The sequence below is a fragment of the Magnetospirillum fulvum genome (genome assembly GCF_900108475.1).
GTDB lineage: Bacteria > Pseudomonadota > Alphaproteobacteria > Rhodospirillales > Magnetospirillaceae > Phaeospirillum > Phaeospirillum fulvum_A.
The window spans coordinates 1-112,788 of record NZ_FNWO01000011.1 but is presented as its reverse complement, the minus strand read 5'-3'; the positions used below and the strand labels follow the sequence as shown (position 1 = coordinate 112,788).

106 protein-coding genes and 2 pseudogenes (1 of these 108 only partly in view) are annotated in these 112,788 nt (G+C 65.8%); 41 read left to right on the top strand and 67 right to left on the bottom strand.

Features of this window, described 5'->3' with window-relative positions; genetic code table 11:
• From recR to BLW40_RS13120, 5 genes are all read left to right on the top strand, one after another.
• On the top strand, nt 1-406 hold the 3' portion of the coding sequence (gene recR / locus BLW40_RS13140; protein WP_074769305.1) for a recombination mediator RecR. The gene continues 188 nt to the left of window position 1, outside the view; 406 of the gene's 594 nt are visible here — the last part of the coding sequence; its start codon lies beyond the left edge, outside the window; its stop codon occupies nt 404-406.
• A 163-nt stretch (nt 407-569) separates the two neighbouring features.
• Nucleotides 570-1,181, top strand: a complete 612-nt coding sequence (locus BLW40_RS13135; RefSeq protein WP_074769407.1) for a paraquat-inducible protein A — start codon at nt 570-572, stop codon at nt 1,179-1,181.
• Nucleotides 1,178-1,813, top strand: a complete 636-nt coding sequence (locus tag BLW40_RS13130; protein WP_074769304.1) for a paraquat-inducible protein A — start codon at nt 1,178-1,180, stop codon at nt 1,811-1,813. Before BLW40_RS13135 ends, BLW40_RS13130 begins: the two co-directional genes overlap by 4 nt.
• Complete coding sequence (locus BLW40_RS13125; protein WP_244511188.1) at nt 1,803-3,428, top strand: PqiB family protein; 1,626 nt, start codon at nt 1,803-1,805, stop codon at nt 3,426-3,428. The genes BLW40_RS13130 and BLW40_RS13125 overlap by 11 nt, the downstream gene beginning before the upstream one ends.
• The gene (locus BLW40_RS13120; RefSeq protein ID WP_074769300.1) at nt 3,425-4,063 is read left to right on the top strand and encodes a PqiC family protein; all 639 of its coding nucleotides are present in this window, start codon (nt 3,425-3,427) and stop codon (nt 4,061-4,063) included. The genes BLW40_RS13125 and BLW40_RS13120 overlap by 4 nt, the downstream gene beginning before the upstream one ends.
• On the opposite strand, the gene BLW40_RS13115 is transcribed toward BLW40_RS13120, so the two are convergent.
• The gene (locus BLW40_RS13115) at nt 4,064-4,927 is read right to left on the bottom strand and encodes a DMT family transporter (RefSeq protein ID WP_074769298.1); all 864 of its coding nucleotides are present in this window, start codon (nt 4,925-4,927) and stop codon (nt 4,064-4,066) included.
• A gap of 111 nt (nt 4,928-5,038) precedes the next feature.
• Here BLW40_RS13115 and BLW40_RS13110 point away from each other — a divergent pair, with 111 nt between their 5' ends.
• On the top strand, nt 5,039-5,935 hold the full coding sequence (locus tag BLW40_RS13110) for a LysR substrate-binding domain-containing protein (RefSeq protein WP_074769296.1): 897 nt from the start codon (nt 5,039-5,041) through the stop codon (nt 5,933-5,935).
• A 14-nt stretch (nt 5,936-5,949) separates the two neighbouring features.
• Here BLW40_RS13110 and BLW40_RS13105 read toward each other — a convergent pair whose 3' ends face one another.
• Genes BLW40_RS13105 through BLW40_RS13095 form a run of 3 tightly spaced genes read right to left on the bottom strand, consistent with a single transcriptional unit; the run spans nt 5,950 to nt 8,273 of the window.
• Nucleotides 5,950-6,894 (bottom strand): sensor domain-containing diguanylate cyclase, encoded by a 945-nt coding sequence (locus BLW40_RS13105; protein WP_074769294.1) that lies wholly within the window; start codon nt 6,892-6,894, stop codon nt 5,950-5,952.
• The gene (locus BLW40_RS13100; RefSeq protein ID WP_074769292.1) at nt 6,891-7,442 is read right to left on the bottom strand and encodes a GGDEF domain-containing protein; all 552 of its coding nucleotides are present in this window, start codon (nt 7,440-7,442) and stop codon (nt 6,891-6,893) included. The genes BLW40_RS13105 and BLW40_RS13100 overlap by 4 nt, the downstream gene beginning before the upstream one ends.
• Before the next feature lie 24 nt (nt 7,443-7,466).
• Nucleotides 7,467-8,273 carry a MetQ/NlpA family ABC transporter substrate-binding protein gene (locus tag BLW40_RS13095; RefSeq protein ID WP_074769290.1) on the bottom strand — a complete coding sequence of 269 codons (807 nt, stop codon included), beginning with the start codon at nt 8,271-8,273 and terminating at the stop codon, nt 7,467-7,469.
• A 157-nt stretch (nt 8,274-8,430) separates the two neighbouring features.
• On the opposite strand from BLW40_RS13095, the gene BLW40_RS13090 reads away from it, so the two are divergent.
• Nucleotides 8,431-9,201: an alpha/beta fold hydrolase gene (locus BLW40_RS13090; protein ID WP_074769405.1), complete on the top strand. Its 771-nt coding sequence runs from the start codon at nt 8,431-8,433 to the stop codon at nt 9,199-9,201.
• Here the strand turns inward: BLW40_RS13090 and BLW40_RS13085 are convergent.
• Nucleotides 9,192-9,503, bottom strand: a complete 312-nt coding sequence (locus BLW40_RS13085; RefSeq protein WP_074769288.1) for a hypothetical protein — start codon at nt 9,501-9,503, stop codon at nt 9,192-9,194. The two genes, BLW40_RS13090 and BLW40_RS13085, sit on opposite strands and share 10 nt — an antisense overlap.
• Before the next feature lie 177 nt (nt 9,504-9,680).
• Between BLW40_RS13085 and minC the strand changes: the two genes are divergently transcribed.
• From minC to minE, 3 genes are read left to right on the top strand one after another with little or no spacing between them, the layout of a single operon-like run.
• Nucleotides 9,681-10,406, top strand: a complete 726-nt coding sequence (gene minC, locus BLW40_RS13080) for a septum site-determining protein MinC (protein WP_074769286.1) — start codon at nt 9,681-9,683, stop codon at nt 10,404-10,406.
• A gap of 25 nt (nt 10,407-10,431) precedes the next feature.
• A complete protein-coding gene (minD, locus tag BLW40_RS13075) occupies nt 10,432-11,244 on the top strand; it encodes a septum site-determining protein MinD (protein WP_074769284.1) in 813 nt (270 codons plus the stop codon).
• Nucleotides 11,241-11,507 carry a cell division topological specificity factor MinE gene (minE, locus tag BLW40_RS13070; RefSeq protein WP_074769282.1) on the top strand — a complete coding sequence of 89 codons (267 nt, stop codon included), beginning with the start codon at nt 11,241-11,243 and terminating at the stop codon, nt 11,505-11,507. The genes minD and minE overlap by 4 nt, the downstream gene beginning before the upstream one ends.
• Nucleotides 11,508-11,966: 459 nt before the next feature.
• On the opposite strand, the gene gyrB is transcribed toward minE, so the two are convergent.
• The 9 genes from gyrB to BLW40_RS13020 all read right to left on the bottom strand — a co-directional run bounded on the left by gyrB (nt 11,967) and on the right by BLW40_RS13020 (nt 23,579).
• Nucleotides 11,967-14,429 (bottom strand): DNA topoisomerase (ATP-hydrolyzing) subunit B, encoded by a 2,463-nt coding sequence (gyrB, locus tag BLW40_RS13060; protein ID WP_074769278.1) that lies wholly within the window; start codon nt 14,427-14,429, stop codon nt 11,967-11,969.
• Between the two features lie 9 nt (nt 14,430-14,438).
• The gene (gene recF / locus BLW40_RS13055; RefSeq protein WP_074769276.1) at nt 14,439-15,623 is read right to left on the bottom strand and encodes a DNA replication/repair protein RecF; all 1,185 of its coding nucleotides are present in this window, start codon (nt 15,621-15,623) and stop codon (nt 14,439-14,441) included.
• Nucleotides 15,620-16,738: a DNA polymerase III subunit beta gene (gene dnaN, locus BLW40_RS13050; protein WP_074769274.1), complete on the bottom strand. Its 1,119-nt coding sequence runs from the start codon at nt 16,736-16,738 to the stop codon at nt 15,620-15,622. Before dnaN ends, recF begins: the two co-directional genes overlap by 4 nt.
• A 92-nt stretch (nt 16,739-16,830) precedes the next feature.
• A complete protein-coding gene (locus BLW40_RS13045; RefSeq protein WP_074769272.1) occupies nt 16,831-17,022 on the bottom strand; it encodes a hypothetical protein in 192 nt (63 codons plus the stop codon).
• A 271-nt stretch (nt 17,023-17,293) separates the two neighbouring features.
• On the bottom strand, nt 17,294-17,914 hold the full coding sequence (locus BLW40_RS18075; protein ID WP_083386774.1) for a cold-shock protein: 621 nt from the start codon (nt 17,912-17,914) through the stop codon (nt 17,294-17,296).
• A 136-nt stretch (nt 17,915-18,050) separates the two neighbouring features.
• Nucleotides 18,051-18,764, bottom strand: a complete 714-nt coding sequence (locus BLW40_RS13035) for a phosphatase PAP2 family protein (RefSeq protein ID WP_074769268.1) — start codon at nt 18,762-18,764, stop codon at nt 18,051-18,053.
• Between the two features lies 1 nt (nt 18,765).
• A complete protein-coding gene (gene lptG / locus BLW40_RS13030) occupies nt 18,766-19,869 on the bottom strand; it encodes an LPS export ABC transporter permease LptG (protein ID WP_074769266.1) in 1,104 nt (367 codons plus the stop codon).
• A 106-nt stretch (nt 19,870-19,975) separates the two neighbouring features.
• Nucleotides 19,976-21,886: an asparagine synthase (glutamine-hydrolyzing) gene (asnB, locus tag BLW40_RS13025; RefSeq protein WP_074769264.1), complete on the bottom strand. Its 1,911-nt coding sequence runs from the start codon at nt 21,884-21,886 to the stop codon at nt 19,976-19,978.
• Nucleotides 21,887-21,953: 67 nt separating this feature from the next.
• Nucleotides 21,954-23,579, bottom strand: coding sequence for a tetratricopeptide repeat protein (locus BLW40_RS13020; RefSeq protein ID WP_074769262.1), 1,626 nt, complete (start codon nt 23,577-23,579; stop codon nt 21,954-21,956).
• Between BLW40_RS13020 and BLW40_RS18195 the strand changes: the two are divergent.
• The 7 genes and pseudogenes from BLW40_RS18195 to BLW40_RS12990 form a co-directional block, all read left to right on the top strand.
• Nucleotides 23,552-24,190 (top strand): annotated as a pseudogene (locus BLW40_RS18195) (GNAT family N-acetyltransferase); the annotation flags it as partial. The gene BLW40_RS13020 and the pseudogene BLW40_RS18195 sit on opposite strands and share 28 nt — an antisense overlap.
• Before the next feature lie 81 nt (nt 24,191-24,271).
• Entirely contained in the window at nt 24,272-24,706 is a 435-nt protein-coding gene (locus BLW40_RS18190; RefSeq protein ID WP_425283719.1) for a (deoxy)nucleoside triphosphate pyrophosphohydrolase, read from the top strand.
• 30 nt (nt 24,707-24,736) lie between these two features.
• A complete protein-coding gene (locus tag BLW40_RS13010; RefSeq protein ID WP_074769258.1) occupies nt 24,737-25,474 on the top strand; it encodes a competence/damage-inducible protein A in 738 nt (245 codons plus the stop codon).
• Nucleotides 25,475-25,642: 168 nt separating this feature from the next.
• Nucleotides 25,643-27,403: a flagellar hook-length control protein FliK gene (locus tag BLW40_RS13005; protein ID WP_074769256.1), complete on the top strand. Its 1,761-nt coding sequence runs from the start codon at nt 25,643-25,645 to the stop codon at nt 27,401-27,403.
• 13 nt (nt 27,404-27,416) lie between these two features.
• On the top strand, nt 27,417-28,286 hold the full coding sequence (locus BLW40_RS13000; protein WP_074769254.1) for a flagellar hook assembly protein FlgD: 870 nt from the start codon (nt 27,417-27,419) through the stop codon (nt 28,284-28,286).
• 15 nt (nt 28,287-28,301) lie between these two features.
• Nucleotides 28,302-30,875 (top strand): flagellar hook-basal body complex protein, encoded by a 2,574-nt coding sequence (locus BLW40_RS12995; protein ID WP_074769252.1) that lies wholly within the window; start codon nt 28,302-28,304, stop codon nt 30,873-30,875.
• A 231-nt stretch (nt 30,876-31,106) separates the two neighbouring features.
• The gene (locus tag BLW40_RS12990; RefSeq protein WP_074769250.1) at nt 31,107-31,751 is read left to right on the top strand and encodes an MlaC/ttg2D family ABC transporter substrate-binding protein; all 645 of its coding nucleotides are present in this window, start codon (nt 31,107-31,109) and stop codon (nt 31,749-31,751) included.
• Here the strand turns inward: BLW40_RS12990 and BLW40_RS12985 are convergent.
• Genes BLW40_RS12985 through BLW40_RS12965 form a run of 5 tightly spaced genes read right to left on the bottom strand, consistent with a single transcriptional unit; the run spans nt 31,735 to nt 39,597 of the window.
• Nucleotides 31,735-34,695, bottom strand: coding sequence for a flagellin (locus BLW40_RS12985; RefSeq protein ID WP_074769248.1), 2,961 nt, complete (start codon nt 34,693-34,695; stop codon nt 31,735-31,737). The two genes, BLW40_RS12990 and BLW40_RS12985, sit on opposite strands and share 17 nt — an antisense overlap.
• 9 nt (nt 34,696-34,704) lie before the next feature.
• Nucleotides 34,705-37,593 (bottom strand): flagellar hook-associated protein FlgK, encoded by a 2,889-nt coding sequence (gene flgK, locus BLW40_RS12980; protein ID WP_074769246.1) that lies wholly within the window; start codon nt 37,591-37,593, stop codon nt 34,705-34,707.
• A gap of 12 nt (nt 37,594-37,605) precedes the next feature.
• Complete coding sequence (locus tag BLW40_RS12975; RefSeq protein ID WP_074769244.1) at nt 37,606-38,100, bottom strand: hypothetical protein; 495 nt, start codon at nt 38,098-38,100, stop codon at nt 37,606-37,608.
• Nucleotide 38,101: 1 nt separating this feature from the next.
• Nucleotides 38,102-38,422, bottom strand: a complete 321-nt coding sequence (locus tag BLW40_RS12970; RefSeq protein ID WP_074769242.1) for a rod-binding protein — start codon at nt 38,420-38,422, stop codon at nt 38,102-38,104.
• Nucleotides 38,422-39,597 carry a flagellar basal body P-ring protein FlgI gene (locus BLW40_RS12965; protein ID WP_074769240.1) on the bottom strand — a complete coding sequence of 392 codons (1,176 nt, stop codon included), beginning with the start codon at nt 39,595-39,597 and terminating at the stop codon, nt 38,422-38,424. The genes BLW40_RS12970 and BLW40_RS12965 overlap by 1 nt, the downstream gene beginning before the upstream one ends.
• 263 nt (nt 39,598-39,860) lie before the next feature.
• On the opposite strand from BLW40_RS12965, the gene BLW40_RS12960 reads away from it, so the two are divergent.
• Together BLW40_RS12960 and dksA are read left to right on the top strand one after the other, a co-directional pair.
• Entirely contained in the window at nt 39,861-40,292 is a 432-nt protein-coding gene (locus BLW40_RS12960; protein ID WP_074769238.1) for a flagellar assembly protein FliX, read from the top strand.
• A 154-nt stretch (nt 40,293-40,446) separates the two neighbouring features.
• Nucleotides 40,447-40,863 (top strand): RNA polymerase-binding protein DksA, encoded by a 417-nt coding sequence (dksA, locus tag BLW40_RS12955; RefSeq protein ID WP_074769236.1) that lies wholly within the window; start codon nt 40,447-40,449, stop codon nt 40,861-40,863.
• Nucleotides 40,864-41,243: 380 nt separating this feature from the next.
• Here the strand turns inward: dksA and rlmN are convergent, their stop codons facing one another.
• The 4 genes from rlmN to ispH are packed head-to-tail and all read right to left on the bottom strand — an operon-like array spanning nt 41,244 to nt 44,851.
• A complete protein-coding gene (rlmN, locus tag BLW40_RS12950) occupies nt 41,244-42,386 on the bottom strand; it encodes a dual-specificity RNA methyltransferase RlmN (RefSeq protein ID WP_074769234.1) in 1,143 nt (380 codons plus the stop codon).
• Nucleotides 42,387-42,430: 44 nt separating this feature from the next.
• The gene (gene rnhA, locus BLW40_RS12945; protein WP_074769232.1) at nt 42,431-42,898 is read right to left on the bottom strand and encodes a ribonuclease HI; all 468 of its coding nucleotides are present in this window, start codon (nt 42,896-42,898) and stop codon (nt 42,431-42,433) included.
• Nucleotides 42,895-43,878, bottom strand: a complete 984-nt coding sequence (locus tag BLW40_RS12940) for a homoserine kinase (protein ID WP_074769230.1) — start codon at nt 43,876-43,878, stop codon at nt 42,895-42,897. Before BLW40_RS12940 ends, rnhA begins: the two co-directional genes overlap by 4 nt.
• 7 nt (nt 43,879-43,885) lie before the next feature.
• Complete coding sequence (gene ispH / locus BLW40_RS12935; protein WP_074769228.1) at nt 43,886-44,851, bottom strand: 4-hydroxy-3-methylbut-2-enyl diphosphate reductase; 966 nt, start codon at nt 44,849-44,851, stop codon at nt 43,886-43,888.
• A gap of 106 nt (nt 44,852-44,957) precedes the next feature.
• On the opposite strand from ispH, the gene BLW40_RS12930 reads away from it, so the two are divergent.
• Together BLW40_RS12930 and BLW40_RS12925 are read left to right on the top strand one after the other, a co-directional pair.
• Nucleotides 44,958-45,509, top strand: coding sequence for a hypothetical protein (locus BLW40_RS12930; protein WP_074769226.1), 552 nt, complete (start codon nt 44,958-44,960; stop codon nt 45,507-45,509).
• Nucleotides 45,506-46,408: a PLP-dependent aminotransferase family protein gene (locus BLW40_RS12925; RefSeq protein WP_074769224.1), complete on the top strand. Its 903-nt coding sequence runs from the start codon at nt 45,506-45,508 to the stop codon at nt 46,406-46,408. The genes BLW40_RS12930 and BLW40_RS12925 overlap by 4 nt, the downstream gene beginning before the upstream one ends.
• A gap of 21 nt (nt 46,409-46,429) precedes the next feature.
• Here the strand turns inward: BLW40_RS12925 and BLW40_RS12920 are convergent, their stop codons facing one another.
• The 3 genes from BLW40_RS12920 to BLW40_RS12910 all read right to left on the bottom strand — a co-directional run bounded on the left by BLW40_RS12920 (nt 46,430) and on the right by BLW40_RS12910 (nt 49,393).
• Nucleotides 46,430-47,488 carry a GGDEF domain-containing protein gene (locus tag BLW40_RS12920; RefSeq protein ID WP_083386772.1) on the bottom strand — a complete coding sequence of 353 codons (1,059 nt, stop codon included), beginning with the start codon at nt 47,486-47,488 and terminating at the stop codon, nt 46,430-46,432.
• Between the two features lie 36 nt (nt 47,489-47,524).
• Nucleotides 47,525-48,016: a pentapeptide repeat-containing protein gene (locus BLW40_RS12915; protein ID WP_074769222.1), complete on the bottom strand. Its 492-nt coding sequence runs from the start codon at nt 48,014-48,016 to the stop codon at nt 47,525-47,527.
• Between the two features lie 144 nt (nt 48,017-48,160).
• Nucleotides 48,161-49,393: an anion transporter gene (locus BLW40_RS12910; RefSeq protein WP_074769220.1), complete on the bottom strand. Its 1,233-nt coding sequence runs from the start codon at nt 49,391-49,393 to the stop codon at nt 48,161-48,163.
• A 145-nt stretch (nt 49,394-49,538) separates the two neighbouring features.
• Here BLW40_RS12910 and rfaE1 point away from each other — a divergent pair, with 145 nt between their 5' ends.
• Genes rfaE1 through queG form a run of 3 tightly spaced genes read left to right on the top strand, consistent with a single transcriptional unit; the run spans nt 49,539 to nt 52,514 of the window.
• Nucleotides 49,539-51,005 carry a D-glycero-beta-D-manno-heptose-7-phosphate kinase gene (rfaE1, locus tag BLW40_RS12905; protein ID WP_074769218.1) on the top strand — a complete coding sequence of 489 codons (1,467 nt, stop codon included), beginning with the start codon at nt 49,539-49,541 and terminating at the stop codon, nt 51,003-51,005.
• Nucleotides 51,002-51,466: a preQ(1) synthase gene (gene queF / locus BLW40_RS12900; RefSeq protein ID WP_074769216.1), complete on the top strand. Its 465-nt coding sequence runs from the start codon at nt 51,002-51,004 to the stop codon at nt 51,464-51,466. Before rfaE1 ends, queF begins: the two co-directional genes overlap by 4 nt.
• A 10-nt stretch (nt 51,467-51,476) precedes the next feature.
• On the top strand, nt 51,477-52,514 hold the full coding sequence (gene queG / locus BLW40_RS12895) for a tRNA epoxyqueuosine(34) reductase QueG (RefSeq protein ID WP_244511186.1): 1,038 nt from the start codon (nt 51,477-51,479) through the stop codon (nt 52,512-52,514).
• Here the strand turns inward: queG and BLW40_RS12890 are convergent.
• The 11 genes from BLW40_RS12890 to cysE all read right to left on the bottom strand — a co-directional run bounded on the left by BLW40_RS12890 (nt 52,479) and on the right by cysE (nt 61,788).
• Nucleotides 52,479-52,859 carry a helix-turn-helix domain-containing protein gene (locus BLW40_RS12890; RefSeq protein ID WP_074769214.1) on the bottom strand — a complete coding sequence of 127 codons (381 nt, stop codon included), beginning with the start codon at nt 52,857-52,859 and terminating at the stop codon, nt 52,479-52,481. The two genes, queG and BLW40_RS12890, sit on opposite strands and share 36 nt — an antisense overlap.
• 194 nt (nt 52,860-53,053) lie before the next feature.
• Nucleotides 53,054-54,166 (bottom strand): tRNA 2-thiouridine(34) synthase MnmA, encoded by a 1,113-nt coding sequence (gene mnmA, locus BLW40_RS12885; RefSeq protein WP_170834580.1) that lies wholly within the window; start codon nt 54,164-54,166, stop codon nt 53,054-53,056.
• Between the two features lie 105 nt (nt 54,167-54,271).
• Nucleotides 54,272-54,610 (bottom strand): ferredoxin family 2Fe-2S iron-sulfur cluster binding protein, encoded by a 339-nt coding sequence (locus tag BLW40_RS12880; protein WP_074769210.1) that lies wholly within the window; start codon nt 54,608-54,610, stop codon nt 54,272-54,274.
• A gap of 27 nt (nt 54,611-54,637) precedes the next feature.
• Nucleotides 54,638-56,527 (bottom strand): Fe-S protein assembly chaperone HscA, encoded by a 1,890-nt coding sequence (hscA, locus tag BLW40_RS12875; RefSeq protein WP_074769208.1) that lies wholly within the window; start codon nt 56,525-56,527, stop codon nt 54,638-54,640.
• Nucleotides 56,528-57,148, bottom strand: a complete 621-nt coding sequence (gene hscB, locus BLW40_RS12870) for a Fe-S protein assembly co-chaperone HscB (protein WP_074769206.1) — start codon at nt 57,146-57,148, stop codon at nt 56,528-56,530. It abuts the gene before it with no gap.
• 16 nt (nt 57,149-57,164) lie between these two features.
• Nucleotides 57,165-57,500 carry a HesB/IscA family protein gene (locus BLW40_RS12865; RefSeq protein WP_074769204.1) on the bottom strand — a complete coding sequence of 112 codons (336 nt, stop codon included), beginning with the start codon at nt 57,498-57,500 and terminating at the stop codon, nt 57,165-57,167.
• 53 nt (nt 57,501-57,553) lie between these two features.
• The gene (iscU, locus tag BLW40_RS12860) at nt 57,554-57,958 is read right to left on the bottom strand and encodes a Fe-S cluster assembly scaffold IscU (protein WP_074769202.1); all 405 of its coding nucleotides are present in this window, start codon (nt 57,956-57,958) and stop codon (nt 57,554-57,556) included.
• An 81-nt stretch (nt 57,959-58,039) separates the two neighbouring features.
• Nucleotides 58,040-59,308 carry an IscS subfamily cysteine desulfurase gene (locus BLW40_RS12855; RefSeq protein ID WP_074769399.1) on the bottom strand — a complete coding sequence of 423 codons (1,269 nt, stop codon included), beginning with the start codon at nt 59,306-59,308 and terminating at the stop codon, nt 58,040-58,042.
• Between the two features lie 29 nt (nt 59,309-59,337).
• Nucleotides 59,338-60,483: a cysteine desulfurase family protein gene (locus BLW40_RS12850; RefSeq protein ID WP_074769397.1), complete on the bottom strand. Its 1,146-nt coding sequence runs from the start codon at nt 60,481-60,483 to the stop codon at nt 59,338-59,340.
• Nucleotides 60,484-60,520: 37 nt separating this feature from the next.
• Nucleotides 60,521-60,997 carry an Rrf2 family transcriptional regulator gene (locus tag BLW40_RS12845; RefSeq protein WP_074769200.1) on the bottom strand — a complete coding sequence of 159 codons (477 nt, stop codon included), beginning with the start codon at nt 60,995-60,997 and terminating at the stop codon, nt 60,521-60,523.
• Nucleotides 60,994-61,788 (bottom strand): serine O-acetyltransferase, encoded by a 795-nt coding sequence (cysE, locus tag BLW40_RS12840; protein ID WP_074769198.1) that lies wholly within the window; start codon nt 61,786-61,788, stop codon nt 60,994-60,996. The genes BLW40_RS12845 and cysE overlap by 4 nt, the downstream gene beginning before the upstream one ends.
• Before the next feature lie 212 nt (nt 61,789-62,000).
• Between cysE and BLW40_RS12835 the strand changes: the two genes are divergently transcribed.
• Nucleotides 62,001-62,690, top strand: a complete 690-nt coding sequence (locus BLW40_RS12835) for an alpha/beta hydrolase (RefSeq protein ID WP_074769196.1) — start codon at nt 62,001-62,003, stop codon at nt 62,688-62,690.
• Between the two features lie 75 nt (nt 62,691-62,765).
• On the opposite strand, the gene BLW40_RS12830 is transcribed toward BLW40_RS12835, so the two are convergent.
• The gene (locus BLW40_RS12830) at nt 62,766-63,092 is read right to left on the bottom strand and encodes a hypothetical protein (RefSeq protein WP_074769194.1); all 327 of its coding nucleotides are present in this window, start codon (nt 63,090-63,092) and stop codon (nt 62,766-62,768) included.
• A gap of 14 nt (nt 63,093-63,106) precedes the next feature.
• The gene (locus BLW40_RS12825) at nt 63,107-64,174 is read right to left on the bottom strand and encodes an anhydro-N-acetylmuramic acid kinase (RefSeq protein ID WP_074769192.1); all 1,068 of its coding nucleotides are present in this window, start codon (nt 64,172-64,174) and stop codon (nt 63,107-63,109) included.
• Nucleotides 64,175-64,251: 77 nt separating this feature from the next.
• On the opposite strand from BLW40_RS12825, the gene tyrS reads away from it, so the two are divergent.
• Complete coding sequence (gene tyrS / locus BLW40_RS12820) at nt 64,252-65,502, top strand: tyrosine--tRNA ligase (protein WP_074769190.1); 1,251 nt, start codon at nt 64,252-64,254, stop codon at nt 65,500-65,502.
• 360 nt (nt 65,503-65,862) lie between these two features.
• Here tyrS and cyaY read toward each other — a convergent pair whose 3' ends face one another.
• Nucleotides 65,863-66,171, bottom strand: coding sequence for an iron donor protein CyaY (cyaY, locus tag BLW40_RS12815; protein ID WP_083386770.1), 309 nt, complete (start codon nt 66,169-66,171; stop codon nt 65,863-65,865).
• 127 nt (nt 66,172-66,298) lie between these two features.
• On the opposite strand from cyaY, the gene rpmE reads away from it, so the two are divergent.
• Nucleotides 66,299-66,529, top strand: coding sequence for a 50S ribosomal protein L31 (gene rpmE, locus BLW40_RS12810; protein WP_002727010.1), 231 nt, complete (start codon nt 66,299-66,301; stop codon nt 66,527-66,529).
• A 193-nt stretch (nt 66,530-66,722) separates the two neighbouring features.
• The gene (locus BLW40_RS12805) at nt 66,723-68,429 is read left to right on the top strand and encodes an adenylate/guanylate cyclase domain-containing protein (RefSeq protein ID WP_244511184.1); all 1,707 of its coding nucleotides are present in this window, start codon (nt 66,723-66,725) and stop codon (nt 68,427-68,429) included.
• A gap of 6 nt (nt 68,430-68,435) precedes the next feature.
• Here BLW40_RS12805 and BLW40_RS12800 read toward each other — a convergent pair whose 3' ends face one another.
• Complete coding sequence (locus BLW40_RS12800) at nt 68,436-68,837, bottom strand: DUF1465 family protein (RefSeq protein WP_074769186.1); 402 nt, start codon at nt 68,835-68,837, stop codon at nt 68,436-68,438.
• Nucleotides 68,838-69,295: 458 nt separating this feature from the next.
• Here BLW40_RS12800 and rimO point away from each other — a divergent pair, with 458 nt between their 5' ends.
• Both rimO and BLW40_RS12790 read left to right on the top strand, forming a co-directional pair.
• Entirely contained in the window at nt 69,296-70,624 is a 1,329-nt protein-coding gene (rimO, locus tag BLW40_RS12795; RefSeq protein ID WP_074769184.1) for a 30S ribosomal protein S12 methylthiotransferase RimO, read from the top strand.
• On the top strand, nt 70,594-72,066 hold the full coding sequence (locus BLW40_RS12790) for a PAS domain-containing sensor histidine kinase (RefSeq protein WP_244511183.1): 1,473 nt from the start codon (nt 70,594-70,596) through the stop codon (nt 72,064-72,066). The genes rimO and BLW40_RS12790 overlap by 31 nt, the downstream gene beginning before the upstream one ends.
• 134 nt (nt 72,067-72,200) lie before the next feature.
• On the opposite strand, the gene BLW40_RS12785 is transcribed toward BLW40_RS12790, so the two are convergent.
• Complete coding sequence (locus BLW40_RS12785) at nt 72,201-74,264, bottom strand: bifunctional aldolase/short-chain dehydrogenase (RefSeq protein WP_074769180.1); 2,064 nt, start codon at nt 74,262-74,264, stop codon at nt 72,201-72,203.
• A gap of 128 nt (nt 74,265-74,392) precedes the next feature.
• Between BLW40_RS12785 and BLW40_RS12780 the strand changes: the two genes are divergently transcribed.
• Nucleotides 74,393-75,337, top strand: coding sequence for a tyrosine recombinase XerC (locus tag BLW40_RS12780; protein ID WP_074769178.1), 945 nt, complete (start codon nt 74,393-74,395; stop codon nt 75,335-75,337).
• A gap of 76 nt (nt 75,338-75,413) precedes the next feature.
• Nucleotides 75,414-76,199: a hypothetical protein gene (locus tag BLW40_RS12775; RefSeq protein WP_074769176.1), complete on the top strand. Its 786-nt coding sequence runs from the start codon at nt 75,414-75,416 to the stop codon at nt 76,197-76,199.
• Nucleotides 76,200-76,331: 132 nt separating this feature from the next.
• Here the strand turns inward: BLW40_RS12775 and BLW40_RS12770 are convergent, their stop codons facing one another.
• The 7 genes from BLW40_RS12770 to rpmH all read right to left on the bottom strand — a co-directional run bounded on the left by BLW40_RS12770 (nt 76,332) and on the right by rpmH (nt 81,238).
• On the bottom strand, nt 76,332-76,709 hold the full coding sequence (locus BLW40_RS12770; protein WP_342027669.1) for a helix-turn-helix domain-containing protein: 378 nt from the start codon (nt 76,707-76,709) through the stop codon (nt 76,332-76,334).
• 430 nt (nt 76,710-77,139) lie between these two features.
• Complete coding sequence (argB, locus tag BLW40_RS12765; RefSeq protein ID WP_074769172.1) at nt 77,140-78,060, bottom strand: acetylglutamate kinase; 921 nt, start codon at nt 78,058-78,060, stop codon at nt 77,140-77,142.
• Nucleotides 78,057-78,764: a ribosome biogenesis GTP-binding protein YihA/YsxC gene (gene yihA, locus BLW40_RS12760; protein ID WP_074769170.1), complete on the bottom strand. Its 708-nt coding sequence runs from the start codon at nt 78,762-78,764 to the stop codon at nt 78,057-78,059. Before yihA ends, argB begins: the two co-directional genes overlap by 4 nt.
• On the bottom strand, nt 78,728-80,458 hold the full coding sequence (yidC, locus tag BLW40_RS12755; RefSeq protein ID WP_074769168.1) for a membrane protein insertase YidC: 1,731 nt from the start codon (nt 80,456-80,458) through the stop codon (nt 78,728-78,730). The genes yihA and yidC overlap by 37 nt, the downstream gene beginning before the upstream one ends.
• Entirely contained in the window at nt 80,455-80,703 is a 249-nt protein-coding gene (gene yidD, locus BLW40_RS12750; RefSeq protein WP_074769166.1) for a membrane protein insertion efficiency factor YidD, read from the bottom strand. The genes yidC and yidD overlap by 4 nt, the downstream gene beginning before the upstream one ends.
• Nucleotides 80,700-81,098 (bottom strand): ribonuclease P protein component, encoded by a 399-nt coding sequence (rnpA, locus tag BLW40_RS12745; protein ID WP_074769164.1) that lies wholly within the window; start codon nt 81,096-81,098, stop codon nt 80,700-80,702. Before rnpA ends, yidD begins: the two co-directional genes overlap by 4 nt.
• Before the next feature lie 5 nt (nt 81,099-81,103).
• A complete protein-coding gene (gene rpmH, locus BLW40_RS12740; RefSeq protein WP_021132026.1) occupies nt 81,104-81,238 on the bottom strand; it encodes a 50S ribosomal protein L34 in 135 nt (44 codons plus the stop codon).
• Nucleotides 81,239-81,725: 487 nt separating this feature from the next.
• On the opposite strand from rpmH, the gene BLW40_RS12730 reads away from it, so the two are divergent.
• Complete coding sequence (locus BLW40_RS12730) at nt 81,726-82,301, top strand: protein phosphatase CheZ (protein ID WP_074769160.1); 576 nt, start codon at nt 81,726-81,728, stop codon at nt 82,299-82,301.
• Nucleotides 82,302-82,349: 48 nt separating this feature from the next.
• On the opposite strand, the gene BLW40_RS12725 is transcribed toward BLW40_RS12730, so the two are convergent.
• Nucleotides 82,350-84,323 (bottom strand): protein meaA, encoded by a 1,974-nt coding sequence (locus BLW40_RS12725; protein ID WP_074769158.1) that lies wholly within the window; start codon nt 84,321-84,323, stop codon nt 82,350-82,352.
• A gap of 190 nt (nt 84,324-84,513) precedes the next feature.
• Here BLW40_RS12725 and ccrA point away from each other — a divergent pair, with 190 nt between their 5' ends.
• The 7 genes from ccrA (at nt 84,514) to BLW40_RS12690 (ending at nt 94,979) form a co-directional block, all read left to right on the top strand.
• Nucleotides 84,514-85,800: a crotonyl-CoA carboxylase/reductase gene (gene ccrA / locus BLW40_RS12720; protein WP_074769155.1), complete on the top strand. Its 1,287-nt coding sequence runs from the start codon at nt 84,514-84,516 to the stop codon at nt 85,798-85,800.
• A 101-nt stretch (nt 85,801-85,901) separates the two neighbouring features.
• Nucleotides 85,902-87,395, top strand: a complete 1,494-nt coding sequence (locus BLW40_RS12715; RefSeq protein ID WP_074769153.1) for an ATP-binding protein — start codon at nt 85,902-85,904, stop codon at nt 87,393-87,395.
• A 5-nt stretch (nt 87,396-87,400) separates the two neighbouring features.
• A complete protein-coding gene (locus BLW40_RS12710; RefSeq protein WP_074769151.1) occupies nt 87,401-89,059 on the top strand; it encodes an acyl-CoA dehydrogenase family protein in 1,659 nt (552 codons plus the stop codon).
• A 107-nt stretch (nt 89,060-89,166) separates the two neighbouring features.
• Nucleotides 89,167-90,819 (top strand): NAD+ synthase, encoded by a 1,653-nt coding sequence (locus BLW40_RS12705; RefSeq protein ID WP_074769149.1) that lies wholly within the window; start codon nt 89,167-89,169, stop codon nt 90,817-90,819.
• On the top strand, nt 90,816-92,156 hold the full coding sequence (gene gltX / locus BLW40_RS12700; protein WP_074769147.1) for a glutamate--tRNA ligase: 1,341 nt from the start codon (nt 90,816-90,818) through the stop codon (nt 92,154-92,156). Before BLW40_RS12705 ends, gltX begins: the two co-directional genes overlap by 4 nt.
• Before the next feature lie 36 nt (nt 92,157-92,192).
• On the top strand, nt 92,193-93,575 hold the full coding sequence (cysS, locus tag BLW40_RS12695; RefSeq protein ID WP_074769145.1) for a cysteine--tRNA ligase: 1,383 nt from the start codon (nt 92,193-92,195) through the stop codon (nt 93,573-93,575).
• A gap of 6 nt (nt 93,576-93,581) precedes the next feature.
• On the top strand, nt 93,582-94,979 hold the full coding sequence (locus tag BLW40_RS12690) for a hypothetical protein (protein ID WP_074769143.1): 1,398 nt from the start codon (nt 93,582-93,584) through the stop codon (nt 94,977-94,979).
• A gap of 69 nt (nt 94,980-95,048) precedes the next feature.
• On the opposite strand, the gene BLW40_RS12685 is transcribed toward BLW40_RS12690, so the two are convergent.
• The 17 genes and pseudogenes from BLW40_RS12685 to BLW40_RS12610 all read right to left on the bottom strand — a co-directional run bounded on the left by BLW40_RS12685 (nt 95,049) and on the right by BLW40_RS12610 (nt 110,522).
• Nucleotides 95,049-95,819, bottom strand: a complete 771-nt coding sequence (locus tag BLW40_RS12685) for a DsbA family protein (RefSeq protein WP_074769141.1) — start codon at nt 95,817-95,819, stop codon at nt 95,049-95,051.
• Between the two features lie 94 nt (nt 95,820-95,913).
• Nucleotides 95,914-96,816, bottom strand: coding sequence for a YicC/YloC family endoribonuclease (locus BLW40_RS12680; protein ID WP_170834576.1), 903 nt, complete (start codon nt 96,814-96,816; stop codon nt 95,914-95,916).
• A gap of 73 nt (nt 96,817-96,889) precedes the next feature.
• Complete coding sequence (locus tag BLW40_RS12675) at nt 96,890-97,669, bottom strand: SDR family NAD(P)-dependent oxidoreductase (RefSeq protein WP_074769139.1); 780 nt, start codon at nt 97,667-97,669, stop codon at nt 96,890-96,892.
• Nucleotides 97,644-98,063 (bottom strand): DUF2141 domain-containing protein, encoded by a 420-nt coding sequence (locus tag BLW40_RS12670; RefSeq protein WP_074769137.1) that lies wholly within the window; start codon nt 98,061-98,063, stop codon nt 97,644-97,646. Before BLW40_RS12670 ends, BLW40_RS12675 begins: the two co-directional genes overlap by 26 nt.
• 100 nt (nt 98,064-98,163) lie before the next feature.
• Nucleotides 98,164-99,888, bottom strand: coding sequence for a diguanylate cyclase (locus tag BLW40_RS12665; protein ID WP_074769135.1), 1,725 nt, complete (start codon nt 99,886-99,888; stop codon nt 98,164-98,166).
• A gap of 186 nt (nt 99,889-100,074) precedes the next feature.
• Nucleotides 100,075-100,698 (bottom strand): prepilin peptidase, encoded by a 624-nt coding sequence (locus BLW40_RS12660; protein ID WP_074769133.1) that lies wholly within the window; start codon nt 100,696-100,698, stop codon nt 100,075-100,077.
• Nucleotides 100,695-101,546, bottom strand: coding sequence for a type II secretion system minor pseudopilin (locus BLW40_RS12655; protein WP_074769131.1), 852 nt, complete (start codon nt 101,544-101,546; stop codon nt 100,695-100,697). Before BLW40_RS12655 ends, BLW40_RS12660 begins: the two co-directional genes overlap by 4 nt.
• A complete protein-coding gene (gspD, locus tag BLW40_RS12650; protein ID WP_074769391.1) occupies nt 101,543-103,693 on the bottom strand; it encodes a type II secretion system secretin GspD in 2,151 nt (716 codons plus the stop codon). Before gspD ends, BLW40_RS12655 begins: the two co-directional genes overlap by 4 nt.
• The gene (locus BLW40_RS17995; protein ID WP_244511182.1) at nt 103,693-104,229 is read right to left on the bottom strand and encodes a hypothetical protein; all 537 of its coding nucleotides are present in this window, start codon (nt 104,227-104,229) and stop codon (nt 103,693-103,695) included. The genes gspD and BLW40_RS17995 overlap by 1 nt, the downstream gene beginning before the upstream one ends.
• A 37-nt stretch (nt 104,230-104,266) precedes the next feature.
• Nucleotides 104,267-104,659, bottom strand: a pseudogene (gspM, locus tag BLW40_RS18185) (type II secretion system protein GspM); the annotation flags it as partial.
• A 74-nt stretch (nt 104,660-104,733) separates the two neighbouring features.
• Nucleotides 104,734-105,759 carry a PilN domain-containing protein gene (locus BLW40_RS12640; RefSeq protein WP_139305589.1) on the bottom strand — a complete coding sequence of 342 codons (1,026 nt, stop codon included), beginning with the start codon at nt 105,757-105,759 and terminating at the stop codon, nt 104,734-104,736.
• A complete protein-coding gene (locus BLW40_RS12635) occupies nt 105,756-106,409 on the bottom strand; it encodes a prepilin-type N-terminal cleavage/methylation domain-containing protein (RefSeq protein ID WP_074769127.1) in 654 nt (217 codons plus the stop codon). Before BLW40_RS12635 ends, BLW40_RS12640 begins: the two co-directional genes overlap by 4 nt.
• The gene (locus BLW40_RS12630; RefSeq protein ID WP_074769125.1) at nt 106,393-106,773 is read right to left on the bottom strand and encodes a prepilin-type N-terminal cleavage/methylation domain-containing protein; all 381 of its coding nucleotides are present in this window, start codon (nt 106,771-106,773) and stop codon (nt 106,393-106,395) included. The genes BLW40_RS12635 and BLW40_RS12630 overlap by 17 nt, the downstream gene beginning before the upstream one ends.
• Nucleotides 106,770-107,159 carry a pilus assembly FimT family protein gene (locus BLW40_RS12625; RefSeq protein ID WP_074769123.1) on the bottom strand — a complete coding sequence of 130 codons (390 nt, stop codon included), beginning with the start codon at nt 107,157-107,159 and terminating at the stop codon, nt 106,770-106,772. Before BLW40_RS12625 ends, BLW40_RS12630 begins: the two co-directional genes overlap by 4 nt.
• A gap of 15 nt (nt 107,160-107,174) precedes the next feature.
• Nucleotides 107,175-107,609: a type II secretion system major pseudopilin GspG gene (gene gspG / locus BLW40_RS12620; protein ID WP_074769121.1), complete on the bottom strand. Its 435-nt coding sequence runs from the start codon at nt 107,607-107,609 to the stop codon at nt 107,175-107,177.
• Complete coding sequence (locus tag BLW40_RS12615) at nt 107,606-108,826, bottom strand: type II secretion system F family protein (protein ID WP_074769119.1); 1,221 nt, start codon at nt 108,824-108,826, stop codon at nt 107,606-107,608. Before BLW40_RS12615 ends, gspG begins: the two co-directional genes overlap by 4 nt.
• 4 nt (nt 108,827-108,830) lie before the next feature.
• On the bottom strand, nt 108,831-110,522 hold the full coding sequence (locus BLW40_RS12610) for a GspE/PulE family protein (protein ID WP_074769389.1): 1,692 nt from the start codon (nt 110,520-110,522) through the stop codon (nt 108,831-108,833).
• Between the two features lie 588 nt (nt 110,523-111,110).
• On the opposite strand from BLW40_RS12610, the gene BLW40_RS12605 reads away from it, so the two are divergent.
• Complete coding sequence (locus BLW40_RS12605) at nt 111,111-112,577, top strand: PstS family phosphate ABC transporter substrate-binding protein (RefSeq protein ID WP_074769117.1); 1,467 nt, start codon at nt 111,111-111,113, stop codon at nt 112,575-112,577.
• Nucleotides 112,578-112,788: the final 211 nt, after the last annotated feature.

The window sequence follows — 112,788 nt, the reverse complement described above, 5'->3', positions numbered from 1 at the left end:
CACCGTCGATCCGTGTGCGATCTGCGCCGATCCCTGCCGCGATCCCGCTCTGCTCTGCGTGGTCGAGGATGTCGCCGCGCTGTGGGCGATGGAGCGGACCGGCAGCTTTCGCGGCCGCTATCTTGTGCTGGGCGGGCTGCTGTCGGCGCTGGACGGGATCGGTCCCGACGATCTGGGTATCGCCCGGCTGATCGAGCGCGCCGCCGCGCCCGATCTGGCCGAGGTGATCCTGGCCCTGCCCGCCACCGTCGAGGGGCAGACCACCGCCCATTATCTGGCCGAGCGTCTGGCCGGGGGCCGCGCCGCCGTATCGGGTCTGGCCCAGGGAGTGCCGATCGGCGGCGATCTCGACCATCTCGACGACGGCACCATCACCGCCGCCCTGCGGGCGCGCCGCCGGGTGTGACCCCGCCGTCTGCCCTTTCGAAAAACCAGGCGCTCGATCCGCGCAAGGCTGATGATTTTGAGCCGGGGGCAGACAGGCTTGGCCCCGGGATGTTAGAAAGAGAGACGTCACAGCGACGTTTGACGGCGGTGGTGCCGTCTTGACCCCAACGAAGCGGACCGACATGTCGGAAGAGCTGGGCGCCTGTTCCGAGTGCGACGCCCTCTACCGGAAGCGACGGCTGAACCGGGGCGAAGTGGCGCGCTGTCCGCGCTGCGGGGCGAAGTTGTACGCGCGGGCGCGGCTCGATCCGGGGCAAATGCTGGGGCTGGTGACCGGGGCGTTGCTGACCTTCATCATCGCCAACGCCTATCCGATTGTTATCATGCAGGTGCAGGGCGTCAGCAACAGCGCCACTTTGTCCGGCAGCATCCTGACCCTGTGGTCGGAGGAACGCCGTCTGATGGCCGTGCTGGTGTTCGCCACCACCCAATTGTTTCCGCTGCTTGATCTGGTGGCGATGACGGCGCTGTTGTCGGTGGCGGTGCGGGCGCGGCGAAAAGGGAGGCGGCGTCCGGCCTGGTTTGCGCCGCTGCTGCGCTTCCTTCAATCGATGCGGCCGTGGGGAATGACCGAAGTGTTCATGCTGGGAGTCCTGGTCGCCCTGGTCAAGCTGTCGAACATGGCTCACGTCCTGCCGGGGGTGGCGCTGTGGGCGTTCGGCGCGCTGACGATATTGCTGGCGTCGATCCTGGCTTTCGATCTGCGCTCACTGTGGGACGAGACCGAGCCGTGAGCCCGCGCCCCCCCGTCGCGACGGCCAACCGGGCCGGGCTGATCGGCTGCGAACATTGCGGCGCGCTCAGTCCGCTTCATCCCGACCCGATCGTCTGTCCGCGCTGCGGGGCCACCCTGCACCGGCGCAAGCCCGACAGCCTCAACCGGACCTTCGCGTTGCTGGTCGCGGCGATGATCCTGTATCTGCCCGCCAATCTGTTGCCGGTGATGGTGACGACCTCGCTGTTTCGCAAGACTCACGACACCATCATCAGCGGGGTGGTCTATTTCTGGAACACCGGCTCGATGGGGCTGGCGGTGCTGATCTTCAGCTTCAGCATTCTGATTCCAATGCTGAAGATGGGCGCGCTTGGCTTTCTGGTGATTTCGGTGCGTCATGGCTCGGCCCGCACCCGCCGCCAGCGGATGGTGTTGTTTCGCATCGTCGAATTCGTCGGCCGCTGGTCGATGCTGGACGTGTTCGTGGTCGCCCTGATGGCCGGTCTGGTCCGGTTCCACTCGCTGGCGATGGTCGAGGCCGGACCGGGAGCGGCCGCTTTCGGCGCGGTGGTGGTGCTGACGATGCTGGCTTCTTTCAGTTTCGATTCCCGTTTGATCTGGGACAATGACGAGAAATGCGATGAGCGATGATCTGATGCAGTCGGTTCCCGATCCGGTGGTTCGTCCGCCCCGGCGCTGGGTGCCGTCGATGGTCTGGCTGGTGCCGCTGCTGGCGGCGCTGATCGGAGCGTCGCTGGTGATCCAGGCCCTGTGGGAAAAGGGGCCGACGATCACCGTCAGCTTCGCCACCGCCGAGGGAATCGAGCCCGGCAAGACCAAGGTCAAGTTCAAGGCGGTCGATATCGGCGAGGTCGCCGCGCTGCATCTGGCCCCCGACCGCTCGCAGGTGCTGGTGACGATCAATCTGGTCAAGGAGGCGAGCAAGTTCGCCGTCGCCGACAGCCGCTTCTGGGTGGTGCGGCCGCGTCTGGCCGGCAGCGGCGTTTCGGGGCTGGAAACCCTGATGTCGGGTTCGTATATCGGCGTCGATGCCGGTTATTCGAACGAAAGCCGCGACAGCTTCGTCGGGTTGGAAAATCCGCCGGTGGTCTCGTCGGAGGTGCCGGGTCGCCGCTTCGTGCTGAATGCCGAGGATATCGGCTCGCTCGACGTCGGCTCGCCGGTGTTCTTCCGCCGCATCCCGGTCGGCCATATCGAACGCACCGCGCTGGCTCCTGACGGGCGCAGCCTGTCGCTGTGGATTTTCGTCAAGGCGCCCTACGACCATTTCGTCACCACCAGCGCCCGTTTCTGGCACGCCAGCGGGATCGATTTGAAGATCGACGCCGGGGGGGTCAAGGTCGATACCCAGTCGCTGGCCTCGATCCTGATGGGGGGCATCGCTTTCGAAACGCCGACCGGCGCGGGCGAGGTCGAACCGGCCCCGGACGGAGCCGAATTCCCCTTGGCCGCCGACCATGGCGAGGCGCTGAAAAATCCCGAAGGCAACGCCTTTACCGTCTTGCTGCGCTTCCATCAGACCGTGCGCGGCCTGACCGTTGGCGCGCCGGTCGATTTCCGCGGTGTCGAGATGGGACGGGTCCGCTCGATCGACCTCATCTACGACAAGCGGACCGGCGATTTCTCTCCGGTGGTGATGGTCGATGTCTTCCCCGAACGGCTGGCGATCGGCGAGCATGCCCGGGGCGGCAAAGATACCGCCGCCGCGCGGGTGAAGGGGATCGCCGAACTGGTGCGCCGCGGCCTGCGCGCCCAGTTGCGGACCGGCAGCCTGTTGACCGGGCAATTGTTCGTCGCGCTGGATTTCTTCCCCGAAGCGCCGCCGGTGCGGTTCGATACCTCCGCCGATCCGATGGAACTGCCCACCGTCGCCAGCGACCTTCAGGAATTGTATCAGCAGGTCCAGAGCATCCTGCGCAAGCTCGACAAGATACCGTTCGACACGCTGGGTCAGGACACCCACAAGGTGTTGGCCGGCCTCGATGCCAGCCTGAAGAGCCTCGACGCGGTGCTGCGCCAGACCGACCGCGACGTGTTGCCCGAAGTCCGCAACAGCCTGAAAGAGATGCGCCAGACGGTCGAATCGCTTCAGGCGCAGGCGGCGGCGGATTCGCCGTTGCAGCAAGACACGCGCCAAGCGCTGCAAGGTCTGGCCGAGGCGGCTCGCTCGCTCAAAGCGCTGACCGACACGTTGGACCGTCAGCCGGAATCCCTGCTGCGCGGCAAGAAGGACAACGACAGATGAGACACATCTTTCTTACCGCCGTCGCCGTTGCGGGGCTGCTGGGTCTGGCCGGGTGCGGATCGTCGCCGCCGCCGCGCTATCACGCTCTGTCGGGTGGGGCCAATTCGGTCGAGTCCGCCGGAGTGGGGAGTGCGGCGATGCTGGTCGAGCTGTTGCCGCCTGCGCTGCCCGAACGGCTGAACCGCCAGGATCTGGTGCTGGGCGGGTCCGAGGGGCGGCCGGTCGAGGTGCGGGAAGGCGACCGCTGGGCCGCGCCGCTGGCCGACGAGATGCGCCAGATCGTCGCCGACGCGCTGTGGCGTCGCCTGCGCGCTGCCGACACCTATCGCGCTCCGGTCGCGCTGGCGGCCAGCCCGCTGCCGCAATATCGTCTGGCGCTCCGGATCGAACGGTTCGACGCCACCCCCGGCCGTCAGGCCCTGGTCGAAGGATCATGGACCGTCCGCCGGCTGCCCCAGGGCGGACCGGCGGTCTGCCGCGCCGGGTTCGTCGTGCCGCTGCCCGGCACCAGCCCCGACGAAGCCGTCGCCGCTTTGGCCGACGGTGCGACCCGGCTGGCCCGGACCGTTGCCGTCAGCCTGGACCGGCTCCATCGCGGCGAAGCCGATCCGTGCGGGGCGACAGAAAAGAACTGATTACCCCGACCGTGCGGGGGCTCGTGTCATGACGGCAAGGCCCAGTCCCAGCGCGATCAGGGCTGCTCCGGCGAAATCCTCGGGGCGGAGCGGGGTGGCGAACGCCAGATGGGCCAGCGCCACCCCGAACACCGGGTTCAGCAGATGGAACGAGGCGGCGGTTCCGGCGCCGTGAGCCCGGATCAGCGCCAGCCAAAGCGCCATGCCGCCGATGGTGACGACCAGCGCCAGATGCAGCACCGCCAGTATCGTCGGGACGGTGACTGATCCGACCGGCGCGCCCAGCAGCCACGCCGCCGGGAGCAGGGCGACACCACCGACCAGGGTTTGCCAGAAATTGAGCTGAAACACCGGCAGACCGACCGCTTTGTCACGAAACAGTACGGTTCCGACCGCGAAGGCGAGGGTTCCGGCTCCGGCCAGGGCCAGCCCCAGCGGGTCGGGGCGGGCGGCACCGACAAGCCCGGTCATCACCGCGACTCCGCCGATGCCGCAGGCGATGCCGACAATCCGGCGCGGGGCGAGGCGTTCCTGCCCCAACGCGACGGCCAGCAATGTGGTGAGGAAGGGGGCGCAACTGACCACCACCACCACGATCTCGGGCCGCAGGCGTTGCAGGGCGGAAAAGGTCAGGCCGAGATAAAGGGCGTTGTTGAGCAGACCCAGCATCGCCCCGACCCGCAGGGCGCGGCGATCAATCCGCCGCCACGGGCAAAACGGAGCCATCAACGCGGCGGCAAGGCCAAAGCGGATGACCAACAGGGTATAGGGATCGAGCGTGACCAGCGCGATCTTGCCCGCGACAAAGGCGGAACTCCAGATCAGGCTGAACAGCGCCACCAGGGCCATCAGGGGAGGAGTCATCGGGGGGGCCTCCTATGGTCAGTTCCTCCCTGACCATCGCAGCGGCGCATTCTCTTGAAAAATTAATAATGAGTCTGAATAAATAAGAGAAACCGATTAGGAGCGGGCCGGATGGACGTATCGTTGCCGCGTGTGGCGGGGGACCGCCGCATCACCCTCGACCAGTTGCGCGCCTTTGTCGCCGTGGCGGAAGAGGGTGGCTTTCACGCTGCGGGCGCGCATCTGGGGCGGACTCAATCGGCGGTGACCCAAAGCGTTAAGGCGCTGGAGGATTCCCTGGACTCCCGTCTGCTCGACCGCCGTCGCGGCCATGTCGTCGGGCTGACCGCCGAGGGGCAACGCTTTCTCCCCCATGCTCGCGAGATTCTCGCCCGCCTGAGCGAGGCGGTCGGGGCCTTGACCCGGCCCGATCTCCGCGGCCGGATCGCGCTCGGCGTGCCCGACGATTTTCCCATCGCCGACCTGCATGGGGCGATTTCGCGCTGTCTTGGCCTCAATCCCCGGCTGCGGATCGAGGTGATTTCGGCCCTGTCGGCGCAAATCACCGCGATGGTGCGGGCGGGCGACCTCGATATCGCGATCTTCAATCGGATCGAGGGAGGCGGGGGCGACGACGAGGCCGAGATATTGCGGACCGAGCCGCTCTCGTGGGTCGGACGCGAGCGGGTCCGCTTCGATGGAACCGCGCCGTTACCGCTGTGCGTCTTCCCCGAGGGCTGCCCCTATCGGGTGGCCGGGATCGAGGCGTTGCAGGGGGTGGGGGCAACGGCCCGCTTCGCCTATGTCAGCGCATCTTATGACAATGTCCGCGCCGCGATTTCGGCCGGGCTCGGCCTGGGCCTGCTCCCGGCGGGGGCGATCGGGGCGGATCAGGTCCGGCTGGGCGCGGCCGAAGGTTTCCCGCCGCTGCCCCGGATTCAGTTGGTGATGGTGGTGCGCGGGCGGGGGATGTTGTTTTCCGCCTTCGCCGATTATCTCCGCGCCGCGCCGGGATTGGTGCGGGTCTGATCTCCCCGCGCGGGTCAGCTTCCCGCGATCGCTAATGCGCCCCGGGTGGTGCGCTTGACCCGGTACATCGCGTCGTCGGCGGCCTTCATCAGGCTGTCCAGCCCGTCACCGTGGCGGGGATAAAGGGCGATGCCCAGGCTGGCACCGATGCGGACCTCTTCGCCATCGGGCAGGACGAACGGGAGCTCCATCGCGGCGACGATCCGGGTGGCGATCTTGCGTGCCAGGCGCACCGAGACCTTTTCGGCCAGCACGACGAATTCGTCGCCGCCGATGCGGCCAACCGTGTCGGTGGCGCGGACGCAGGCATGAAGCCGCTGCGCCACGTCCTTCAGCACGAAATCCCCGGCTTCGTGACCAAAGGTGTCGTTGACCGGCTTGAAACGGTCGAGATCGACGAACAGGATCGCGAATTCACTCCGCTCGCGCCGGGCGCGGGCCAATGCCTCTTCGACCAGATCGCGGAAACTGCGGAGAGTCCGCAGCCCGGTCAAAGCGTCGTGGTTGGCCAGACGGCGGATTTCCTCCTCCGCCTCCTTCAACGCGGTGATATCGACGAAGGCGAACAGCAGCAAATCCTCGCCCCGGATCGGAATTTCCGACAGCGAGGCCAGCCCCCACACCAACCGACCATCGGGGCGACGCAGCCGAAGCTCGAAGTTGCGCACCTCGCCCTGTTCGATGAACCGGACCAGCATCCGTTCGCGGTCGTCGGGATCGACAAACAATTCGCGCCAGCCGTGGCCCAGGATGCCAGCCCCTTCGAAGCCCAGCACTTCGTTGAAAAAGCGGTTGGAAAACAGCACCCGCCCGTCCTCGACCGCGACGATCAGAATCCCGGCCGGAACGGTCTCGTTGAAGGCGCGCAGCCGCTCGTCGGTCAGCAGCAGCGATTCGAAGGAGGGGTCGGACTCGGTCAGCAGGACGGGAGTTTCGACGATGCCGGTTCCGGCGTTCATGGACCAGCCTTTGGTTCGGTCAGGATGGGTCGTGGCGGATGAGCCACCTTGGTGCGATTGCGTCCTTCCCGCTTGGCGCGGAACAATGCCTCGCCAGCCCGCTCCAGCGCGTCGGCGGGGGATTCACCATGCAGTCCGACGGCGTCGGCGACGCCGATGCTAACCGACAGCGGGTCGGCGGCGATTTCGGGCTTCACCCCGGCCCCGGCCAGCGAGGCGCGCAAGATTTCGGCCAGACGAAGCGCGTCGCGTAATCCGGTCGCGTTCAGCAGCGCGGCGAATTTGTCGCTGCCCAGCCGGGCTGCGGGCGTTCCCGGCGGCAACATCGCGACGATCGTCTGTGCCACCCGGATCAGGGCCTGACGGGCGGGTTCGTCGCCGCGATCCTCGATCAGGTCACGGAAGTGATCAATGTCGAGGACCAACAGGCAAGACGGCTCCAGCCGGTCGCGACCCCGCCCGATCGCGGCGCGAATGTCTGCGAACAGCGCCGCGGCCACCGCCGGGTCGTTGTCGAGAAGCGTCAGTTCTGTTGCCTGAGCACGCATCGAACCGATCCTCCGTCTTTCGCGTCAGAACGCAGGCACCACCGAGGCCCCGAAGCTCTTCCGGATGAAGGCGCGGATTTCATCCGAATGGTACAAGGCGACCAGCCGGGCAAGGGCCGGTTTGTCTTTGTCGGCGGCCCGGACGGCGATGACGTTGGCATAGGGCGAGTTGGGGCTTTCCAGGACGATGGCGTCGCGTTCGGGATGTAATCCGGCTTCCAGCGCATAATTGCCGTTGATCGCGGCGACAGTGACATCGTCGAGGGCGCGGGGAAGCTGGGCCGCCGGGAGTTCGACAAAGGTCAGGCGGCGCGGATTGCCGCTGATGTCGAGCGGGCTGGCTCCGATGCCGCTGCCGGGGGACAGGGCGATCAGTCCCTGGGCCTGCAACAGCAGCAGTACCCGTCCGCCGTTGGTCGGGTCGGCGGGAATCGCCACTTTGTCGCCGCTCTTCAAGTCCGACAGCGATGTGATCTTGTGCGAGTAAAGCCCGATCGGGAACACCACGGTCCGAGCGAGCGCGACCAGACGATAGCCGCGATCGCGGATTTGGTTGTCGAGAAACGGCTGGTGCTGGAACGAATTGAGATCGAGATCGCCCGCCGCCAGGGCTGCGTTGGGCAATTGATAATCGTCGAATTCGATGACCTTGACGTCAAGACCCTCGCGTTGGGCCAGCCGGGCGACCTGCTCGAAAATCTGAGCATGGGGACCGCCCGTGACACCGACGCGGATGGTCTCGGCCCAAGCGGTCCCCGCCCCGACCGTAAGGGCGACGATCAGGAGGGCATGGGACAGCAATGCGGAAAAGCGGGGCAGCGGCGGTCGCATCACGAGGGCTCCCAAGCCAGATAAGCTTACATAGTTCATCTAAATAGTAGATTTATGATTTTTTCACCAGGGGATTCTGCCGGACTGGACTTTGGGGGTATTTCGGGACAGGATTTTGCCCCTCTATCCATGGCCTGGACCCAAGCCGATGTGTGCGATGTGGATTGAACTGCCGCTGGGCCGTCAGTTTGTCGAGACGGCGGTGGAGCGATCCGACGGCCCCGTCGCGGTGCTGGTCCATGGGGCAGGCTCCGATCATCGTGTCTGGGCTCATCAGAGCGTGGGACTGGCCCGACGGGGCTGGCGGGTGCTGGTGGTTGATCTGCCCGGTCATGGCCGTTCCGAGGGTGCCGCGCCGGACTCGATCCCGGCTTTGGCCGACACCTTGGCCGCATTGCTGGAGGCGGCGGGGGTGCCGCCGGGGCTGGTTGCCGGTCATTCGATGGGAGCGCTGGCCGCGCTCGATTTCGCCGCGCGCTATCCTGACCGGTTGACTCAGCTGGTTCTGGTCGGAGTGGCGGCGCGGATGCCGGTTCATCCCGCTCTTCTGGCCGCGGCCCGTGACGATCTGCCCCACGCCGCCGCGATGATTGCGGGGTGGGGCCATGCGAGCGAAGAGGGAGAGGACGACGCAGCGAACCGCAAAGCCGAGGCGACCCGTCTTTTGCTCGAACAATCGGCTCCCGGTGTCCTGGCGGCGGGGCTGGCGGCCTGCGATTCTTATGACGGGACCTGGGCGGCAGCGCAGATCGGGGTTCCGACCCGGCTGATTCTGGGCGGGGCCGACAAGATGAGTCCGGCCAAAGCCGGTCTCGCCCTCACGCCCCTTATCTCAGGGGCGCGGGCAACCATACTTCCCGGTGCTGGTCACATGCTAATGTCGGTCCGGCCTGACGCGGTGCTCGATGCCTTGTCGGATCAGGCGTAGAAATCGACCTCGACACCACGACGGGCCGAATCCTTGGTCTCGTCATTCGAGGCGGTCTGGTTGGTCGATCCGACGGCGTCGGCGGTCTGGGCACCGGAAACGGCCGCGCGGCTCTGGGCGGTTACGCTGGTCGATTCGGTCTGGGCCGTCGATTGCGTCGTACTGGTCGAATCCGTGCTTTTTTCCGGCTTCGACCCGCTACGCGCGGTCGTGACGTCGGTGCTGCTGTAGCACAGGAACCCATTGACCAAAATCGGATAATTGGTCTGGGCGGAGAGGGCAGATACGGCTGAGACGGACATTCGATCCTCCTCAATCCACTCGCTTACGAGCGTCGAATGAGTCACTATACTCCCATTCTTTGAAAAAGTCATGGGATGGCACTCGAAAACCTTCGATCCGTTCCGCTCGCGATGCTTCTGATTCTTGACCTCGCTGTTTCCGTGCGGCATGGTCCCGCTTCAGGGTAAGGATAAATCATGGGCATCGACGAACAGGGTGTGCGGCCGATTACCAGCATTACCGAAGAGGCTGCACCATTTCAGTTGCGTGCCGCTTCGTTGACGCTGTTGACGTTGAAATTGGTCAATCCGGCCGATCCCGAATTTTTTCCCCGTCTGGCGACGATGCTGTCGTTGGCCCCGGGGTTTTACCGGAATGCGCCGATTGTGCTTGATCTGTCCGGCACCGGGCTCAGGCCGCCGTGCGATCTGGTCGAGTTCTGTGCCCGGATCAAGGAATTGGGTATCGTTCCGGTTGGGATTCAGCGCGCCAACGCCGCGTGGGAGCGCGCCGCCGCCCTGGCCGGGCTGCCGCCCTTTCCCACCGGGCGCGCCACCGAGGCCCAGCCGGTCGCCAAGGAACCGGCCAAGGCCGCCAGCGGCACCCGTATCTTGTCCGAGCCGGTGCGCTCGGGTCAGCAGGTTTATGCCCACAAGGGCGACCTGATCGTGCTGGGGGCGGTCAGCCACGGTGCCGAATTGCTGGCCGATGGGCATATTCATGTTTATGGTCCGCTGCGGGGCCGGGCCCTGGCGGGGATGAGCGGCGACAAGTCCGCCCGAATTTTCTGTCGTGCCCTCGATGCCGAACTGGTGTCGGTGGCCGGTCTCTACATGGTCAGCGAGCAATTGGATCCGGTATTGCTCGGCAAGCCCGCCCAGATTTTCTTCGACGGCGAGGCCCTGGTTCAGCAGGCCCTGTAATTGCTTTTAGGATAGGGGAAAACCGTTGGCAAAAGTCATCGTCGTCACCTCGGGCAAGGGCGGAGTCGGTAAGACGACCTCTTCGGCGGCGCTGTCTGCCGGTCTGGCCCTGCGCGGGTTCAAAACCGCCGTCATCGATTTCGACGTCGGCCTGCGCAACCTCGACCTCATCATGGGGTGCGAGCGCCGGGTGGTGTACGATTTCATCAACGTCATCAATGGCGACGCCAAGCTGCATCAGGCCCTGATCAAGGACAAGCGGCTGGAAAACCTGTTCGTGCTGCCGACCTCGCAGACCCGCGACAAGGACGCCCTGACCCAGGACGGGGTCGAGCGGGTGATCGGCGAACTGCGCCAGGATTTCGATTACATCATCTGCGACAGCCCGGCCGGGATCGAACGCGGCGCCTTCCTCGCGATGTATTTCGCCGACGAAGCGATCGTGGTGTCGAACCCCGAAGTCTCCTCGGTTCGCGATGCCGACCGGATGATCGGCCTGTTGACCAGCAAGTCGCGCCGCGCCGAGCAGGGCGAGCAGGTCACCCAGAACCTGCTGCTGACCCGCTATGACGTCGAGCGGGTCGAAAAGGGCGAGATGTTGAAGGTCGAGGATGTCCAGGACATCCTGGCGGTGCCGCTGCTGGGGATCATCCCGGAATGCCCGTCGGTGCTTCAGGCCTCGAATGTCGGAACCCCGGTGATCCTCGACGACAAGTCGCTGGCCGGTCGCGCCTATGCCGAGGCGGTCAGCCGCCTGCTTGGCGACGATGTGCCGGTGACGGTGCCCCGCGGCTCCAAGCGGGGTCTGATCGACCGCCTGCTGAGGAGGACGGCATGAGCGTCCTCGGCATCTTCAGCCGTCGGCCCAAGAAAACCGCCGAAGCCGCCCGCGAGCGCTTGCAGATTCTGCTGGCCCACGAACGCGCCGGTCTGTCCGGTGCCGACTTCCTCCCTCAGCTCCAGCGCGAGCTGATCGAGGTCATCCGCAAATACGTTTCGGTCGATGAGGACCGGGTCCAGGTCAAGCTGGAACGCGAACAGCATCTCTCGGTGCTGGAGGTCAATATCGAGCTGCCCGCTCCGTCCGAACGGCGGAACTGAGCGGCCGGGCGACCGTCGCCGGACGCAAGGACGATACCAGCCCCGCCGGGATCCCGGCGGGGCTGGTTCGTTTGGGGGGACGGGCATGAAAAACCCCCGCTTCCGGGGGGAAAAGCGGGGGCTGTTTTCAGTCGTCGGACGCGGGGTGGACACGTCGTTTGACTCTGCGATGTGCGCCACCTGGGGGGCAAGGGTGCACATCATTGGCGGGGAGTTCAAAGCCGCCGAGGGTCTCGAGAAAGAGGTCGTCTACTGCTGCCAGGTGACCGTATGACCGGACATCATGGGAAGATGATGACAGCACCAGGATTACCGCATCATTTCGGCAAGGTGAGGCTTTTGTAATGTTGGCGGGGGCGTCGGAATCTTTGCCTGACACTTTCAGCCGGAACAACGCCCACTCACTTCTCCTTTTAGAAGAGAAGGTCCGGCCGCCGCCGCCCCCACCTCGATTTTCGCCTACACGTCGAGATTCGACACCTTCAGCGCGTTCGACTGGATGAAGTCGTAGCGCGGTTTGACGACGTCGCCCATCAGGGTCGAGAACACCTGCTCGGCCTCGTCGGCCTGCGAGACCCGGACCTGGAGCAGCGAGCGAGCCTGCGGGTCCAGCGTGGTTTCCCACAATTGCTCGGGGTTCATTTCGCCCAGGCCCTTATAGCGCTGGATCGCAACGCCCTTGCGGCCTTGTTCCATGATCGCCGAGACCAGGGCGACCGGGCCGGGCAGGCTGGTTTCGCGCTCCTTGGCGATCAGGGTCGCGGCGGCGGCGAAGCTTTCGCGCAGGCGGGGCGCGAGGTCGAGCAACCGCCGCGCCTCGGCCGAGCGGATGATCGAGGCGTCGAGCGCGTGAGTCTCGGTGACGCCGCGCAGGGTGCGGGCCATCACATAGCCTTCGCCTTCGTGCCAGGTGCCATGCCAGCCGCGTTCCAGCGGTGCTTCCAGCGTGTCGAGGCGGATGGCCAGAATGTCGGCCATCGCCTGTCCGCCGACCGGATCGGTCAGCAGCGCCGGGTCGAACGCCCCGGCGATTGTCGCCTGTTCGGCCAGCGACATCGGAATCCGCCGCGCCAGCGGGGCGAGCAAATGACGGATGCTGCGGGCCTGTTCGGTCAAAGCGCGCAGATCGGCCCCGCCCAGCTGAACCCCATCGGCAAGACGGAGCACGCCGTCGGACAGACCGGCATCAATCAGGTAATCCTCCAGCGCGCGGTCGTCTTTCAGATAGACCTCGCTCTGCCCGCGCTTGGCGCGGTACAGCGGCGGCTGGGCGATATAGAGATAGCCGCGCTCGATCAGCGCTGGCATCTGGCGATAGAAGAACGTCAACAGCAGGGTGCGGATGTGGCTGCCATCGACGTCGGCGTCAGTCATGATGATGATTTTGTGGTAGCGCGCCTTGTTGACGTCGAAATCCTCGCGCCCAATGCTGGTGCCGAGCGCGGCGATCAGGGTGCCGATTTCGGCCGAGGACAGCATCTTGTCAAAGCGGGCGCGCTCGACATTGAGGATTTTACCGCGCAGCGGCAAAATCGCCTGATTGGCGCGGTTGCGCCCCTGCTTGGCCGATCCGCCTGCCGAATCGCCCTCGACGATGAACAGTTCGGACAGGGCCGGATCGCGCTCCTGACAATCGGCCAACTTGCCGGGCAGGGTGGCGATGTCGAGAACCCCCTTGCGCCTCGTCAGTTCGCGGGCCTTGCGGGCGGCTTCGCGGGCAGCGGCGGCCTCGACCACCTTGCCGACCACCTTGCGCGCCTCGGACGGGTGTTCCTCGAACCATTCCGCCAGCTTCTCGCCGACGACGTTCTCGACCACCGGGCGGACTTCGGAACTGACCAGCTTGTCCTTGGTCTGCGAGCTGAATTTCGGATCGGGCACCTTGACTGACAGCACGCAGGACAGGCCCTCGCGCATGTCGTCGCCCGACAACGCGACCTTCTCCCGCTTTGAAATGCCGGATTCGGTGGCATAGGCGTTGACGGTGCGGGTCAGCGCGGCGCGGAACCCGGCAAGATGGGTGCCGCCGTCACGCTGCGGGATGTTGTTGGTGAAACAGAGCTGGGTCTCGTGATAGCTGTCGGTCCATTCCATCGCGACTTCGACCGTCATCCCGTCGCGCTCGCCCTTCACCACGATCGGGGGGGAGTGCAGCGCGGTCTTCGAGCGGTCGAGATAGCGGACGAACTCTTCCAGCCCGCCTTCGTAATGGAGGTCGCTGACCTTGTTCTCGCCATGGCGAAGATCGGTCAGCCGCAGCCGCACCCCGGAATTGAGGAAGGCCAGCTCGCGCAGGCGGTGTTCCAGGGTGACGAAATCGAACTCGGTCTTGGTGAAGATCGTCGGGCTGGGCAGGAAGGTGACTTCGGTGCCGGTATGGTCGCCGCACTCGGCCACGATCCGCAACGGCGCTTCGGACTCACCCATGCGAAAGCGCATGTAATGCTCTTTGCCCGCGCGCCACACCCGCAGGTCGAGCACTTCGGACAGCGCATTGACGACCGAGACGCCGACGCCGTGCAGGCCACCCGAGACCTTGTAGGAATTCTGGTTGAACTTGCCACCGGCGTGAAGCTGGGTCATCACCACTTCGGCGGCAGAGATCCCTTCCTCGTCGTGGATATCGGTGGGAATACCGCGCCCGTTATCGTTGACGGTGCACGACCCGTCGCCGTTCAGGGTGACCTCGACCCGGTCGGCATAGCCGGCCAGGGTCTCGTCGATGGCGTTATCGACCACCTCGTACACCATGTGGTGCAGGCCCGAGCCGTCGTCGGTGTCGCCGATATACATTCCCGGACGCTTGCGCACCGCCTCCAGGCCGCGCAGCACCTTGATGGAATCGGCACCGTATTCTTCGGCACCGGCCTGAGCCAGGGTCTGCTCTGCGGGGTGGGGCAGGGGGGGCTGGGGGGTCGTCATCGTGTCACCTTACACTCCGTTGCCCGGATGGACGGACGCCTCCGTCACCCGGAAAAACTGGGCCCGGTCGCCAAATCCGCCGAACAGCGGGGCGTCGGTCCCAGTCATCCAGCTCTGCGCCCCCAGGGCGCAAAGTTCGTCGAACAAAGCGGCACGCCGGATTTCATCCAGATGCGCCACCACTTCGTCGAGCAGCAGCAGGGGAACCCTGCCGCCGGTTTCCGATTGTACCCGGCATTGTGCCAGGACGATCGACACCAGAACCGCCTTCTGCTCGCCGGTCGAACAGCGCCCGGCCTCGATGTCGCGGTCGGCGTGGCGGACCAGCAGGTCGCTGCGGTGCGGCCCGATGGTCGTGGTCCCCGCCGCCTGATCGCGCGGCCGGGCCGATTTCAGCGCCGTCCGTAATCTCTCTTCGGCCTCGGACGGGTCCAGTCCTTCGGCCAGCCAGCCCTCGACATCGCCGTTCGCCGCCAGCCGCGCCGCCGGAAACGGTCCCAGCCCCTGGCGGCAGGCCCGGTCCAGGGTCGCCGCCGTCGTCAGCCGGGCGCTCGCGACGGCGATGCCGTGGCGGGCCATCCCCTCTTCCAACGCCGCCAGCCAGGACGGGTCGGGTCGGGGACCGCCCTCGCGCGCGGCGCGGAGCAGGCGGGCGCGTTCGCGCATCGCATGCTCATAGGCTCCGGCCTGGGCGGCATGGCCGGGCATCACCCCGAACGCCAGCCGATCAAGGAACCGTCGCCGCCCTCCGGCACCTTCGGAGAACAGCCGGTCCATCGCCGGAGTCAACCACAGCGCCGCGACGATGTCGGCCAGATCGGCCGAGCGGGCTGCGCGGCCTTCGATCCGCACCACCCGTCGCTCGCTGCCCGCCTCGCGCCCGGTGCCGATTTCGACCGGACCGCCGGGGCCGCTTTCGACCTGGGCCGAAACCGCCCAGGGCGCACCCGGGGGCGTACCGATCCGGGCGATGTCGGCCAGACTGGCCCGCCGCAGCCCCCGACCGGGGACCAGGAAGGACAACGCCTCCAACAGATTGGTCTTGCCCGCACCGTTGGGGCCGGTCAGGACCACCGGGCGGGGACCGACCTCAAGCCGCATCTCGCCATAGCAGCGGAAGTCGGATAGAGACAGCCGCCGTACCGCCAGCCGACCGGGCGACCCCGTGGTCACGATCGTCTCGGAATCGGTCACACCCTCATCGGCATCAGCACATAGATCGCACTGCTGTCGGCGACTTCGCGCACCACCGTCGGCGAGGCGGCATCGGCCATCGCGAAGCGGGCGGTTTCGCCTTCGACCTGGGCCAGGATGTCGAGCAGATAGCGCGAGTTGAAGCCGATTTCGAGCGGGGTCGAGTCGTAATTGGCCTCGATCTCCTCGACGGCGCTGCCGCTTTCCGGGCTAGAGGCCGACAGGGTCGCGGTGCCGCTTTCGATGCTGAGTTTGATCGCCCGCGATTTCTCGGTCGAGATCGCCGAAACGCGATCGACCGCCTGGGCGAAGCTCTTGCAATCGACGTCGAGAATCTTGTCGTTGTCGGTGGGGATCACCCGCTCGTAATCGGGGAAGGTCCCGTCGATCAATTTCGAGGTCAATTCGGCATCGGCGAAGGCGAATTTCAGCTTGGTCTCGGACAGCGAGACGGTGATCTCGCCATCGGTCTCCTCGATCAGCTTGCGGATTTCGGCAACAGTCTTGCGCGGGATGATGACGCCCGGCATTCCCGCCGCGCCGTCGGGCAAGGTAACCTCGGCCCGGGCCAGACGGTGACCGTCGGTCGCCACCGCCCGCAGCATCGCCCCGTCCGTCCCGGTGGCGGCGTGGAAATAGATGCCGTTCAGGTAATAGCGGGTTTCCTCGGTCGAAATCGCAAAGCGGGTGCGGTCGATCAGCGCCCGCAATTCGGCCGAGGTCAGGGTGAAGCTAAAGGGAAACTCGCCACCCGACAGCACCGGGAAATCCTCGACCGGCAGGCAGGCAAGCGAGAATTTCGACCGGCCCGAACGCAGAGTCATCTGGCCGTCGTCGGGTTTGAATTCGATCTCGACCTGGCTGCCCTCGGGCAGCTTGCGGACGATGTCATAGAACGTATGGGCCGGGGCGGTGGTCGCGCCGGGCTGACTGACGTCGGCCGGAACCGTCTCGGCGATGTCGAGATCCATGTCGGTGGCGTTCAGCGACAGCCGCCCCGAGCGGCCTTCCAGCTTGACGTTCGACAGGATCGGAATGGTGGTGCGGCGCTCGACCACGCTTTGGACATGGGCCAGCGACTTCAACAGAGCCGCGCGCTCTATGGTCAGTTTCATGATGCTTTGCCGACACCCCAAAAGTGATGCAAACCTGCCCCCTCTGACAGGGGCGGGCAGTATATCACAGGCTGTGATGTCCAAAAGCCTTTTCAGGCTTGGGCGGGAGGGGGTGTCTGGTCCGGCGGCGGGGCCGCTTCGGCCCGGCTGCGCAGGGCGCGGGTCAGCGCCATTCCGGCGGCAAAAGCGGCGGAAAGATAGGGGCCGCGCCCGTTGGGGGCAGGGTCTTCACCGGCCAGGGCCAGGGCTTCGTGAATCTCGCGCAGTTCCGCCGGTCCCAGCATCGAAAGGCCGCTCCGCTTGGATGAACGCAGCCTACTGTGCGCCAACCGCGGCGCGAAGGCGACAGCTTTTTGTGCGTCGCACCAATCGTCTATTTTTGGTGGATGTGGCTGGGGGCTTAATGCGCCCGTAGCGCGCTTCCGTTCGGGAAGCAGGGCAGGGGCGCGGATGTTGCCACCCGCGCCTCCGTACCCGAACACACGTCCCTCTCGACGCCGGGAAACCCGGCACCGCCTGGGGGCGTTCCATCATTCCCCGGACGGGGCGCGATGGCTAGATCAACGCCACCGAGTCAGCCTGCGGCCCTTTGAGGCCGAGGGTGGTGGTGACGCGAACGCGCTGGCCCGATTCCAGGGTCGGAATGCCCGAGCGCTCCAGCGCCTTGGCATGGACGAACACGTCCTTCCCGCCCTCATCGACCGCAACGAAGCCAAAACCCTTCTCGGCGGAGAAGAACTTGACCACGCCTTCGACGGTCTGGGTCGGTCCACGCTCTTCGCGGCGGGGGCCACCGGCGCTCGCCCGGGGGGTCTCGGTCGCGGTCGAGGAATCGACCTCGTGCACGAACACCACCTGGGGGCCACGCTGACCGGCACCCAGATCGCAGACCAGAGTGGCACCCTCGGCCACCTGGCTGAGACCGGCCCGTTCCAGCGCGGAAATGTGCAGGAAGGCATCCGGCGAGCCGTCCGAGGGGGCGACAAAGCCAAAACCCTTGGACGCGTTGAACCATTTCACCGTGGCGGTGACGTTGGCCTGATTGACCAACTGACGGTCGAAAGAGCTGGGCCCGACTGCGCGCGGCGTGCGCGGCTCATATGCCGGCTCGCCAAAGTCGTCCCGCCGCCCCCGATCCCTGGAGCGGCTGCCATGATTATCTCGGTTCCATGCCATTGTGTCGTTCTCGTCGTAAGCTACACAAGTCCTCCGCACCCATGCGGAGGCATTCCGCCCGGATTGTCGCGCCCAGGTCAGCCTGATCCAATATAATTACCTGAAGAAAGCCCCGTCGCCTAGGGGATTACGGCACTCAAAGCGACGCCGGGCCAGTTTTTTTGCCCGGCAAAAATCCCGCATTGCGGATCATGCTCCGGTGCAGCCACAGGCAAAGCCCGCTGACCAGCAGCCCGGAAACCAGCACATCCGACAGAAAATGGCCGCCTTGCGCGATCCGCGCCAGCCCAACCAGCGATCCAAAAAGCAGAGCCGCCGCCACCGATAGCTGTCGCCGTCGCGGCGGGGCCAGCAGCGCGAACGCGACCGCCCAGAAGCCCAAGGCGGCATGCCCGGACGAGAACGAGCAATTGTCGTTGCATTGGTCGGACAGCACGAACGGACGGACATAGGTTTTGGGGCCGGAGAATTCGGCAATCGTCGAAGGGCGGGGACGGCCCCAATTGTCCTTGAGCACGACATTGACCGCCAGACCCGGTCCCAGCGCCAGACAGGCCAGCAGATAGACCGCGACCCGCGGCCCGATTCCCCACAGCGGGCGACGGCGAACCGCCGCGACGGCTCCCAGCAGGGCGATGGCGATCGCCAGCGCGAACAGGAAGATCGGCAGGATCTTGCGGACGAATTCGCCCAGCGGCGCGACGCGGAAGGGGAAGACCCGCAGATCCGCGTCGAAGAAGCTCCGGGTCAGCCAGATTTCGATCTGGGGAAACACCATCACGGTCAGCAGCAGCGCCAGCGGTACTCCCCACGCGGCCAGGCGCAGGCCCAGCCCGAACCGGTCTCGCATCCTAACCGTCCTCAAGGTGGAACAGTCCGGCCATGCCGACCAGACCGGCGAAGATCGCGGGCGACCACGCCGCCAGGAATTGCGGCAGCGTCGCCGACAGGCCCAGGGCATAGACGACGCGCGAGAAGAAATAGACGGCAAAGCCGGTGGCAACGCCGCCGCCGACGCGCGCCGTCAATCCGCCCGAACGCAGGTTGGGATTGAGCGAGAACAGCGCCGCCATCAGCACCATGCCGCCATACAGCGGGGGGGAGGCCAGCAGCGAGTTGAAGTACAGCCGGTGCTTGTTGGCGGTGAAGCCCGCCCGCTCGAAAAAATGGATGAAGCCGGGCAATTGCCAGAACGACAGCGTCTCGGGCGAGGCGAAATTGTCGTGGATGCGGTCCAGGGTCAATTGGGTGGGAAGCCGCATCGCCTCGACGAATTCGGACGGCCGCCCGCCCTCCATCACCCAGGCGCGGCGGACCTCGAAGGCACCATCGACCAACGTCGCGCTTTCGGCGCTGATCCGGCGCAAGAAATGGTCGGGGCGGTCGTAGAGGAAAAACTGGACGTCGCGCATCAGCAGGGTCAGCCCCTCCTGACGGACGTCGAGCGAATGGGCCACCATCTCGCCGTCGTCATGGGGCTCGCGCAGCCACAGCCCGACCTCGGACAGGTCGAACGCGCTCTTGTTCCCGCGCAGCAATTCGTCCTGCATCCGGTCGTAGCGGTCGAACATCGCCGCCGCCAGCGGGTTGAAGGCGGTGATCTCGATCGCGCCGAACAGCATCACCGCCCCCAGCACCGGAGCGATGAACTGCCACACCGACACTCCGGCGGCGCGGGCGACCACCAGTTCGTGCGAGCGGGTCAGCCGCCAGAAACAGATCATCGCGCCGATCATCACCGCGAATGGCAAGATGGTGTGGAGCATCTGCGGCAGCTTCAGTATCGCCATCAGCAGAATCGGCCCCATGCCGAGCTCGGGCCGACTGGCGGCGCGGCGGATCAGCTCGATCACGTCGAACAGCAGGATCATCCCCAGAATCACCGCCAGCACGGCGGCGAAGGAGACGAGGAACTGGCGGGCGATATAGACGCTTAACAGGGGGGACAGGCGCATGATATCCGGTTCCGCAACAGATCGGGTGTGTCAGCGGATACGGACCGCCTTTCGCAATTCAGAATGCACATGATCGTCCACCCGCTTTCAAGCTTTGTGAGCAAGATCACTCCTGCCCCTCCAGCCAAGCCTGAAACATCAGGACGTGCCACAGCTCGGTTTGCCAGGATTTGGCCCCCGAACGGTGCTCGCGCCAGCATTGCGCCACCAGCGGCGCGTTGAGCCAGCCCTGACGCGACAGCCGCGCCTCGGACAACATGTCGTCAGCCCAGGGGCGCAGCCGTCCGTTCAGCCATTTGCCCACCGGCACCTCGAACCCCATTTTGGGGCGGTCGACCAGGGCGCGGGGGACGTGGCGGAACAAAACGTCGCGCAACACCGCCTTGCCGGTGGCACCGTCGATCTTGAACTCGGGCGGCAGGCTCCAGGCGAAATCGGCGATCTCGGTGCCGAGGAAGGGCAACCGCGCTTCCAGCGACGCGGCCATCGTCGTCCGGTCGGTCTTGACGCACAGATCGTCGGCGAGATAGAGGCCGACATCAAGAAGCATCACCGCCAGTGCCGGATCGACCCGCGTTGCGGCTTCGCCGAACGGCTCCAATGTCTGCGCCAGCGGCACCGGCGACGGCATCCCCCGCCAGCGGGTGTAATGCAGCGACAGCAATTCGGCCAGACTGCCCGCCCCGAACGCTTCGGCGGCCCGGCCCAGGCGATAGCCCGGATGGCTGCGGCGGCGGCGGAAGGCGGCTCCGACCCGGGCCAGCCCTTCGGCCGGACCGGCCAGCATCCGCGCTCCCGTCGCCAATCCCCGCCGCAACGGCAGGGGAATCCGCGACAGACGGGTCCAGTCGGCGGGCAGCGAGCGATAGATGCCATAGCCGCCGAACAATTCGTCGGCCCCGTCGCCCGACAGCGCCACCGTCACCCGTTTGCGGGTCAACCGGGCCAGCAGGGCGGTGGGCAGCGCCGCCGGGTCGGCGAACGGCTCGTCGAACAAACGGGGCAGATCGGGCACCATCGTCAACGCCTCGTCCTCGCCGATGCGAAGTTCGGTGTGAATGGTGCCAAGATGGTCGGCGACGGCGCGGGCATGGGCGCTTTCGTCGAGACCGGCCTGATCGAACCCGACGGTGAAGGAATGGATCGGGCCGTCGCTGAGGCGACTCATCAACGCCGCCGTCAGCGACGAATCGATTCCGCCCGACAGGAACACCCCCACCGGCACGTCGGCCTGCATCCGCAACGCGACCGAGCGGCGCAGCAACGCGTCAAGCTGATCCACCGCGTCGGCGCGGCTGCCGGTGAAGCGTCCGGACATCTCGGCGGCGCGCTCGGCGGCCGACCAATAGCGGGTGGTGGTGGCGGTGCCGTCGGCGGCGACGGTCATCAGCGTGCCGGGTTCCAGCTTGCGCGCCCGGCGATGGATCGTGTGGGGGGCGGGAATCCAGCCCATCCGCAGGAACAGGGCCAGGGCGTCGCGGTCGATCGCTCCGTTCCAGGCGGGATGCACCGCCAGCGCCCGCAATTCCGAGCCGAACAGCATCACCCCGTCGGACAAGGCCCAATAGAGCGGCTTTTCGCCAAAGCGGTCGCGGCCCAGGGTCAGCCGTCGCTCGGTCCGGTCCCACACCGCGAAGGCGAACATGCCGTCGAAGCGCCGGACCGCCTGCTCCGGTCCCCACGCCGCGATGGCTTCCAGCAGGACTTCGGTGTCGGAGCGGCCGCGCCAGCGCACCTCGCCGCCCAGTCGCGTCCGTACTTCGGCGTGGTTGTAGATCTCGCCGTTGAAGACCACCACCCAGCGGCCGTCATGCGAGACCATCGGCTGGTGTCCCTGCGGCGACAAATCGAGAATCGACAGGCGGCGGAAGCCGAACGCCAGCCCGGCTTCGTCGTCGCTCCAGGTCCCGTTATCGTCGGGACCGCGATGAATCAGGGTCGCGGCCATCGCCCCCGCCGTGGCGGCGGGTTGGGGCGTCCGGGCGGACAGGTCGAAAAAACCGGCGAAACCGCACATCGGAGGAATCCATCAGGGAGCATGAAAGCCGCAAGGTAGCGATGGCAACCCGGTACGACCAGAGATTTTAGGCCCGGAGCCGCAACGCCGCCACCCAGCCGGGCACATCGGCCCCGGCTTCGCGGCGGCTGACCGCCGGTTCGAGCAGCGCGACCAGGAACCCGTTTTCCTCGGCCTGCGTCTCGATATAGGCCGCGCTGTGGGCATAGCGGTTGCCCGCTCCCAGCCGATAGCCCTCGTCGTCGCAGCGTTCCAGGGTGCAGGCGAACAAACCGCCGGGCTTCAGCGCCCGCGCCGCCGCCGCCAGTAACGGCCCCAAGGCGCCGAAATAGACCAGCACGTCGGCGGCGACGATGACGTCGTAACATTCGGGCCGCGCCGATAGTCCGGCGATCAACTCGCCGACCTCCAGCCCGTCATACAGGCCGCGTCGCCCGGCCCGCTCGACCATTGCGGGCGAGATGTCGAGCCCGTCCAGACGCGCCGCCAGCGGCCGCAACACCGGCGCGGCCAGACCGGTGCCGCACCCGGCATCCAGAATCGTCAGCCCCTCGTGTCGGTCCAGCACCCGAGACAGGACGTCGCCCATCTGCTCCGGTCCGCAATAACCCAGCCCATCGACCAGGGCGGACTCGAAATGGCTGGCGTAATCGTCGAACAATTGGCGGACATAGGCGTCGGGAGCCCGCTCGGGCACCGAAGCCGCTCCCATCTGGGCCAGTCCCAGCGCGGCCCCGATCCGGTCGGTGGGGTCGAGTCGCAGACAATGGGCGTAATGCGGAGCCGCCCGCTCGACCTGCCCCAGTGCCCGACGGCTTTCGGCTAGGCACCAATGGCCCTGGACCGAGGTCGGATCAATCGACACCACCCGTTCGAACGCCGCCGCAGCACCCTCCTGGCTGTCCTGGGCGGCGCGGACCAGCCCCAGTTCCAGCCAGCCCGCGCTGTCTTGCCCCGCCAGCCGGGTCGCGCGCTCGGCCTCGGCGCGGGCGTCGTCCAGCCGGTTCAACCGCCGCAGTGCCCCGGCCAGGGCGGCGGCGGTGGCGGCATGGTCGGGCCGCAATTCGGCCGCGCCGGTCAGGATCGTCAGCGCCGCGGGCAGGCGGTCGCGGGCGATCAGGACCAGCCCGTAATTATAAAGCGCCGTCGCCCAGTTCGGCCGTAGGTCAAGGGCGCGTTCGAGGAACAAGGCGGCTTCGTCCGACTGGCCGCGTTCGTGCAGCAGCGAGCCGAGACAACACAGCGCCTCGGCATGGCGCGGGTTGGCGGCAAGGGCGCATCGACAGTGATCAATCGCTTCGTCGCGCCGTCCGCTCTGTCCCAGCATCTCGCCCAGCCGGGCATGAGCCTCGGCATGGGTGGGAAACGCGTCGAGCACGGCGCAATATTGCAGTTCCGCCGCCTGGGGGTTGCCCTGCGCCTCCAGCGTCCGGCCGAGCGCCAGACGCGGCACCGGCTGACGAGGGTCGAGAGCGACCGCCCGCCCCAGATGTTCGACCGCCTTGCGCTCTTGTCCCTGCTGATGGGCGATCAGGCCGAGCAGGTAATGAGCGCCGCCGAAATCGGGCCGCCGCGCCGCCAATCGCCGCCCCAGCCGCCGCGCTTCGGTCAGGTCGCCGTCGTCCCAGGCCTTCATGGCGATGGCGAATTCCTCGCCGACGGTCAGTGCGGAAGTGTCGTTGCGGGGCGTCATGTTGCTCGATCCAAAAGAGGCGGCAGAGTAGCCGGGAACGGCGCGACTGTCACGGGGGGGTGTTGGGGTGTTGGGGTGTTGACGGCACAGGCGGGCGTGCCATCCTGGCGGCCCGATGCTGTAAGAAGGAGATCCGAGCCGTGACGAACGAAGCGGGCTGCCGCCAAGCGGGCAGCGTCTGGGCCGGACACCGGTTGCGCACTGCCCGGCTGGTGCTGCGTCTTGCCACCGCCGCCGATGTCGAGTGTCTGCCGCCGCTGCTCGACGATTGGGAGGTGGTGCGGCTGACGGCGCGGATTCCCCATCCCTATGGCAGCGCCGATGCCGCCGCGTTCGTCGCCGAGCAGGAGAGCCGTCGTCACAGCGGGCAGGGCGTGGCCCTGTTGCTGGAACGGACGATTGATGGCGCGGTGATCGGCTGCGTTGGCTTTGGTCTCGATGGCGAGGGAAACCCCGAACTGGGCTATTGGATCGGCCGCGCCTATTGGGGCCAGGGCTATGCGGTCGAAGCGCTGCGCCGTCTGATCCGCCATCTGTTCGAGACGCTGGGCTTTGCCTCGGTATGGGCTCAGGTCCATCCCGACAATCTGGGGTCGAAGCAGGTGCTGGCCAAACTCGGCTTTGCTCCTGACGGCTGCGGCACCTGTGCGATGCCAGCGCGGGGCGAAAGCGTGGTGTCACCCCGCTTCGCGCTGGAGCGGGCAAAATGGAGCGCCGCCCATGCCGCCCGGCCTCACCTGCTGGTGGTGGCCGCCGCCCTGGTCGATGGCGACGGGCGGGTGCTGATGACGACGCGGCCTCCCGGCAAGACGATGGCCGGACTGTGGGAATTCCCCGGCGGCAAGGTCGCTCCCGGCGAAACGCCGGAACAGGCGCTGGTGCGCGAACTGGAGGAGGAACTGGGACTCGACGTTACCGAAAGCTGCCTGGCTCCGGTCGGCTTTGCCTCGCACGATTACGACACCTTTCACCTGTTGATGCCGCTCTATGTGGTGCGGGTGTGGCAGGGCACCCCCACCCCGCGCGAAGGCCAGTCGTTGCGCTGGGTCCGCGCCGCCCGGCTGGCCGATTTGCCGATGCCGCCTGCCGATATCCCGCTGGTGGCGGTCCTGCGGGAATGGGTATGATACCTGTTAGGGGAGCAACGGGAGGGCGCGATGACCGACGCGGCAATTTTGGTGATCGGCAACGAGATTCTGTCGGGGCGCACCCGCGACGCCAACATCCAGTTCCTCGCCACCGAGTTGGGGGCGCTCGGCATTCCGCTGGCCGAAGTCCGCGTCGTTCGTGACGATACCGCCGATATCGTTGCCGGTCTCGACGCGCTCCGCTCCCGCTACACCTACGTCTTCACCAGCGGCGGCATCGGCCCGACCCATGACGACATCACCTCGGCCTCCGTCGCCGCCGCCTTTGGGGTGGAACTGGTCCGCGATCCCGAGGCGGTGCGTCGTCTTGCCCTGCGCCATCGCGGCGACGACCTCAACGCCGCCCGGCTCAAAATGGCCGACATCCCCGCCGGGGCCAGCCTGATCGACAATCCGATCAGTCAAGCGCCTGGTTTTCGCATCGGCAACGTATTTGTTCTCGCCGGAGTGCCGAGCATCCTCCAGGCGATGTTCGCATCGCTGAAGCCCGCTCTGGCCGCCGGGGCGCCGCTGCAATCGCGCTCGGTGACGATGGCGGTGCGCGAGGGCGATCTGGCAGAGCAATTGGCGGCGATCCAATCCCGCCATCCCGAGGTCGAAATCGGCAGCTATCCGACCTTCGCCGAGGACGGTCCCCGCGTCTCGATCGTCGCGCGCGGCGCGCAGGTCGCGGTGCTGGATCAGGTCGAAGGCGAAGTGCGCGCTCTGGCGGCGGATTTGGGGGCGACGGTGATCGCAGCCGATTGATACCGGCAGGCTTTTCCCCGCTGCCCGGCATTTTTTGCCTTTCCGCCACAGGTGGGCTTCTAGGCAGAAACCGAAATCAAATAAAATCAACGCCGTCGATGGTCTCGGCCGATTGGCCCGCCTCTTGCGATATTGGCAGGGCGACCAACCCAGTGCGGGGACGTGACCATGACCGTGCAATCGATCGACAAACGGACGGCGACAGACAGCGCGACGACCTCGACGGCCCAGGACCGGCAGAGTTCGGCCGCGACGTCGGATGATGCGTTCGTTGCCCTGCTGCGGCAGGCGTCGCAGCGTTTCGGCTCGCAGCCGTCGGCGACGGCGGTGTCGGCCAATTCGGTTCTTGCCGACCATTTCAACGCGAACCGCGCCGATTCCAAGGACGAACCCGCGCGGACCAGCCGCGACAGCGACGGGGCCGACCGCACCGCCGCCCGGACCGACAAGAGCGCGGCCAAGGCCGACCGCTCGCGTCAGGACCAGAGCGCGGCCTCCGCCTCGCGCAATGCCGCCAAATCCGACCGCGCCGCCGACGATTCCGTCGAGTCCGCTCCGGCGCGCTCCGACGATGCCGTCGCACCCGCCACCGATGACGACCGCCCCGCCGCCAAGGCCGAGAGCGCCCCCGACAAGACTGCCGCCGACGATAAGGCTCCGGAAGCAGCGGCGGTGGCCACGGCTCCGACCGAGGCTCCGGCCGAGACGACCACCGTGGTTGCTGCCCCGCTTCAGGCTCAGGTTGCGCTGGTGGATGACGATGCCGCCGCCACCCAGGCCGCGACCGCCCAGGCCGGGCAGGCTCGCCCCGATCAACTCGCCCAGGCCGCTGGCCCTGCCACCGACCCGCGCTCGCAACAAGCTGCCGCCGCTCCGGCCCAGGACCAGGCCGCCGACCAGTCCGACGCCGCCTCGCTGGCCGCCGATCTGACCGCCCAAACCGCTTCCGATCAATCCACCGCCCAGGCCGACAGCGCCAAGGCCGCCCGCACCGACGCCGCCCGCGCTCAGGCCGACGATCTGGCGGCGCGGCTGGCCGATACCGGTGCGGCGATCCAGGTCAACGTCCAGACCACGACCAGTTCGACCGCCGCCGCGACCGCGGTCGCCGCGACCGATGCCGTCGTCACGCTCGACACGACCGCCCAGGATCTGGCCGGGCAGGGCGGTCAGACCGGCACCGGACAGGGCGGTCAAGACCCCAACGCCCGCTTCGGGGCTCAATCCCAGACCGCCGCTGTGACGTCGCTGGCTCCGGCCGAGGCCGAGGCCACTCCGGCTCAGACCGCGAAACAGCCCGCCGACGCTTTTGCCGCGATCCTGGCGGCCCAGAGCGAGGCGAGCGGCGCCGCCGATGCCGCCGCGCCCGAAACCCGTCCGGTCGCCAACCTGACCGGGTTGGGCGGGGCGCAGGCCACCGACAAGGCCGCCCAGACCGTCGCGACCCAGGCGGTGCGGGTGCCGCGCGTGCCGATGCCGACCCAGGTGCTCGACCAGATCAGCGTCCAGATCGACAAAGCGGTCAAGGAAGGCTCGGACACCGTCAAGATCCAGTTGCGTCCGCTCGACCTCGGCCGGATCGAGATCAAGCTCGATGTCGGCACCGACGGCAAGGTCACCGCGACCGTCACCGCCGACAAGCCCGAGACCCTGGCGATGCTGCAAAAGGACTCGCGCGGGCTGGAAAAGGCGCTGGAAGATGCCGGGCTGAAGCCGGACACCTCAAGCACCAGCTTCAATCTGCGCGGTGGCGAACAGCAGCAACAGCAGCAGGCCGCCGACCGCAACACCGATCAGGGCCGTTCGGGCCGCAATCGTGGCCGTGAGGCCGATCTGGCCAGCGATGCCGAGCTGTTGGCCGCCGCGTCGGCTCAGGCCGGGGCGTCGCGCACCGCCAGCGGACGCTCCGGCGTCGATATCTCGGTTTAGGGAGGAGCCCGCCATGGCCGTCGACTCAACCGCCGCCGCTTCGACCTCCAGCACGGCAAGCGCTACCAAAAGCGATGCCGGTCGGACCTCGCTGACCACCAACTTCAACACCTTCCTGACGATGCTGACGACCCAGTTAAAGCATCAGGATCCGTTGTCGCCGATGGACTCGACCCAGTTCACCAGCCAGTTGGTCCAGTACGCGGGCGTCGAACAGCAGATCAACACCAACGGCAACCTGGAAAAGATGCTGACGTTCGAAAAGAACAATCAGGCGTCCCAGGCGGTCAATTATCTGGGGGAAATGGTCGAGGTCCCGGGCGACAAGATGCCGGTTCAGGGGACGTCGGGAACCTTCTCCTATACCCTGCCATCCGCCGCGTCGTCGTGCGATATCCAGATCAAGAATTCGGCCGGAACCGTCGTCTACAAGACCACCGGCGATCTGACCGCCGGTCGTCACGATTTGACCTGGAACGGCATCGACAACAGCGGCAAGACCCAGGACGACGGCATCTACACCGTCTCCGTCACCGCCAAGGACAAGAACGGGGCGGCGATCACCCCGACGATCACCTCCTTCGGCCAAGTCACCAAGGTCACCAATGACGCGACCACCGGAACCATTCTGGAAATGGGCGCGGGCTCCGACGGGGCCAAGGTGTCGGTGACGATCGACAAGATTCTCGGCGTCAACGCCGACAATACCCTCAAGACCACCCAGCTTGCCGCCGCTCAGGCCCAGTACCAGGCGTCGATCGCGCAATATCAGGCACTGCTGGAGGCACAAAAAGCCGCGTCCGGGACGGGTACGACCGGGACGGGTACGACGACAGGTACAGGATCGGGATCGTCCGGTTCAACGACGACCACGACCCCGTAATGTGAGGAGGATGTCATGAGTTTGTATGGCGCGCTGTACTCCGGTGTCTCGGGCCTCTCCTCGCAATCGAGTGCGATGGGCGCGATTTCGGACAATATCTCGAACGTCAACACGATCGGCTACAAGGGAACCAAGGTCAATTTCCAGACCCTGGTCACCAACAATGCCGGTCTGACCGAATATTCCCCCGGCGGCGTGATGTCGAAGCCCCGCGCCGGCATCGACACCCAGGGCCTGCTCCAGGCGACCTCCAGCACCACCGATCTGGCGCTGGCCGGTAACGGGATGTTCGTCGTCAACAGCGATCCCGATCCGGCCAGTTCGGGCAATGGCAGCTTCCAGTACACCCGCGCCGGTTCGTTCAAGACCGACAAGCAGGGCTATCTCCAGAACGTGTCGGGCTATTACCTCCAGGGCTGGCCGCTGACCCCCACCGACAACAGCGCCGAAGCCCGCCCGGCCGAGACCGAAATCGACGGCCTGACCTACATGAAGGCCTATAAGGACGAGACGGGAACCTACCATTACATCAATCAGAACATCGTCAATTCGACCGAATTGAAGTCGCTGAACCTGAAGACGATCGGCGGCACCGCCGATCCGACCACTCAGGTCAAGCTCGGCCTCAATCTTCCGGCCGCCGACGCGGTGTTCAATCCGGCGGTGACCGGGTCCGGCGGTCTGCGCCAGAACAACGTCCAGATTTACGACTCGCTGGGCTCGACCCACAGTCTGATCTTCAACTGGTCGAAGACCAACGCCAACCAGTGGGACATCCAGAACAACAGCAATTTCTTCAACGTCAAGCAGACCCTGACCGACACCACCACCTCGCCCGACGTCAACGCGAAGTTCCTGATCTCCGGTCAGGCCGACGGCAGCACCTCGACGGTGATCAACAGTTCGGCCGCCGGTCACGGCACCGCTTTCTTCGCCAAGTCGGGCGCGATCGCTTTCGCGACCGCCACCGACGCCAACCTGCTGCCGAAGGGCACCACCTTTACCGTCAACGATTCCCCCGACAGCGGCAATCTCGGTAACTTCCTGGTCGGGCAGGGGACGACGGCGTCCCCGGCGCTGGCCGTCGGAACTCCGTCGGGCGGAACCTTGACCGTGATCGCCAACGGGGCCACCAACACCTATTCGTCGTGCACCTACTCGGCGGCGAACACGATTACCTTTGGCGGCACCAACATCCCCAGCCTGTCGGCGGGCGACATCATCCAGGTGACCGACGCCACCGGATCGACCGGCTATTATCAGGTCAACACCCCCTACACCACCGGAACCGCCGTCGTCGCGGTGACTCCGTGCAGCTATGTCAGCATCGACACCACGCCCTATCAGGTTCAGCGCGGCGTCACCCCGCCTGCTGGCGCGGCGACGCTCGACCTGCTCGATCCGGCCGGGACCGGGGTCTATGCCTCGCAGGCGCGGATGGACTTCACCGCGACCAACCGCGACGATATCGACGCGATGGACGGCAAGACCTTCTCCATCTCGGTCAACGGCCAGTCCCTGACGGTCGAATTCGACACCAACGGGACCAATAACCTGTACCCCGCCGGTGCCGCGACCAGCAACGTCATCATCGACCTGTCGAACAAGACCGCCGTCACCAACGCCTCGGATGTGACCCGGCTGGTCGCCGCCGCTCTCAATAACGCCAGCAATTGGGACGCGACCACCAACACCCACCTGCCCGCCACCGGGACGGTGGTGTCGATCGGGACCGACCGTCCGCTGTTCCGCTCGAACGGATCGACGCTGGAAGTCGTTCAGCAGCCGACGGTGGGGGTCGATTACAAGTTCAATCTGGCCGGGCTTGACGTCAAATCGCCCTCCAGCTCGAACAATTTCAACGCCTGCACCCAGACCCAGACCCACGAATGGACCTCGTCCATTCCGCCGGTCGATAAGACCAGCGGGGTGTTCACCCTGCGCGGCATCACCGCGACGACCAGCCCGGCGGTTGTCTTCAACGGCGACGGTACGCCGCAGACGATCATGAATACCGGCAGTTCTTCCGGCTCGTCCGGCCAGATCGCGCCGCAGCCGAAGATTTCGATCGCGTGGGCCAACGGTGCCCAGAGCATGACGACGGTTCCCAACGGCACCAGCGCCAACCACCAGATCACTCTGTTCCTCGGCAATACCTCGCAGAGCGACGGTCTGACCCAGTTGGGCGACAAGTACACCCTGGCCTTCAGCACCGCCGACGGGGCCAAGTTCGGCAATTTCACCGGCGTTTCGGTCGGTGACGACGGGGTGGTGACGGCCTTGTTCGACAACGGTGTCCGGCGGCCGGTGTTCCAGATCCCCATTGCCACCTTCACCAATCCCAACGGGTTGGAGGCGAAAAGCGGCAATTCCTGGATCGAGACCAACACGTCGGGAGCCTACACCCTGCGTTCGGCTCAGGAAGCGGGTGCGGCAGCGGTCTCGGCCTCGTCGCTGGAAGCCTCGACCGTCGATATCGGTACCGAATTCACCACGATGATCGTGACCCAGCGGGCCTATTCGGCGGCAGCGAAAATCATCACCACCGCCGACCAGATGCTCGACGAACTGATCCAGATCAAGCGTTGACCGAGACGGCACGCCAAGAATTGGCGTGCCGTCTCTCTTTTCCGCTCCGGCGGAAGCAACCGCGGCCCCTCTCGGCCGCGGTTTTGCCGTTTGGGGGGCAGACTTGTTCGACGCAGCCCTCTCATGCTTATCCGCCGCGCGACGGTGGCTTGCCGTCTCGCCACCGTCTGGAGTATCTCCTTTGCGGTAGACCCGCCGCCAACGGGTATAAATTCTGTCCGGGGAAAGAAGATGAAGATCCTACGCACGCTGATTGTTCTGGCCATGATGGCCGTTGGGGCGGGAAGCGCCCAGGCCGCCGACGTCGCCGCGGCCCAGGCTTTGGTCGAATCCGCTCTGAACGAGGGCGTGGGTACCTTCGCGTCGGGCCGGACCTATCCCCTGGAGGAACGGACCCGCCTGCTTGACGGTCTGCTGCGCCGTCACACCGAGCCGTCCTTGCTGTCGGCGGCGGTTCTGGGCCGGTTCTGGGGCAAGCTGGCCCCCGAGGAACAGGCGGCGTTCTCCGAGCGGCTGTTGCAGTTCCTGGTGTCGAGCTATGTGGGGATGTTGACCGAGGCCGAGTCCGGCATCACTTTCCGCGTCGGCGCGGGCGAGGATCTGGGCAACCGGGTGCGGGTTCCCGCCGAAGTGACCCGCTCGATTCCCGGTGCGGTCCCCTCTCCGGTCGGTTGGGAAGTGGCGTTCACCCCCGATGGGCGTCCCGGAATCGTCGATCTCACCGCCGACGGCGTCAGCCTGATCCGGGCGATGCGCGAGGATTTCGGCTCGGTGCTGCGCGCCTCCGGCGGCAAGATCGAGCCGCTGATGGAGGCGCTTCAGCGTAAGATCGACGCCAACAACAAGGCCAACCTCGCTCCTACTTCAGGAAATTGATCAGCGACATCTGCTGCATCTTGGCCAGGGCCTGATACGAGGTCTGAAGGGCCTGGCTGTCGGCCAGCAACGCGGTGATGGCTTCGGTCGAGCTGATCTGCTCGATATCCGAGACCCGGTTGACGAAGAATGACTTCATCTGGGTGAGCGCCGTGTTGCTGTTCTGAATTGCCGAGAGGTTGAGCCCGACCTTCTTTTGCAGACCGTCGAGGTCGCTGGCCTCTTCCTTGCCGAACGGCATCGGGGTGGTCGAGGAATGCGACAGCGCGTCTTTCAACAGGGCGATCGCCTGCTCGACCCGCTCGGGATGCTGGTCGAGCCCGCCCGCGGTGCCATAGGCCCCCTGGGCGATGATGCCGCAGGCGCGGATCACCTTCTCGAACGCCGAATCCGAAGCCGTCAGCGAGGTTTCGATCGTGGTGGTCTGGTTGATGCTGGTGTTGAGCGACAGGGTGTCGCCCTTGTACCAGGATTGCGCCGTCATTTCCGTCTGCGGCATCGCCGTTTCGGTTTTCAGCGTCTTGCAGCGGATGTTGAGGGTGGTGCCGTCGTTGGCGGTGACCTCGTAGACCCCGGCATTGACGTCCGAATCGCCTTTCAGCGTAATCAGGGTGCCGACCGGCGGATAGGGCATGTTCTTGCTGTCGAGCAGCGCATCCTTGACCGACGAAACGATCTTGCCCGCCGAGGTGAAGCTCAGCCCGCCGAACACTTTCTGGTCGAGAGTGGCGACGCCCGAAGAGATCGTGCCGGGCACGTCGGGCGAGGTGTCCTTGGTGTCGAGCGGCTTGACCGTGGTGGAGAAGCTCATCTTCATGTCGGTCCGGCCGCTTTGGGCCAGGAACGGACCGACCCGCAGCATGTCGGTGTTGATCTTGTAGCTGATCGTGTTGGCGGTGACGGCGCTGACCTCGTAGGTGCCGTTGTGGTTGTCGGTGCCGCCGATGGTGACCGGCTGGCCGACGCTGTAAACGGTGGAGAGGTCGGTGCCCCCGCTCGGCAGCGTCATCGTCACGGTATCGCCCGACAGGGTGAAGGTTGCCGAGCCGGTGGTCAGCCCGGTCGGAACGATCGTGTCGGGGATGCCGTCAACCCCGGTGTCGCGCTTCAGCGTTACCGCCGTGGCGTCCAGGGTCTCGGACTGGCTGGGGGTGGTGTCGTTGGCGATCGTCATCTTGCCGGTGACGTTGTCGAATTTGGTGACGATGAACGAGCCGTCGTAATTGCCGTTGAGGGACGGCTGGGCCGAGCCGGTCGTGGCGGCGCCGTCGGCGATCGCTCCGGTCAGGCCCAGCGCGGCGGCGACATTGCCGCCCAACGTATAGCCGTTGCCGCTGCCGTTATTGTTGGTGACCGTCATTGCCCCGCCGGACACCCCCACCTGCGCCCCCAGAGTGTTGAGGCTGCCGTCGGCGTTGCGGGTGCTGGGGTCTTGCAGCTGGATGAAGCGGGCGATGTCGGTCAAGGTGGTATTGGCGGTAACGGTCAGGGTCGCGGGCGCGGCCGCGCCGACCTGGACGGTCAGGGTGTCGCCCACCGCGATCGGCGGCGTACCCAGTGAGGTTGCCGTCTGGGCGACGGCACCGGTCAACAGCGACGTCCCCACCACCGGCGTTCCCGCACTTCCCACCGCACCGGCGCCGACCGGAACGGTGCCACCGATGCCGAGCACGCCGGACAGCGCGCCCCGGACGGAGATCGGCGAGCCGCTCGACCCGTTGAGGTTGCTGATCGTCAGCCGTCCCTGATTATCGACCATCGCCTTGGCGATCGCGGGCGAGGGGGCGGGAACGCTCGAATCGACCTGGGCGTTAATCCAATTGACCACATCGGCCATCGTCGAGGTCTCGGTCGCGGTAAAGGTCAAGGTATTGTTGTTGTTGACCAGGACCAGATCGTCGCCGCGGCTGATCGTCAGGCCGGTCGCCGAGGTGGCGTTGCCGTTATAGGTGTAGAAATTGGTGCCGACCAATTTGGTGGTGTCGGTGGCCGAGGTGGTGGCGATCGTCGCGTCCGAGCCGCTGATGGTAAAGCGGGTGCCGGGCACCATCGTCGTCAGCGAATTGCCGGTGGCGGGGCTGACCACCATCTGGCCGTCTTTGTCATAGGAGAAGGACAAGGCTCCGGTGGTGTTGATGACGCTACCGTTCGAGAGGGTCAGGAAGGTGCCCGATCCGGCGTCCGAGGTCTCGACCAGCGGGGTGCGGCCGGTATTGCTGAGGGCGTGTCCCTTGATGGTGAGGTCGCCGTCGTTGGAGACGGTGACCCCGCCGACGATCTGGGCGGTGCCGCTGACATGGACATAGGAACTGGACGGCACCTTGGCGTAGGCCCCGGCATTGGCGGGGATGATCAGGCCGCTGCTGGAATCGAAGCTGACCGCGCCGGTGTCGCGGTTGGTGAGGTGGATGTCGAGCAGATCGGCCCCACGCAGGGTCGGGTAGGTCGTCATCGAGCCGTCGAACATCTTCTGGAAATCGGCCAGCTTGGTGACGGGGAAATTGACCGGCATCGTGTCCTTGCGCCCGCCCGCGAACAGATACTCGCCGTCAACCGAGGTGTTGAGCGAGGATTGCAGCTCGGTCAGGGTCCGCATCGCGACATCCTGGACGTCGCGGATCGCGGTCTGGTCCTTCATCTGGCCCGAGGCGAACGAGATCAGCCGGTTTTTCAAGGTGTTGATCGAGGTCTGGGCGGCGGTCAGCGCGGTATTGGCGGCGTTCTGGCGCACCTGGACCGAGGCGTTGGCGGCCATGAAGGCATCGGCCAGCGCGGTCGAGTTTTCCAGGTTGATCGCGGTGCGGGCGTCGAGCGCGATGCCGGAATAATCCTCGGTCACATAGCCGGTGGTCGATTGCAGTTGCTCCTTCTGCATCCGCACCTGGGTCTGCATGATCCGGGAGATGTAGAGCTGGGAGGCCCCGTAGGTCGAAATACGATCCATGGTTCGCTCCTATCGGATGATTCCCATCAGGACGTCCAGCATATCTTTCAAGGTGCTGATCACCTTGGCCGAGGCGGAATAGGCCTGTTGGAAATTGATCATGTTGGCAACCTCTTCATCGAGGTTGACGCCGCTTTTGGCCTGAATCTGAGTGTTGATGTTCTGGTTCAGGGTGGTGTGGTAGCTGAGATCGGCATTGGCGCTGCTGATGTCCTGGGCGGTCATCGACACGATCTGGGTGGCATAATCGGTCAGCGAGTATTTCGAGGTCGCGACCTTGCCCGCGCCGTTGATGGTCTGGGTCTGGTTGAAGGCGGCGACCATCTGGCTGGCGATGTTGGCATCGCCGGTGCTCATGTAATAGACCTTGGTGTCGGCGTTCCACTGGGTCGCCGCGCGCGAAATCTTCGACGGCGCGGTCAGGATGTCCTTGCGAACCGCGATCGTCGCTGCGGAGCCGCTGGCGGCACCGTCGAGGCCGAGATCGGTCAGCAGGCTGGAATTGGCGGCGTCGTTGCTCGATTGGGCATAGGCGTCAAGATTGTCGCTCTGGCGGATCCGCAGGCGCTGGCCCGACCCTTCATCGACGACGCTGGCGACGAAGATCTGGCTCTTCGACAGGCTGAGCTTGTTGCGCAGGTCGGTGCTGTCGGGGCCGTCATAGGCGACCGTCAGCGGGCTGCCGTTATTGTCCCAGATCCGCAGCCGATAGCCGCCAGTGTCCTTTTCGACCTGGACGGTCAGCGACGGGCTTGAGGCGGTCAGCGTGTCGGCGATCTTTTGCAGGCTGGTGGTGCCGGCCGGAATCGTGATGCTAGACAGGGTGATGCCGTTGACGTCCAGGATGTTAAGCGCGGTGTTGCCGGTGTTCAGCGTAATCGAATCCTGCGCAACCAGTCCGGATTGGACGATGCTGCTGTTCGTGTTGATCTTGGCGGCGATGTCCTGGAGCGAGGTGCCGGGACTGAAGATCATCGTTGGACCGGCCGCGCCCAGCTTGTCGTACAAGGTCAGGTCGCGCGTCGTTCCCAACGTGGTGTAGGGCGGCAGGATTTGCGAGTCCAGCAGGGCGCGGGGCTGGGTGCTGACGAACAGGTCGTTGAGGCCAAGGAAGTTCGAGAAGCCCTGGGCCACCTGATCCGGGGTCGCGGCGGCGGCGGGGGCGGAGGTCAGCGCGGCCAGCGAGGCGCTGCTGCCGGTGGTGGTGATCGAGAGGCCGGTGGTGTTGGCGATCTGAAGCTTGTTGACGCCGCCACTCAGGGCGAATTCCGACCCTTCCAGGCCGGGGATCGACCGGACCCAGTTCAACAGGTCGTTGCCGGTAATACTGGCGGCCGGGGCGCTTTGCGGCGGCGAGGCGGCGGCGCCGACCGTATAGGTGTAGGTGGTGCCGCCCCTCGTCAGGATGAATTGATCGCCATTGGCGACGGCCGGCGAGGCTCCGGTCAGGCTGGTGCCGACCAGGGTGGTCGCCTTGGGGATCGACACGCTGTTGGTGCTGATGCCGGGCGGGGTGCTGGCGTGGAAGGTGACGCTGATATCGGTGGCCTTGGCCCCGGCACTGCTGTCGACCTGATCGCGGAAGGCCAGACCGATGTCGCTGTTGCCGGTCGAGATCGCGAAATGGCCGTTGGCATCAAGCCCGACCTTGGCGGTCGAGGCATTGGCGTAGGTGGTCTGGGCCCGCATCCAGGTCTGCATCCGGTCGGCGATCGACGAGATCGTCCACGGCTGGTTGACCAGTTCCTTGGCCGGAGAGAAGGCCGAGCCGTCCATCAGCCCGCGCAGGGTGGTGGTGGCCTTCTGGTTGCCCGAAGTGTCGTACAGCACCAGGGCGGTATCCTCGGTGCCGGACAGGCTGATCGACTGGTTAAGGTTGGTCTGATCGGTGAAGGTGCGGGTGCCGGTGATCGTGCTGGCCGGAACCGGCAATTGGGCTCCGCGATTATTGACCAGATTGAGCGTGTCCTTCACCTCGGTCGCCAACTGGTCGAGCTGGCTTTGCAGGTTGGGCAGGATGGTGTCGCGCAGGTCGATATTGGCCTTCATGTCGCCATCGGTGATCTGACTGGTCAGATCCTTGGCCGGAATGATGCCGTTGTTGAGCGTGATGGCCCCGAACTGCCCGCCCGAGCGGGTCATCCAGGCCGCCGAGGTCGATGTCCCGGTGTGGGACAGGGAAAACGCCTGGCTGCTGTTGACCAGCACGTCGCCGTTGCCGGTGCCGACGGTGACCGACCCGTCCTGAAGGTTGTAGTACTTGATGTCGATCAGCTTCGACAGGTTGGTCAGCGACTGGTCGCGCTGATCTTGCAGGTCGGTGGCGTCGATCTGGAGCGCCAGCGAGCGGGTGATCTTGATATTGAGGTCGTGGACGTTGTTCAGCAGCGAATTGATCTGCTCGCAATCGGTGGCCAGCTTCTGGTCGGCGGTCGCCCGCAGCGACTGAAGCTGCTCGGTGATCATCGCCATCTGGTCGGTCATCGTCTTGGCGGCCTGGACCGTCGAGGACTGGACGTCGGACTTGTCCGGGGTCGCGGCCAGGGTGACCAGATTGTTGAGGACGGTCTGGACATTGTGGCTGATCGAGCTTTGGTCGCCGACCTTGCCGAACAGGTTCTGGACCTGCTGATAGGTGCCGGATAATGCCTGGAGGTTGCTCAGCGTCGCGTTGTCGGCGCGGACATAGGCCAGCAATCCCTCATCGACGTTGCGCTGGAGCGCGGTGACCTGCACTCCGGCGCCGAGGCCGCCGACGGTGCGGGATTCCGGCATCAGCACCTTGCGGGTATAGCCCGGGGTGTTGACGTTGACGATGTTCTGGGAAATCGTGTTGAGCGCCTGCTGGTTGGTCAGCAGACCCGACAGCGCGGTGTCCAGTCCGAGGGTGATGGCCATGGCCCGGTCCCTTCAGAGGATATTGTTGAGGCTGTAGCTGGTCGACTTGTCGTCACCCCCGCGCAGGGTTCCGGTGCGACCATAGACGATGCCGGGCTCCTGGCTCGACCGTACCGACTGGGCGATGATATCGACCACCGTCCTGGAGGCGTCGATCGCGGCGCGTAGCAGCATCGCGTTGCGCTCGACCAATTCCTCCAACTGCCGCCCGATCGTCAGCAATTCCTCTTTCTGCTCGGGATTGAAGGCGCGGGTCACTTCGGGCCGGTCGGCCAGTCCCCGTGTGTAGGAGGCATAGAGGCGGGTCAGCGCCACCTTGCGGTCGCCCAGCGCGGCGATCGTCTCGGCATCGTGGTTCATCAAGGCGTCGTTTTCGACGTCGAGCAACTCGCACAGATTGGTGCAGGCGAACATCAGGTCGTCATAGGCCGGGATCGCGATATCGTCGGACATGTCTTCGCTGACGTCGTCCAGGGCGAAGTCGTCTTCGGCGAGGGCGTGGGTCATGTCACTGAACCTCCTGATGCTTCAGCAGCATCTTTTCGATCTCGGGCGCGATGCCGAAGCCGCTCCCACCGGGGCGGCTGGTGGTCATTTTGGCGTATTCGTCGATCAGCACGGAGCGGAACATTTTCTCGCCGGTGCCGCCGCCGAACAATCCATCGGTCTCGATGCCGTCGAACATGTGCTGGTACATCTGCGAGACGAACTGGGTCTCGAACGCCTTGGCGGTCTTGGCCGCCTTCTCGCGGGTTGTCGCGATCATCGTCGGCGCGCGCGGGGCAGCCAGGGACGGGTCGTAGGAGGGGGTGGTGGCCAGCGCGCTCATCACAGCACCTCGAGATCGGCTTGGAGGGCTCCGGCGGCCTTGATCGCCTGGAGGATCGAGATCAGGTCGCGCGGGCCGATGCCCAGGCTGTTCAGCCCCTCGACCAGTTCCTGGAGGGTGACCTTGTGGGGGACGACCGCCAGCTTATTGCCGCCGCCTTCATCGACTTCGATATCGGTGCGGGGAACCGTGGTGGTGGTGCCGCCTTCGGAGAAGGGCGAGGGCTGCGACACCTGCGGCGTCTCGGTGATGCGGATCGTCAACTGGCCCTGGGCAATCGCCACGGTGCTGATCCGGACGTTCTCGCCCATCACGATCGTGCCCGAGGTCTCGTCGATGACGACGCGGGCCATCTGGTCGGGCTCGACCCGCAATTGCTCGATATCGGTCAGCAGGCCGACGACATTGCCGCGATAGCCGGGCGGAACCATGATCTGGACCGTACCGGGGTCGATCGGGCGGGCCATGTCGCCGCCGAGATAGGAATTGACCGCCTGGGCGATCCGGCGCGAGGTGGTGAAATCGGGGTTGCGCAGCGACACCTTGACCGCTTCCATATGGGCCATCTCGAACGGCAATTCGCGTTCGACGATCGCGCCATTGGCGATGCGGCCAGCGGTGGGAACACCCTTGGTCACCGAACTGCCCGACGAGCCCGAGGCAGAGAAGCCGCCGGTGGCGACCTGACCCTGGCCGACGGCATAGACTTCGCCGTCGGCGCCGATCAGCGGGGTGACCAGCAAGGTGCCGCCGCGCAGATCCTTGGCATCGCCCATCGCCGAGATCGAAGCGTCGATATGGGTGCCCTGGCGGGAAAACGGCGGCAGGACGGCGGTGACCATCACCGCGGCGACGTTCTTGGGGTCAAGCGAGGTGATCGCGCCGGTCTTGTCGCGGATGTTGACCCCAAGGCGTTCCAGCATGCCGGCCAGACTTTCCTTGGTGAAGGGGGCGTTGGTCAGCTTGTCGCCGGTGCCGTTCAGCCCGACCACCAGGCCATAGCCGATCAGCATGTTGTCGCGCACGCCTTCGAAATCGGCGATGTCCTTGATGCGCGAGGCCCCGAAGGCATTGGTCGGTGCCAGCCCCAGCGTCGCCCCCAGTAACAGCGCGGCCAGCAGCAGGGCGCGCAACGGCGGGGCGGACAGGGCTTGGGCGGCAAGGGTGCGGGTCATGGCGTTTCGTCCCCGACAGGCGGTGCTTAAAGTCTCTCGCTCAGTCACATGCGAAAGCCATGCCAACCGCCGGGGCGCGCAGCCGCCCCATTCGGCGGGGCCGGAACCGGGGGCGACCGGCAGTTCCGTCCCTTTCGCCCGGCAATTCCTGCCCGGTTGACCCGATGAGGCGAGTCAGGCGAAATAGTCACGGGGTCGAAGTGTGGTAGGATCGTTGTCGGCCCACTGCCGGGCCTCACCCTTCGTAGCCGCACCGGGGAGACATGAAGATTTCCGGAGTAGGGTCCAAAGGTGCCGCCAGCGGCCCCCGTCGGACCGATAAGAACAGCAAGACCGGCGAGTTTCGCCGGGCGCTGGTCGATTCCATGGATCAGGCAGAGGAAGCCCACGCCGTCGAGGCGCCGGTCGGAATTGGCGGTGTCGATGCCCTGCTGATGGTTCAGCAGTCCGACGACACGCTGGAGCGCGAGGCCCGCCGCCGTCTGCTGCGGCGCGGCGAAGACCTGCTCGACGGGCTCGAGGCGCTGCGCCACGGCCTGTTGATGGGGGAAATCCCGGTCGAGAAGATGGCCGCCCTGGCCCAGACGATCCGGGTCCGCCGTGAATCCTCGCCCGACCCTCGTCTGGCGGCGTTGCTTGACGAGATCGAACTGAGAGTCGAGGTGGAATTGGCCAAGCTTTCACGGCGGGGGTGATGATCTTGGCTGTTTTCTCGCCTTCGCCGCTACTGCTTCGGCGCGGGGTTCGCTTGCTTCAAACTTCTTGGATGAAAGACGGTGCTTGCGAGGGTGGGCTTCGGACCATATATTGCGCATCGATTTGGGACCGCCCGCGACTTCGAGGGTTTGAATGACCGTCACGCTGCCGCCGGATTATCGTCCGTCCGAGGATGAGCACTTCATGAGCGACATCATGAAGGAGTACTTCCGCCTGAAACTTTTGCGGTGGCGCTCCGAGCTGTTGCGCGAATCGGACGAAACATTGCAACACCTCCAGGAAGGGGGATTGCAGGAGCCGGATATCGCCGATCGCGCTTCGGCCGAAACCGACCGCGCCTTGGAACTGCGGACGCGCGACCGCGAGCGCAAGCTGATTGCCAAGATCGACGCCGCCCTTCAGCGGGTCGAGGACGGCTCTTACGGCTATTGCGAGGATACCGGAGAGCCGATCAGCATCCGCCGCCTGGAAGCCCGTCCGATCGCGACGCTGTCGATCGAGGCGCAGGAACGCCACGAGCGCCAGGAACGCACCCACCGCGACGAATAGGGTTTTGCGAACGATACTCCCCCGGCGAAGCGCGCTTTGCCGGGGGAGTTTGCGTGGTTGCGCCGGGGTTACTACCCCGTCTCCCGTGAAAAAGTCCCTCGCTGTCGCTCGGTGTACTTTTTCCCGTTGGATTAAAAGGAGAAAAATGGGCTAGGGGCGGCCCAGCGCCCATTTTTCGTGTTGTTTGTTTCACCAGCTTTGCGTCACTTATGCGCGCAAAGCTGGTGAAATCCAGCCTCCGAAGCCGTGGGCGTCGCCCATCGGCCTCGGAGGGAACCAAATCCATCCCCGCGCGGAAAGCTTGATTGAGCACGGGGATTCTTTTTGAACCGGGGAAAAGTACACTGAGGCCAAAGGCCGAAGGACTTTTTCACGACCGACTACCCCTGCGGCGGGTGGTCGTCGTCGATGATCCCGGCGGCGGCGCGCGCCTTGGCCAGACTGGCCTTTTCCCGCAGACTGTCCGAGCGCAACTGGCCGCAGGCGGCCAGAATGTCGCGTCCGCGCGGCATCCGGATCGGGGCGGAATAGCCCGCATCTTGCAAGATGTCCGAGAAGGCTTTGACCGAACGCGGTTCGGGCGTCTCGAACTCCGAGCCCGGCCAGGGATTGAACGGGATCAGGTTGAACTTGGCGGGCAAGCCCCGGATCAGCTTCAGCAAGGCACGGGCGTCGGCGGCCGAATCGTTGACCCCCTTCAGCATGATATATTCGAAGGTGATCCGCCGCGCATTCGACGCGCCGGGGTACTCGTGGCAGGCCCGGATCAGATCCTTCAGCGGATATTTGCGATTGATCGGCATGATCTTGTCGCGCAATTCGTCGGTGACGGCGTGCAGGCTGACCGCCAGATTGACTCCCAGCCGTTCGCCGCACAGCTTCATCATCGGTACCACGCCCGAGGTCGACAGGGTGATGCGACGGCGCGAGATGCCGATTCCCTCGCCATCCATCACGATTTCGAGCGCGGTGGCGACATTGTCGAAATTGTAGAGCGGCTCGCCCATCCCCATTACCACCACGTTCGACAGGCGGCGGCCGCTATCGTCGGGAGTCGGCCACTCGCCCAGCGAATCGCGGGCGACCATCACCTGGCCGACGATCTCGGCGGCGGACAGGTTGCGCACCAGCGTCTGGGTGCCGGTATGGCAGAAGCGGCAGGTCAGCGTGCAGCCGACCTGGGTCGAGACGCAGGCGGCGCCGCGATCCTCGTCACCATCGGGGATATAGACCGTCTCGGCCTCGTTGCCGTCGTTGAAGCGCAACAGCCATTTGCGGGTGGTGTCGGTCGAGATCAGCTCGCGCTCGACCACCGGGCGGCGGACGACGAAATGCTCGGCCAGACGGGCCTGCATCGTTTTCGAGATCGAGCTCATCTGGGCGAAGTCGGTCTCGCCGCGATGATACATCCAGTGCCAAAGCTGTTTGGCGCGGAAGGGCTTTTCGCCGATCGTCTCCATCGCGGCGATCAAATCGTCGCGCGACAGGCCGATCAGATTGGGTTTGGTTTCGGTCGTGGTCATGGGCGGAACATAGGGTTCGGGCGCGTCCGGCGCAACAGGCCCCGTCAGAGAACCTCTGGTGTCACGCCGTCCCGCGCCATCGCGACTCCTTCGCGGGCCAAGGCGTCGGCCCGCTCGTTCTCGGGGTGGCCGTCATGACCGCGAACCCAGTGCCAGGCGACATCGTGGCGGGCCGCCGCCGCGTCCAGCGCCTTCCACAAATCCTCATTCTTGACCGGTTTCTTGTCGGCAGTCTTCCAGCCGCGCGCTTTCCAGCCGCGCAGCCACTCGGTCATCCCCTTCTTGACGTACTGGCTGTCGGTATAAAGATCGACGGCGCAGGGGCGGGTCAGCGTGGTGAAGGCCACCAGAACCGCCATCATTTCCATCCGGTTGTTGGTGGTCTGCGGCTCGCCGCCCTTCAATTCCTTTTCGGTGCCGCGAAAGCGCAGAATCGCCCCCCACCCGCCGGGGCCGGGATTGCCGCTGCACGCCCCGTCGGTGAAGATCTGGACCCGTTCGGTGTCGCTCATTCGATGCCGTATCCGCCGGGACCGGCGATGTTCTGGTGAAAGCGCAGCTTGTGCAGATATTCCATCGGGTCCTTGCGTTTCACCAGCGCCCCGGCGGGGGTGTTGATCCAGTCATAGCTGCGGGTCAGCAAAAAGCGCATCGCCGCCCCCCGCGCCAGCAGCGGCAGTGCCATCATCTCGGACTCCGAAAGCGGGCGCAGCCGACGATAGCCGCTCAGCAGATAGCGCGCCTTGGTCGCGTTGAACGACCCGTCCGGCTCGAAGCACCAGGCATTGAGGCAGATCGCGATGTCGTAGGCCAAGAGGTCGGTGCAGGCGAAATAGAAATCGATCAGCCCCGACACCCGTTCCGCCCCTGCCTCGCCGCGCTGGCCCAGAAAGAACACGTTGTCGGGGAACAGGTCGGCATGGATCAGACCGACCGGCAGATCGGCCGGCCAATTGGCGTCGAGATAGTCCAGTTCGGCCTCGACCAGCGGAGCGAAGCCGGGGGCAATCTCGTCGGCGCGGTCGCGGATGGCGCCGAACAGCGGTCGCCACCCCGCCACCGACAGGCTGTTGGGGCGGCGAAGCGGGAAGTCCGCTCCCTTCAGATGCATCTCGGCCATCGCCTCGCCCAAGGCGGCGCAATGGTCGGGCCGGGGGCGGCTGTGCCACACCCCGGACAGGAAGCTGACGATGGCGGCGGGGCGGTCGCACAGCGAGCGCAGCGTCTTGCCGTCTTGCCCCACGATCGGGGTCGGACAGGCCAGCCCGCGCGCGGCGAGATGGTCCATCAGACCGAGAAAGAACGGCAGATCGCCGGGATCGACCCTCTTTTCATAGAGGGTGAGGATGTAGGCGCCCCGCTCGGTTTGCAGCAGGTAATTGCTGTTCTCGACTCCCTCGGCGATGCCCTTGCACGACACCACCCCCCCGATATCGTACTGGCCGACGAAGGCATCGAGCGCGTCGTCGGAGACCTCGGTGTAGACCGCCATCTTCAGTCTATTCCGTCAGCGATTGCGGCAGCTTGAAGGTTACCATCTCGGTGGTGACCCGGACTTCCTCAATCGTGACGTCGAAGCGCTCGCGCACTGCCGCGACCACTTCCTCGACCAGGATTTCCGGAGCCGAGGCCCCGGCGGTGATGCCCAGGCGCTCGATCCCCTCCAACTCGCTCCAATCGACCTCGGCGGCGCGCTGTACCAGCACCGAGCGGGCGCATCCGGCGCGGGTGGCGACTTCGACCAGACGGCTCGAATTCGACGAATTGGGTGATCCGATCACCATCAGGGCATCGCAGCGCGGCGCGATCGTCCGCACCGCCGCCTGACGGTTGGTGGTGGCGTAACAGATGTCTTCGCGCTTGGGCGAGACGATCTTGGGGAAGCGCGATTGCAGCACCTTGATCACCTCGGCGGCATCATCGACCGACAAAGTCGTCTGGGTGATATAGGCCAGCTTGTCGGGATCGCGCGGCGTCACCGTCGCCGCCTCCTCGGGGGTGCCGACCAGCAGGACGGTGCCGTCGGGCACCTGACCGATGGTTCCGATCACCTCGGGATGGCCGGCATGGCCGATCATGATGATCTGGCGGCCCAGATCGTGATGCTGCTCGGCCTCGCGATGGACCTTGGTCACCAGCGGACAGGTGGCATCGAGCGAGGTCAGGGCGCGTCGCTTCGCCTCGAGCGGAACCGTCTTGGGCACGCCGTGGGCCGAAAACACCACCGCCGCCCCGTCGGGGACTTCGTTCAGTTCCTCGACGAACACCGCGCCCTTGCGGGCCAGTTCCTCGACGACGAAGCGGTTATGGACGATTTCATGGCGCACAAAGACCGGCGCGCCGAATTTCTCCAGCGCCCGTTCGACGATATGGATGGCGCGATCGACCCCGGCGCAAAAGCCGCGCGGGCTTGCCAGCAGCAGGGTCAGGGGCGGTTTTTTCGCAACGGAGGAATCTGTCGTCACTGGGGCATCCTTTCGCGGACTTGATGCCAGCTTGTGCCTGGCTGCCGCCTTCACTAAAGTTGGTTCGAAGGTTTACCAGATCATGGTCCGTCGAAGGAAGAATGGCATGCGTGATTTTGCCGCCCCCCGTGGCCGAGCCCTTGGCCCGGTGGTTTCGGTCCTGGCGATGGCGGTGGCCGTGGCCGGCTGTTCCGCATTGTCGAAGAGCGAACCGCCGCCCTGTCCGCCGGTCTATATCCTGTCCGACGCCTCGCATGTCACCAAGTTCCGTCCCGGCAGCGGGCGCGATCTGACCGATGTCGAGGTCGAGGCCGAGATCGTCGGCTTCAAGGGCGAATGCGGCTATGACGCGAAGGGGGCCAACGTCGATCTGACCGTCAGTATCGACGTCCGGCGCGGTCCCGCCGCCGTCAGCCGCGAAGCCACTCTCAGCTATTTCGTTGCGATCCCCAAATTCTACCCCGCCGACGAGGCGAAGGCGGTGATCGCGGTTCCGGTCGTCTTCCCCGACGGCGTCGATTCGGCCCGCATCACCGACGAAGGGGTGCGGATGCAGATTCCGGTCAAGACCCGCGAGGTGATCGACCAGTACGAAATCTATCTCGGCTTTCAGACCACGCCTGAGGAATTGGAGTTGAACCGCAGGACCAAGCGGTGAGCCCTGCGCCAATCAGCGATGTGCTGGCAGGGCTGACCGGGGCGGATGCGGTTGCCCCGGCCCAGGAGAGCTTCGCCGCCGCCGCAATTCTCGCGGTGCGGATCGCCTGTGAAGCGACCGGACGGCGGCGGGTTCTCCTCTCGGGCAGCCTGCATCCCGCCACCGCCGCCGCGATCGAGGCGGCGCTGGGGGCGGATGGAATCGACGTCGAAGCCCTTTCCCCCGATCCGCTCGGACTCGAAGACCTGGCCGGGCGGACCGGCTGGGATCTGGCCGCCTTGGTGGTCCAGACTCCCGATCCGTTCGGCGGTCTGCCTGCCCTGGGGCTGGCCGCCAGCCTGTGCCGCGAGGACGGGACGGTTCCGGTCGCTCTGGTGGCCGATCCAGCTCTGCTGACCCTGTGCGGCCCGCCCGATGCCGATCTGGTGGTGGTCGGGGCGGATTCGCCGTCGCTGGGAGTCTCGCTGCCGTTGGGACTGATCCATGGCCGGGCCGCGCTGGCTGCGGCGGCCAAGGGGCTCCCCGCCGCGCCCGCCGCTGCGGCGGTGGAAACCGTCTTTCGCACCACGCTGGAGCGGCTGGGGGCGGAGGGGCTGGCGGCGCTGGCCCGGACGGCCGATGCCGCCGCCGACCGGATCGCGGCGCGGCTGCGGCGAGTGCGGGGGGTGTCCGTGGTGTCGGGCGAGCGGTTCGCCACCGTCGCGCTTCATCTCGGCGACGAAACCGATGGGGTGGCGGTGGCGGAGCGTCTGCTCCGTTTGCCCAATATCGCAGCCGACCCCGCCGGTCGGCTCTATCCCGCCTGGCCGGAATTGTGGCCGGTGCTGATGCTGTCCGTTTCCGGAGCGATCGGCGACGACGTCCCCGACCGGCTGGCGGCGGCGCTGGCGGGCGGTTAACCCGCCCCTTCCGATGCGTCTTTAAATCCCGTCCTGAGGCAGATCGCGCTGGCTCATCACCCGGTTGCGGCCCTCGCGCTTGGCGAGATACAGCGCCTCGTCGGCGCGGTGGACCAGCGAGGTGATCGATTCGCCGGGGGAGAATTGGGCCGCTCCCGCCGACAGGGTCACCTGTCCCAGGGTTTCGCCGGTGCGGCGGTTGGTGACCCGGCGTCCGGCGACGCGCAGACGGATGTCGTTGGCGATCGAGATCGCGGTGTCCAACTCGGTTTCGGGCAGGATCACCGCGAATTCCTCGCCGCCATAGCGGGCGGCGGTGTCCTTGGCCTGGATCGTCTCGATCAGCGAACGGCCGATCAGTTTCAGGATCTGGTCGCCCAGCGGATGGCCATAGGTGTCGTTGAAGCTCTTGAAGTGATCGACGTCGATCATCAGCAGGCTGAGCGGGCGGCGGCTCGATTCGGCCTCGCGCACCGCCAGGGAGAGGACGGCATCGAACGTCTTGCGGTTGGCGATCTGGGTTAAGGCGTCGGTCGATGCCTCGCGCTGGAGGCTGTCGAGCGCATCGCGCAACTGGCGGATTTCCCGTCCCGACGAGGCCAGCCGCCGCTCAAGCTGGCGATTGAGGTCGGCCATCGTCCGGGTTTCGGTCAGGACCGCCGCGATTGCCCCGTTGATCTCGCTCGGGGCGGGGGCGTCGGTGTTGAGGCAGCCCGAAAAGGTTTCCAGCGCGATACCGTATTTCGTGGTGCCCTGGCTGGCGTGGGAAAGGTACTCGAGCATCCGCCCGACCGCATCCTCGACCCGCTGTCCGACTTCGCGCAGTTCGGCCTTTTCGGGGGTGAAGGCGGCGAAGCGTTCGTACAAGGTGTCGTTGATCTCGGCGGAGAATCCCGTTCCTGTCCGCAGAATCTCATCGATGGCCTGGGTCAGGTCGGGATTGCGCCCACTGACATAGGCATACCAGATCGAGAAATTCTCGGGATGGGGCGGCACGCGGTGCCGTTCCATCATCCCAAGCGCCGCCCGGGCGCAATGCAGGGCGATGTCGATCGGATCGGGGTTCCTGTAATCGGCCAAGACGGATTCAAACTCCCTGACGTGCGATGGCTTCGGTCAATTGCACTGGCCGAGCGATCCCTCGGCACAGCGGCGCACGCCGTCGGTCCAGATCGCGTCCGACAGGTCGGCACCCAGCATTTCCGCTCCTTGCGTTCTGGCCCCGGTCAGGTCGGCCCCCCGCAACGAGGCGTGGAAGAACCGCGCCCGCCGCAGATCGGTCCGCTTCAATGAGGCTCCGGACAGATCGGCTTTGGTGAAGTCGGCATCGCTGAACAGGCCGTCGTCGAGATTTGCGCCGCGCATCCGGGCCGAGACGAACCGGGCGCGATAGCCATCAACCTTGCCGAGATTGGCTCCGGACAGGTCCGAGCGCTGAAAGCTGGTCTCGCGCAGCCGCGATCCCGTCAGGGCGTCGCCGATAAAGCTGCGACCATCCATGTAACAGCGTTGCCAATCGACCCCGGCGGCGGCGGGGGCATTGCAATCGGCGGCCAGCGCCGGGTCGGTGGAGAAAAGGGCACAAAGGACGAAGGCGACGATCCGCATGGCGTTCCGGGGGTCAAGGCCGCCCTGACGAGAGCGACAGGAACTAAGTATGCCTGTCCTGCCCCCGATCGGCTACACCGCTTCGATTGAATTGTTCGCAACGGCACATCGCGCCGCTGGCGTCCCGGACCAAACCGTCCGGAACTACCAGGTCATCCAGCCGCCCAGCCACAGCCACGCCACCGCGATCGCCATCGTCACCAGGGTCAACGGAATACCGGCGCGGGCGAAATCGCCGAACGACAGCTTTGCTCCGACCGAGGCGGCGCGCTCGGCGACAATGATGTTGGCCATGCTGCCGACCAGCAGGAAATTGCCCGCCAGGGTCGAGAGCAGCGCCAGCCCGGTCAGCGCTCCCGGATCGGGCGTGTGCCAGACCGCGAGGATCAGCATCACCGCAGGGACGTTGCCGATCGAGTTCGAAGCCACTAGCGACAGCGGCAGCATCGCCCCCAGCGTCTCGGGGAACAGACCGTTCTCGGCCAGACTCTCGACCCATTGCCGGGCCAGATCGGTGTCGGCAAAGGCACCGGTGACGACGAACAGGCAGGCGAACAGCAGCAGCAGGTGCCAATCGACCGAGCCGATCATTTCCCGCGACGACATCTTGCGGCTGGCCAGCAGCAGACCGGCGATCACCATCGCGCCGACTTCGCGCGGCAGGGGGGCGGCGAACAAAAGGGCCAGACCGAGCAGGGCGCAGGCTCCCTTGATCGCCTGCCAGCGATGCAATTGGTGTCCGGTGGCGGGCGGCGGCGGGGGCGCGGGGGTGCGGTCGAGCTCGGCCCGCCAGATCCAGGCGATGACGACGTGCACCACGACCAGCGAGGCCAGCGCGGGAAGGGCGCAGGCGGCGAGGAAGTCCCAGAAATCGAGCCCGCCGACCTGACCGATCAGGATGTTTTGCGGGTTGCCGATCAAGGTGGCGGCGCTGCCCGCATTGGCGGCACCGACCAGACCGAGCAGATAGGGGCGGGGATCGAGCCCGCGGCGGCGGATACCCTCGGCGACGATCGGCGTCATCGCAAAGCAGACGACGTCATTGGCCAGCACCGCCGACAACCCGCCCGCCGCGACGATCACCAGTGCCAGCAGGCGTCGGGGCGAGCCGGAGCCGCCCGCCACCCGCGTCGCCACCGAATCGTAGACCCCGGCCAGTTGGAACTGGGCCGACACGATCATCAGGGCGAACAGCAGCAGCAGGGTGGGGACGTCGATCGAACTCCCCATGGCGCGAACGCCGACCTTGCCCGACAGCAGCAGAGCCACCACGGCGACCAGGGCGATGCCGGTCCGATCGATTTTTAATCCGGGCACGCTGCCGAAAGCCATGCCGAGATAGGTGAGGACGAAGACGACGATGACGAAGGTATCCATGGCTCTGTTTATCGCCCGTCCGCCGGTCCGCAATCAAGAGAAGTCAAAGCCGGTCCGAGGAATTGGCGTGGCTTTCGGGCTTTTGTCTTGCGCCGAAGGGGCGGTTGGGATACGGCGGTGTGATCCATCAGTCCGAAGGGGTAGCATGACCGAACTTTCCGCTTTGGCTGACCGCGTCGAGCGGTTGCGGGCCACTTCCGTTCTGTGCGTCGGGGATGTGATGCTGGACCGCTTCGTCTATGGCTCGGTCGACCGGATCAGTCCCGAAGCGCCGATCCCGGTGCTGGCGATCGAGCGCGAAAGCGCGATGTTGGGCGGGGCTGGCAATGTCGTCCGCAATCTGGTCGCGCTGGGTGCCCATCCGGCGTTTATTTCGGTGGTCGGCGACGATGTGCCCGGGCGCGAGATTGCCCGGCTGGTCGGCGAGCACGAGACGATCGCGCCGTCGCTGCTGGTCGAGCCGGGGCGGCAGACGACGATCAAGACCCGCTTTTTTGCATCGAATCAGCAGCTTCTGCGCGCCGACCGTGAAACCCGCGCCGCGCTGGACGAGTCGATCCGCGATCAGGTTCTCGCCCGTGCCGCCGAGGTGCTGGCCGGGGCCAGGGTGATGGTGCTGTCTGATTACGGCAAGGGGGTGTTGGCCCCCGAGATGGTCGCCGGTCTGATCGCGCGGGCGGCGGGCAAGGTGGTGGTGGTCGATCCCAAGGGCACCGATTATTCGATCTATGCCGGGGCCACCATCGTCACCCCCAACCGCAAGGAATTGCACGAGGCGACCGGGATGGCGGTCAACAATGATGACGAGGTGGTCGCCGCCGCCCGCCATCTGATCGCCACCTGTGGCATCGGCTCGGTGCTGGTGACCCGCAGTCAGGACGGGATGACCCTGGTCCAGGGCGACGGGGCGGTGCATCACCTGCCCGCCGAAGCGCGCGAGGTGTTCGACGTCTCCGGCGCGGGCGATACCGTGGTGGCGACCCTGGCCGCCGCCTTGGCCTCGGGGGCCAGCCTGCTCGACGGGGCGCTGCTCGCCAATGTCGCCGCCGGAATCGTCGTCGCCAAGGTCGGCACCGCCGTCGCCTATGCCGACGAACTGGTCGCGGTGCTCCATCACGGCGACCTCACCGCGGGCGGATCGAAGATCGTCACCGCCGCCGCCGCCGCCGATCTCGCCGATCTGTGGCGACGCAAGGGGCAGAAGGTCGGCTTCACCAACGGCTGTTTTGACCTGCTCCATCCCGGCCATGTCTCGATCCTGGCCCAGGCGCGGGCGGCGTGCGACCGGCTGGTGGTCGGGTTGAACAGCGATGCCTCGGTCCAGCGGCTGAAAGGCCCGACCCGGCCGGTGCAGTCCGAGGCGGCGCGGGCCACCGTGCTGTCGTCGCTGGCCTCGGTCGATCTGGTGGTGATCTTCGGCGAGGACACGCCGCTGGCGCTGATCGAGACGCTGCGTCCCGACGTGCTGGTCAAGGGGGCCGATTACACCGTCGCGACGGTGGTCGGTGCCGATCTGGTCCAGGGCTGGGGCGGCAAGGTGGTTCTGGCCGATCTCGTCGATGGGCAGAGCACCACCAACACCATCCGCCGGATGAACGGAGGCGCGTCATGAGCGGCACGATTCCCCCCGGATTGACCCAGCTTGGCCAGGCGACGGCGTTGCCGTCCGATCCGGCCGAGGCGGTGCTGGAGGTGGTGCCCAACCCCCACCCCGGCAGTCTGTATCTGGTCCGCTTTACCGCGCCGGAATTCACCTCGCTGTGTCCGATTACCGGCCAGCCCGATTTCGCTCATCTGGTGATTGATTACGCCCCCGACGCGGCGCTGGTCGAAAGCAAGTCGCTGAAGCTGTTTCTTGGCAGTTTCCGCAATCACGGCGCCTTCCACGAGGATTGCACCCTGGCGATTGCCAAGCGGGTGGTTGCCGCCACCGCCCCGACCTGGCTGCGGATCGCCGGATATTGGTATCCGCGCGGCGGCATTCCGATCGACGTGTTCTGGCAGACCGGACCGGCCCCGGCCGGGCTCTGGCTGCCCGATCCCGGAGTACCGTCCTATCGCGGCCGGGGATAGCGCCGCCGAGTTGAAGGCCGGGATTCGCGCCCAGGCGCTTCGTCTCGGCTTTTGCGATGTCGGCTTTGCCCCGGTCGCGGGGCTGGCGGTCTGGTCCGAGGGCCTGACCGGCTTTTTGGCCGAGGGCCGCCACGGCGAAATGGACTGGCTGGCCGACACCGCCGAAAGACGTGTCCGTCCTCAGGCGTTGTGGCCCCAAGCGCGGACGGCGATCGTGCTGGCGACCAGTCACGCGCCCCCCGACGATCCCCAGGCGGCGACCCGCCTGCCCGATCGCGGCGCGATCTGCGCCTATGCCCGTGGCCGCGATTATCACGACGTGATCAAAAAGCGGCTCAAGGCGCTGGGGCGCTGGCTGGCCGAAGGCTATGGAGCCGAGGTGCGCGCCTGCGTCGATACCGCTCCGGTGATGGAGAAGCCGCTGGCGCAGCAAGCCGGGTTGGGTTGGCAGGGGCGGCACACCCTGCTGGTGTCGCGGCGTTTTGGCGGCTGGGTGTTTCTGTCCGAACTGCTGACCGATCTCGATCTGCCGCCCGATCCGCCCGAAAGCGATCATTGCGGCACCTGCCGGGCCTGCGTCGAGGCTTGCCCGACCGGGGCCTTGGACGGGACCGGCCGGATTGATCCGCGTCTGTGCCTGTCCTATCACACCATCGAGGCCAAGGCCCCGATGCCGGAATCGTTGCGGTCCCGGATGGGGAACCGGATCTATGGCTGCGATGCCTGTCAGGCCGCCTGTCCGTGGGTTCGCCGCTCGATCCCGGCCAGCCCGGACTTTCTGCCCCGGATCGAGGCGATGTTGCCCCGGCTGGGCGATCTCGCCCAACTGGACGAGGCGGACTTTCGCGCCCTGTTCGCCGGAACTCCGGTCAAACGGGTCGGGCGCGACCGCTTCGTCGTCACCGTGCTGATCGCGATCGGCAATAGCGGCCGGAGAGAGCTTCGTCCGCTGGTCGAGCGCTTGCGGCTCGATCCGGCGGCGGAGGTGCGGGCGATGGCGGTGTGGGCCGCTTCAGCCCTCGGCGGCGAGGGCGCGGGCGAGTTGTGACAGCGCTTCCTGGTGCCGCTCGTTGGAGATGGTGGCGAAATTACGCGCCAGTTCCAGGCACATTCTCTGACGGGCATTCAGATCGGACGCCCGGTTGCTGTCGATTCCCTCGAAGAAATAATTGACCGGGACCGACAGGGCCTGGGCGATTTCGTACAGGCGACCAGAGGAAATGCGGTTGATGCCGCGTTCGTATTTGTGGGCCTGCTGATAGGTCACGCCAATAAGGTCGGCCATCTGCTGCTGAGAAAGACCGAGCATGATGCGGCGTTCGCGAATTCTTGCTCCGACGTGACGATCGATATCGTTGGCACGGTTCATAATATACTCGGGCCTCGTCTTCATCCGCGCCTCTATACTTGAGAGATACGACGGCGGGATTGGATGGATAGTTTGGGGAGACACCCGGTGTGGGTGAAATCCACCTATCGCTGAGATAGGCTGAATCCCGTAGGCGGGCAACCTGAAACTGCCCAACCTGTGGAAATCCGTAATACTACTCAGACTTTGATTCTAAAGTCGTATATATATTGCGTAATTTATAAATCGCGTTCCAGGATCGCCTCGGGCGGCTCGATCCAGCCGCCGCCCAGCATTCTAGAACCTTGATAAATAACGCAAGCTTGGCCGGGGGCGACGCCCTGCTCCGGCCGATGCAGGGTGACCACGGCCCGATCCCCCTCCAAACGGCGTAATCGGGCGGGGACGGGCGGCCGGGTCGAGCGGACTCGGACCTCAACTTCCAGTTCTGTTTCGGTCCCGCCCAGCCAGTTGACCCCGGACAACGCCACCCGACTTTGGTCGAGCGCGGCGCGGGGGCCGACGACAACCCGGGCGGTAGCGGCCTCGACCGCCAGCACATACAGGGGCGGACCGCCGCCCAGCCCCAGCCCGCGGCGCTGGCCGACGGTGTAATGGATGATGCCGGGATGGCGGCCCAGCACGATTCCGTCGCGATCGACGATCTCGCCGGGGCGGACCGCCTCGGGGCACAGGGCACTGACGATCCGGGTGTGGTCGCCGTCGGGGACGAAGCAGATGTCCTGGCTGTCGGGCTTGGCGGCGACGGTCAGGCCGTGGCGGGCGGCGATGGCGCGGGTCTCGGCCTTGTTGTCGATGTCGCCCAGCGGAAAGCGCAGGAAATCGAGCTGGTCGCGGGTGGTGGCGAACAGGAAATAGCTCTGGTCGCGGGCGGGGTCGCGGCCGCGCAGCATTTCCGGCCCGTCCGCGCCCAGGCGGCGGCGGACATAATGGCCGGTGACCAGGGCGTCGCCGCCGAGATCGCGGGCCAGCCCCAGCAGATCGCGGAACTTGACGGTGCGATTGCACTCGATGCACGGCACCGGGGTCCGCCCGGCGGCATAGGCGGCGGCGAAGGGGGCGATGACGTCGCGCTTGAACTCGGCTTCAAGGTCGTGGACGTAATGAGGGATGCCGAGACGGTCGGCGACGGCACGGGCGTCGTGAAGGTCGCGCCCGCCGCAACAGCCGATCGCGGCGGGGCCGGGATCGTGCAGCCGCAGCGTCACCCCGACGACGTCATAGCCCTGTTCGAGCAACAGTGCTGCCGTCGCCGACGAATCGACGCCACCCGACATCGCCACCACGACGCGGGTGGCGTGGGGCGGCTTGGCGATATCTAGGCTGTTCAGGCCGGAAGACGGCATCAAGAGGTTCGTTCGGTTGCGGGCGCAGCCCAGGGGCCGCCCCGCCCCCGTCGGAGCCGGGCCACCCCCAGGCGGACATCCGGGGGTGGATTATTTCTTGCCGACCATCATGTTGCGGGTCGCGGCGGGCAGGGTGACGGTGAAGCCCTCCATGTCCTTGGTCACGATGATCTGGCAGCCCAGCCGCGAGGTCGCGGTCAGCCCGAAGGCGAGGTCGAGCATGTCTTCCTCGTCCTCGCTGGCGGGCGGAATCTTGTCGTACCATTCCTTGGCGACGACGACATGACAGGTCGAACAGGCCAGCGAGCCTTCGCAGGCTCCTTCCAGATCGACATGATTGCGATGGGCGGCTTCCATCACCGACAGACCTTCGGCGGCATCGACCTCGGTGCGCGAACCGTCGGGATTGATAAAAGTCAGTTTGGGCATGGGACGCGTGCCTTTATCCGAAAAGAGTTAGCCGCCGATGGACTCGTCGAGCGAATCGATCGCGACCCCGGCCAGGGCCTGACGGATGCCGCGATCCATCCGCCGTTCGGCGAAGGTCTTGGTGGCGGCCTCCAGCGCGTCCATCGCGGCGGTGACGGCGTCGCGGTCGGACGAAGCGATGGTGCGCTCGACCTCGGCGATCGCGTCATCGATACCCTTTCGCTCGTCCGCCGACAAGAGGTCGGAATCAACCCCCAGCGCCGCCTGGACCGCCAGCACCGAGCGGCGGGCCTCGACGACGGTCTCGGCCAGCAGGCGGCTGTCCATGTCCTCGCGCGCATGTTCGAGCGAATCGCGCAGCATCGTCGCCATTTCGTCTTCGGTCAGGCCATAGGACGGCTTGACCGCGACCTGCTGCTCGATCCCGGTGCTGCCCTCGCTGGCGGTGACGGTCAGCAGCCCATCGGCATCGACGGTGAAGGTGACGCGAATCCGCGCCGCCCCGGCGGCCATCGGCGGGATGCCACGCAGGACAAAGCGGGCGAGCGAGCGGTTCTGATCGACCATCTCGCGTTCGCCCTGGACGACGTGGATCGTCATCGCCGTCTGGCCGTCCTGATAGGTGGTGAATTCCTGGGCCATCGCCACCGGAATCGGGGTGTTGCGCGGGATCAGCTTTTCGACGATGCCGCCCATCGTCTCGATCCCCAGCGACAGCGGGGTGACGTCGAGCAACAAGGTGTCGGACCCGGCGGTCAGCGCCTCGGCCTGCAACGCCGCGCCGACGGCGACGACTTCGTCGGGATTGATGTTGGCGAGCGGATCGCGGCCGAACAGCGCCTTGACCGAGCTGCGGACCAGCGGCATCCGGGTCGAGCCGCCGACCAGCACCACGCCCTGGATGTCGGCGACGTCGATTCCGGCGTCCTCGATCACCTGACGGCAAATCTCGACGGTCCGGTCGAGCCACGGCGCCGCCAGCGCGTCCAGCGTCTCGCGGGTGAGGCTGTGGCGGGTGGCGATCCCGCCGACCTCGATCATCCAGTCGCCTTCGCGCTGGGTCGATAGGCATTCCTTGGCGACGCGGGCGGCGGCTAGGGCCTGCATCACCTCGCCTTCGGTCAGGGTGACGTCGCCCCGGGTCGCGGCGCGCTCGGCCAGGAAATGCTCGGCGACGGCATGGTCGATATCGTCGCCGCCCAACGCGGCGTCGCCGCCGGTGGCGCGAACCTGGAACACGCCCTTTTCCATCCGCAGGATCGACAAATCGAAGGTGCCGCCGCCCAAATCATAGACGGCGTACAGCCCCTCGGCCCCGTGATCGAGCCCATAGGCCAGCGCGGCAGCGGTCGGTTCGTTGACCAGACGCAGGACTTCAAGCCCGGCCAGCCGGGCGGCGTCCTTGGTCGCAGTGCGGGCGGCGTCGTCGAAATAGGCCGGAACGGTGATGACGGCGCGATCGACGTCCTTGCCCTGGGCCTCTTCGGCGCGGGCGCGCAGCGCGCGCAGGATGTCGGCCGAGACCTCGACCGGGGTCAGCGTCCGCCCGGCGACCCGCAGCCGGACCATGCCGCCCTCGGCGGCGCTGTCGAGCCGGAAGGGCAGGGTGCCCGCCAGCGACTTCAAATCCTCGATGCCGCGTCCCATCAGCCGCTTGACCGAACTGACCACCTGTTCCGGTTTTTCCAGGATCATCCGGCGCGCCTCGCGCCCGACGATCACACTGCCGTCTTCGTCGTACTGAACCACCGAGGGGATCAGCGCCTGACCGTCGCCGTCGCGCAACACCTCGACCGCGCCGCCCTGGGCCAGCGCCACCACCGAATTGGTGGTGCCGAGATCAATGCCGACGGCAAGGCCGCGATCCTGCTCGTGCGGAGCGGGACTCTCGCCGGGTTCATGCAACTGCAACAGCATTCAGGGCGTCCTTGTGATGCGGGTTTTCTTGGCCCGGGCCTCTTCGGCGAGTCGGGACAGATATTTCAGCCGGATGGCCAGATGACCGGCCTGATCGAGATCGTTGGCGTTGAAGGCGGCGGAAATGCCGCACTGGCAGGCGATCATCGCCGATTCGGCCTCCATTGCCAATTGCGCGACCCGCTCACGGGTCCCGGCCTCGGCCAGCGCCTCGCGCATCTCCATCTGTTCCATCAGCAGGGCGCGGTCGTTGATGGTGCCGCAGGCGGTCAGATCGACCGGGCTTCCCAGCAGGCCGAGCAGATAAGCGGCGCGGCGGAGCGGGTCCTTCAGCGTGTCATGAGCGTCGTTGAGCGCGGTGGCCTGCGCCTGCGACAACGCCTTCTCGCGCGGCGATTTCGAGGCGAAGCGGTCGGGATGGACCCGCCGTTGCAAGCCGAGATACTGCCGTTCCAGCGCGTCCTGATCAATGTCGAACGAGCGGGGCAGCCCGAGCCGGGTGTAATGATCGACGATTCCCGGTCCCTGGACCGCGCCGCAGACCGAGCAGAACAGGGCGCGGGAGGCGACAGGACCCTTGCAGGACCAACAGGGCGCGATCGCGGAGGCGGGATGGTTCATCGTTGGCCCTCGCCCCTCAGACGTGGAAGGATTCCCCACAGCCGCAGCGGCCTTTCTCGTTGGGGTTGCGGAAGACGAAGCCGGACTGCATCTTGTCCTCGACGAAGTCCATTTCGGTACCAAGGATGAACATCGTCGCCTTGGGGTCGATCAGGACGGTGACGCCGTTATGCTCGACGATTTCGTCGTAGGGGGTCCGCTCGTCGGCGAATTCCAGGGTGTAGGACAGGCCAGAGCAGCCCTTCGAGCGCACCCCGATACGAATCCCGGCCGACGGCTTGCCGCGCTTGTCGAGCAAAGCCTGGACGCGGAGTGCGGCGGCGTCGGTGATGGTCAGTGGAGCAGCGGGCATGGGGGTATCCTCAAGGATGGAAAAGCGGTGGTCCAAAAGCCGGGGCGGGCAGCCTATTCGGCTGCCGCGCTGTCGTCTTTGCCGACCTTGCGCTTGTAATCGGCGATGGCGGCCTTGATCGCATCTTCGGCCAGCACGGAACAATGAATCTTGACCGGGGGCAAGGCCAGTTCCTGGGCGATGTCGGTATTCTTGATCTGACCGGCCTCGTCGAGGGTCTTGCCCTTGACCCATTCGGTGACCAGCGAGCTTGACGCGATCGCCGAACCGCACCCGAAGGTCTTGAACTTGGCGTCCTCGATGATGCCCTCGGCGCTGACCTTGATCTGAAGCTTCATCACGTCGCCGCAGGCGGGGGCTCCGACCAGACCGGTGCCGACGGTGTCGTCTTCCTTGTCGAGCGATCCGACATTGCGCGGATGTTCGTAATGGTCGATGACCTTGTCGCTGTACGCCATCAGAAGTCCTCCTTCGTGCCGCCGGAGGATTACTCCGGAACGATTCCAAACTATAGCATATCTGCCGCAGAGGCGAGACGATTAATGCTCGGCCCACTGAACCGAGCTGACGTCGATCCCCTCCTGGTGCATTTCCCACAGCGGGCTGAGCGAGCGCAGGTGCTCGACCGCCGTCACGATGTGGTCGATCGCGTAGGAGATGTCCTCGTCGGTGGTGAAGCGGCCAAAGCCGAACCGCAGCGAGGTGTGGGCCATCTCGGCGTTCAGCCCCAGCGCGCGAAGCACATAGGACGGCTCGAGCGAGGCCGAGGTGCAGGCCGAGCCCGACGACACCGCCAGCCCTTTGACCCCCATCATCAGCCCCTCGCCCTCGACGAAAGCGAACGAGATGTTGAGATTGCCGGGGACGCGGTGGTCAAGGTCGCCATTGACGTAAATCTCGGGCAGGCGCTGTTGCAGACCACCCAGCAGGCGGGCGCGCAAGCCCAGCAGACGCTTGGATTCCTCGGCCATCTCGGCCTGGGCCAGCGCGCAGGCCAACCCCAGGCCGACGCACAGCGGCGTCGCCAGCGTGCCCGAGCGCATGCCGCGTTCCTGGCCGCCGCCATGGATCATCGGCACCAGCCGGACGCGGGGGCGGCGGCGGACATAAAGCGCGCCGACTCCCTTCGGTCCATAGATTTTGTGGCCGGAGATGCTCATCAGATCGATGTTCATCGCATTGACGTCGAGCGGGATCTTCCCCACCGCCTGGGCGCAATCGGAATGGAAGTGGGCGCCCTTGGCCCGGCACAGCGCGCCGATCTCGGCCAGCGGCTGGATCACCCCGATCTCGTTATTGACCCCCATCACCGAGACGATCGCGGTCTTGTCGGTGATCGCCGCCTCAAGCTCGGCCAGGTCGATCAGCCCGTTGGTGCCGACCGGCAGATAGGTGACCTCGAACCCTTCCTGCTCCAGGTGGCGGCAGGTGTCGAGCACGCATTTATGCTCGGTCGAGACGGTGACGACGTGGTTGCGCCGTTCCTTCAGGAACATCGCGACGCCCCGAATCGCCAGATTGTTCGATTCGGTCGCGCCCGAGGTGAAGATGATTTCCTTGGCATCGGCCCCGATCAACGCGGCGATCTGGGCGCGGGCCTGCTCGACCGCTTCCTCGGCTTCCCAGCCATAGGCGTGATTGCGCGAATGTGGATTGCCGAATTTCTCGGTGAACCAGGGCAACATCGCCTCGACCACGCGGGGATCACACGGCGTGGTGGCCTGATAATCGAGGTAAACCGGGACATCGGCTCGCCGGGCCGGGGTCGGGCTGCTGAGCGGGGGGGTCTTGAGGCCGAGGGCTGTCATCGGTTTCATCCTTCCTTCAAATCCTTGCGTCAGGCGGCTTCGGCCTGCGAAATCGTATAGCCCTTGCGCCGGGCCAGATCGGTCCAGGCGGCCAGGAAGCGGTCGATGTCCTCCTCGCGGCTGGCCCAGCCCAGGCTGATCCGGATCGCCGATCCGGCGATCTCGGGCTCCAGGCCCATCGCCGTCAGCACCCGGCTGACCTCTTGCCGTCCCGAGGCGCAGGCCGGTCCGGCGCTGACCGCGACTCCGGCCAGATCGAGCGCCATCACCTGGGTCCGGCCGGGCATACCGGCCAAAGCGAGGCAGGTCGTGTTGCCCAGCCGGGGCGAGTCCGCCCCGATCGCGATCGCCTGCGGCAACCTAGCCAGCGCGGCGCGTTCCAGCCGGTCGCGCATCGCGCTTAATCTCAATGTGGTGGCGGGATCGCTCAAGTCACCCCCTACCAAGGTTGCGCAGGCACCAAAGCCGACGATACCGGGCAAGTTCTCGGTTCCGGCCCGGCGGCGGCTTTCCTGTCCCCCACCAAGCAAGAAGGGTGCCAGGGGAAATGTCGGATCGGCCAGCACCAACGCGCCGATTCCGGGAGGGCCGCCCATTTTATGGGCAGAGAGGGTGAGGAAATCGGCACCCAGCGCCGCCAGCGACACCGGACTCCGTCCGGCGGCCTGGGCGGCGTCGCAATGCAGCCGGGCGCCGTGGGCATGGGCCAGACGGGCCGCTTCGGCCACCGGCTGGATCACCCCGGTTTCGTTGTTGGCCAGCATCACCGACACCAGTGCCGGGCGCTCATCCTCGGCCAGCAGGCGGTCGAGCGCGGCAAGGTCGATCATGCCGTCGGCCCCAACCGGAATGAGGGCGGCCCCGGCCCGCTCCGCCGGTTCGGCGATGGCGGGATGTTCGATCGCCGAAACGATCAGGCGCTCGGCCCCGCTGCCCGCCAGGATCATGGCGTCGGCCTCGGTGCCCCCCGAGGTGAAGATCAGGCCATGCGGATCGGCTCCGACCAGGGCGGCGACCTCGGCCCGCGCCGTTTCCAGCCGCTTGCGCGCCGCCCGGCCCGGTCCGTGGATCGAGGAGGGGTTGCCCGCTTCGGCCCAAGCCGCCGCGATCGCCGCCGCCACCTCGGGCCGCAGCGGAGCGCCGGAATTGTAGTCGAGATAGGCGGTGCCGCTCATCGGCGCGTGCATCCTTCCGATTTTGCCGCCTGCGGCTCTATTGCGCCGCCGCGACGCTGCCGCCGGGGCGGTCGCCGCCATGGAACATCCCCGAACTGCCGAGAATGCGGCGCTCGCAAATGTCGTGGAGCGAGACCGAACTGAGATACAGATAAATCTGGTTGCCCAGTTCCTCCCACAGATCGTGGGTCAGGCAGCGGCCTTTGTTGTTGTGACAGCCGGCCGGGGTGCCGGGCGAGCATCGGGTGGTCTGAATCGGCTCATCGACCGCCAGGATGATGTCGGAGACGCGGGTCTGCTGCGGAACCCGGGCCAGCAGATAGCCGCCGCCGGGGCCGCGAACGCTCTTGACCAGCCCGCCCTTGCGCAGCTTGCCGAACAATTGTTCGAGATAGGACAGCGAGATTTCCTGGCGTTCGGCGATGTCGGCCAGCGCGACCGGATTGCCGCGCGAATGGCTGGCGAGATCGACCATCGCCATCACGGCGTACCGCCCCTTGGTGCTGAGTTTCATGATCCAGTCTCCCGCTCCAGTGCCGGTTGGTCCGGGCTCTTGCCGACCGGTCGCGTGTGATCCGGCCCGGGTTCGGGTCCGGTCTGTTCGCCGCCGACCAGATGGGGCAGCCGGGCACAGCCCAGCGTCGGATGTCCATGCAGTTCGGTTTCCAGTTCGGTTACCCGCTCGATCAGTCCGGCGACCTGACCGCGCAGGCTGTCGATGGCGCGGGCCACCGGGTCGGGCAGGGATTCCCCCGGCAGGCCATAGGCGCAGAACTCGGTGTCCTTGCTGCGCCGCATCACCATCCGGGCCGGAATGCCGACCATCGTCACGCCGGGGGGGACGTCGGTCAGCACCACCGCGTTGGCGCCGATCCTGGCTCCTTTGCCGACGGTGATCGGTCCCAGCACCTGGGCGCCCGATCCGACGATCACGCCGTCGTCCAGGGTCGGGTGGCGCTTGCCGCTGTGGAGCGAGGTGCCGCCCAGGGTGACGCCGTGATAGAGGGTCACGTCGGCGCCGATCACCGCAGTCTCGCCGATCACGACGCCGGTGCCGTGGTCGATGAACAATCGGGGGCCGACGATGGCGCCCGGATGAATCTCGATCCCGGTGAACAGTCGGCCGACATGCGAGATGAAGCGGCCCAGCACCCGCGCGCCTCGGGTCCAGCACCAATGGGAGACGCGGTGAAAGGTCACCGCGTGAAGACCCGGGTAGCACAGCAGAACCTCGAGTCGCGAGTGCGCTGCGGGATCTCTGGTGCGGATCGATTCGATGTCTTCGCGAAGCCTCTTGAAAATCATAGCTCTCAATATGTTAATCTACGCCCCGACGGCCGGTCCGGCCGTCGGGGGACAGACCATCCGGCGCGCCAACTCATCGCAGCGGACTATATTATGTCCGACAAGGCAGGTCAAGATTGGCCGGCCAGCCGGTGGTTATTTGTGTATTTTTCCCCGATTCGAATGCTCGGATATCGAGTGTCGGCGGGGCAGGGAGATGATTGCGGTGAACCATGCCTGAAGTGATTTTCAATGGACCGGACGGACGTCTGGAGGGACGCTATCATCACGGGAAGTCGCCGAGCGCCCCCTTGGCGCTGTTGCTTCATCCCCATCCGCAGCACGGCGGAACGATGAACAACAAGGTGGTTTATGCCCTGTACCATGCCTTTGTGCGGCGGGGCTTCTCGACCTTGCGGTTTAATTTTCGTGGCGTCGGGCGCAGCCAGGGCAAGTTCGACAACGGCCAGGGCGAGCTGTCGGATGCCGCTTCGGCGCTGGATTGGATGCAATCCTTCAACCCCAACGCGTCGGCCTGCTGGGTCGGTGGCTTTTCGTTCGGGGCCTGGATCGCGATGCAGTTGCTGATGCGCCGTCCCGAGATCGACGGATTCGTTTCGGTGGCGCCTCCGGCCAACGTGTTCGACTTTACCTTCCTCGCTCCCTGTCCGTCCTCGGGGCTGATCGTCCACGGCACCGCCGACGATCTGGTCCCCGAAGCCAGTGTCGCCAAACTGGCGGCCAAACTGGCGACCCAGCGCAATATCCGGGTCGGCTACCGCACCATCGAGGGAGCCAACCATTTCTTCGGCTCCCAGCTCGATCAATTGGGCGGGATCGTCGAATCCTATCTGGCCGACATCGCCCCCGAGCGTCAGGTTACTCCGGTTCCCGTGCCGGAACTCGCCGCCGCGATGAGCTGAACCGGGCTGTTTGTCCCCCTCGTCGTCCCCCACCGCGGGGAAGACGAGGGGAAAGCCGTCCGTCCGTCACCGGCCTTAAAGCGCCCCGCAATTGGCTTGGGCGAGCACTTTCCATTCCGAACTCTTGCGACCGCGTCCGACCGAGGTGACATCGACCACCCGGGCGGAAAACACCCGCGCCTGATGGGGGCGGACGACGACGCACAGCACCGTGGCGAACTGGGTCCAACTGACCTGATCGTTTTTCACGATCGCCCACAGATTGCCGCGATCGTCGATCTGGGCATCGAGGACGCGGGGGGTGGCGCGGATTGCGGCCAGGGCGGTTTCGCGGTCGGCATGGGCGGGGGCGGCCGTCAGCGACGCGATCAGGCAAACGGCGGCAAGGGCAAGACGCTTCATCGCGAGGCACTCCGTCAGGGGGTGAAGATTCGGCCGCCGCCCAGAGGTTCCGGCGCGCCGGTGGTCGAGGGGAAGGTGGTGGGCAGTCCGGCCAGCACCCGCACCGCCAGGAAGCCGAACGCCTGGGCTTCCAGCGCGTCGCCGTCCCAGCCGACCGCTTCGACCGGGCGGACATCGACGTCGAGAATTTGGCGCAACGCCATCATCAGCACCGGGTTGTGCCGTCCGCCGCCGGTGACCAGCCATTGCCGTGGCGGCTGGGGCAGGTGCAACGCGGCGGCTCCGGCGGCTCCGGCGGTAAAGGCGGTCAGGGTCGCCGCCCCGTCGGCGGGCGACAATCCCCGCGTCAGCTTGGCCGCCAACCGGGCGAAATCGTCGCGGTCGAGCGATTTCGGCGGCGGCTGCTCGAACCAGGGATCGGACAGGAACACCGCGACGCGGTCGAGATCGACCCGTCCGGCTCCGGCCAGCGCGCCGTCGCGGTCGATCGGCTGGCCGGTATGGGTTGCGGCCCAATCGTCGATCAGGGCGTTGCCGGGGCCGGTATCGAAGGCGGACATCGCGCCGTCTTCGCCGATCCAGGTGACGTTGCCGACGCCGCCCAGATTAAGCACCGCCAGCGGAGTCTCGATCCCGGCGGCCAGGGCGCGGTGGAACACCGGCACTAGCGGCGCGCCCTGGCCTCCGGCGGCGACATCGGCCGAGCGGAAATCGTTGACGACGCGGATGCCGGTGGCGGTGGCCAGCCAGGCTCCGTCGCCGATCTGGCGGGTGTGGCCCTGGTCGGGGCGGTGCGACAGGGTATGGCCGTGAAAGCCGATCACCCCGATGGCGTCGGGGCCAAGCCCGGCCTGTTTCAGCAGGCGGGCGACCGCCTCGGCATGCAGCCGGGTCATCTCGGCCTCGGCCGCTTCGACCGGGCCGTCGCCCAGGGCGGCGGCGCGCAGGGCGGTCCGCACCGGCTCGGGATAGGGCAGGGTCAAAGCGGGGCCGAACCCGGCGACCGCCTCGCCATCAGTGTCGATCAAAGCGGCGTCGATCCCGTCAAGCGACGTCCCGCTCATCAATCCGAGTGCCAGCATTGTGATCCCCTCGCATTGTCGCCGCAGCCTGAGTGTGATAAACGAGCGAGCTTTCGGCAGCAAGCGGATCAGCGGCCATGAGCACCCCCACCTCGGATTTCCTTCGCATCGTCGTCGAGCGCGGTTACCTCCATCAATGTACCGACCTCGACGGTCTGGATCAGCGCCTGAATCAGGGGAGTGCGGCAGGCTATATCGGGTTCGACGCCACCGCGCGCAGCCTGCATGTCGGTTCGCTGATGCAGATCATGCTGCTGCGCTGGTGGCAGAAGACCGGCAACAAGCCGATCGTGCTGATGGGCGGCGGCACCACCCGTATCGGCGATCCCACCGGACGCGACGACGCCCGCAAGATGCTGTCGGACGACGACATCGCCGACAATATCGCCGGAATCCGCACGGTGTTCGACCGTTACCTCAGCTTTGGCGAGGGCGCCACCGACGCGGTGATGGTTAACAACGCCGATTGGCTGGACTCGCTGAATTATATCGGCTTCCTGCGCGATTACGGCCGCCATTTCACCATCAACCGGATGCTGACCTTCGATTCGGTCCGGCTGCGGCTGGAGCGCGAGCAGGCGCTCAGCTTCCTCGAATTCAACTACATGATCCTCCAGGCCTACGATTATGCCGAATTGTGGGCGCGGCGTGGCTGCTGCCTCCAGATGGGCGGCTCGGATCAGTGGGGCAACATCGTCAACGGTGTTGAACTGGGGCGTCGGGTCCATCAGGCCGAATTGTTCGGCCTGACCAGCCCGCTGCTGACCACCAGTTCGGGGGCGAAGATGGGCAAGACCGCCAATGGCGCGGTGTGGCTCAATGCCGACATGCTGAGCCCGTGGGAGTTCTGGCAGTACTGGCGCAACACCGAGGACGCCGACGTCGGCCGCTTCCTGCGTCTCTACACCGAATTGCCGCTTGACGAGATCGCCCGGCTGGAAGCGCTTCAAGGGGCCGAGATCAACGAGGCGAAGAAAATCCTGGCCGGTGAGGTCACCCGGCTGGCCCACGGGGCCGACGCCGCCACCCTGGCCGCCGAGACGGCGCGCAAGACCTTCGAGGAAGGGGTGTCCGCCGACTCGCTGCCGACGATCGAGCTGGCTTCGTCCGAGTTCGCCGCCGGGCTGCCCGCCTTTGCCTTGTTGGTGAAGACCGGGTTGGTTGCCTCGAACGGCGAAGCCAAGCGGCTGATCAAGGGCGGCGGGGCGCGTCTCAACGACGCGGTGATCGAGGACGAAACCCGTCCGGTCACCGTGTCCGATCTGACCGGCGGCGTGCTGAAGCTGGCCGCCGGCAAGAAGCGGATCGTGCTGGTCCGGGCGGTTTAGGTCGTCGGTCGTGAAAAAGTCCTTCGGCCTTTGGCCTCAGTGTACTTTTCCCCGGTTCAAAAAGAATCCCCGTGCTCAATCAAGCTTTCCGCGCGGGGATGGATTTGGTTCCCTCCGAGGCCGATGGGCGACGCCCACGGCTTCGGAGGCTGGTGAAACAGACAACACGAAAAATGGGCGCTGGGGTTTTGCCTAAGGCCGCAGCCCCTCCGGGGCTAGCGGAGCTCAAGCGCCGCTCGGGCTTGTTGCGCATTTCACTCTGACTTCGTTTGAGTGAAATGCGCTCTAGCCCATTTTTCCCCTTTTAATCCAACGGGAAAAAGTACACCGAGCGACAGCGAGGGACTTTTTCACGGGAGACTAGGTCAGGGGCACGCCCAGTTCGGCCGACAACAACGGCAAAAGCGCGAGCGCCGGGTCTCGGGTCGAGACCCAGCGCTCGTCGCGCCAGACGAAATGGTGCGCCCCGCTTTTGGGCGAGGCCAGCCAGATTTCGCGGTTCGGGGTCTGCTTGTTGATGACATAGGTGCCGCCGTGATCGAGGGTGACGGTCAGCACACCGCCCTCAAGCTCGGCGTCGGCATCGTCGCGGCCATCCTCGATCGCCTCGGCAAGGCGTTCGAGTAACGGGTCGGCCAGGGCGATAAAGTGGCTTTCTTCCAGGCTCATCCGGGCTCTCCAGGCATCGTGGGGGGCATTAATGCTACTCCGCATCTGCCCCCATGGGTCAAGGATGGCTTGCACCGCACCGTCATTTTGGTTATAGAGGCGCCTTCGATTTGCGGAGCACCTGGCCATGAAGGACAATATTCATCCCGATTACCACGAGATCAACGTGGTCATGACGGACGGCACTGAATTCAAGACCCGCTCGACGATGGGCAAGGCCGGCGACATCCTCCGGCTTGACATCGACCCCAAGTCTCATCCGGCTTGGACGGGCGTTCACCGCCTGATGGACACCGGCGGGCAGCTCGCCAAGTTCAAGAAGCGGTTCGAGGGTTTCGGCATTAAGTCGAGCTCGTAAGCTCTGGTTGCATCTGTGACCGGATATCCGGCCGGCCTTGTGCCGGCCGGACTCGTTTGCTATGGACTTCACCTGCCGATGAGGGTAGAGCAGGTCCGAAAGCGGCCGGCTTGCGGCCCTAGAGCCTGACGATGTCTGGGGCAACATGATCATCGTCCACTTTGAGGTCTACGTCCTCGAAAGCAGGGGGTGGATGCTTCATGCCCGCTTCCCCCGGCTCGACCGGGACGAGGCCATGCACGAGGCTCGCGAGCTGGAAGCCAGCATGGGCCTGCGCGTCAAGGTTCTGCGCGAAACCTACAATACCGACACCAACAATTTCGACGAAGTCGAGGTCTATGTCAGCGGCAACGCCCCGCCGCCGCCCAAATCCTCGGCCCCTGCGGCCAAGAAGGCGCAACCCTCCCGCCGCACGCCGCCGCCCAAGGCGCGGATTCGCGCCGCGCCTCCCCTCCGCGCCAAGCCGAAGGACGATTCGTTCGCCAGCGCCTTCGCGGTGGTGTCCCGCCTGACCCTGATCCTGCTTGCGGCGGTCGGGCTCGGTCTGATGTCGCTCCGGCTGATGCAATCAACGGTTCTGGCGCTCTACGATTACGGCTTTCGCATCACGCCGGACGATTACAACCATCTTCAGCTTGGGTTGTTTTTGCTGGTGGTGGCGCTGGTCGCGGTGCCGTTGGGGCTGCGCTTTCTGCCCACCCACGCCCTGTTGCCCAAGGGAACGGGGGGGGCGTCGGCGCCTGGGCCCTACACCGATCCCAAGCTGAAAAAGTCGCTGAACAAGCTGGTCGCCCGCGTTGCCGCCGAGGGGGGGGCTGAACCGACGATCCCCGACCGTTGGGAAGACGACCCGAAGGCGGTTGCGCCGTTGCCGCTCGACCTCGCGTTCGGTGCCGCGACCGAGCCATCCGAGCCGACCGAGTCTGCCCCCCCCGAACCGCCGCCCGCCGCTCTGGCTCCCCCGCCGCCGCCGCCGCCCGCCGCTCCATCGGTGCCGCCCGCAATTGCCGCCGCGACCGAATTGTGCGAGCGCTTCCTCGAAGGGGCGATCCGCGCCGCCAAGGCGACCGGGATGGCGTTCGACCAGTACCAGCGCTTCGCCCTCAACCTCTATATGGCTGGAGCGGTGGGGGCCTTGGCCGAGTTGCACCGGCTGGATGATGCGACCCGCCGCCGCCTGCTGGCCCAGGCGTTCGACCGGCTGGAATCCTCCGCCGACATGGCCGCCCGCTTCGAGTCGCGGATGGCCGAATACATGATGGAACCGCGCTATATGCGGCTGATCCAGGCCGGGCGGGCCGGGATCGAGATGCTGGGGCTGGGGGCGGGGGTCGGTGCCCATTCGGTGCTGACCTCGATCCTGAAGGATTGGAACCGCCCCGCCACCGAGAAGAAAGCCTCGATCATGACGGTGATGTTCACCGACATGGTCGGATCGACCGACATGACCCAGGCGCGCGGCGATGTCGCCGCCCAGGAGATCGTCCGCCGCCACAATGCGATTGTCCGCACCAGTCTGGCCCAATTCTCCGGCAAGGAGATCAAGCATACCGGCGACGGCATCATGGCGTCGTTCGCGTCGGCCGCCAACGCGGTCGAGGCTTCGATCCAGATTCACCGCGAGGTCGCGGCCCACAATGCCGGGCGGCCCGATCTGCCGCTGCATCTGCGGATCGGCCTTAACGCTGGCGAGCCAATTCAGGAAGAGGACGATCTGTTCGGGGTGACAGTCCAGCTGGCCGCCCGGGTCTGCGCCGCGACCCAGTCCGACCGCACCTTGTGCACGACGGTGGTCAAGGATCTCGCCTCGGGCAAGGGCGGCGCGTTCGACAGCGCCGGAAGCTTCGCCCTCAAGGGATTCCGCGACAAGATTCCGCTGTGGGACGTGGTCTGGCGCTAAAGCAGGCTAGTGCAGCACCCGTTCGACCAGCATTTCTTCTAGCCGGGCGACGCGAAGGAACAGCCGGTGGCTGCGGTCCATCAGGCTGCGGAGTCCGTTGGGGAGGGAGGCGTCGCCGATGAAGCTGTCGTCGAGGCAGACCTCGAAACCCGACAGGCGGCGTTCCGAGATCAGCGCCTGTTCTGGAGTCAGCTCGCCGCTCTGCACCGCGCGCTGCACCATCAGCCAGGCCATCACCTGGGTCAGGCGCGAGGTGACGCGCATCGCTTCGCAACTCATCCGCAGCCCGACCACCGGTTCGGCCCGCTCGCGTTCGCGCCGTTCGGTGTGGTTGAGGTAGTTGCGCGCCTCGACCATCAGGGTGAGGGTCTCGTCATACGTTCTTCTGAAAAAGGCGGGTTGCGGCATAAGCGCCCCTCCCATGCCACAAGAGCGGCCTCGATTGAGCTACTGTCTCACTTTCATAACGCTATCGCAAGGTTCTCACCATAATAAATTGTCGGAACCTCACTTTAATAGGTCGGATTCCGTCAGTAAGCGTATTCATAGTTCAGTTTGCGATTTGAGGTGTTAATCGTATATAAGGCTATTGTACTTTATGTGACTGAGGTGTGCCTGTGGGCGTGATGGTGATGGGTGATTACAGCAAAACGAACGGTGGGGCATCCTCTTGTCCAGTGCCTCTGTTTGGGGAGGTCCCCTCTCGACATTTATCAACCGTTCGTTTGTGTGAGGGGGGCTACGTCGGCGGTCTGTTTTTCTATCCCCTTTGGTTATGACTTATGTCTGGTATTGCTTGAGACTTGCGAACGAAGGGCGATATCCGTTAAGTGACGTCTTTTGCACCCCCGGCAGTCGGAACCGTCATGAACAGACCGAATCCCAAGGTCGGAATCGTTAGCCTCGGCTGTGCCAAGGCGTTGGTCGATTCCGAACGTATCCTGACCCGCCTGCGGGCCGAGGGGTACGACATCTCCGCCACCTATGACGGAGCCGACGTCGTCATCGTCAATACCTGCGGCTTTCTCGACAGCGCGCGGGCCGAATCGCTGGAAGCGATCGGCGAGGCGATCGCCGAGAACGGGCGGGTGATCGTCACCGGCTGCCTTGGCGGCGATCAGGCGGCGATCCGGTCCGCGCATCCTTCGGTGCTGGCGATCAGCGGGCCGCATCAATATCAGGCGGTGGTCGAAGCGGTGCATGGCGCGGTTCCGCCGCCGCACGATCCCTGGGAATCGCTGGTTCCGGCGGCAGGGCTGCATCTGACCCCCTCGCACTACGCTTATTTGAAGATTTCCGAGGGCTGCAACAATTCCTGCTCCTTCTGCATCATCCCCGACATTCGTGGACGGCTGGACAGTCGCCCGATTGCCGACGTGCTGGGCGAGGCCGAGCGGCTGGCCGAATCCGGGGTGCGCGAATTGCTGGTGATCTCGCAAGATACCGGGGCCTATGGCGTCGATCTGCGTCATCAGGCGCAGGATTGGCGCGGGCAGTCGCGCCGGACCCACCTGACCGATCTGGCCCGCGGGCTGGGCGAGTTGGGGATCTGGATCCGTATGCATTACGTCTACCCCTATCCCCATGTCGATGATCTGATCCCGTTGATGGCCGAAGGGACGATCCTGCCCTATCTCGACATCCCGTTTCAGCACGCCAGCCCCACGGTGTTGCGGGCGATGCGCCGTCCCGCCGATCATGAAAAGCTGTTGGAGCGGATTTCCGGCTGGCGGCGGGACTGTCCCGATCTGGCGATCCGCTCGACCTTCATCGTCGGCTTCCCCGGCGAGACCGAAGAGGATTTCGAGTTCCTGCTCGATTGGATGGAAGAGGCCAAGCTCGACCGCGTCGGCTGTTTCAAGTACGAGAACGTCAAGGGTGCCGCCGCCAACGCCCACCCCGACCATGTCGATGAGGACGTCAAGGAAGAGCGGCACCAGCGCTTTACCGAAGCGGCGCGGCGGATCGCCGATGAACGGGCCGCCGCCAAGGTCGGCAGCGTGATCGTCGCGATCATCGACGAGGTGGACGAAGAGGGCGCGATCGGCCGCAGTGCCGCCGATAGCCCCGAAGTCGATGGCGCGGTGTTCCTCAACGGCGAGACCGAGCTTAGCCCCGGCGATCTCGTCGCGGTCGAGATCGACGCCGCCGAGGATTACGATTTGTGGGGCCACCCGGTCGGGCCGCCTTCATGACGGCGGCGCAAGCCCCATCTTCCCCCGATCCCCACCGCGCCGCGTTTCACGCGTCGAGCCGGCCGCTAGCCCTGTTGGGGCCGGACGGCCGGTTTTCCGACGCCAATTCCGCCTTTTGCACCCTGGCCCGCCGCGATGTTGCGGCGCTGGTCGGCACCGTTCCCGATTGGATCGCCCCCTGGCGCGATGGGGCGGCGGTTCTCTCCGGTCCCGATGGCAATCGGGTCGAGGTTTCGCTGGCCCTGGCGCCGCTGCCCGATGGCGGCATCCTGATTGATCTCGATCCCTGGCCCGAGGCCCGTCAGCGCGCTGCCGAACGGGCTCACCGCGAGATGCGGGCGATCATCGAAAACACCTATGAATTCATCGGTCTGCTGTCGCCCGAAGGCCATATCCTCGACGCCAATCGCACCGCGATGTCGTTCATCAAAAGCCACGATTTCGACTCGCTGCGCGGGCATCTCTTTGCCGATACGCCGTGGTGGACTCATTCGAGCGAAGAGCGCGCGTTGCTGGTCGATGCGGTCCGGCGCGCCCGCCAGGGCGAATTCGTCCGCTTCGAGACGACCCATCGCGGCGGCGACGGACATTTGGCCTATATCGACTTTTCGTTAAAGCCGGTCACCGACGATGACGGCGCGGTGATCTATCTGGTTCCCGAAGGGCGCGACATCACCCAGCGCAAGCAGGCCGAGTCCGATCTGCTCGCCGCCAAGCTGGAAGCCGAATCCGCCAACCGGGCCAAATCCAACTTTCTGGCCACCGTCAGCCACGAATTGCGGACGCCGCTGAACGCGGTGATCGGGTTTTCCGAGGCGTTGCTGTCCGATGCCCTCGGCCCGCTTGAGCCCGAGCGCACCCGCGACTATTTGCGGCTGATCCATGCCGCGGGCCAGCATCTCGGCGCGCTGATCGAGGATATCCTCGACGTGTCGCGGGTCGAACTCGGTCATCTCGATCTGGCCGAGGATGTCGTTGCCCCCGACGAGATGGTCGCCTCGGTCCGCCGTCTGCTCGAATCCCACGCGACCGACGGCTCGATCCGGCTGAAGATCGATCTGCCGTCCTCGCTGCCGCGCCTGCGGGCGGATTCGCGCCGGTTGCGCCAGGTGCTGCTCAACCTGGTCACCAACGCGATCAAGTTCACTCCCGCGGGGGGGACGGTGACGATTCGGTTCAATGCCGGGCCGGATGGTGTTGCTTTTCATGTCGAGGACACCGGCATCGGCATTCCGCTCGAACATCACGGCAAGGTGTGGCAGCCGTTCTTTCAGTCCGACGCCCTCCACGCCCGGCCGCATGACGGAGCCGGGCTGGGGCTGGCAATCGTTAAATGCTTCGTCGAGGCGCTGGGCGGCCAGGTCAGCCTCGACAGTGCCCCCGGCCAGGGTACCTGCGTCAGTGTCCTGCTGCCGCCCGAGCGGGTGATCGCCGCCGAATAGTCGGTCGTGAAAAAGTCCTTCGGCCTTTTATCCAACGGGAAAAAGTACACCGAGCGACAGCGAGGGACTTTTTCACGGGAGACCGAATAGGGAGAGAGCCGGGCGGCCACAAGGGCCGCCCGGCTCTCCGGCGGTTAGCGCAGGCTGGCCTCGATATTGCCGCCATCGACGGTGATGGTGCAGGCGGTGACCTTGTTCGAGCGGGCCAGCCAGACGAAGGCGTCGGCGACGTCCTCGGCCCCCACCTCGCGCCCGAGCAGATTGCCCGCCATGTAATCCTTTTCCGACAGGCCGCGCGCCGCCGAGCGGCTGGCGATCATGTCGCCGGTCAGCAGGCCCGAGCGGATGCGGTCGGCATTGACCGCCGCCGAGCGGATGCCGTCGCGGCCGTGATCAAGCGCGTATTGCTTCATCAGGAACAGGGTCGCCGCCTTGGGCAGGCCGTAGGGGCCGAAATTCTTGCCCGGATTGACCGATTGCTTCGAGGCGTTGAACAGCAGACTGCCGCCGGTGCCCTGGGCCTTGAACAGCCGCACCGCGTTCTGGGCGACGGCCTGATGGGCAAAGAAGTTCAGTTCGAACGAGCGGCGCAGGGTGGCGTCATCGACGCTGCCGATCGTGCCCTGCCACGCCGCACCGGCATTGCTGACGACGATATCGACACCGCCGAAGCGGCGGGCGACGGCGTCGAAAGCAGCGGCGACGGCGTCGGGGTTGGTGACATCGCAGCCCAGACCCAGCGCGCGCGGCCCGATCGAGGCGGCGACGGCCTCTGCCGCCTCGGCCGACAGGTCGAGGATCGCCACCTCGGCCCCCTGACGGGCGAAGGCGCGGGCGGTCGCGGCGCCGATCCCCGAGCCGCCGCCGGTAACCACCATCACCTGCCGGGCCAGCGGGCGTTCCGGGTGCTTGCGGCCACCCAGTTTGGCCTGCTCCAGCGACCAATATTCAAGGTCGAACAGGTCGGCCTCGGTGGCGGGGGCATAGGTGCCGATGCTTTCGGCGGCGGCGGCGCAGGCGGCGGTGGCCAGCGCCATGTCGGCGGCAATCGCGGCGGCAGCGGCGGTCGCTCCGATCCCGAACAGGCCGAGGCCGGGGACGATGGCGACGCGGGCGACCGGGTCGAGTTCGATCCGTCCGCCGCCCTTGGCCTCGTTATTGACGACGAAGTAATCGTGGTAGCACGTTTCAAACTCTTTGATCGCGGCGCGGGCGGCCTCGGTCCAGGCATCGAGGTCGGCGCTCGCAGGGGCGGGGGGCAGCACCAGCGGCCAGGATTTGGTGCGAATGACATGGTCGGGGGTGGCGACACCGCGTCCGATCGCCAGGATCAGTCCGGCATCGGCGGAAAGGGCGCGGGCCGCTTCGTCGTCGCGCAGGTCGAGCAGCCAGCGTTCGAAGGCGCCGTCGCCCTTGTCGCGGGCGAGCAGGCCGCGCAAGCGGGGGGCCAGTACTTCGGCGGGAACGGAATCGGCGACCAGACCGGCGACGGGAACGACGCTGCGGCGGCCCTGGGCCAGGCGTTGTTCGGCCAGGGTGACCAGCTCGATCATCCGCTGGTAGGCGGTGGCGGCATCGTCGCCAAAGGTGACCAGACCGTGCTTCAGCAGCACCAGACCCTCGACGGTCGGATCGGCCTCATAGGTCTCGGCGACGGCGCGGGCCAGGGCGAAGCCCGACATCATGTAGGGGACGATGCCGACGCGGGCACCGAACACCTCGCGGCAGATCGCCGCTCCGTCCGGCTGGTTCGACAGGGCCAGAACGGCGGTGGCGTGGGTATGGAGCACATGCCGCTGCGGCAGGAAGGCGTGCATCAGGGTCTCGACCGACGGAGCGGGCGAGTCCGATTTCAGCCGGTTCAGCCCCAGCACATCGACCATCTCGGGATCGGACAGCCGTTCCAGCCGCCGCAGCGCCCGCAACGGGTCGAGCCGCACCGGCGGCAGTCCCTCGGGGTCGATCACCGCCATGTCGCGGCCCGATCCCTTGATATGCAGCACCGCGACCGGCTCGCCCAGCAAATCGGGCCGGGTGGTCTTGACCGAACTGTTGCCGCCGCCATGCAGCACCAGCGTCGGATCGCCCCCCAACAGCCGGGTGGCATAGACGGAACCGGCCAATTCGGCGTCGATTCCCTGGGCGGTCGATTGGGCGACCAGACGTTCGGCTTCGGCAGGGGACCACAAGGATTTCATCGGTTAACCTCGGACGGCGGGACGGACAGGCTTGGGGGCGGATTATTACCCGGCTTTCTTTCCGCTGTCACCGCCAGGGGGCGCTGCCATACTATTCGGACACCGCAACCGTCTCCTGTCGCAATCTGATGTCCGCCGCCCCGATAGACTTCACCGTTCGCCCCGACCTTGCCGCCGCCCTGACGGGGTGGGGTCGCTGGCTGGCCGAAGAGAAGCGGTCGTCGGCCCACACCATCGACGCCTATGGCCGCGATCTTGCCGCCTTTCTGTCCTTTCTGACTGTCCATCTCGGCGAACCGCCCGATCTGGCGGCGCTGTCCGCCCTTACCGCCGCCGATTTCCGCGCCTATCTTGCCCGGCGCGGGGGCGAAGGGCTGTCACGCGCGTCGCTGGCTCGGGCGATGTCGACGTTGCGCGGTGCCTTTCGTTATCTCGACCGCGCCGGGCTGGTCCACAATCCGGCGCTGGCGACGGTGCGTTCGCCCCGGGTTCCGCGCTCGGTGCCACGCCCGCTGGCGGTCGATGAGGCGATGGATACCCTGGCCGTCGCCGCCGAGGAGCAGGACGAGCCGTGGCTGGCCGCGCGCGACGTCGCCTTGTTCACCCTGCTCTATGGGGCCGGACTGCGGCTGGGCGAGGCGCTGGCCCTGACCCGGCGCGAGGCTCCCACCGGCGACAGCATCGTCATCACCGGCAAGGGCCGCAAACAGCGGATGGTGCCGATCCTGCCGGTGGTGCGGTCGGCGATCGCCGCCTATCTCGACCTGCTGCCCTATCGGGGCGAGCCAGACTCCCCGCTGTTCCTGGGGGCGCGGGGCAAGCGACTCAATCCCGGCGTGGTCCAGCGCCAGATGCGCCGCTTGCGGCCGCTGCTGGGGCTGCCCGACACCGCCACGCCCCATGCGCTGCGTCACAGCTTCGCCACTCACCTGTTGGCGGGCGGTGGCGATCTGCGCACGATCCAGGATCTGCTCGGCCATAGTTCGCTCTCGACCACCCAGCGTTATACCGCGATCGATTCCGCCCGGCTGACCCAGGTCTATCGCGACGCCCATCCCCGCGCCAAAGGCTGAAGGCGGCACATTCTCTCTGGAATCGTGCCGGTTCCGTGCTTTACTCGCACCTGCAACAAGCGCTGACGGAGATGAGATGGAAGAGTCGGGCGACCACGGCATTCTCTGGACCCAGTTCATTCTCGCGGCGGCGCTGGCCCGGTCCGCCCTTGCCGCGCGCGACCTGGATCCCGCCGCCGAGGAGGTTGCGTTTTCCTTTGCCGATACCCACGCCGGATGCGGCTGCGTCCCTCCTCCTGCCGGGCTGGGGCGCGTTGTCGATCGCCGTGCCGACTTTGCCGCCCGTACCTTTCACGACGCCGTCGCGGCTCCGCTCGCCGGATGCGAGGGCCATCCCGGCTCGTGGGTGCTGGCGGGGCGGGTGCTGAGGCAGGTCGGGGTCGCGGTCGAAATCGACGTCAACGACATTGATACCGCGCAGATCGCCCGCGCTCAGGCCAACCGCGAAGGCGGCTGGGTGCGGTTCTGGAGCCATGACTGGTTCCGCTTTCTGCGCTCGCGGGTGGCGATGCCGCGCCGTCCCGATTTCGTCTTCATTGATCCGCCGCCCGATGATCCCCGTGGTCCCGGCTACGCGATCGACGCTGCGATCCTGCTGGAGACGCTGGCGATCCCCTACATGATCACCTATCCGGCGCAAGGCGCGCAGTCGGCCATTGATCAGATCGGGCGGTTGGGGTTGGAACTGGTCAGGGACGGGCACGGGCCAAGTGGGCGCGGTCAGGGAGCGGTTCTCGGCGGTGGGGCCGAGACGGTCGTGCTCGATGTCCTGGGCGATCTCGGCCGGCTGGCACCGTTGCTGGGCGGACGATTCGCGCCGCGTCTGCCTCGGCCACCGGCCGCCGATGATTATTGCATCTGAAAGCGACGTCCGGGCGGAGGATCGCCGGGGGCTGCGGGGGGGAGGGCCTGGAAAGGCCACGCAGTCCTGGTCGATCCGGGAGGGGAAGCCCACGCGAAACGGGGGGCATCCGGTCCCGGCGGCAGTCTTGAATTACGCTTCGCCCCGCTCGCTCAGAGCCTTGGCGAGGTCGTAGATTCGCCGCCGCACGTCGGGGTCGCTGATGCTGTAGTAATTGCGGACCAGTTCCAGAGTCTCGCGTCGCAGCCGGGGATCGGTTTCGGCGGTCGGCAGGTCTTCCTGGGGCGGTTCGCGTCCCATTTGCACCGGGCTGAGGTTCTGGACCTCTTCCGGCATGTCCTCGAAGAAATAAGAAATCGGAATTTCCAGAGCACGCGACAGGTCGAACAGTCGAGAACAACTGACACGGTTGGCCCCGCGCTCATACTTCTGGACCTGCTGAAACGTCAGGCCGATCAGTTCCCCAAGTTTTTCCTGGCTGAGCCCCAGCAAGGTCCGCCGCAGTCGCATCCGTGCACCGACATGGACATCAATCGGGTTCGGCGCTCCAGACGGGGTTCGACCTCGATTTGCCTTTTTTCTTGGCATGTTTCCCTCAACACAATTTCGGCGCCGATACTTGCCTCAGTGTATGCGAAACGCAAGAGGGAAGGCCGCAAGGAATAAGGGAAAATCTAAAAATACCGGCCCTCATGCACTATCTCAAAGTGGAGAAGGGTCCGAAGACAACCGTTCGGTTAGTTTTTTTTAAGTATATTCTGTTTTGTGATTACTCTGGCAGAGGCGAATCAGCCTCAATGCCAGATACTATTATTTTATGACGAAAGAATGTCGGGTGAGTCCATCACCTCGGCGACTTCAAGAAAAGCGGCCAGGTGATGGACATCGCGACGAAAAGCGGGACAGGGGCCTGACGGCGCTGCCTGTTGAACAGGCAGATTTAGCCCGCTTTGATCAGGGTGCCGACGCCGTGCGGCGTGAACAGTTCGAGCAGGACGGCATGGGGAATCCGCCCATCCAGGATCACCGCCGCATCGACGCCCTTGGCCACCGCATCCAGGCAGGTTTCGACCTTGGGGATCATCCCACCCGAGATGGTGCCGTCGGCGATGAAGGCCTTGACCTGGGCGGCGGTCATTTCCGGGATCAGGTTGCCTGACTTGTCGAGCACGCCGGGGACGTCGGTCAGCATCAGCAGACGGCGCGATCCGGTGGCGGCGGCAATGGCGCCAGCGGCGGTGTCGGCGTTGATGTTGTAGGTCTCGCCCGCAGGCCCCATGCCCACCGGCGCGACCACCGGGATGATGTCGGATTCGCGGAAGAAATCGAGAATGTGCGGCGTGATCTCGGCCGGTTCGCCGACGAAGCCCAGATCGACCGGGACGTCGCGGTTGGTCTCGGGATCGTGGCGGATATGGCGCAGCCGCCGGGCGCGGATCAATTGGCCGTCCTTGCCCGACAGGCCGACGGCGAAGCCGCCCGCTTCGTTGATCGCCGAGACGATCTGCTTGTTGATCTTACCGGCCAGGATCATCTCGACCACTTCGATCGTGGCCTCGTCGGTATAGCGCAGACCGTCGATCCGGGGGGTGACGATGTTCAGCCGCTTTAGCATCTGGTCGATCTGCGGCCCGCCGCCATGGACGACGACCGGATTGACCCCGACCTGACGCAACAGCACGACGTCCTGGGCGAACAGGCGGGCGAGATCGTCCGATTCCATCGCGTGGCCGCCGAACTTGATGACCAGGGTCTGGTCCGAGAAATGGCGCATGAACGGCAGCGCCTCGGACAGGGTCTTGGCGCGTTCCAGCCAGGCCTTGCGGTCGTGCAGGATGTCGGGGGTGTCTTCGCTGATCATCGTTGGGTCTTCTCTCCACGGGCGAGGGCGGCCAGCTCGGCCCGCAACTCCGCGATGCCAAGTCCGGTTTCTGACGAGGTGGCGATCAGAGTGGGATGGGCGGCGACGCGGCTGGCGATTTCCGCCCGCACCGTCTCGGTGACCGCCGCCAGGGCTGACTCGCTGATCTTGTCGGCCTTGGTCAGCACCACTTGATAGACCACCGCCGCCTGATCGAGCATCTTCATCATGGTGCGGTCGCTGTCTTTGAGCCCATGACGGGAATCGACCAGCACGATGACCCGGCGCAGCACGGTGCGGCCGCGCAGGAAGCCTTCGATCAGCCGGGTCCAGCGTTCGACCTGGGCCTTGGGGGCGCTGGCGAAGCCATAGCCCGGCATATCGACCAGGATCAGCCGTCCGCCCAGATCGAAGAAGTTCAGTTCCTGGGTGCGGCCGGGGGTGTTCGAGGTGCGGGCCAGCGTCTTGCGCCCGGTCAGGGCGTTCAGAATGCTGGATTTGCCGACGTTGGAGCGCCCGGCGAAGGCCAGTTCGGGCAGATCGGCGGGGGGCAGGGCGTCAAGCGACACCCCGCCCATCATGAAGCGGCATTCCCGGGCGAACAGCAGACGCCCGGTCTCGACCGGGTCGGCATCGGCCGCTCCGGTCGAGGGGGTGGGATCGGACGTCAGGGCTTTACTCCCAGGCGACGCATGATCATCCATTGCTGGGCGATCGAGAGGGCGTTGTTCCAGGCCCAATAGATCACCAGGCCGGAAGAGAAGTTGGCCAGCAAGAAGGTGAACATGATCGGCAGGAAGGACAGAATCTTGGCCTGGACCGGGTCCGGCGGCTGCGGATTCAGCTTCTGCTGGAAGTACATCGTGATGCCCATGATCAACGGCCACAGCCCGAGATGGAGGAAGCTGGGCGGTGCCCACGGGATCAGGCCGAACAGGGTGAAGATGTTGGTCGGGTCCTGGGCCGAAAGGTCGTGAATCCAGCCATAGAACGGCGCATGGCGCATTTCGATGGTGACGAACAGGACCTTATACAGGGCGAAGAAGACCGGGATCTGGACCAGAACGGGAAGGCAGCCGGACAGCGGATTGACCTTCTCCTTCTTGTAGAGAATCATCATCTCCTGCTGAAGACGCATCTTGTCCTCGCCGAACCGACCCTGAAGGGCCTGCACGGCGGGCTGGAGCTTCTTCATCTTGCTCATCGACACGTAGGACTTGTTGGCCAGCGGGTACATCGCCAGCTTCAGGACCACGGTCAGCGCCAGGATCGCCAGACCCATGTTGCCCAGGGCGGAATGGAGGATCTGGAGCAGGTAGAAGAACGGCTTGGTCAGGAAGTAGAACCAGCCGAAATCAATCGCGAGGTCGAAGCGGTCGATCCCGTACTTTTCGCCATAGCTGTCGAGCAGGCTGACCTGCTTGGCTCCGGCGAACAGGCGGAAATCGGCTTCCAGGCTGTCGCCCGGCTGCACGGTGCGGGCACCGCCCATGTAATCGACCTGATAGCGGTCGGTGTTGTCGATCCGCTGATGGACGAAGCGGGCGGTGGTCTGCTCCTTCGCCGGGGGGATCAGCGCGGTCAGCCAGTACTTGTCGGTGATGCCGGCCCAGCCGCCCTCGGACTCGTGCCGGGACACGCCATCCTTCTTCAGGTCGTCGTACTTGGTCTCGCTCAAGGTGCGGTTGAAGACGCCGAGCGGGCCTTCATGCAGGATGTACATCCCCTCGGTATGCGGGGTGCCGGTCCGCGCCAGCAGCGAGAACGGGTGCAGCGCCACCGGACGGGTGCCGTAATTCTCGACCCGCTGCGACACCGAGAACATGTAATTCTCGTCGATGGCGAAGGTGCGGATGAAGCGCAGCCCGTCGCCATTGTCCCAGCTCAGAACGACCGGCTGGTCCGGGGTCAGGGCGCTGCCCGACTGGGGCGACCACAGCGTGTCGGGACCGGGAACCCGGACGCCGGGCTCGGTCGGAACCCAGCCGAATTCGGCCCAATAGGGGTTGGGCGATCCGGCGGGCGACAACAGGGTAATCTCGGCGCTGGCGGGATCGGGGGTTTCGCGGTACTTGGCCAGGGTCAGGTCGTCGATCCGGCCGCCCAGCAGGGCGATCGAGCCATGCAGCGACGGAGTCTGGATCGAGATGCGGCGGCTGGCGGTCAGCGCGGTGGCGCGGGCCTCGACCGGGTTGATGCTGGCCGGGGCGATCGCGGCCGGCGCGGCCGGGGGCTGCGCCGGGCTCAGCGACGCCGACGGGGCGGTCATCGCGGGCGAGGACGCCTGCGGGGTCGCCGAAGGCAGCTCCGGAGCCTTGGCCGGCATGAAATATTGCCAGCCGATCAGGATCAGGACTGAAACGGCGATGGCGGCGAAAAGATTGCGCTGGTCGTTCATGACATCCTTTCCGACTGACGGGACGGCGGGGGCACGGGGTCGAACCCGCCCTCGGACCAGGGGTGGCAGCGGCAGATTCGCCGGGCGGCCAGCCACGATCCGGACAAGGCACCGTGGGTTTCCACCGCTTCCAGTGCATAAGCCGAGCAAGTCGGGATGAACCGGCAGCTCGGCGGCAGCAGGGGCGAGATCAGGTATTGATAGGTGCGGATCAGTCCGCGCAGGACCAGACCGACGGGGTTCATTTCTCTCCTTGGGCCGCAGGGGCGGTCGCAGCGGGCTCGACACGTAAGGCGCCGAGACGTTTTAGCGCCGTGGCCAAATCCTGCAAGAGAAGAGAATATGGCCGGTCCAGGGTCTCGCGGCGTCCGATCACGACATAATCCAGTCCGGGCGTCGCGCGGGACGGGAATATCTCGGCGACCGCTGCACGCAAACGCCGCCTTGCGCGGTTGCGGCAGACGGAGTTTCCCACCTTCTTGGAAACGGTGAAGCCGACTCGAAGCGAGTCGGCTTGCGGATCCTTGGTCGGACAGGGCGCGGCCTGAAGAATCAGACCGGGAGCCGCCCATTTGCGCCTGAGGCCGGCGACACGCAGGAAATCGGCCCGTTTTTTAAGCCGATCAAGCTGCGCCGACATCGCCCCTAAGCAGACAGCTTCTTGCGGCCCTGGCGGCGGCGGTTGTTGATGACGCGGCGGCCGCCGACGGTGGCCATGCGCGCGCGAAAGCCATGACGGCGGGCGCGAACGAGCTTGCTCGGCTGATAGGTACGCTTCACGAGGGCTACTCCGATTACGAACAGGACATGAAAACGAGCGGACGTGTATAAGCCGCCAACGGTGCGGAGTCAATCATGCAGGAGGACCGCTCGACGGCCGATTTCAAGCCGCGCGCGCCGTCTCTGACGTCGTCCGTTCCCGCACTCTCCGACGATTCGAATTCCCTGACCTTCAAAATACCAGGGAAGACCCCCATAGTGACAGGTGAGCGTGCGGCTTGCACTCTTCATCGATCGATCATCTACGGTGACGGCGGCGATGGCCTATGCTGAGCCGACTTGACCGTCCTCGTTTTCCCCTTCGGTCACTCGAAAGATTTCCCATGCCCCGGATGTCGTCTTCCCTTCTGCTCGCCTCTTTGCCTGGTGGAACCTGCTGGCTGGTCGGGTTGCTGCTGATTTGAAACATTTTGCGGATACACGGCGTTGGCGTGGCGATGACAAACGGTCTATCATTCGAGTCAGACAAACGGGTGTGGATATTTAGATGGCCAACGCCAAAGGTTCGGCCGACGCCGCCGGCCTGAAACGGGAACTGGTTGGGCTGTTCGGGCATCTGCAAAAAATACGCGCGGACCTTGCCGCTCTCAATCCGCCGGGTTCATCCGATCATTTTAACAGCATGTCGGAACAACTCGACGCGATCGTCGCAGCAACCGAGACGGCCACCAACACCATCATGGAAAGCGTCGAGGAGATCGACGGCCTGATGACGGAGGCGCGCGTCCTGGTCGCTGACGCCCAATCCCCCCGGCTCGAACAGATTTTCGACTCCGTCGGCGACCGGGTCAATCAGGTGTTCGAGGCCTGCTCGTTCCAGGACATCACCGGCCAGCGGGTGTCGAAGGTGGTCAATTCGCTGAAATTCGTCGAGGACCGGGTCAATTCGATCATCCTGACCTGGGGCCGCGAGGAACTGGCCAAGGTGGTGGTCGAGATCAAGCAGGAAGAAGACCCCGACCGCAAGCTGCTGCACGGCCCGCAATTGCCCAACGAGGCGATGGGACAGGCCGACGTCGATGCCCTGCTCGGACAGGACGCGATCGACAAGCTTTTCGGCTAAGAACCAGCCGCGAAAAGCCCCCCGACACTCGGCGTCGGGGGCTCTCTCTTACCGATCCAGCAGATCGAGGATGTCCCCCATGATCCGGGTGATGTCGTAATCCTTGGGCGTGTAGATGCGGGCGCACCCGGCGGCGAGCAGGGTCCGTTCGTCCTCGGGCGGGATGATGCCGCCCGCGACGACCGGGATGTCGCCCAGACCGGCAGCCTTCATCCGGGTCAGGATGTCGCCGATCAGCGGCAGATGGCTACCCGACAGGATCGACAGCCCGACGACGTGAACGCTTTCCTCCAGCGCGGCATTGACGATCTGGGCCGGGGTCAGGCGGATGCCTTCGTACACCACTTCCATCCCGACATCGCGGGCGCGCACGGCGATCTGTTCCGCGCCGTTGGAATGGCCGTCCAGTCCCGGCTTGCCGACCAGGATCTTGACCCGTCGCCCCAGCTTGGCCGACACCGCCTCGACCCGTTGCCGCAGCGCCACCAGCGCCGCCCCCTCGATGCCCGAGCCGGAGGCCGAGACTCCGGTGGGAGCGCGGTACTCGCCCCAGACATCGCGCAGGGTCTGGCTCCATTCGCCGGTGGTGATTCCGGCATGGGCGCAGGCGATTGACGGGTCCATCACGTTGCGGTCCTCGGCGGCGGCGGCGCGCAATTCGGCCAGCGCGGCGGCCACCGCGACCGGATCGCGGCTGGCGCGGAACGCCTGTAACCGCTCGATCTGTTCCCCCTCGGCGCGGGGATCGACCGACAGGATCGCGCCGTCGCCGGTGGTCAGCGGGCTTGGCTCGGTCTCGGTCCAGCGATTGACGCCGACCACCACCTGCTCGCCGGATTCGATCGCGGCGATCCGGCGCGCGTTGGATTCGACCAGCCGTCTCTTCATATAGCTGCTTTCGATCGCGGCGACGGCACCTCCCATCGCGTCGATCCGCGCCACTTCCTCGCGCGCTCCCTCGGCCAGTTCGGCGACTCTGGCCTCGATCACGGTGGCACCTTCGAAAATGTCGCCATAGTCCAGCAGGTCGGTTTCATAGGCGACGATCTGTTGCAGCCGCAGCGACCATTGCTGATCCCACGGTCGCGGCAGGCCCAGCGCCTCGTTCCAGGCGGGGAGTTGCACCGCCCTGGCCCGGGACTCCTTCGACAGCACCACCGACAGCATTTCGAGCAGGATGCGATAGACGTTGTTCTCGGGTTGCTGCTCGGTCAGGCCCAGGCTGTTGACCTGGACGCCATAGCGGAAGCGGCGCAGCGTCTCGTCGGCGATGCCGTAGCGGTCGCGGCAAATCTCGTCCCACAGCCGGGTGAAGGCGCGCATCTTGCACAATTCGGTGACGAAGCGGATGCCCGCATTGACGAAGAAGCTGATCCGCCCGACCACCTGGGGGAAGTCGGCTTCGGGCACCCGGGGGCGCACGGTATCGAGCACCGCGATCGCGGTCGCCAGCGCATAGGCCAGTTCCTGGTCCGGCGTCGCGCCCGCTTCCTGAAGGTGGTAGGAACAGACGTTGATCGGGTTCCATTTGGGAACCTCGCGATAGGCGAAGGCGATCACGTCGGCGGTCAGCCGCAAGGACGGGCGCGGGGCGAAGATGTGGGTGCCGCGCGACAGATATTCCTTGATGACGTCGTTCTGGGTGGTGCCGTTGAGGCTGGCCCGCGCCGCGCCCTGGCGCTCGGCCGTGGCGATATACAGCGACAACATCCACGCCGCCGGGGCGTTGATCGTCATCGAGGTGTTCATCTTTTCGAGGGGGATCCCCTCGAACAAGGTCATCATGTCCCCAATATGACAGACGGGCACGCCGACCTTGCCCACTTCGCCCTGGGCCAGGGGGTGGTCGCTGTCGTAGCCGGTCTGGGTCGGCAGGTCGAAAGCGATCGACAGCCCGGTCTGTCCCTTGGCCAGATTGGTGCGGTACAGCCGGTTGGATTCGGCGGCCGAGCTGTGTCCGGAATAGGTGCGGATCAGCCACGGCTTATCCCGCGAGGAGGAGGGGGCTCTGGGATCGGTCATCGGCGCGCTCGATTGTTTCGGGGCGGGGAAGCCGCCGGCGGGGCGACTAATTGTTTCTTAACGAAATGTATTCGCGAAACAAACTATCATTTTGTGCATTGCGAAGAAAGCGGCAAAACGATAACTTTACCGGGCGGGCGCAAGGCACGGGCGCATCGCCGACAGGCTAGGCACTTGAAGGAGATCGCGCATGACCGAACCGGCACAGTCGACCGAGATTCGTCCCGGACAAGTGGTGAAGGATCTTTATGAATTAGGCGAGATCCCTCCGCTTGGACATGTGCCCCGGCAGATGTACGCCTGGGCGATCCGGCGCGAGCGGCACGGCAAACCCGACACCGCGATGCAGGTCGAAGTTGTCGAGACTCCGGTGATCGATTCGCATGACGTGCTGATCATGGTGATGGCGGCCGGGGTCAATTACAACGGGGTGTGGGCCTGCCTGGGCAAGCCGATCTCGCCGTTCGATTACCACAAGGCCGAGTATCACATCGCAGGCTCCGATGCCTCGGGCGTGGTGTGGGCGGTCGGCTCGAAGGTCAAGCGCTGGAAGGTCGGCGACGAGGTGGTGGTTCACTGCAACCAGACCGACGGCGACGACGAGGAATGCAATGGCGGCGACCCGATGAACTCGCCCAGCCAGCGCATCTGGGGCTATGAAACCCCGGACGGCTCGTTCGCCCAGTTCGCCCGCGTCCAGGCCCAGCAATTGATGCCGCGTCCGCGCCATCTGACCTGGGAAGCCAGCGCCTGCTATACCCTGACGCTGGCGACCGCCTACCGAATGCTGTTTGGCCATCGCCCCCACGTCCTACGCCCCGGTCACAATGTCCTGGTGTGGGGAGCCGCCGGGGGGCTGGGCTCGATGGCGGTTCAGTTGATCGCGGTGTCGGGCGCCAACGCGATCGGCGTCGTGTCCGAGGACGACAAGCGCGATTTCGTCCTCAGCCTGGGAGCCAAGGGCGTTATCAACCGCAAGGATTTCGATTGCTGGGGCCAGTTGCCCGACGTCGATGGCGACCCCAAGCTGTTCTCGGATTACATGAAAAAGGTCCGCGAGTTCGGCAAGGCGATCTGGGACATCACCGGCAAGGGCAACGACGTCGATTTCGTGTTCGAACATCCGGGCGAATCGACCTTCCCGGTCTCGTGCAACGTCGTCAAGCGCGGCGGTATGGTGGTGTTCTGCGCCGGAACCACCGGCTTTAACCTCACCTTCGATGCCCGCTTCGTCTGGATGCGGCAAAAGCGGATTCAGGGCAGCCACTTCGCCAATCTGCTCCAGGCGGCCCAGGCCAACCAATTGGTGATCGAGCGGCGGATCGACCCCTGCATGTCCGAGGTCTATTCCTGGGAGGATATCCCGCTTGCCCACATGCGGATGCTGAGAAACGAACACAAGCCCGGCAACATGGCGGTGCTGGTGCAGGCCTATCAGCCCGGCCGCCTGACCATCGAGGATTGCATCGACGGCTGAGCCGTGTCCGCGATCATCAATCCCGTCGGCAGCGAGCCTCCTTGCCGACGGGATTTGGTTAGCGTAATAATTTTTACGCTATTCTGTTTCTCGGTGTAAGTATGCAGAACAACTGGGGCTTTTACGGTCGCGACCGTGAAATCGCCGACATCCGGGCGATCCTTGATCGGGGCCGATGGTTCTTCTGCGCCGTCTCGGGGCGGCGGCGGATCGGCAAGACCTCCCTGATCCGCGAAGCCTTGCAGGCGGCGGGAGAGCGTCGGTTTCTGTATGTCCAGATTCCCGACAGCGACGAACGGGGGGTTGTTCAGGCGTTTCAGGATGCGTTGGAAAGTCAGGGGATGCCACCGGAGGGTGGGCAGAAATTTCGCACTTTCGCCGACATGGCCAATGCGATCGCGGCTCTGAACGCCTCGGGGTTCATCCTTATTCTCGACGAGTTCCAGTACTTCCACCGCAAGGTTCTGTCACCGTTCCAGTCCCTGTTGCAGGATCGGGTCGATCGTCTGCGTGACACCGACAAAGGCGGGCTGATCGTTCTCGGGTCGATTCACACCGAAATGTCAGCGATTCTCGAAGACCGTACCGCGCCCTTGTTCAACCGGATTACCGACCGGATCGAAATCGATCATTGGGATTTCGCCACCTTGTTCCAGATGTTCGATGCGCATGGCATCGTCGATCCGGGGCAGCAATTGTTTCTGTGGACATTGTTCGAAGGCGTGCCGAAATTCTACCGAGATGCGTTCGATCAGGGCGTGCTGGTCCCCTCTCCGACCTATCGGTCCGACACGCTGCGGCGTTTGTTCTTCGAGGGCAGCAGTCCCCTGCGCGACGAAGCGGATAATTGGTTCCTGCGTGAGTTTCGCGGTCGGTACGACACCGTCCTGAAGCTTCTTGCCCGTTTCGGCCCCTGTTCGCATGGGACGCTGATGGATGAATTCAGCCGCGCCGGAGCCGAGACCGGCACTCAACTGGGCGGATATCTCAAAATCCTGATCGACAAATATCGGATGGTCGAATGCCAACGTCCGATTTTTGCCGCGAAGACGTCGCGTAAGACCCGCTATGCCTTGACCGACAATTTCCTGACTGCATGGTTGGGGGCGCTGAAGCGGAACGTCGATGCCGCCCGGATCATGCCGCTGGAGCGTCCTTTGGCGGCCGCCGATGCCGATCTGGCGAAAATCGAAGGGGTAGCCTTCGAGCGGATGGTTCGCGGCCTGACGGTCGAATGCTCGCGCAAGGGGGTGGATGATTTCGTGCTCAGCGAGATGATCCAAGGCTATTGGGACAGCGCCGATACCGAAATCGATCTGATTGCGGTGGATGAGCTTATCAACGGACTCGTCCGCTTCGGGTCTTGTAAGCGATCCGCCGCCAAACACACGGTCCAAGAACGGGTCGAATTCGATGGCCATATCGACCGCTTCATGAAGACCCCCGGTGGGGGCAAGGTTCAGACATTAATCCCCCAGAAAGCCCTGTACGCACCGGTCTTTCCGGAGGAACAGCGCCGCACGCTGTCCGCCGCAGGCTATGTCTGCCGCGATCTCGTTGATTTTCGTCATTTCCTGTTTCCAGCGAAGGAATAATAGCGATGACCACCCAGCTTCCCGATCTGATCGGCCTGTGCGAGACGGCGCTGGTTGCCGCCGACAGACTGCGCGCCGCTGCCAAGGTGCGGGTGTCGGCCCTGGTGGTGCGCGACGGCCGGGTCGCGGCGTCGCTACTGGAAACCCACCAGACCGCCGCCCACGGCTATGCCTGGCTGGCGACGACCGTCACCGCGCTGGAGCAGATGCTGGGCTGGGCCAAGCGGCTGGAGGCCGACGCCAAGCTGGGCGAGCTTGAGGCGCTGATGCTCCAGGCCGCGTTCGGCGAGTATCTGTCGCAGATTCATGGCGGCATCCCGATGAGCCAGGGCGAGATTATCCGTCCCGCCGATCTCGGACTGGAGCCGGTCGATCTGCATCGTCTCGCCGAACCGGCGGTGCAGGTGCTGCGCCGCCTCGGCTGTACCGCCGCCGTGCGCGGCCAGATCGCGGCGCTGCTCCGCGACGGCCATAGCTATGGCGAGGCCGGGCTGGGCGACGAGACCCTGACCCTGATTCGCGACCAGTTCCGCCGCTTCGCCGACGAGGTGGTCGCCCCCTTCGCCCATGAGTGGCACCTGAAAGACCAGTTGATTCCGATCGAAGTGGTCGATCAGGTCGCCGAGATGGGGGTGTTCGGCCTGACCCTGCCCGAGGAATATGGCGGGCTGGGGCTGGGCAAGACCGCGATGTGCGTGGTGACCGAGGAATTGTCGCGCGGCTATATCGGCGTCGGCTCGCTCGGCACCCGCTCGGAAATCGCGGGCGAACTGATCCGCCTCGGCGGTACGCCCGAGCAGAAGGCGGAATGGCTGCCCCGGATCGCGTCGGGCGAGATTCTGCCCACCGCCGTCTTTACCGAACCCAACACCGGCTCGGACCTGGGCTCGTTGCGGACCCGGGCGGTGCGGAGTGGCGAGGTCTATACCGTCACCGGGGCGAAGACCTGGATCACCCACGCCGCCCGCTCCGACCTGATGACCTTGCTGGTTCGCACCGATCCGGCCACGACCGATTATCGTGGTCTGTCGATGCTGCTGGCCCCCAAGCCGCGCGGGACCGAGGACACCCCATTCCCGGCCCCCGGCATGAGCGGCGGCGAGATCAAGGTGCTGGGCTATCGCGGCATGAAGGAATACGAACTGGGCTTCGACGGCTTTACCGTTCCGGCGGCCAACCTGCTGGGGGGTGTCGAGGGCCAGGGCTTCAAACAATTGATGGAGACCTTCGAATCCGCCCGCATCCAGACGGCGGCCCGCGCCGTCGGCGTCGCCCAGGCGGCGATGGAAACGGCGCTCCGCTATGCCACCGAGCGGGTCCAGTTCGGCAAGCCGATCTATGATTTCCCCCGCGTCGGCGGCAAGATCGCCTGGATGGCGGTCGAAACGATGATCGCCCGCCAGATGACCTATTTCTCGGCGCGGGAAAAAGACGAGGGCCACCGCTGCGATATCGAGGCGGGGATGGCCAAGTTGCTGGCCGCCCGCGTTGCCTGGGCCAATGCCGACAATGCCCTTCAGGTCCATGGCGGCAACGGCTATGCCGAGGAATATCCGGTCAGCCGCCTGCTGTGCGATGCTCGCATCCTCAATATTTTCGAGGGTGCGGCGGAAATCCAGGCCCAGGTGATCGCGCGCGGTTTGCTGGGCGGGGCGCGAGGGTAGGGGAATTTCATCGGGGGTAATCCGTGGCGGGGTTCCCCCCTTCGTTGACAGGCTTGGCCGCCGTCCATAGTCTGCGAGCCTGATCCAGCTATCCGGCCTGTCCTGTCATGACCGAGTCTCTTCGTATCGCGCTTGCCCAGATCAACCCCATCGTCGGCGACATCGCCGGCAATGTCGCCCTGATCCGCGCCGCCCGGAGCCGCGCCGCCGCGCAAGGCGCTGATCTGGTGGTGTTCGGCGAATTGTGCGTCTGCGGCTATCCTCCCGAGGATCTGGTGCAAAAGGGCGCGTTTCTCGATGCGTGCCGGGCGGGGGTGGACGAGCTTGCCGCCGACACCGCGTCCGGTCCGGCGATCCTGATCGGCGCCCCCTGGCGCGAGGCAGGCCAAGTCCACAATGCCGCCCTGCTGCTCGATGACGGCGCTGTCGCCGACGTTCGGTTAAAGCGCCACCTGCCCAATTACGGCGTGTTCGATGAGGCGCGGCTGTTCGTGCCCGGCCCGCTGCCCCGTCCGATCGTGTTTCGCGGGGTGCGGCTGGGCGTGCTGGTCTGCGAGGACATGTGGTACGCCGATGTCGCCGACGCCCTGGCCCGCGACGGAGCCGAGATTCTGGTGGTGCCGAACGGATCGCCCTTCGAGGACGACAAGCCGGGGATGCGGCTGGACCACGCGGCGGCCCGGGTTGCCGCCACCGGCCTGCCGCTGATCTATGTCAATCAGGTCGGCGGCCAGGACGAACTGGTGTTCGACGGCGGCAGCTTCGTCGTCGGCGGCGATGGCGGTCTGGCCGCCTCTCTGCCCCCATGGCGGGCCGAGATCGCCCTGACCGAATGGCGGCGAGGAGCCGAGGGGTGGGACTGCTCCGGTCCGCTGGCCGCACCGTGCGGGCGGCTGGAGAGTCTGTATCTGGCGATGGTGGTCGGCCTGCGCGATTACGTGACCAAGAACCGCTTTCCCGGAATCGTGCTGGGTCTGTCGGGCGGAATCGACAGCGCGCTGGCGGCGGCGGTCGCGGTCGATGCGCTGGGGGCGGACCGGGTCCACTGCGTGATGATGCCGTCGCCCTACACCTCGGTTGACAGTCTGGAAGACGCGGCGCAGGTTGCCGCCTTGCTGGGGACACGGCTCGACACCGTCGATATCCGCCCGGCGATGGAGGCGTTCACCGGAATGCTGGCCCCGCTGTTCGGCGATGCCGCGCCCGACACCACCGAAGAGAATTTGCAGTCGCGCGCCCGGGGCCTGACCCTGATGGCGCTGTCGAACAAGTTCGGGCCGATGGTGTTGTCGACCGGTAACAAGAGCGAAATGTCCTGCGGCTATGCGACGTTGTATGGCGACATGTGCGGCGGCTATGCCGTGCTGAAGGATGTCTATAAAACCACCGTGTTCGCGGTGTCGGACTGGCGCAACCACCATCGGCCGCAAGGCGTGCTGGGGCCGGAGGGCCGGGTGATGCCCGAGCGGGTGCTGACCAAGCCGCCGACCGCCGAATTGCGGCCCAACCAGACCGACCAGGACAGCCTGCCGCCCTATGAGGTGCTCGACGGCATCCTGCATTGTCTGATCGAAGGAGAGATGAGCGTGGCCGAAACCTGCGGCAAAGGCTATGACGAGGACGTTGTCCGCCGGGTGTGGCGGATGCTCGACCGCGCCGAATACAAGCGGCGTCAGGCCCCGCCCGGCGTCAAGATCACCGCGCGTTCGTTCGGCAAGGAGCGGCGTTACCCGATCACCAACGCCTTTACCCCGCGATGAGCGTCACCGTCCGCTTCGCCCCCAGCCCGACCGGGCTGCTTCATGTCGGCAATGCCCGCGTCGCCCTGATCAACTGGCTGTTCGCCCGCAAGAGCGGCGGCAGCTTCGTGCTGCGGCTTGACGACACCGACCCCGAACGCTCGCGTCCCGAATTCGCCGAGGCGATCGAGGCCGATCTGCTCTGGCTCGGCCTGTCGTGGGACCGGCTGGAACGCCAGTCCGAGCGGCTCGACCGCTATCACGCGGCGGCGGAACGGCTGAAAGAGTCGGGGCGGCTGTATCCCTGCTGGGAGACCTCCGAGGAACTGGAAATCCGGCGCAAGCTGGCGCTGTCGCGGGGACGGCCGCCGGTCTATGACCGCGCCAGCCTGCGGCTGAGTGACGCCGAGATCGCCGCCCGCGCGGCCGAGGGCCGTCGCCCGCATTGGCGCTTCAAGCTCGATCATGCCGAAGTGCGCTGGGACGATCTGGTGCGCGGTCCCTGCCACGGCCATGGCGAGCATTTGTCCGATCCGGTGCTGATCCGTGCCGATGGCAGCTTCCTCTACACCCTGCCCAGCGTTGTTGACGATATCGAGTTTGGGATCACCCATGTCGTGCGGGGCGAGGATCACGTCACCAACACCGTTGCCCAGATTCAGATTTTCGAGGCGCTGGGTGGCCCGGTGCCGGGCTTTGCCCATCTGTCGCTGCTGACCGATGCCGGGGGCGGCGGTCTGTCGAAGCGGCTGGGATCGGGTTCGCTGGCCGACCTGCGCGGGCGGGGGATCGAGCCGATGGCGCTGAACGCGCTGCTGGCCCGGCTTGGCACCTCGGACGCGGTCGCGGTCCAGCACGATCTGGCCGGTCTTGCCGCCGAATTCGGTTGGGACAAGTTCGGGCGCGGCAGCCCGAAATTCGATCTCGCGTTGCTGGAGCGGCTCGATTCCCAGTTGGTCCACCAGATGAGCTTCGCCGAAGCGCAAGACTCGCTGGCCGATCTCGGTCTGGCCGAGGCGGACGAGGCGTTCTGGCTGGGGGTGCGCGGCAATCTGACCCGGATGGCCGACGCGGCCGAGTGGTGGGCGATCTGCCGGGCCGAGCTTGCCCCGACGATCGAGGATGCCGACTTCACCGCCGCCGCCGCCGCGCTGCTGCCGCCCGAACCGTGGGATCAGTCGAGTTGGTCGGTCTGGACCGAGGCGGTGAAGCAGGCGACCGGTCGCAAGGGCAAGGCTTTGTTCCATCCGTTGCGGCTGGCCCTGACCGGGCGCGAGAATGGACCGGAACTGAAGACTCTGTTACCTCTGATCGGGCGGGCCCGCGCGTTGGCCCGGCTTGAAGGCCGCGTGGCCTGATCTTCCCTTTGATTATCGTCTGCCGGAGACCGATCGGTGCCGCTCGTCCTTTATAATACCCTATCCCGTCGCAAGGATCCGTTCGAGCCGCTGGCTCCCGATCATGTCGGGATGTATGTCTGCGGCCCGACCGTCTATGACCGTGCCCATATCGGCAATGCCCGGCCGGTGATCGTTTTCGACGTGCTGTACCGGCTGCTGAAACAGACCTACCCGTCGGTGCGCTATGTCCGCAACATCACCGACGTTGACGACAAGATCAACCAGCGCGCCAAGGATTCGGGCGAGCCGATCGCGGCGATCACCGCCCGGACCACCGCCTTGTTCCACGAGGATATCGCGGCGCTGAACTGCCTGCCCCCCGATGTCGAGCCGCGCGCCACCGCCCACATCGCCCAGATGGTGGCGATGATCGCCCGGCTGATCGAGCGCGGACACGCTTATGAAGCCGAGGGTCATGTCCTGTTCAGCGTCGGCTCGATGCCGTCCTATGGCGCGTTGTCGCGGCGCTCGCAGGACGAGATGATCGCCGGTGCCCGGGTCGAGGTCGCTCCCTACAAGAAAGACCCCGGCGATTTCGTGCTGTGGAAACCCTCGTCCGACGATCTGCCCGGCTGGGACAGCCCGTGGGGACGCGGCCGTCCCGGCTGGCACATCGAATGCTCGGCGATGAGCCTTGAACATCTGGGGGCCAGTTTCGATATCCATGGCGGCGGCCAGGATCTGGTTTTCCCCCACCATGAAAACGAGATCGCGCAGAGTGTCTGCGCCAACGGTCAGCCGTTTGCCCGCTACTGGCTCCACAATGGCTGGCTGATGGTCAATGGCGAGAAGATGTCGAAGTCGCTGGGGAATTTCATCACTGTCCGCGACCTGCTCGATCAGGCGCCGGGCGAGGCGGTGCGGCTGGCGATGCTGACCACCCATTACCACCAGCCGCTCGATTGGACCGCCGATTTGCTGCGGCAGTCGCGGGCGACGCTCGACCGCCTCTATACCGCGTTGCGCGCCGTCGCCGACATCCCCGCAGACGATTCCGCCCCGGCTCCGATCGAGGTGCGCGCCGCGCTCGAAGACGATCTCAACACTCCGCTGGCGATCAGCCATCTTCACGATCTGGCCGGAAGCCTGAACAAGGCCACGACCTCCGCCGACAAGGCGCGGGGTAAGGCGCGCCTGCTCGCCTCGGGCCGTCTGCTCGGTCTGCTGTTCCATGATCCCGAGGCGTGGTTCAAGACCGCGACGGCCAAGGGCAGCGGTCCCGATGATGCCGAGGTCGAGGCGATGATCGAGGCCCGTGCCGCCGCCCGCAAGGGCCGCGATTTCGCCGAGGCCGACCGGATTCGCCAGGCGCTGGCCCTGGCCGGGATCGTGCTGGAAGACGGCGCGGCGGGGACGACCTGGAAGCGGGGGGTCTAACCTCCGATGCCGCGAGTCCCGCTCACCGGCTGGTCGTTTGCCTGGCATTGCCTGTCTTTCGTGCTGGTCGTGCTGCTGCTGATCGCGCCCGCTTTGTGGAACGGCTATCCGCTGATCTATTTCGACAGCGAAGATTACGTCGATATGGCGTTCAGCTTTCAGCCGATCGTCTGGCGGACGATGACCTACAGCATGTTGGTCACCCTAACCCGGCTGTTCGATTCGCTGTGGATCATGCCGGTGGTCCAGGCGGTGCTGACCACCTGGGTTCTGCATGAAGCGGTGATGGGCTTTGTCGGGCGCTGGCGGCACATCGTGTTTCTCGCCATCGGTCTGCTGCTGGCTCTGCTGACCGGGCTGCCCTGGGTCGCCTCGCAATTGCTGGCCGACGTCTTTGCCGGGGTCTCGATCCTGGGGGTTGCCGCTTTGGCCTTCGGCGAGGGGCTGCCGCGCTGGCGGCGCTGGGCGCTGGGGGTGGTGACGGCGCTGGCGATCTGCGTCCACATGTCGCATGTCGCCGTCGCGGCCGGGTTGCTGATGGTGCTGTGGGCGATGTCGGGGCTGTCGCGGCTGATCCGGCGGATGCCGCGTCCCCGCCTGACCGTCGTCACTCTGTCGATTATCGGCGGCATCCTGGCGGTTCCGGTGACGCACCAACTGGTTACCGGACGGTTCTTTTTCAGCGAGTCGGGTCAGGTGCTGCAACTGGCTCTGTTCGTCCAGAACGGCGTCGCCCAGGCCTATCTCGACGAGGTCTGCCCCCAGGGCGCGCCGCTGAAGATGTGCGAGCACAAGGACGAGTTGCCCCGCACCGCCGACGAATTCCTGTGGGGCGACAGTCCGTTCGACGAGATGGGCGGCTGGAAGGCGATGCATGACGAGGCGGGGTTCATCGTCAAGGATGCGATTCGCCGCTTCCCGCTCAAAGTGCTGAGTGCCGCCTTTGACAACACGGTCGAGCAATTGCAATCGATCGATAGCGGCGAAGATCTGGTGCCGATGACCTGGCACTTCGTCAAAACCCAGTTGCGCCACTTCCCCGACGAGTTCCGCGAATTCCGCTTCGCCCGCCAACAGCGGCGGCCCGCGCTTGATTTCACCGCCCAGAACGATTTCCAGGTTCCGGTCAATTACGCCGCCGAACTGGCGCTGTTGGCGGTGCTGGTGGTGGCGTGGCGACGGCGCGACCGCTCGACCACCGGGCTGGCGGTGATCGTGACGCTGGCCATTATCGGCAATGCGATTGTCTGCGGTGCGATTTCCAATCCGCACGACCGCTATCAGAACCGGGTGGTGTGGCTGGCTTTGTTCGCCGTCGCGATCGGCGCGGTCCGTCTCGACCAGCGCTTCGCCCGTCGCCGTCCCGATTTGATCGAGACCACGGCAGATCCGGAACGAGGATAGGCGGTGATGCTTCCATAAAAAAACCCGGCGAGGTTTCCCTCGCCGGGTTTTTGCTGTGCCGAGCGGCGATCAGCTCTTGCCCGCGCCGGTCTTGCGCGCGTTGTCGATCAACTGGCGGAAGGTGGTCTGGTCGAGCGCGCTCGACAAAATGCGGTCGCCGATGATGAAGGTGGGCGTGCCGCCGATATCGAGGGCGCGGCCGAGGTCGAACACCTTCGACAGCTGGCGGTCGATCTCGGGGTTGGTGATGTCCTTCTTCAATTGCTCGACATTGAAGCCCTGCTCGGCGGCGATCCGCAGCACCGCCTTCTCGTCGAGGCGGCCGCGGAACTTCATCAGAGCGCGGTGGAGGTCGTCGTACTTGGCCTGGCTCTGCGCCTTGGCGACCAGGGCGACGCGAGCGGCGAACACCGAATCCGGCCCCAGGATCGGATATTCCTTGTAGACGACGCGGACCTTGCCGTCGGCCTTGACCGCTTCCCACAGGGAATCGAAGGTCTGCTTGCAGAAGCCGCAATTGTAATCGAAGAACTGGACGATGGTGATGTCGCCCTTGGTGTTGCCGCTGACCGGATCGTCGGCGCTGCGATAGACGTCGTCCTTGCGGGCTTCGAGCATCTTGTGGGCGTCGGCCTCGGCCTGGGCGCGCATCTTCTCGCGCAGGGCCTCAAGCGATTCGGCCAGAACTTCGGGGTGTTCCATCAGGTAGTCGCGGACGACCTTCTTGACCGCCTCGGCCTGCTTGGGGGTCAAGGCACCGCTGTCCTGGGCGGCGACCGGGGACGCGGACAAAGCGAGGGCCGACGTCAGGAGAAGAGCGGCAAGGGGTTTGGCGATCATGGGAGAGTCAACCTTCGGAACCATGAGGATGAGGCAGGCATATTGGCCGATGGCCGCCGCCGGAGCAAGCGCCCTGGCGGGAAAAATACCCGGTCTACTCGATGTTCTGCACCTGCTCCTTGAACTGATCGATCACCGCCTTCAAATCGAGGCCGATCCGGGTCAGGTCGACATCGGCCGATTTGGAGCACAGCGTGTTGGCCTCGCGGTTGAATTCCTGGGCCAGGAAGTCGAGCTTGCGCCCGATCACGCCGCCCTGGTCGAGCAGGGCCGCCGCCGCCGCGACATGGGCGGCGAGCCGGTCCAGTTCCTCGCGCACATCGACCTTGACCAGCAGCAGGGCGACTTCCTGCGCCACTCGGTCTTCGCTCAGGCTGGGGACGGCGTCCAGCACCGCCGCCAATTGCAGGGAAAAACGCTCGCGGATCGCTTCGGGGCGCAGAGCGGCGCAGGCCCCGGCCCGCGCGGTCAGCGCCTTGATCTCGTCCAACTGGACCTTCAGCACCGCGCCGATCCGTGCCCCTTCGCCCCGGCGCGATGCCACCAGTTGGTCCAGCACCGCCTCCAGCGAGTCCTTCAACGCGGCGGCGCGGGCGTCGCGTCCGGCCGCGTCCTCGGCGGGCTCGTCCTCGGTGGCGGGTTCGATTACGCCCCGGATCGCCAGCAGCCCGTCCATCCGCGCCGGAGCCAATTCGGGCCGCACCGCCTGCCACTCGCGGCACAGATCGGCCAGACGGGTCAGCAGCGCGGTGTTGATCCGCATCTCGCCCGCGTCGCTCTGGCGCGACAGGGTCAGCGACAATTGGACATTGCCGCGGGCGATGCGGCGGGCGGCGGCCTCGCGGGCTGGGATGTCGAGTCCGTCGTGGCCCGATGGCAGGCGCAGACGCAGATCGAAGCCGCGGCCATTGACGCTTTTGGCCTCCCACACCCATGAGGTCAGGGAATCGCGCCCTTCGGCGCGGGCATAGCCGGTCATGCTGGCGATGCTCACCATCGTTCTCCCTTGTTCGTCACTGTCATTGTGCCCTGTCGGGCCGGATTATCAGGCTCTGGCCTCATCGCCGCCATTACCGCTTGGCCGGAAGATGGCGGGTCAGGCGGTCGGCGATGGAATCGGGCAGGGCGGCGGCCAGCCAGCTCAAGGCCGCCATCGGTCCGGGAAAGGCGATCCGGCCGCGATTGGCGGCCAGCTTGCGCCGGATCAGCCGGGCGGCGGAGTCCGCCGTCATCAGGAACGGCATTGCGAAATCGTTGATCGCGGTCATCGGGGTCGCGACGAAGCCGGGACAGATCACCGAGACGGCGATGCCGTCCGCCGCCAGCGCGCCGCGCAGGGCCTCGCCCCACACCCGCACCGCCGCTTTCGAGCCGCAATAGGCTGGCGCGCCGCCCACGCCGCGAAAGCTTGCCATCGAACTCATCAGCGCGATCTGGCCACGCCCGCGCGGCCGCATTGCCGCGATGGCGGGCATCACCGTGTTGACGGTTCCGTCGAGATTGACGGCGAAGATCGCCCGGGTCTGCTCGGCTCCCTCGGTTCCGCCCGCGGTTCCGGCCGAGATCCCGGCATTGGCGATGACGAGGTCAAGCGGGCGGTGACGGTCGCAGGCGGCGACCCAGGCGGCGACCGCCTCGGCCCCAGTGACATCGAGCGAGGTGGCCAGAACCTCGGCTCCTCGCGCGCGGCAGGTTGCCGCCACCGCCGCCAGCCGGGCCTCGTCGCGCCCGCAGAGAAACAGGGTGATTCCGGCTGTGGCGTATTCCACGGCCAGCGCCGCCCCCAGCCCCGACGACGCCCCGGTGATCAGGATCGCGGCGGGATCAGCGCAGGGTGATGGTGATGGCATGGTGCTGTTCGGTCTGGGCGATGACGAAAGCCGCCTGATCGAAATCGGGCGGCCCTAACGGAGCGCTGGCATCGTTGGAAAAGCCATAAGGTTCGGTGGGCAGGCCGAACATCGTCTTGTCCAGCCGGTCGTTGCCGTTGCGATCCTGGTACAGCGCCACCGCATAGCGACCGGGCGGCAGGTTGGCGAGGCTGACGACGACGATTCCGTTTTCCGATGTTTGCGAGAATTTCGCCACCGGCGACTCGCGGCGGTCGAAGCTGTCGGCATCGCCGAACACCATCCCCCGCACCGGGCCGAAATCGGCGGCATGGATCACGGTCAGGGTCAGGTCGGCGGCCTGGGCCGCGCCTGCCGAGCACAAGATGAAGAGCGACAGCAGGGCTGTCCGCATTCGATAGTCTCCGGAAAAACGGCGGTCTGGCGTGATGTGTCGCTCGATGAGCGGGAGGCAACCCTAGCCCCCCCGATCAGCCCGCGCAAGCCGCCCGCCTTTAGGCGTTGACCATGATCCGGTTGCGGCCGGTTTTTTTGGCCGCGTACATCGCCTGATCGGCTTCGTTCATCACGCGGTCGAACCCGACCATACGTCCGCGCAGATGGGTGATTCCGATCGAAACAGTCACCTGGATCGTCGTTCCGTCCGGGGCGGTCAGCGGATTCGCTTCGACAGCGGCCCGGACTCTGTGGGCGATCTCGACCGCATCGGCTTCGCTGCTCTCGACGATCACGGCGGCGAATTCCTCACCCCCGGTACGGCCGAAAATATCGACGCTACGCAGCGTGTCGCGCAGAATCCAGGCAACGGTGCGCAGAACCTCGTCGCCGAAACTATGACCCCAGGTGTCGTTGATCTGCTTGAAATGGTCGATATCGATCATCAGCAGGGTGAAGGGCTGCCGATAGCGGATCGAGCGGTCCAGTTCGCGCTGGGCCAGTTCGAAGAAATGGCGGCGGTTGAACAAACCGGTCAGGAAGTCGGTTCGGGCTTCGGTCTGGGCCTGATCCTTCCGTTCGATCTCTTGTTGAAGATTGCGGTTGATGATCGCCAGGGCCTGGGCCGCCTCGACCGCTTCGCGTCGGACGGCGCGGGCGCGGACATAGGCCATCACCGCGAACAGGCAGGCGATCAGGAACCCATCGACGAACAGAACCTGGATCCCGCTCCATTTGAAAACGGTGACGTTGAGGTCGAGATAGGTCGGGATCCAGAAGGCCATATTGTTGATCAGGATGGAGGCAAACATGACCTGGATCACGACCCGTCGCGGCGTTCCCTCCGTCCGCAGATGGAACGAGGCGATCACGAAGTAGATCAGCATCAACTTGGTGGCGATGGTGTTCGACAACGTCGCGGGCGCTTTGTATCCGGCGAGGAAGGCCGTGCAATTGAGGGAGAACAGGGCGATCAAAGCCCAGAACCCCCATCGTATCGCCCGGGGCGGGGAGTACGGCTTGAACAATTCTCGGCAGAACAGCGTCATCGTCAGCCCGATCAGGATGTAGACGACTCCGCCGATGGTATCGGTCTGCCCGGACAATTGGGGGGGCAGCAGCGGCGCGACATAGCCGGTGACCGAGATTCCAAACAAGGTATAAACTAATTGGTGGAGGGCGAATAAGGCGAAGACCTTCTGTCTGTCCAAAAAGTACGAATGAATGGCCCATAATAACAAGGTGGTCATCGTCGTGACGAAAAAGACGAAGAGAAGGTCTCTGTCGAAATCTTTTTGTTCTGCTTCAAGCGGGGTCAGCGCCTCGATGTTCAAAATGGTACGGTGCCTGCTTTCGATCCGGAAGTAGACGGTCTCTTCGGGGGCGGAGACGTTGATGACAAAGCCCAGCGAAATCCTGCGCCGGTCACGTTCGCCGTAGGGATAGTCGCTCCCGGTCATGCGCGTCGTCCATCCGTTCGGTGCGGAGGGATCAGCCTGATAGAGACGGACGTCGTTGAGGTAGGTCGGGCGAATGAACAATACGACCTTGCTGCCCTCGGCGGGGGCGCGGACCCGCAGGCGAATCCATTGGGGCGATCCGCGGAAGCGAATGATCTCGGCGGGCTTGAAATCCGTTGCCGCGCCCGCGACGATATCGTCAATCGTCAGCGTTTCCGTGACATCGGCTCGGATAGCGCGTTCGGCGATCAGATCATTCGCATTGGCCGGAGCAGCGAGAAGGCATCCTAGAAGCAGGGCGACGATCAAGAAGAGAGACTTCATTTTTCCACAGAGGAGCGTAATGGTTGATGTTGCGATATTGTCTTGTTCTCTTGGATTGACGGATTATCGGTAAAATAAGGCAAAAGAGTGTTTCGCCGTTTAGGCTTCCCCGATGCGATGCAAAAGTATTATCACCCCCCGCATAGGGCCGGAAGCACCAGAACGATATAGCGTATTTTCCCGAGCCTACCCCAGCACCCAGACCAGCCAGAATCCGCCGCACAGAAACGGGCCGAATGGAAACGCCTCATGGGGGGCGATGGGGCGATGGGTGACGAACCGATGGACGAGCAGGACGGCCAAGGCCAGAAGAGAGGCGGTCAGCACCACCGGGGCCAGTCCCGGCCAGCCAAGCCAGGCACCGCAGGCGGCCAGCAGCTTGGCATCTCCCTGGCCCAGCCCGTCCAGACCGCGCAGCCGCCGATACAGCCATGCGATCAGGGTGAAGATTCCATAGCCCGCGACCGCGCCAAGGCCGCTCGCCACCGGATCGCCCCCGTCGATGGTCAGCGATGTCAGCAGGCCAAGCCCGGTCAGGGGCAAGGTCAGCCGGTCGGGCAGGCGCAACTCAAGATAATCGACCAGGGCGAGGACAAGCAGACACCAGGCCAGGATCAGGCCGAGATAGGCCCAGGGCGGCGGGAGAAGACAGGCGATCCCCCACGAGAGCGCCGTCTGTGCCGCGACGATGGTTCGGATCGGCCACGACCATCGCCGCCCCGGCGCAAAGGTCCGCACCACCGGCAGGGCGGCGGCACCGAGGACAAGGGCCGCGATTGTGATGGCGGCAAGGTCGGGGCGCTCGATCATCGGGAGCGACGGATCCAGACCGGTTGATCCGGGTCGGAGGTCAGTTCGACGACGACGATTCGGGTCAGGGCGGCCCCGCCGGGCCGCCTGGCTTCGACCCGGAGAGTCAGCGGTCGTCCTTTCAGCGAGATATCCTGGGTGATCTCGATCGCGGGTCGACCGGCTCCGGCGATGTCGCGGGCACGGTTCTGCACCTCGACCGAATTGGCGCTGGATTGGTGCATCGCCATCAGGGCCAGCGGCGTTGCCGTCCGTTCGTTGAACGCCCCGGCTTCGAGCAGGGTAAGGGAGGGGGCGAGACGGGCGAAACTCTCGGGGCTCATCCCGCGCACCTCCAGCAATTCCTCAAGAGTGCGGATCGCCTCGTTGCGGGGCAGCATCTCGGCCCCGACCGCGAGATAGCTCTTGTCCTCGGCTCCATGCGCGCGGGGGGCATCGTCGCCGTCGATCCAGTCGAGGATCGCGTCCTGGAGAGCGTCGAGCCCCTCGCCCTGGAGTCCGATCCCCGCCAGCAATTGGCGCAGCACCTGGGGCGAGGCGGTGTTGATCGGCACCTTGCCGCGTTCGTCCTCGACCGTGACGGTCAAAGCGGTTCCGTCGAAGCTTAGGGTTCGGGCCGTTCCGTCGATCGGCCAGCGCAGGGTCCGGTTCTCCTGCCCCAATCCGTGCAGGGCGATCATCACCCCGGCATCGGCCGCCGCCTCCAGGCGAGCCCGGTCGGTCGCCGCCCGGGCCAGCACCGCGTCGCCTCGACCCGCCTGGAGGAACAACAGCGCCATCCACGCGAACAGTCCGACCGCGACGACGGCCGTCACCATCGCGAAACCGCCATCGTCCCGCCCGGTCATGGGCGCGGAGCTTTCGGGATGGGGATCGGCTCGATCGTCGAAATCTTGCGGCGCAATTCGTCGGTGACGGCCTGGGCTTCGGCGCTGCTGCGCACCACCCGGGGGGTCAGCAGCACCAACAACTCGGTCCGGACCCGGCTGTTGTCGGTGGCCCCGAACAGCGAGCCCAGATAGGGGATATCCTTCAGAAGCGGGATGCCGTTGCTGCCCCGGCTCAGATTGTCGCGGATCAGCCCGCCGAGCGCGACGGTCTGACCGTCTTGCACCGCGACCGAACTGGACACCCGTCGTTGCTGGATCGTGGGCGAATCGAGGGTCGATGAGGTGGTGGTGGCGACGTCGCTGACCTCCTGGGCGATATCGAGCAGAACCAAGCCGCTGTCGTTGACCCGAGGCGTCACCTTCAAGATCACCCCGGTATCGCGGTATTCGATCGAATTGACCACCGGCGCGTTCGCGGTGGTTGTGCTCACCGAGGATTGGGTGGCGACGGGCACCTGATCGCCGACCTGAAGCGAGGCGGTCTGGTTGTTGAGGACCAGCAATTGCGGCGACGAGACGACGTTGATCGTCGTCACCTTGTCCAGGGCATTGATAACGGTGCGAATGCCGTCCCCCTGCGACAGCAGGTAGGAAAAGCCGGGGAAGGACTGGACGGGAAGGGCGGTCTTGCCCGAGGTCAGGCTGAAATTGCTGGTACCGGTCTTGAAGTACCATTCGACACCGAAGCGGAGCGTATCGTTGAGGGTGACCTCGGTGATCACCGCTTCGATCAGAACCTGGAGCGGCAGGGTGTCGAGCTTGCGGAGCGCCTGTTCGACCAGATCGTATTCGCGTGACGTGGCGTAAATCACGATCGCGTTGTTGGTGTCGTCGCTGGTGACGCTGATCGTCCGTCCCGCCTCGCCCAGCCGCAATTGCTGGACCTGCCCCAGACCAGCGGCTTGGCCGGTCGCAAGGGCGGGGCCGGTCGTGGCCAGGGGCGAGGCCGCCGCCGCCGCCGGTGTCGCATTCGCACTCATCGCCGCCGCGATGGCGCGGGTGGGGGATGCTCCGCCCGCTGCCGCTCCGGCGGTTCCTCCGCTTTCGCCCGAAGTGGCGGTGCCGAAGATGTTGCCCAGCACGGCGGCGAGGTTCGAGGCCCGTCCGTTCTGGACCCGGTAGACGAACAGACGGCGTTCGCCGCCTTCGCCCTCGCGGTCGAGCTCTTCGGCCCAATAGCGGACGTCGTCGAGATATTGCGGCTGCGGCGAGATCGCGACGATTCCGTTCAGCCGGGTCATCGCGATCAGCCGGACCAGCCCGGCAGAGGGCGATCCTTCCGCATTGATGATCTGGTTGAGTTCCTCGACCAGACGGCGGCTGTCGGCGCGCTGAACCGTGATCAGGGCGAACGACATTCCGTGCAGCCAGTTGACGTCGAATTGTTCGACCATCGCCCGCAACGAGGACCGGTCGGCACCCGAACCGGTCAGCAGCAGCACGTTGCGCGACGGATCGGCCTGGATGGCGTTTTCCGGAACAATCGGGTCGAACAGCTTTTTCAACTGGGTGGCGCCGACATAGCGCAAGGTGATCGCCTCGGTGCCGAATCCGGGCGATTGGGTTCCCACCAGGGCGGGTTGCCGCCGCGCCTCGGCCAGGGGAACGATCGCATAGCCGCTGGCCCGCTCGACCAGTCCCATCCCCGCCGCGCGCAGACCGCTTTCGAACGCGGGCAGGATTTCGGCCGGGGCCACCGGCTGGGCCGTCTCGACCGTCACCGTCCCCTGAACCGCGCCATCGACGACGTAATCGAGGCCCAGAATGTCGCCCAGAACCGCCTTTGCCACGTCGCGGATATCGACATTGACGAAATTCAGCGACACCGTGCCGTCGCTGCCCCGCCGGGCTTCGGCATGGGGGCGGGGCGGGGCGATGAAACGCTGGGTGCCGCGCCGGATCTCGACAGGGGGGGCGGCGGTCGGCGCAGCCGACGCAGCCGGGGCGGTTGGAGCGGTCGCGGCGGGGGCGGCGCTGTCTTGCAGCCGGGGGGCTGGCGGCGGCGGGGAGTCGCGGGTTTCGAACCGTTCTCCGCTGCATCCGACGACGAGAAGAGACAGCAAGACGAGTCCGCTGAAGCGGCAGGCGGCGCGGCGGCGATCCATCAGGGATTTCCTTTGCTTTTCTCTTTGCCCTTGCCCGAAGAGCGGAGCCCCTTCGGGTCGAGTGTCAGATCGAGGCTTTCGCCCGCCCGGTCGAGGGTCACGCGCTGGGGGGCGATCCGTCGCACCGTCCAGCCATCGAGAGTCTGGCCGGGACGCAGACGGATCGTTTTGCCGGCGGGGGGGCGCACCACCGCCGAGGCCGCCTGCTCCGAAACGGCGATGCCGGTCACGACAAAGCCCTCCAACGCGGTTGCGGCGGCCACCGTCGGGGTCGGTCGGCGATCTGGAGAAAACAGCGGACGGTCGAGAACACGCGACCATTCGGCGGACTCGGGCGATTGCGGCGGCGATTGCGGCTGCGGCGGGACGATGGCGCGGGGGGCGGGGGGCGGTCGCGTTGGGTCCGGGGCGGGGGGCGTCGCCACCTGGACGACGAGAAGGACGACCATCGCCGCGCTGACCAGCAGGGGGAGCCAGCGCGGATCGCGCCTGATCCTGGCCGGTGCGGATTTCGGCGGAGACGACAAGACTGACATCAAGCGGTTCCAACCGGCCTTTAGCCGCGGATTGATCGGCGACCACCGAAAGAAAGTCGATGACGACATAGGGGGCCTCGCTTGCCAGCCTTCGCAGGCAGCCATGGAATTGTCGGTGGGTCAGACGAAGATCGGTCCGGACCCGCACCCAATGGTCGGGGACGCCATCGGTGACGGCCTGCGATTGCTTGACCGTGGCCCCTTCCGCGCTGGCGATGGCGATCACCTTTTCCTTCAGCGCCTCGGTTGCCAGTGCGGCGGTGGGGGCGATCAGGGCAAAGTCGCTGGCGCTGCGGGACTGGTCCTCCGCCACCGCTTTCCATCCGGGCAGGTTGGCGACCAGGCGGTTGTCGCGGGCAATCTGCGCGGTCAGACGCTCGCGCTCGTCCTGACGGCGGAGATACCCTCCCGCCAGCGGATCGAGGATCATCAGCCATAGTCCGGCGACGATTCCCGCCAGAATGGCGAGGGCGACAAGTTTGCGTTCGCGCGGGGTCATCGCCTTCATCGCGCGGCCTCCGGATCGCGGATTGCGACGATGTCAAAGGGGCGGCGGGGCGGGCGGGGCGGACGCGACGAGGGCTCGATCCGGGCATTGGCAAGGAGCGGATCGGCCTCGACCAGGGCAAGCAGAGCGGAATCGTCCAGATCCCGACTCCAGCCATCGAGGCGAAGGGTGCTGCCGTCCCATTCCAGCCGCTGGACCCAGACCGTGTCGGGCAGGGTCGCGCTCAGGCTGTCGAGCAGCGGCAGCGGATCGCTCCGCTGTCGGCGCTGCTGCAACGCTGCCCGTCTGGCCGATTCCGCCGTGACCGTATCGCGCAGCTTTGCCGCGCTGAGGGCCAGCGGACGACGCATTTCGGCCGTTTGCCGCACCTCCTCAAGCGCGGCGACGTCGGACAGAGTCGAGACCGTCAGATTGATCGCGGCCAGGGCGGCGGCCAGTCCCCATAAGCGGGCGGGGCTCCACCGTACCGGCGGTTTCGGCATCGCCGCCAGGAAATCGAAGCGGGGTACGCCGTCTTCGTCTTCCAGCGCCAGACCGGTCGGGCAGAGCCCCGATTTCCGGGCGTGGTCGAGGGCGGTCTCGGCATCCTCTCGCCGCACCACCCCGACCGCGACCACCTGTCCGCCGCCGTCGCGCGACAGGATGCGGGTGTCGATCAGAACCTGATCGGCCTCGAACGGGGTCAGGCGGTCGATGTCCAGGGCGATCATTCGGCGCAGATCGGAGGGCGGCAACGGAGGCAGCCGCACCGGGCGGCTCAGTCCGGCGGTGGCGGGAAGGCACACCACCACCGGCGCGGCGGCGACCGGCTCGACCGGGTTCCAGACGCCGTCCTCGTAGCGGCCGAAGCGGTAGATTTCGTCCTCGCGGCGGGCGATCAGGCGTCCGTGCGGCGCTCCCGCCTCGCGCCAGCGGCGGGGCAGCATCCCGCGCATTTCCTCCAGCCACCAATCGGTGCCTCGGATGGCGATATCCAGCAAGGGGCGCAGATCGCGGCCGGTCAGACGGGGACGCTCCATCATCGCCCCCGGCACCGGCCGGTGGAGGCGTTCTGGACGCAGCGGGAATCGATCGTCGCTCGCGGCGCAACGATCAGGTCCGGCCACCAGCGGGGATCGCCCGGCGGGAAGCGCACCCGGACCCGAATCAGCGCGGGCAGGGTCTGACGCATCCGCCAACTGTCTCGCCAGCGCGGCTGGCCGTCGGGTGGCCCGGCCCCGAAATAGGCGATGCTGAGGCTCTGGACCCCGCGCAGCAGCACTTCGGTGCGGACCGGAAGCGGCCTGCGTCGCTGGGCGTCGGCGGTGCTGGACAGCAGCAGCGAGCCATCGGCGGCGAGCGACACGGTATCGCGTCGCAGGGCACCGGAGCCGAACGAGGCCGAGGGCGGGGCCAGGAAGCGGATCGTCTCGGCGGTGCCCGAGAAATCGACGAGAATGGCCGTGCCGCCGAACAGGGAGGCCGGTTCGGCCTGTTCCAGCCGCAAGCGTAACACGGATGCGGCGGCGGCGACCGCCTGGGTCGCCTTCTGGCGCTGCGACGTCCGGTCCCAGACGCGGTTGGCCCCGCCCAGGCCGGTTGCCGTCATCGCCGCCGCCAGAGCGAGGAGGGCCAGCCCGACCAGCAGTTCCAGCAGGGTGAAGCCGGATTGAGAGTCAGCCAGGGGGCGCAAGGCGCAGACTCCTCAACTCGACCGCGTCGGATGATGCCCCGGCGGTACGGACCGCGACCGCGACCAGGAACATGTCTCCCGCCGAACTGCGACCCTGGCCGGTTTGGTAGGGACCGATGCGAACGCTCCAGACGAACGCCCCGTCGGTTCCGCTGGTAAATCCCGGCGCGACCGGGGATTCGCGTCCCACGGCGGCCAGACGCGATTGCGCCACCAGCAGGGCGGTGCGCTGGGTAGCGATGGCCCGGCTGCGCACCGCTCCGTCGGCCAGAACCTGAACCATCGCCGCCGCCGCCGCCGCGATGATCGTCACCGCGACCATCGCCTCGATCAAGGCGAATCCCTGGTCGGTCGGGCGGGTCATTGCGCCTGTTTCCAGATCGACCCGGTCGCCGCTTCGACCGCCACCGCGACGGTCCGTCCGGCACCGGCCACCACCCATGGCGTGCCAGAGGCCGATCCATCGGGATGGAACCGCATCTCTCCCGCCGCCGCGAGGACGATTCCCTCGGGCAGCGCCCGCACCGACCCGTCGGGCCGGGCATAGCCCCGGCCGCCGCCGACCGGATGCAGATCGGTGCGGCGACCGGTCGAGATCGCGGCGGCGCGGGCGCTTTCCAGATCGACCTGAAGCGATTCGACCGTTTCGCGCAGGATCAGGCTCGTCTGGGCCCGCTCCAGACGCGGATAGCCCAGCGTGCCGAGCAGGGCGACGATGGCGAGGGTGACCAGCGCTTCAAGCAGCGACATCGGTTCCGGTCCGGCTTACCAATTGCCGATGTCCTGCGCTTCGCCCGTTCCGCCCTCGGCGACGTCGGAGCCCAGGCTGAAGACGTCGATCTGACTGTTCTTTCCCGGATTGCGGTAGAGGTAGGGATTGCCCCAGGGATCGCGCCGGGCCTCGGCCTTGCGAAGATAGGGACCGTTCCAGCCGGAGGCGGTCGGGGTCGCCTCCGTCAGCGCCTTCAATCCCTCCGATTCGGAGGGATAGCGCCCGACGTCGAGGTAGAACAGCTCCAGGCTGGAGACGATGTTCTGGACCTGAACCCGGGCGGTCTGGGTTCGCGACGAACCGAGATATTTGAGAACCTGCGGCCCGGCGATCGCCGCCAGCAGCCCCATGATGGCCAGAACCACCAGCAATTCCAGAAGCGTGAAACCGGCATCGCGCCGGGGGCGGAAACGTCGTTTCGAGCTCATGATTGTATCGCCAAATCGTTGATGCCAAGGATTGCGGAAAAGATCGCCGCGATGATTCCGGCGACGGCCAGGCCGAGGATCACGGTGATCAACGGGGTCATCACCGCGATCATGCGCTGGGTCGCGGTGCGGACATCGCGGTCGAGCACGTCGGCCAGTCGGGTGAGCATCAGGCCCAGCCGCGCCGTCTCTTCCCCCGTCCGCAGGAAGCTGAGGGCGATGGGTGGGAAGATCCCGGTCGCGGCCAGCGGGGCCGAGACGCCGCCGCCTTCCTTCACCCCGGCCGCGACCCGCGCCAGAGCGGCGGCCATATGGGTGTTGCCAAGCGCGCGTCCGGCGATGACGAGGCCGGTCGGCAGCGGCACGCCGCTCTCGACCAGACTCCCCAATGTCCGGGCCAGCCGCGCCGTTTCGGCGCTGGCCACCAATGGGCCGAGAATCGGCAGGCGCAGGACGACGCGGTCCCACCTCGCCCGCACCTCCGGCCGCCGCAGCGCCCGAACCGCGAGCAGACCGCCGCCCGCCATCCCGGCCAGCCCGACCGCTCCGTCATCCCGGACGGCGCGGCTGAGCCGCATCAGCATTTCGGTGGCAAAGGGCAGCGTGCCGCCGAGATCGGACAGCAGCGTTTCGAATTGCGGCACGACGACCAGCAGCATGACCAGGATGACCCCGGTGGCGACGGCCAGCAGCATCGCCGGATAGACCAGCGCCGACGTCACGGTCTGGCGCAGGTCCTCGGCGCGGTCGAGCGCTTCCGCCGCCCGGCCCAGGCTGGCTTCGAGCCTGCCGCTGGCTTCGCCCGCTTCGGCCAGGGCGCAGGCCATCGGCGGGAACAATCCGCCCGCCTCGGCCATCGCGCCAGACAGCGGGATGCCCGCCTTGACCCGCTCGCGCAGGGCGGCGAACGACGCTTTCAACGCCGGATGCGGCACATGCTCGACCACGATTTGCAAGGCCCTGTCCAGCGGCAGTCCAGCCCCCAGCAGCACCGCCAGCTCTCCCAGAGCGTGCGGGAGACCCTTGCGGCAGGCCGAGGAAATTCGCTTGGGGACCGGGGCGGCGGGGGTTGCGGCGGCGGTTTCCTCGACCGCGATCGGCATCAGCCCGTCGCGCCGCAGCCAGGCGAGCAGGTGACCGGACGAGGGAGCCTCGACGATGGCGGAGCGCACCTCTCCGGTGACCGGCACGACGGCGCGATAGCGAAAGCGTGTCATCGCCTCATTCCTCCCGCGTGACGCGGAGGATTTCGTCGAGGGTGGTCAGCCCGGCGGCGGCCTTGCGGGCACCATCGACGAACATGGCGACCATTCCCGCCGCGATCGCCGCCTTGCGGATTTCCCGCGCCTCGGCCCGCGCCAGCACCAGACGGACGATCTCGTCGCTGATCGGCAGCAATTCCATCACCGACAGCCGACCGCGATAGCCGCTGCCGCCGCAGGCCGGACAGCCGACCGGGCGGTACAGGTCGCCGATGGCGGCGGAATCCTCTGCGGGCAGGCCGAGCGCGGCCAGCGTGTCCGGATGGGGGCGCGTCCGCTCGCGGCACTGGGGGCAGAGGCGGCGGACCAACCGCTGGGCCAGAACCGCGTTGAGGGTCGAGGTGATCAGGAACGGCTCGACTCCCATGTCGAGCAGCCGGGTCACCGCGCTGGCGGCATCGTTGGTGTGCAGGGTCGAAAGGATGGCGTGACCGGTCAGCGCCGCCTGCACCGCCACCTGGGCGGTTTCCAGGTCGCGGACCTCGCCGACCATGATGACGTCGGGGTCGAGGCGAAGAAAGGAGCGCAGAGCGGCGGCGAAACTGAGCCCGATCTGGTGCTTGACCTGGGTCTGGCTGATCCCGGCCAGCCGGTATTCGATCGGATCCTCGATCGTCAGGATTTTGCGTTCCGGGGCGTTGAGCGCCGCCAGCGCGGTATAAAGGGTGGTGGTCTTGCCGCTGCCAGTCGGGCCGGTGACCAGGACGATGCCGTGCGGCCGGTTCAACTGGGCGAGAAATTCGCGCAGCAGGTCCGGGGTAAAGCCCAGCGCGTTGAAATCGAGCGACAGCGACGAGCGGTCGAGAATCCGCAGCACCACGCTTTCGCCGTGGATGGTCGGGGCGGTGGCGACGCGAAAGTCGATTTCCTGGCCACGCACTGCCAGCCGCAGGCGTCCGTCCTGGGGTAGGCGACGCTCGGCGATGTCGAGGCCCGACATCACCTTGATGCGCGAGACCACCGCCGTCTTGACCTGATTGGGCAGGGATTCGTCGTCGCGCAAGGCCCCGTCGATCCGCAAGCGGACGGCCAGCCGGTCTTCGGCCGGTTCCAGGTGGATATCCGAGGCCCGCGCCTCGACCGCCCGCCCGATCAGGGCGTTGACCATCCGCACCACCGGGGCATCGCTGCTGAGATCCTTCAGCCGTTCGAGGTCGAGATCGGCGGCGGATTCGTCTTCTCCCGCCGGGGCCTCGGCTTCGGCCACCTGATGCAGGCGGTCCAGCGCCGCCTCGACGTCGCCCGCCTTGGCCACCCGCGCCAGCACCGGGCGGTCAAAGGCCAAGGCCAGGGCGGCGGCGGGATAGGGGTCGAACGGATCGACGAAGGCGACCTCGATCGCCGCCTCGGTCAGGCGGAGCGGAACCGCCCGGACATCGCGCAGAAAGCGGGGAGTCGGGCCGCGTCCGGCGACGATCGGCTCGGCGGGGAAGTCGGCGGGAGACACTTGGGGAAGGCCCAGGAATTGGGCGATCGCGGCGGCCAGGGCCTGTTCCGACACCAGCCCCAGCCGGGTCAAGACGCAATCGAGGCGTTCTTGCGTTTCGGCCTGAACCAGCCGGGCGCGGGCCAGGGTTTCGGGCGTGGTCAAGCCACGGTCGAGAACCAGATCGGCCAAGGGCTGGGACGGGGTCTGCCGCGCTTTCGCCATGACGCTTGCCTTCCGAAACGCCGCCGCCGCCCGGCGCGACGCCTTTTCCGCGAAATGCGGATCGGGGGGACGGCGTAGGCAAATCGGGTCGGACTGTTCGGTAGCCATTTGATGGCAAAAGAAGATTGCCCGTCAACCCGATCAGACGACGTTGAAGGCTGATTTCATATATTCGAAACACTCTTTTTTAGTATCGAGTCGATTCAAGGGGGTGCGCTCAGGAATCGTTGTCGGCTTGTAATAAAGATTAAAGATCATGACTGTAATAAAATTTTCTTTATGGCTTCGGTCTTGTTTTGATTCGTCTTAAAATTATGCCTTTGATATGGTGTCAACAGTAAAATGACAGATTGCTGTTAATGTTGCGTTACATAGAGTGACTCCATTTGCAGTTTATCATTTTTGTATGCAAGCATCCTTGGCGTGTCACCGTCCAAACGAAAGGTGTTGTCCTAATCCTGTTGGTGGACAAGCCATGCGCCATGGCGCCTAAGGGGCTTTGACACGGAGTGGAATCTGTTCGTTTCGACTTCACGGCCTTGCAATTTTGCAAGTCCGAACAGAGTAACTCGACCTTAAGGAGGTTCCATGTTTGCCAGACATCTTCTTCTCGGCGCCACGATTCTGTCCGGTTTGTCCGGACTGGCTGCCACGGCTCAGGCCGATCAGGTTTACAGCGGCGGGGCGTCTTTGCCTGCTCCGTACCTGCGTCAGGCCGCCAGTTGCTACGGCGTCGATACCCCCCTGCTGATCAAGCAGAGCTCGGGGGCCGCCACCGTTGCCAGCCCGGCGATCCCGGACTTCAACAGCGGCACCTACAATTGCGCCAGCCTGACCCCGGTCAGCAGCGACACCATCAACTACGTCTCGACCGGTTCGGGCACCGGGATCAAGGCCTTCTTCACCAACAACCCGGCCCAGTTGGGCACCATCCCCAGCGGCGGCAATTATCCGGATGTCAGCTTCGCCGTGTCGGAAACCCCGCTGGTCGCGGCGGACCTCGCCGCCTGGAACAGCGTGACTGCTTTCACCTATAGCGGTCTGAGCTTCAAGGCGGCCAACGGCACCGGCTCGGGCAATGAAAACCCGCTGGCCACCTATGGCGAGATGATCCAGGTCCCGGCGCTGGTCGCGGCGGTGACGCTCGCCTACAACCCGACCTACGTCAACGCGGACGGCGATACCTTTCCTTTCAATCCCTCCGTCCCGCTCCAGTTGACCCAGGCCCAGTATTGCGGGATCTTCAACGGTGACATCACCAACTGGAACCAGATCTCGACCGCGCTGAAAGCCGACGCCGACGACACCGAGTTCAACGCCCCGCTGAGCGTCGTCGGCCGTTCGGACAGTTCGGGCACCACCTCGCTGTTCACCCGTCATCTGGCTGGGGTGTGCGGCGGATCGACCAACAAGTACACCGCCTCGACCTCGACCCTGCCGCAGGCGGTTCGCAACCTCTCCAACGTGGTCACTGCCGACCAGAGCTCCGGCGTCGCCGCCGCGATCGCCACTGCTCCGGGCAGCATCGGTTATCTCGGCCTCGATTATGTCGGCGACTATGCCCAGCATACCGGGTCGACCACGGCCAGCCTGAAGGCGGCGTCGTTGCAGAATAAGGCGGGCTCTTTCGTTGCCCCCACCCCGGCCAGCGCCACCGCCGCTTTCGGCAACTTCACGGCTCCGACCGGCACCGATCTGGCCGATCCGACCAAGTGGGTCGCCGGAACCAATCTCGATAAGGATGCGAGCGGAGAATTCACCAACAAGCTCGTTAACCCGGCCGGGGCGGAATCCTATCCGATCGTCGGGACCAGCAACTTCCTGGTCTATACCTGCTATTCCGACGCGGCGAAGGCCAGTGCGGTCACGTCCTTCTTCGACTGGTACTATTCGAACGACGTCGTCAATAACGGCAGCGTCGGCGTTCTCTCCTATTCCGGTCTGGCTCCGGTCAGCGAAACCTTCCGCCAGTCGATCCGGGATACCTTCATCGACAGCAACAGCGGCAACAGCCTGCACATCCGCAGTGGTTGCACCGGCAAGGCGGGTGCCTAAGGCTTCGGCCTGACGCCTCGCGCGACAAGGGCGCGGTCCCGGTGAAAACCGGGGCCGCGTTTTTTCCATTGAAGCCGAGCAGACGGAAGGCCCCGCCGGGTGGATGCGCGGGTCAAGCCCACTGCTGTCCGGTTAAACGTCACGGTCATAGCAGCACCATCTGATTGGGGTCGATTCTTGGTTGAGGATCTCCCCCGATCAGTCGGTCGAT

Coding starts and splice junctions, on each gene's coding strand:
- BLW40_RS12685 (WP_074769141.1), bottom strand. CDS start 95,819: ATGATCGCCAAACCCCTTGCCGCTCTTCTCCTGACGTCGGCCCTCGCT.
- gspG (WP_074769121.1), bottom strand. CDS start 107,609: ATGAGCTCGAAACGACGTTTCCGCCCCCGGCGCGATGCCGGTTTCACG.
- BLW40_RS13045 (WP_074769272.1), bottom strand. CDS start 17,022: ATGCTGGGACCGGCGGAACTGCGCGAGATTCACGAAGCCCTGGCCCTG.
- rpmE (WP_002727010.1), top strand. CDS start 66,299: ATGAAGGACAATATTCATCCCGATTACCACGAGATCAACGTGGTCATG.
- BLW40_RS12655 (WP_074769131.1), bottom strand. CDS start 101,546: ATGACCGGGCGGGACGATGGCGGTTTCGCGATGGTGACGGCCGTCGTC.
- BLW40_RS12880 (WP_074769210.1), bottom strand. CDS start 54,610: ATGCCCAAACTGACTTTTATCAATCCCGACGGTTCGCGCACCGAGGTC.
- BLW40_RS13010 (WP_074769258.1), top strand. CDS start 24,737: ATGACCGACGCGGCAATTTTGGTGATCGGCAACGAGATTCTGTCGGGG.
- BLW40_RS12690 (WP_074769143.1), top strand. CDS start 93,582: ATGCCGCGAGTCCCGCTCACCGGCTGGTCGTTTGCCTGGCATTGCCTG.
- minC (WP_074769286.1), top strand. CDS start 9,681: ATGGGCATCGACGAACAGGGTGTGCGGCCGATTACCAGCATTACCGAA.
- BLW40_RS12835 (WP_074769196.1), top strand. CDS start 62,001: ATGCCTGAAGTGATTTTCAATGGACCGGACGGACGTCTGGAGGGACGC.
- gyrB (WP_074769278.1), bottom strand. CDS start 14,429: ATGACGACCCCCCAGCCCCCCCTGCCCCACCCCGCAGAGCAGACCCTG.
- BLW40_RS12705 (WP_074769149.1), top strand. CDS start 89,167: ATGACCGAGTCTCTTCGTATCGCGCTTGCCCAGATCAACCCCATCGTC.
- rnhA (WP_074769232.1), bottom strand. CDS start 42,898: ATGAGCGACACCGAACGGGTCCAGATCTTCACCGACGGGGCGTGCAGC.
- BLW40_RS12990 (WP_074769250.1), top strand. CDS start 31,107: ATGAAGATCCTACGCACGCTGATTGTTCTGGCCATGATGGCCGTTGGG.
- BLW40_RS12845 (WP_074769200.1), bottom strand. CDS start 60,997: ATGAAACTCAGCACCAAGGGGCGGTACGCCGTGATGGCGATGGTCGAT.
- BLW40_RS12985 (WP_074769248.1), bottom strand. CDS start 34,695: ATGGATCGTATTTCGACCTACGGGGCCTCCCAGCTCTACATCTCCCGG.
- hscA (WP_074769208.1), bottom strand. CDS start 56,527: ATGCTGTTGCAGTTGCATGAACCCGGCGAGAGTCCCGCTCCGCACGAG.
- asnB (WP_074769264.1), bottom strand. CDS start 21,886: ATGTGCGGTTTCGCCGGTTTTTTCGACCTGTCCGCCCGGACGCCCCAA.
- argB (WP_074769172.1), bottom strand. CDS start 78,060: ATGATCAGCGAAGACACCCCCGACATCCTGCACGACCGCAAGGCCTGG.
- BLW40_RS12715 (WP_074769153.1), top strand. CDS start 85,902: ATGCAGAACAACTGGGGCTTTTACGGTCGCGACCGTGAAATCGCCGAC.
- BLW40_RS12830 (WP_074769194.1), bottom strand. CDS start 63,092: ATGAAGCGTCTTGCCCTTGCCGCCGTTTGCCTGATCGCGTCGCTGACG.
- gltX (WP_074769147.1), top strand. CDS start 90,816: ATGAGCGTCACCGTCCGCTTCGCCCCCAGCCCGACCGGGCTGCTTCAT.
- BLW40_RS13120 (WP_074769300.1), top strand. CDS start 3,425: ATGAGACACATCTTTCTTACCGCCGTCGCCGTTGCGGGGCTGCTGGGT.
- rfaE1 (WP_074769218.1), top strand. CDS start 49,539: ATGACCGAACTTTCCGCTTTGGCTGACCGCGTCGAGCGGTTGCGGGCC.
- BLW40_RS13110 (WP_074769296.1), top strand. CDS start 5,039: ATGGACGTATCGTTGCCGCGTGTGGCGGGGGACCGCCGCATCACCCTC.
- BLW40_RS12915 (WP_074769222.1), bottom strand. CDS start 48,016: ATGCGGATCGTCGCCTTCGTCCTTTGTGCCCTTTTCTCCACCGACCCG.
- BLW40_RS12640 (WP_139305589.1), bottom strand. CDS start 105,759: ATGATGGAGCGTCCCCGTCTGACCGGCCGCGATCTGCGCCCCTTGCTG.
- iscU (WP_074769202.1), bottom strand. CDS start 57,958: ATGGCGTACAGCGACAAGGTCATCGACCATTACGAACATCCGCGCAAT.
- rlmN (WP_074769234.1), bottom strand. CDS start 42,386: ATGACCACGACCGAAACCAAACCCAATCTGATCGGCCTGTCGCGCGAC.
- BLW40_RS13085 (WP_074769288.1), bottom strand. CDS start 9,503: ATGTCCGTCTCAGCCGTATCTGCCCTCTCCGCCCAGACCAATTATCCG.
- BLW40_RS12930 (WP_074769226.1), top strand. CDS start 44,958: ATGCGTGATTTTGCCGCCCCCCGTGGCCGAGCCCTTGGCCCGGTGGTT.
- BLW40_RS12825 (WP_074769192.1), bottom strand. CDS start 64,174: ATGCTGGCACTCGGATTGATGAGCGGGACGTCGCTTGACGGGATCGAC.
- BLW40_RS12680 (WP_170834576.1), bottom strand. CDS start 96,816: ATGGTGAGCATCGCCAGCATGACCGGCTATGCCCGCGCCGAAGGGCGC.
- cyaY (WP_083386770.1), bottom strand. CDS start 66,171: ATGAGCCTGGAAGAAAGCCACTTTATCGCCCTGGCCGACCCGTTACTC.
- tyrS (WP_074769190.1), top strand. CDS start 64,252: ATGAGCACCCCCACCTCGGATTTCCTTCGCATCGTCGTCGAGCGCGGT.
- rimO (WP_074769184.1), top strand. CDS start 69,296: ATGAACAGACCGAATCCCAAGGTCGGAATCGTTAGCCTCGGCTGTGCC.
- BLW40_RS12615 (WP_074769119.1), bottom strand. CDS start 108,826: ATGACACGCTTTCGCTATCGCGCCGTCGTGCCGGTCACCGGAGAGGTG.
- hscB (WP_074769206.1), bottom strand. CDS start 57,148: ATGAACCATCCCGCCTCCGCGATCGCGCCCTGTTGGTCCTGCAAGGGT.
- queF (WP_074769216.1), top strand. CDS start 51,002: ATGAGCGGCACGATTCCCCCCGGATTGACCCAGCTTGGCCAGGCGACG.
- BLW40_RS12670 (WP_074769137.1), bottom strand. CDS start 98,063: ATGCGGACAGCCCTGCTGTCGCTCTTCATCTTGTGCTCGGCAGGCGCG.
- yihA (WP_074769170.1), bottom strand. CDS start 78,764: ATGGATGATCATGCGTCGCCTGGGAGTAAAGCCCTGACGTCCGATCCC.
- BLW40_RS13095 (WP_074769290.1), bottom strand. CDS start 8,273: ATGCGACCGCCGCTGCCCCGCTTTTCCGCATTGCTGTCCCATGCCCTC.
- BLW40_RS12725 (WP_074769158.1), bottom strand. CDS start 84,323: ATGACCGATCCCAGAGCCCCCTCCTCCTCGCGGGATAAGCCGTGGCTG.
- BLW40_RS12890 (WP_074769214.1), bottom strand. CDS start 52,859: ATGAAGACGAGGCCCGAGTATATTATGAACCGTGCCAACGATATCGAT.
- BLW40_RS12850 (WP_074769397.1), bottom strand. CDS start 60,483: ATGAGCGGCACCGCCTATCTCGACTACAATTCCGGCGCTCCGCTGCGG.
- lptG (WP_074769266.1), bottom strand. CDS start 19,869: ATGCGCCTGTCCCCCCTGTTAAGCGTCTATATCGCCCGCCAGTTCCTC.
- BLW40_RS12805 (WP_244511184.1), top strand. CDS start 66,723: ATGCTTCATGCCCGCTTCCCCCGGCTCGACCGGGACGAGGCCATGCAC.
- BLW40_RS13115 (WP_074769298.1), bottom strand. CDS start 4,927: ATGACTCCTCCCCTGATGGCCCTGGTGGCGCTGTTCAGCCTGATCTGG.
- BLW40_RS12785 (WP_074769180.1), bottom strand. CDS start 74,264: ATGAAATCCTTGTGGTCCCCTGCCGAAGCCGAACGTCTGGTCGCCCAA.
- BLW40_RS18075 (WP_083386774.1), bottom strand. CDS start 17,914: ATGGCATGGAACCGAGATAATCATGGCAGCCGCTCCAGGGATCGGGGG.
- BLW40_RS12995 (WP_074769252.1), top strand. CDS start 28,302: ATGAGTTTGTATGGCGCGCTGTACTCCGGTGTCTCGGGCCTCTCCTCG.
- yidD (WP_074769166.1), bottom strand. CDS start 80,703: ATGAACCCCGTCGGTCTGGTCCTGCGCGGACTGATCCGCACCTATCAA.
- flgK (WP_074769246.1), bottom strand. CDS start 37,593: ATGGCCATCACCCTCGGACTGGACACCGCGCTGTCGGGTCTGCTGACC.
- BLW40_RS12770 (WP_342027669.1), bottom strand. CDS start 76,709: ATGCGACTGCGGCGGACCTTGCTGGGGCTCAGCCAGGAAAAACTTGGG.
- cysE (WP_074769198.1), bottom strand. CDS start 61,788: ATGATTTTCAAGAGGCTTCGCGAAGACATCGAATCGATCCGCACCAGA.
- BLW40_RS12960 (WP_074769238.1), top strand. CDS start 39,861: ATGAAGATTTCCGGAGTAGGGTCCAAAGGTGCCGCCAGCGGCCCCCGT.
- minE (WP_074769282.1), top strand. CDS start 11,241: ATGAGCGTCCTCGGCATCTTCAGCCGTCGGCCCAAGAAAACCGCCGAA.
- BLW40_RS12975 (WP_074769244.1), bottom strand. CDS start 38,100: ATGACCCACGCCCTCGCCGAAGACGACTTCGCCCTGGACGACGTCAGC.
- ccrA (WP_074769155.1), top strand. CDS start 84,514: ATGACCGAACCGGCACAGTCGACCGAGATTCGTCCCGGACAAGTGGTG.
- BLW40_RS12855 (WP_074769399.1), bottom strand. CDS start 59,308: ATGACAGCCCTCGGCCTCAAGACCCCCCCGCTCAGCAGCCCGACCCCG.
- BLW40_RS12730 (WP_074769160.1), top strand. CDS start 81,726: ATGGCCAACGCCAAAGGTTCGGCCGACGCCGCCGGCCTGAAACGGGAA.
- BLW40_RS12780 (WP_074769178.1), top strand. CDS start 74,393: ATGTCCGCCGCCCCGATAGACTTCACCGTTCGCCCCGACCTTGCCGCC.
- gspD (WP_074769391.1), bottom strand. CDS start 103,693: ATGGATCGCCGCCGCGCCGCCTGCCGCTTCAGCGGACTCGTCTTGCTG.
- BLW40_RS13105 (WP_074769294.1), bottom strand. CDS start 6,894: ATGAACGCCGGAACCGGCATCGTCGAAACTCCCGTCCTGCTGACCGAG.
- BLW40_RS13125 (WP_244511188.1), top strand. CDS start 1,803: ATGAGCGATGATCTGATGCAGTCGGTTCCCGATCCGGTGGTTCGTCCG.
- BLW40_RS13005 (WP_074769256.1), top strand. CDS start 25,643: ATGACCGTGCAATCGATCGACAAACGGACGGCGACAGACAGCGCGACG.
- BLW40_RS12865 (WP_074769204.1), bottom strand. CDS start 57,500: ATGCCCGCTGCTCCACTGACCATCACCGACGCCGCCGCACTCCGCGTC.
- BLW40_RS17995 (WP_244511182.1), bottom strand. CDS start 104,229: ATGTCAGTCTTGTCGTCTCCGCCGAAATCCGCACCGGCCAGGATCAGG.
- BLW40_RS12610 (WP_074769389.1), bottom strand. CDS start 110,522: ATGGCGAAAGCGCGGCAGACCCCGTCCCAGCCCTTGGCCGATCTGGTT.
- dnaN (WP_074769274.1), bottom strand. CDS start 16,738: ATGAAACTGACCATAGAGCGCGCGGCTCTGTTGAAGTCGCTGGCCCAT.
- BLW40_RS12965 (WP_074769240.1), bottom strand. CDS start 39,597: ATGACCCGCACCCTTGCCGCCCAAGCCCTGTCCGCCCCGCCGTTGCGC.
- BLW40_RS13100 (WP_074769292.1), bottom strand. CDS start 7,442: ATGCGTGCTCAGGCAACAGAACTGACGCTTCTCGACAACGACCCGGCG.
- BLW40_RS13035 (WP_074769268.1), bottom strand. CDS start 18,764: ATGCGAGACCGGTTCGGGCTGGGCCTGCGCCTGGCCGCGTGGGGAGTA.
- rnpA (WP_074769164.1), bottom strand. CDS start 81,098: ATGTCGGCGCAGCTTGATCGGCTTAAAAAACGGGCCGATTTCCTGCGT.
- BLW40_RS12800 (WP_074769186.1), bottom strand. CDS start 68,837: ATGCCGCAACCCGCCTTTTTCAGAAGAACGTATGACGAGACCCTCACC.
- BLW40_RS12710 (WP_074769151.1), top strand. CDS start 87,401: ATGACCACCCAGCTTCCCGATCTGATCGGCCTGTGCGAGACGGCGCTG.
- BLW40_RS12775 (WP_074769176.1), top strand. CDS start 75,414: ATGGAAGAGTCGGGCGACCACGGCATTCTCTGGACCCAGTTCATTCTC.
- dksA (WP_074769236.1), top strand. CDS start 40,447: ATGACCGTCACGCTGCCGCCGGATTATCGTCCGTCCGAGGATGAGCAC.
- yidC (WP_074769168.1), bottom strand. CDS start 80,458: ATGAACGACCAGCGCAATCTTTTCGCCGCCATCGCCGTTTCAGTCCTG.
- BLW40_RS12625 (WP_074769123.1), bottom strand. CDS start 107,159: ATGTCGCTGCTTGAAGCGCTGGTCACCCTCGCCATCGTCGCCCTGCTC.
- BLW40_RS13090 (WP_074769405.1), top strand. CDS start 8,431: ATGTGGATTGAACTGCCGCTGGGCCGTCAGTTTGTCGAGACGGCGGTG.
- BLW40_RS13000 (WP_074769254.1), top strand. CDS start 27,417: ATGGCCGTCGACTCAACCGCCGCCGCTTCGACCTCCAGCACGGCAAGC.
- BLW40_RS13020 (WP_074769262.1), bottom strand. CDS start 23,579: ATGACGCCCCGCAACGACACTTCCGCACTGACCGTCGGCGAGGAATTC.
- BLW40_RS13135 (WP_074769407.1), top strand. CDS start 570: ATGTCGGAAGAGCTGGGCGCCTGTTCCGAGTGCGACGCCCTCTACCGG.
- BLW40_RS12940 (WP_074769230.1), bottom strand. CDS start 43,878: ATGGCGGTCTACACCGAGGTCTCCGACGACGCGCTCGATGCCTTCGTC.
- BLW40_RS12660 (WP_074769133.1), bottom strand. CDS start 100,698: ATGATCGAGCGCCCCGACCTTGCCGCCATCACAATCGCGGCCCTTGTC.
- BLW40_RS12665 (WP_074769135.1), bottom strand. CDS start 99,888: ATGAAGTCTCTCTTCTTGATCGTCGCCCTGCTTCTAGGATGCCTTCTC.
- BLW40_RS12910 (WP_074769220.1), bottom strand. CDS start 49,393: ATGGATACCTTCGTCATCGTCGTCTTCGTCCTCACCTATCTCGGCATG.
- BLW40_RS12675 (WP_074769139.1), bottom strand. CDS start 97,669: ATGCCATCACCATCACCCTGCGCTGATCCCGCCGCGATCCTGATCACC.
- BLW40_RS12605 (WP_074769117.1), top strand. CDS start 111,111: ATGTTTGCCAGACATCTTCTTCTCGGCGCCACGATTCTGTCCGGTTTG.
- BLW40_RS12630 (WP_074769125.1), bottom strand. CDS start 106,773: ATGACCCGCCCGACCGACCAGGGATTCGCCTTGATCGAGGCGATGGTC.
- BLW40_RS12970 (WP_074769242.1), bottom strand. CDS start 38,422: ATGAGCGCGCTGGCCACCACCCCCTCCTACGACCCGTCCCTGGCTGCC.